Annotated in this window: 94 protein-coding genes and 4 pseudogenes (1 of these 98 running past the window's edge); 63 read left to right on the forward strand and 35 right to left on the reverse strand. The window is 71.4% G+C overall.

The window, feature by feature from the left end; genetic code table 11:
• The coding region (locus tag M8J74_RS03225) for a tetratricopeptide repeat protein (protein WP_249835039.1) at positions 1 to 985 on the reverse strand (985 nt) is incomplete at its 3' end.
• A 150-nt stretch (positions 986 to 1,135) separates the two neighbouring features.
• On the opposite strand from M8J74_RS03225, the gene M8J74_RS03230 reads away from it, so the two are divergent.
• The 3 genes from M8J74_RS03230 to M8J74_RS03240 are packed head-to-tail and all read left to right on the forward strand — an operon-like array spanning position 1,136 to position 3,716.
• Positions 1,136 to 2,572: a S8/S53 family peptidase gene (locus M8J74_RS03230; protein WP_249834951.1), complete on the forward strand. Its 1,437-nt coding sequence runs from the start codon at positions 1,136 to 1,138 to the stop codon at positions 2,570 to 2,572.
• A gap of 59 nt (positions 2,573 to 2,631) precedes the next feature.
• Positions 2,632 to 3,207, forward strand: a complete 576-nt coding sequence (locus tag M8J74_RS03235) for an RNA polymerase sigma factor (protein ID WP_058921705.1) — start codon at positions 2,632 to 2,634, stop codon at positions 3,205 to 3,207.
• Between the two features lie 5 nt (positions 3,208 to 3,212).
• A complete protein-coding gene (locus tag M8J74_RS03240) occupies positions 3,213 to 3,716 on the forward strand; it encodes a hypothetical protein (protein WP_249834952.1) in 504 nt (167 codons plus the stop codon).
• 57 nt (positions 3,717 to 3,773) lie between these two features.
• Here M8J74_RS03240 and M8J74_RS03245 read toward each other — a convergent pair whose 3' ends face one another.
• The 3 genes from M8J74_RS03245 to M8J74_RS03255 all read right to left on the reverse strand — a co-directional run bounded on the left by M8J74_RS03245 (position 3,774) and on the right by M8J74_RS03255 (position 7,454).
• Entirely contained in the window at positions 3,774 to 4,571 is a 798-nt protein-coding gene (locus M8J74_RS03245) for an N-formylglutamate amidohydrolase (RefSeq protein WP_249834953.1), read from the reverse strand.
• Complete coding sequence (locus M8J74_RS03250; protein ID WP_249834954.1) at positions 4,568 to 5,116, reverse strand: YciI family protein; 549 nt, start codon at positions 5,114 to 5,116, stop codon at positions 4,568 to 4,570. The genes M8J74_RS03245 and M8J74_RS03250 overlap by 4 nt, the downstream gene beginning before the upstream one ends.
• A 118-nt stretch (positions 5,117 to 5,234) precedes the next feature.
• Entirely contained in the window at positions 5,235 to 7,454 is a 2,220-nt protein-coding gene (locus M8J74_RS03255) for an NADP-dependent isocitrate dehydrogenase (protein ID WP_249834955.1), read from the reverse strand.
• 238 nt (positions 7,455 to 7,692) lie between these two features.
• On the opposite strand from M8J74_RS03255, the gene M8J74_RS03260 reads away from it, so the two are divergent.
• Positions 7,693 to 9,216 (forward strand): M1 family metallopeptidase, encoded by a 1,524-nt coding sequence (locus tag M8J74_RS03260; protein WP_372500101.1) that lies wholly within the window; start codon positions 7,693 to 7,695, stop codon positions 9,214 to 9,216.
• A gap of 4 nt (positions 9,217 to 9,220) precedes the next feature.
• Here the strand turns inward: M8J74_RS03260 and M8J74_RS03265 are convergent, their stop codons facing one another.
• Both M8J74_RS03265 and M8J74_RS03270 read right to left on the reverse strand, forming a co-directional pair.
• Positions 9,221 to 10,315, reverse strand: a complete 1,095-nt coding sequence (locus M8J74_RS03265; protein ID WP_249834957.1) for a mechanosensitive ion channel family protein — start codon at positions 10,313 to 10,315, stop codon at positions 9,221 to 9,223.
• 109 nt (positions 10,316 to 10,424) lie between these two features.
• Positions 10,425 to 11,189, reverse strand: a complete 765-nt coding sequence (locus M8J74_RS03270) for a crotonase/enoyl-CoA hydratase family protein (protein ID WP_249834958.1) — start codon at positions 11,187 to 11,189, stop codon at positions 10,425 to 10,427.
• Between the two features lie 56 nt (positions 11,190 to 11,245).
• Here M8J74_RS03270 and M8J74_RS03275 point away from each other — a divergent pair, with 56 nt between their 5' ends.
• Positions 11,246 to 11,959, forward strand: coding sequence for an SDR family NAD(P)-dependent oxidoreductase (locus M8J74_RS03275; protein ID WP_249834959.1), 714 nt, complete (start codon positions 11,246 to 11,248; stop codon positions 11,957 to 11,959).
• Positions 11,960 to 11,998: 39 nt separating this feature from the next.
• Here M8J74_RS03275 and M8J74_RS03280 read toward each other — a convergent pair whose 3' ends face one another.
• Positions 11,999 to 12,979, reverse strand: coding sequence for a lysylphosphatidylglycerol synthase transmembrane domain-containing protein (locus M8J74_RS03280; RefSeq protein ID WP_249834960.1), 981 nt, complete (start codon positions 12,977 to 12,979; stop codon positions 11,999 to 12,001).
• A gap of 174 nt (positions 12,980 to 13,153) precedes the next feature.
• Between M8J74_RS03280 and M8J74_RS03285 the strand changes: the two genes are divergently transcribed.
• Positions 13,154 to 15,046, forward strand: a complete 1,893-nt coding sequence (locus M8J74_RS03285) for an ABC transporter ATP-binding protein (RefSeq protein WP_249835040.1) — start codon at positions 13,154 to 13,156, stop codon at positions 15,044 to 15,046.
• A gap of 65 nt (positions 15,047 to 15,111) precedes the next feature.
• On the opposite strand, the gene M8J74_RS03290 is transcribed toward M8J74_RS03285, so the two are convergent.
• The gene (locus M8J74_RS03290; RefSeq protein ID WP_249834961.1) at positions 15,112 to 16,533 is read right to left on the reverse strand and encodes an amino acid permease; all 1,422 of its coding nucleotides are present in this window, start codon (positions 16,531 to 16,533) and stop codon (positions 15,112 to 15,114) included.
• A gap of 201 nt (positions 16,534 to 16,734) precedes the next feature.
• Here M8J74_RS03290 and M8J74_RS03295 point away from each other — a divergent pair, with 201 nt between their 5' ends.
• The 12 genes and pseudogenes from M8J74_RS03295 (at position 16,735) to M8J74_RS03350 (ending at position 31,174) form a co-directional block, all read left to right on the forward strand.
• Entirely contained in the window at positions 16,735 to 17,433 is a 699-nt protein-coding gene (locus tag M8J74_RS03295; protein ID WP_249834962.1) for a FadR/GntR family transcriptional regulator, read from the forward strand.
• A 54-nt stretch (positions 17,434 to 17,487) separates the two neighbouring features.
• Complete coding sequence (locus M8J74_RS03300) at positions 17,488 to 18,930, forward strand: APC family permease (protein ID WP_249834963.1); 1,443 nt, start codon at positions 17,488 to 17,490, stop codon at positions 18,928 to 18,930.
• A gap of 278 nt (positions 18,931 to 19,208) precedes the next feature.
• Entirely contained in the window at positions 19,209 to 19,790 is a 582-nt protein-coding gene (locus M8J74_RS03305) for a hypothetical protein (RefSeq protein WP_249834964.1), read from the forward strand.
• A gap of 403 nt (positions 19,791 to 20,193) precedes the next feature.
• Positions 20,194 to 21,099, forward strand: a pseudogene (locus M8J74_RS03310) (non-reducing end alpha-L-arabinofuranosidase family hydrolase); the annotation flags it as partial.
• A 209-nt stretch (positions 21,100 to 21,308) separates the two neighbouring features.
• Positions 21,309 to 22,658 (forward strand): DEAD/DEAH box helicase, encoded by a 1,350-nt coding sequence (locus M8J74_RS03315; protein ID WP_249834966.1) that lies wholly within the window; start codon positions 21,309 to 21,311, stop codon positions 22,656 to 22,658.
• A 141-nt stretch (positions 22,659 to 22,799) separates the two neighbouring features.
• The gene (locus tag M8J74_RS03320) at positions 22,800 to 23,042 is read left to right on the forward strand and encodes a DUF5302 domain-containing protein (protein ID WP_249834967.1); all 243 of its coding nucleotides are present in this window, start codon (positions 22,800 to 22,802) and stop codon (positions 23,040 to 23,042) included.
• Between the two features lie 453 nt (positions 23,043 to 23,495).
• Entirely contained in the window at positions 23,496 to 25,088 is a 1,593-nt protein-coding gene (locus tag M8J74_RS03325) for a DUF1254 domain-containing protein (protein ID WP_249834968.1), read from the forward strand.
• A gap of 49 nt (positions 25,089 to 25,137) precedes the next feature.
• The gene (locus M8J74_RS03330; protein WP_249834969.1) at positions 25,138 to 26,043 is read left to right on the forward strand and encodes an HAD family hydrolase; all 906 of its coding nucleotides are present in this window, start codon (positions 25,138 to 25,140) and stop codon (positions 26,041 to 26,043) included.
• Positions 26,044 to 26,053: 10 nt separating this feature from the next.
• Positions 26,054 to 27,487, forward strand: a complete 1,434-nt coding sequence (locus tag M8J74_RS03335) for a DUF1254 domain-containing protein (protein WP_249834970.1) — start codon at positions 26,054 to 26,056, stop codon at positions 27,485 to 27,487.
• 11 nt (positions 27,488 to 27,498) lie between these two features.
• Positions 27,499 to 28,176 carry a GAP family protein gene (locus M8J74_RS03340; protein ID WP_249834971.1) on the forward strand — a complete coding sequence of 226 codons (678 nt, stop codon included), beginning with the start codon at positions 27,499 to 27,501 and terminating at the stop codon, positions 28,174 to 28,176.
• Between the two features lie 8 nt (positions 28,177 to 28,184).
• Positions 28,185 to 29,867 (forward strand): SulP family inorganic anion transporter, encoded by a 1,683-nt coding sequence (locus M8J74_RS03345; RefSeq protein WP_249834972.1) that lies wholly within the window; start codon positions 28,185 to 28,187, stop codon positions 29,865 to 29,867.
• 209 nt (positions 29,868 to 30,076) lie between these two features.
• Positions 30,077 to 31,174, forward strand: a complete 1,098-nt coding sequence (locus M8J74_RS03350) for a DUF2397 domain-containing protein (RefSeq protein WP_249834973.1) — start codon at positions 30,077 to 30,079, stop codon at positions 31,172 to 31,174.
• On the opposite strand, the gene M8J74_RS03355 is transcribed toward M8J74_RS03350, so the two are convergent.
• From M8J74_RS03355 to M8J74_RS03365, 3 genes are all read right to left on the reverse strand, one after another.
• A complete protein-coding gene (locus M8J74_RS03355; protein WP_249834974.1) occupies positions 31,144 to 32,373 on the reverse strand; it encodes an IS701 family transposase in 1,230 nt (409 codons plus the stop codon). The genes M8J74_RS03350 and M8J74_RS03355 overlap by 31 nt on opposite strands.
• Positions 32,374 to 32,421: 48 nt before the next feature.
• Positions 32,422 to 33,858 (reverse strand): cytochrome P450, encoded by a 1,437-nt coding sequence (locus M8J74_RS03360; protein ID WP_249834975.1) that lies wholly within the window; start codon positions 33,856 to 33,858, stop codon positions 32,422 to 32,424.
• Positions 33,859 to 34,048: 190 nt separating this feature from the next.
• On the reverse strand, positions 34,049 to 34,600 hold the full coding sequence (locus M8J74_RS03365) for a TetR/AcrR family transcriptional regulator (RefSeq protein WP_249834976.1): 552 nt from the start codon (positions 34,598 to 34,600) through the stop codon (positions 34,049 to 34,051).
• A 182-nt stretch (positions 34,601 to 34,782) separates the two neighbouring features.
• On the opposite strand from M8J74_RS03365, the pseudogene M8J74_RS03370 reads away from it, so the two are divergent.
• Positions 34,783 to 35,097 (forward strand): annotated as a pseudogene (locus M8J74_RS03370) (helix-turn-helix domain-containing protein); the annotation flags it as partial.
• A gap of 46 nt (positions 35,098 to 35,143) precedes the next feature.
• On the opposite strand, the pseudogene M8J74_RS44955 reads toward M8J74_RS03370, so the two are convergent.
• The 3 genes and pseudogenes from M8J74_RS44955 to M8J74_RS03380 form a co-directional block, all read right to left on the reverse strand.
• Positions 35,144 to 35,533, reverse strand: a pseudogene (locus tag M8J74_RS44955) (helix-turn-helix domain-containing protein); the annotation flags it as partial.
• A gap of 401 nt (positions 35,534 to 35,934) precedes the next feature.
• The gene (locus tag M8J74_RS03375) at positions 35,935 to 36,603 is read right to left on the reverse strand and encodes a response regulator (protein ID WP_058921682.1); all 669 of its coding nucleotides are present in this window, start codon (positions 36,601 to 36,603) and stop codon (positions 35,935 to 35,937) included.
• On the reverse strand, positions 36,600 to 37,883 hold the full coding sequence (locus M8J74_RS03380; protein WP_249834977.1) for a sensor histidine kinase: 1,284 nt from the start codon (positions 37,881 to 37,883) through the stop codon (positions 36,600 to 36,602). The genes M8J74_RS03375 and M8J74_RS03380 overlap by 4 nt, the downstream gene beginning before the upstream one ends.
• 155 nt (positions 37,884 to 38,038) lie before the next feature.
• Between M8J74_RS03380 and M8J74_RS03385 the strand changes: the two genes are divergently transcribed.
• From M8J74_RS03385 to M8J74_RS03410, 6 genes and pseudogenes are all read left to right on the forward strand, one after another.
• Complete coding sequence (locus M8J74_RS03385; RefSeq protein ID WP_249834978.1) at positions 38,039 to 38,659, forward strand: VanZ family protein; 621 nt, start codon at positions 38,039 to 38,041, stop codon at positions 38,657 to 38,659.
• A gap of 266 nt (positions 38,660 to 38,925) precedes the next feature.
• Positions 38,926 to 39,495 (forward strand): annotated as a pseudogene (locus M8J74_RS03390) (zinc-binding dehydrogenase); the annotation flags it as partial.
• 52 nt (positions 39,496 to 39,547) lie between these two features.
• The gene (locus M8J74_RS03395; protein WP_249834980.1) at positions 39,548 to 40,165 is read left to right on the forward strand and encodes an SDR family NAD(P)-dependent oxidoreductase; all 618 of its coding nucleotides are present in this window, start codon (positions 39,548 to 39,550) and stop codon (positions 40,163 to 40,165) included.
• A 20-nt stretch (positions 40,166 to 40,185) separates the two neighbouring features.
• A complete protein-coding gene (locus tag M8J74_RS03400; protein ID WP_249834981.1) occupies positions 40,186 to 40,968 on the forward strand; it encodes an SDR family NAD(P)-dependent oxidoreductase in 783 nt (260 codons plus the stop codon).
• 1,504 nt (positions 40,969 to 42,472) lie between these two features.
• Positions 42,473 to 42,892: an aspartate 1-decarboxylase gene (gene panD / locus M8J74_RS03405; protein ID WP_058921678.1), complete on the forward strand. Its 420-nt coding sequence runs from the start codon at positions 42,473 to 42,475 to the stop codon at positions 42,890 to 42,892.
• 36 nt (positions 42,893 to 42,928) lie between these two features.
• Positions 42,929 to 43,282, forward strand: coding sequence for a GNAT family N-acetyltransferase (locus M8J74_RS03410; RefSeq protein ID WP_249834982.1), 354 nt, complete (start codon positions 42,929 to 42,931; stop codon positions 43,280 to 43,282).
• 586 nt (positions 43,283 to 43,868) lie between these two features.
• Here the strand turns inward: M8J74_RS03410 and gnd are convergent.
• Positions 43,869 to 45,308: an NADP-dependent phosphogluconate dehydrogenase gene (gnd, locus tag M8J74_RS03415; RefSeq protein ID WP_249834983.1), complete on the reverse strand. Its 1,440-nt coding sequence runs from the start codon at positions 45,306 to 45,308 to the stop codon at positions 43,869 to 43,871.
• Positions 45,309 to 45,586: 278 nt separating this feature from the next.
• On the opposite strand from gnd, the gene M8J74_RS03420 reads away from it, so the two are divergent.
• On the forward strand, positions 45,587 to 46,762 hold the full coding sequence (locus M8J74_RS03420) for a transglycosylase family protein (RefSeq protein ID WP_249834984.1): 1,176 nt from the start codon (positions 45,587 to 45,589) through the stop codon (positions 46,760 to 46,762).
• Here M8J74_RS03420 and M8J74_RS03425 read toward each other — a convergent pair.
• On the reverse strand, positions 46,752 to 47,843 hold the full coding sequence (locus M8J74_RS03425) for a DMT family transporter (protein WP_249834985.1): 1,092 nt from the start codon (positions 47,841 to 47,843) through the stop codon (positions 46,752 to 46,754). The genes M8J74_RS03420 and M8J74_RS03425 overlap by 11 nt on opposite strands.
• Positions 47,844 to 48,054: 211 nt before the next feature.
• On the opposite strand from M8J74_RS03425, the gene M8J74_RS03430 reads away from it, so the two are divergent.
• The 8 genes from M8J74_RS03430 (at position 48,055) to M8J74_RS03465 (ending at position 59,781) form a co-directional block, all read left to right on the forward strand.
• Entirely contained in the window at positions 48,055 to 48,774 is a 720-nt protein-coding gene (locus M8J74_RS03430) for an IucA/IucC family C-terminal-domain containing protein (RefSeq protein ID WP_249834986.1), read from the forward strand.
• 37 nt (positions 48,775 to 48,811) lie between these two features.
• Complete coding sequence (glgA, locus tag M8J74_RS03435; protein WP_249834987.1) at positions 48,812 to 49,963, forward strand: glycogen synthase; 1,152 nt, start codon at positions 48,812 to 48,814, stop codon at positions 49,961 to 49,963.
• 81 nt (positions 49,964 to 50,044) lie between these two features.
• Entirely contained in the window at positions 50,045 to 51,265 is a 1,221-nt protein-coding gene (gene glgC, locus M8J74_RS03440) for a glucose-1-phosphate adenylyltransferase (protein WP_249834988.1), read from the forward strand.
• Between the two features lie 130 nt (positions 51,266 to 51,395).
• Entirely contained in the window at positions 51,396 to 54,005 is a 2,610-nt protein-coding gene (locus M8J74_RS03445) for a PA14 domain-containing protein (RefSeq protein ID WP_249834989.1), read from the forward strand.
• 57 nt (positions 54,006 to 54,062) lie between these two features.
• Positions 54,063 to 56,381: a GH92 family glycosyl hydrolase gene (locus M8J74_RS03450; protein ID WP_249834990.1), complete on the forward strand. Its 2,319-nt coding sequence runs from the start codon at positions 54,063 to 54,065 to the stop codon at positions 56,379 to 56,381.
• A 156-nt stretch (positions 56,382 to 56,537) separates the two neighbouring features.
• The gene (locus M8J74_RS03455; RefSeq protein WP_249834991.1) at positions 56,538 to 57,875 is read left to right on the forward strand and encodes a wax ester/triacylglycerol synthase family O-acyltransferase; all 1,338 of its coding nucleotides are present in this window, start codon (positions 56,538 to 56,540) and stop codon (positions 57,873 to 57,875) included.
• 104 nt (positions 57,876 to 57,979) lie between these two features.
• The gene (locus M8J74_RS03460) at positions 57,980 to 59,473 is read left to right on the forward strand and encodes an SDR family NAD(P)-dependent oxidoreductase (RefSeq protein ID WP_249834992.1); all 1,494 of its coding nucleotides are present in this window, start codon (positions 57,980 to 57,982) and stop codon (positions 59,471 to 59,473) included.
• Between the two features lie 74 nt (positions 59,474 to 59,547).
• Complete coding sequence (locus M8J74_RS03465; RefSeq protein ID WP_249834993.1) at positions 59,548 to 59,781, forward strand: hypothetical protein; 234 nt, start codon at positions 59,548 to 59,550, stop codon at positions 59,779 to 59,781.
• Positions 59,782 to 59,798: 17 nt separating this feature from the next.
• Here M8J74_RS03465 and M8J74_RS03470 read toward each other — a convergent pair whose 3' ends face one another.
• From M8J74_RS03470 to M8J74_RS03485, 4 genes are all read right to left on the reverse strand, one after another.
• Positions 59,799 to 60,614, reverse strand: a complete 816-nt coding sequence (locus tag M8J74_RS03470) for an SDR family oxidoreductase (protein ID WP_249834994.1) — start codon at positions 60,612 to 60,614, stop codon at positions 59,799 to 59,801.
• Positions 60,615 to 60,639: 25 nt separating this feature from the next.
• The gene (locus tag M8J74_RS03475) at positions 60,640 to 61,032 is read right to left on the reverse strand and encodes an inositol oxygenase (RefSeq protein ID WP_249834995.1); all 393 of its coding nucleotides are present in this window, start codon (positions 61,030 to 61,032) and stop codon (positions 60,640 to 60,642) included.
• A 95-nt stretch (positions 61,033 to 61,127) separates the two neighbouring features.
• Positions 61,128 to 62,315: a permease gene (locus M8J74_RS03480; RefSeq protein ID WP_249834996.1), complete on the reverse strand. Its 1,188-nt coding sequence runs from the start codon at positions 62,313 to 62,315 to the stop codon at positions 61,128 to 61,130.
• Positions 62,316 to 62,372: 57 nt separating this feature from the next.
• Positions 62,373 to 63,479 carry an ABC transporter ATP-binding protein gene (locus M8J74_RS03485; protein WP_249834997.1) on the reverse strand — a complete coding sequence of 369 codons (1,107 nt, stop codon included), beginning with the start codon at positions 63,477 to 63,479 and terminating at the stop codon, positions 62,373 to 62,375.
• A 375-nt stretch (positions 63,480 to 63,854) separates the two neighbouring features.
• Between M8J74_RS03485 and M8J74_RS03490 the strand changes: the two genes are divergently transcribed.
• Positions 63,855 to 64,028, forward strand: a complete 174-nt coding sequence (locus tag M8J74_RS03490; RefSeq protein ID WP_249834998.1) for a hypothetical protein — start codon at positions 63,855 to 63,857, stop codon at positions 64,026 to 64,028.
• A 159-nt stretch (positions 64,029 to 64,187) separates the two neighbouring features.
• Here the strand turns inward: M8J74_RS03490 and M8J74_RS03495 are convergent, their stop codons facing one another.
• From M8J74_RS03495 to M8J74_RS03515, 5 genes are all read right to left on the reverse strand, one after another.
• Positions 64,188 to 64,826 (reverse strand): LysE family translocator, encoded by a 639-nt coding sequence (locus tag M8J74_RS03495; protein ID WP_249835041.1) that lies wholly within the window; start codon positions 64,824 to 64,826, stop codon positions 64,188 to 64,190.
• 56 nt (positions 64,827 to 64,882) lie between these two features.
• Positions 64,883 to 66,232, reverse strand: a complete 1,350-nt coding sequence (locus M8J74_RS03500) for an amidase (protein WP_249834999.1) — start codon at positions 66,230 to 66,232, stop codon at positions 64,883 to 64,885.
• Positions 66,233 to 66,547: 315 nt separating this feature from the next.
• Complete coding sequence (locus tag M8J74_RS03505; protein WP_249835000.1) at positions 66,548 to 67,156, reverse strand: DedA family protein; 609 nt, start codon at positions 67,154 to 67,156, stop codon at positions 66,548 to 66,550.
• 67 nt (positions 67,157 to 67,223) lie between these two features.
• Entirely contained in the window at positions 67,224 to 67,739 is a 516-nt protein-coding gene (locus M8J74_RS03510) for a MaoC family dehydratase (RefSeq protein ID WP_249835001.1), read from the reverse strand.
• 98 nt (positions 67,740 to 67,837) lie between these two features.
• Positions 67,838 to 68,848 carry a LacI family DNA-binding transcriptional regulator gene (locus M8J74_RS03515; protein ID WP_249835042.1) on the reverse strand — a complete coding sequence of 337 codons (1,011 nt, stop codon included), beginning with the start codon at positions 68,846 to 68,848 and terminating at the stop codon, positions 67,838 to 67,840.
• Positions 68,849 to 69,082: 234 nt separating this feature from the next.
• Between M8J74_RS03515 and M8J74_RS03520 the strand changes: the two genes are divergently transcribed.
• The 9 genes from M8J74_RS03520 to M8J74_RS03560 all read left to right on the forward strand — a co-directional run bounded on the left by M8J74_RS03520 (position 69,083) and on the right by M8J74_RS03560 (position 81,507).
• A complete protein-coding gene (locus M8J74_RS03520) occupies positions 69,083 to 70,375 on the forward strand; it encodes an ABC transporter substrate-binding protein (RefSeq protein ID WP_249835002.1) in 1,293 nt (430 codons plus the stop codon).
• 6 nt (positions 70,376 to 70,381) lie between these two features.
• Positions 70,382 to 71,284 (forward strand): carbohydrate ABC transporter permease, encoded by a 903-nt coding sequence (locus M8J74_RS03525; RefSeq protein ID WP_249835003.1) that lies wholly within the window; start codon positions 70,382 to 70,384, stop codon positions 71,282 to 71,284.
• Positions 71,281 to 72,186, forward strand: a complete 906-nt coding sequence (locus M8J74_RS03530) for a carbohydrate ABC transporter permease (RefSeq protein WP_249835004.1) — start codon at positions 71,281 to 71,283, stop codon at positions 72,184 to 72,186. Before M8J74_RS03525 ends, M8J74_RS03530 begins: the two co-directional genes overlap by 4 nt.
• A 34-nt stretch (positions 72,187 to 72,220) precedes the next feature.
• Positions 72,221 to 73,477, forward strand: a complete 1,257-nt coding sequence (locus M8J74_RS03535; protein ID WP_249835005.1) for a glycoside hydrolase 5 family protein — start codon at positions 72,221 to 72,223, stop codon at positions 73,475 to 73,477.
• Positions 73,474 to 75,480, forward strand: coding sequence for an endo-beta-N-acetylglucosaminidase (locus tag M8J74_RS03540; protein WP_249835006.1), 2,007 nt, complete (start codon positions 73,474 to 73,476; stop codon positions 75,478 to 75,480). Before M8J74_RS03535 ends, M8J74_RS03540 begins: the two co-directional genes overlap by 4 nt.
• Before the next feature lie 99 nt (positions 75,481 to 75,579).
• Positions 75,580 to 78,600, forward strand: a complete 3,021-nt coding sequence (locus M8J74_RS03545) for an alpha-mannosidase (protein ID WP_249835007.1) — start codon at positions 75,580 to 75,582, stop codon at positions 78,598 to 78,600.
• Positions 78,601 to 78,864: 264 nt separating this feature from the next.
• On the forward strand, positions 78,865 to 79,287 hold the full coding sequence (locus tag M8J74_RS03550; protein WP_249835008.1) for a YciI family protein: 423 nt from the start codon (positions 78,865 to 78,867) through the stop codon (positions 79,285 to 79,287).
• A complete protein-coding gene (locus M8J74_RS03555; protein WP_249835009.1) occupies positions 79,280 to 80,431 on the forward strand; it encodes an RNA polymerase sigma factor in 1,152 nt (383 codons plus the stop codon). Before M8J74_RS03550 ends, M8J74_RS03555 begins: the two co-directional genes overlap by 8 nt.
• Before the next feature lie 395 nt (positions 80,432 to 80,826).
• Positions 80,827 to 81,507, forward strand: a complete 681-nt coding sequence (locus tag M8J74_RS03560) for an alpha/beta fold hydrolase (RefSeq protein WP_249835010.1) — start codon at positions 80,827 to 80,829, stop codon at positions 81,505 to 81,507.
• A 10-nt stretch (positions 81,508 to 81,517) separates the two neighbouring features.
• On the opposite strand, the gene M8J74_RS03565 is transcribed toward M8J74_RS03560, so the two are convergent.
• Complete coding sequence (locus M8J74_RS03565) at positions 81,518 to 82,219, reverse strand: FadR/GntR family transcriptional regulator (RefSeq protein WP_249835011.1); 702 nt, start codon at positions 82,217 to 82,219, stop codon at positions 81,518 to 81,520.
• Positions 82,220 to 82,382: 163 nt separating this feature from the next.
• Between M8J74_RS03565 and M8J74_RS03570 the strand changes: the two genes are divergently transcribed.
• The 9 genes from M8J74_RS03570 (at position 82,383) to M8J74_RS03610 (ending at position 91,669) form a co-directional block, all read left to right on the forward strand.
• On the forward strand, positions 82,383 to 83,453 hold the full coding sequence (locus M8J74_RS03570) for a sugar ABC transporter substrate-binding protein (RefSeq protein WP_249835012.1): 1,071 nt from the start codon (positions 82,383 to 82,385) through the stop codon (positions 83,451 to 83,453).
• Positions 83,450 to 84,952: a sugar ABC transporter ATP-binding protein gene (locus tag M8J74_RS03575; RefSeq protein ID WP_249835013.1), complete on the forward strand. Its 1,503-nt coding sequence runs from the start codon at positions 83,450 to 83,452 to the stop codon at positions 84,950 to 84,952. The genes M8J74_RS03570 and M8J74_RS03575 overlap by 4 nt, the downstream gene beginning before the upstream one ends.
• Positions 84,945 to 85,970, forward strand: a complete 1,026-nt coding sequence (locus M8J74_RS03580; protein ID WP_249835014.1) for an ABC transporter permease — start codon at positions 84,945 to 84,947, stop codon at positions 85,968 to 85,970. Before M8J74_RS03575 ends, M8J74_RS03580 begins: the two co-directional genes overlap by 8 nt.
• Positions 85,971 to 86,002: 32 nt before the next feature.
• Positions 86,003 to 87,343 (forward strand): L-fuconate dehydratase, encoded by a 1,341-nt coding sequence (locus M8J74_RS03585; protein WP_249835015.1) that lies wholly within the window; start codon positions 86,003 to 86,005, stop codon positions 87,341 to 87,343.
• Positions 87,340 to 88,095 (forward strand): SDR family NAD(P)-dependent oxidoreductase, encoded by a 756-nt coding sequence (locus M8J74_RS03590; RefSeq protein WP_249835016.1) that lies wholly within the window; start codon positions 87,340 to 87,342, stop codon positions 88,093 to 88,095. The genes M8J74_RS03585 and M8J74_RS03590 overlap by 4 nt, the downstream gene beginning before the upstream one ends.
• On the forward strand, positions 88,092 to 89,078 hold the full coding sequence (locus M8J74_RS03595) for an aldo/keto reductase (RefSeq protein ID WP_249835017.1): 987 nt from the start codon (positions 88,092 to 88,094) through the stop codon (positions 89,076 to 89,078). Before M8J74_RS03590 ends, M8J74_RS03595 begins: the two co-directional genes overlap by 4 nt.
• Positions 89,075 to 89,389, forward strand: a complete 315-nt coding sequence (locus M8J74_RS03600) for an L-rhamnose mutarotase (protein WP_249835018.1) — start codon at positions 89,075 to 89,077, stop codon at positions 89,387 to 89,389. Before M8J74_RS03595 ends, M8J74_RS03600 begins: the two co-directional genes overlap by 4 nt.
• Positions 89,386 to 90,219 (forward strand): amidohydrolase family protein, encoded by an 834-nt coding sequence (locus tag M8J74_RS03605; protein ID WP_249835019.1) that lies wholly within the window; start codon positions 89,386 to 89,388, stop codon positions 90,217 to 90,219. Before M8J74_RS03600 ends, M8J74_RS03605 begins: the two co-directional genes overlap by 4 nt.
• A 199-nt stretch (positions 90,220 to 90,418) precedes the next feature.
• Positions 90,419 to 91,669: an alpha/beta hydrolase family protein gene (locus M8J74_RS03610; protein WP_249835020.1), complete on the forward strand. Its 1,251-nt coding sequence runs from the start codon at positions 90,419 to 90,421 to the stop codon at positions 91,667 to 91,669.
• 10 nt (positions 91,670 to 91,679) lie between these two features.
• On the opposite strand, the gene M8J74_RS03615 is transcribed toward M8J74_RS03610, so the two are convergent.
• Positions 91,680 to 93,104 (reverse strand): lipase maturation factor family protein, encoded by a 1,425-nt coding sequence (locus M8J74_RS03615; RefSeq protein WP_249835021.1) that lies wholly within the window; start codon positions 93,102 to 93,104, stop codon positions 91,680 to 91,682.
• 174 nt (positions 93,105 to 93,278) lie between these two features.
• On the opposite strand from M8J74_RS03615, the gene M8J74_RS03620 reads away from it, so the two are divergent.
• From M8J74_RS03620 to M8J74_RS03640, 5 genes are all read left to right on the forward strand, one after another.
• A complete protein-coding gene (locus M8J74_RS03620) occupies positions 93,279 to 95,345 on the forward strand; it encodes a SpoIIE family protein phosphatase (protein WP_249835022.1) in 2,067 nt (688 codons plus the stop codon).
• 49 nt (positions 95,346 to 95,394) lie between these two features.
• Positions 95,395 to 96,258 (forward strand): Fpg/Nei family DNA glycosylase, encoded by an 864-nt coding sequence (locus M8J74_RS03625; protein WP_249835023.1) that lies wholly within the window; start codon positions 95,395 to 95,397, stop codon positions 96,256 to 96,258.
• 215 nt (positions 96,259 to 96,473) lie between these two features.
• Positions 96,474 to 97,565, forward strand: coding sequence for a ComEC/Rec2 family competence protein (locus tag M8J74_RS03630; RefSeq protein ID WP_249835024.1), 1,092 nt, complete (start codon positions 96,474 to 96,476; stop codon positions 97,563 to 97,565).
• Between the two features lie 554 nt (positions 97,566 to 98,119).
• Entirely contained in the window at positions 98,120 to 101,164 is a 3,045-nt protein-coding gene (locus M8J74_RS03635) for a CHAT domain-containing protein (RefSeq protein WP_249835025.1), read from the forward strand.
• A 16-nt stretch (positions 101,165 to 101,180) separates the two neighbouring features.
• The gene (locus tag M8J74_RS03640; RefSeq protein WP_249835026.1) at positions 101,181 to 102,272 is read left to right on the forward strand and encodes a T6SS phospholipase effector Tle1-like catalytic domain-containing protein; all 1,092 of its coding nucleotides are present in this window, start codon (positions 101,181 to 101,183) and stop codon (positions 102,270 to 102,272) included.
• Between the two features lie 367 nt (positions 102,273 to 102,639).
• On the opposite strand, the gene M8J74_RS03645 is transcribed toward M8J74_RS03640, so the two are convergent.
• The 3 genes from M8J74_RS03645 to M8J74_RS03655 all read right to left on the reverse strand — a co-directional run bounded on the left by M8J74_RS03645 (position 102,640) and on the right by M8J74_RS03655 (position 104,675).
• Positions 102,640 to 103,293 (reverse strand): zf-HC2 domain-containing protein, encoded by a 654-nt coding sequence (locus tag M8J74_RS03645; protein ID WP_249835027.1) that lies wholly within the window; start codon positions 103,291 to 103,293, stop codon positions 102,640 to 102,642.
• A 150-nt stretch (positions 103,294 to 103,443) separates the two neighbouring features.
• Complete coding sequence (locus M8J74_RS03650; RefSeq protein WP_249835028.1) at positions 103,444 to 103,956, reverse strand: hypothetical protein; 513 nt, start codon at positions 103,954 to 103,956, stop codon at positions 103,444 to 103,446.
• A 173-nt stretch (positions 103,957 to 104,129) separates the two neighbouring features.
• Complete coding sequence (locus M8J74_RS03655; RefSeq protein ID WP_058921633.1) at positions 104,130 to 104,675, reverse strand: sigma-70 family RNA polymerase sigma factor; 546 nt, start codon at positions 104,673 to 104,675, stop codon at positions 104,130 to 104,132.
• Between the two features lie 232 nt (positions 104,676 to 104,907).
• On the opposite strand from M8J74_RS03655, the gene M8J74_RS03660 reads away from it, so the two are divergent.
• Positions 104,908 to 106,059 carry a CapA family protein gene (locus M8J74_RS03660; RefSeq protein ID WP_249835029.1) on the forward strand — a complete coding sequence of 384 codons (1,152 nt, stop codon included), beginning with the start codon at positions 104,908 to 104,910 and terminating at the stop codon, positions 106,057 to 106,059.
• 9 nt (positions 106,060 to 106,068) lie between these two features.
• Here the strand turns inward: M8J74_RS03660 and M8J74_RS03665 are convergent, their stop codons facing one another.
• Positions 106,069 to 106,548, reverse strand: a complete 480-nt coding sequence (locus M8J74_RS03665) for a MarR family winged helix-turn-helix transcriptional regulator (RefSeq protein WP_249835030.1) — start codon at positions 106,546 to 106,548, stop codon at positions 106,069 to 106,071.
• A gap of 72 nt (positions 106,549 to 106,620) precedes the next feature.
• Here M8J74_RS03665 and M8J74_RS03670 point away from each other — a divergent pair, with 72 nt between their 5' ends.
• Positions 106,621 to 107,439 (forward strand): alpha/beta fold hydrolase, encoded by an 819-nt coding sequence (locus tag M8J74_RS03670; RefSeq protein WP_249835031.1) that lies wholly within the window; start codon positions 106,621 to 106,623, stop codon positions 107,437 to 107,439.
• A 13-nt stretch (positions 107,440 to 107,452) separates the two neighbouring features.
• Here the strand turns inward: M8J74_RS03670 and M8J74_RS03675 are convergent, their stop codons facing one another.
• Entirely contained in the window at positions 107,453 to 107,914 is a 462-nt protein-coding gene (locus M8J74_RS03675) for a universal stress protein (RefSeq protein WP_249835032.1), read from the reverse strand.
• Between the two features lie 88 nt (positions 107,915 to 108,002).
• On the opposite strand from M8J74_RS03675, the gene lysX reads away from it, so the two are divergent.
• Positions 108,003 to 111,284 carry a bifunctional lysylphosphatidylglycerol synthetase/lysine--tRNA ligase LysX gene (gene lysX, locus M8J74_RS03680; RefSeq protein WP_249835033.1) on the forward strand — a complete coding sequence of 1,094 codons (3,282 nt, stop codon included), beginning with the start codon at positions 108,003 to 108,005 and terminating at the stop codon, positions 111,282 to 111,284.
• Between the two features lie 95 nt (positions 111,285 to 111,379).
• Positions 111,380 to 112,219: a polysaccharide deacetylase family protein gene (locus tag M8J74_RS03685; RefSeq protein ID WP_249835034.1), complete on the forward strand. Its 840-nt coding sequence runs from the start codon at positions 111,380 to 111,382 to the stop codon at positions 112,217 to 112,219.
• Positions 112,220 to 112,249: 30 nt separating this feature from the next.
• On the opposite strand, the gene M8J74_RS03690 is transcribed toward M8J74_RS03685, so the two are convergent.
• Positions 112,250 to 112,906 carry a class F sortase gene (locus tag M8J74_RS03690; protein ID WP_249835035.1) on the reverse strand — a complete coding sequence of 219 codons (657 nt, stop codon included), beginning with the start codon at positions 112,904 to 112,906 and terminating at the stop codon, positions 112,250 to 112,252.
• Positions 112,907 to 113,239: 333 nt separating this feature from the next.
• Between M8J74_RS03690 and M8J74_RS03695 the strand changes: the two genes are divergently transcribed.
• Positions 113,240 to 113,734 (forward strand): hypothetical protein, encoded by a 495-nt coding sequence (locus tag M8J74_RS03695; protein ID WP_249835036.1) that lies wholly within the window; start codon positions 113,240 to 113,242, stop codon positions 113,732 to 113,734.
• A gap of 115 nt (positions 113,735 to 113,849) precedes the next feature.
• Here the strand turns inward: M8J74_RS03695 and M8J74_RS03700 are convergent, their stop codons facing one another.
• Both M8J74_RS03700 and M8J74_RS03705 read right to left on the reverse strand, forming a co-directional pair.
• Positions 113,850 to 114,392 (reverse strand): hypothetical protein, encoded by a 543-nt coding sequence (locus M8J74_RS03700; RefSeq protein WP_249835037.1) that lies wholly within the window; start codon positions 114,390 to 114,392, stop codon positions 113,850 to 113,852.
• Between the two features lie 200 nt (positions 114,393 to 114,592).
• Positions 114,593 to 115,343, reverse strand: the 3' portion of a protein-coding gene (locus M8J74_RS03705) for a bestrophin-like domain (RefSeq protein ID WP_249835038.1). It continues 14 nt past the right edge of the window; only the last 751 of its 765 coding nucleotides appear in the window; the start codon falls outside the window, past its right edge; it ends in the stop codon at positions 114,593 to 114,595.

The raw sequence follows: 115,343 nt of genomic DNA on the forward strand, positions 1-115,343 counted from the left end.
CCGCGGCCGCGTCCGCGACCAGCCGCCCCGAACCCCGCCCGGCCGCCAGTCGCGCCTCGATCAGCACCAGCTTGGCGTGCGCCTCCCACCAGGCGCGCCGCTGCCCGGCGAACAGCCGCACCGCCAGCGCGGCACGGGCGACCGCGGTGTGCGCGTCCCCCGCCAGCCTCGCCGCCCGCGCCGCGACCAGCAGCAGCTCCGCCTTGCGCGTCGACTGCCCGCCGATCCGGTCCAGCGTCCCGATCGCCGCGTCCGCCTCGGCCAGCGCCTCCGGCACCAGACCCGCGGCCATCAGCACCTCGCAGCGCCGGATGTAGAGCATGAACGACGGCGTGCCGAGCTTGAGGTAGCGCTCCTCGGCCTCGTCCAGCAGCCGCAGCGCGGCCGGCACGTCCCCCTGCCGGAACGCGGCCAGCCCCCGGCTCTCGACGACGTCCGCCTTGTCGTGGTCCTGCCCGGTGGTGTCCCACAGCGCCTCCGCCGACGCGAAGTCGGCGTCCGCCCGCTCCACCGCGCCCAGCGCCAGATGCACGGTCGCCCGCAGGGTCAGCGCCCGCGCCGTCCAGATGACGTCGTCGGCCTGCCGCAACACGGGAATCGCCCGCCGTACGTCCTCCAGGGCCTCGCGGTGCCGGCCCAGCACCCAGGAGGCGTACGCCCGCCGGAACAGCACGCGCGCGCGGGTGTGCCCGCTGCTGACGGCGACACCCCGCTCCAGCGCCTCCAGGCCCTGCCGGGTGCGCCCCGCGTGGATCAGGGCCACGCCCAGCGCGGCCAGCACGTCCGCCTCACGCTCGGGGTCCTGGGCGCGCGCGGCCAGGTCACGGGCGCGGCGCAGGTGGCGCAGCGCGATCCTGAGGTCGCCCCAGTCCCGCTGCCAGATGCCGATCGCCTGGTGCGCCACGGAGGCGCGCCACGGTGACGGGTCGGACTCCAGCACGTCCTGAGCCCGCGCCAGAGCCTCGTTCGGGGCGGCGAACACCATCGGCAGCAGTTCGAGCACCGAGTCGCTTCCCGCTGTCACTCTGAGGATGGTAACGGCCCTGGTGGCGCCCCACACCCGTTTGGCGCTGTATCAGGCGACGCCTCTGTGACTCTGAACTGACGACAGCTGCCTCGAGGGGGAGGACACGCCATGGCACCACAGCGATTCCACGAGCAGTTCGACCAGATCCAGCGCTCCATGCCCGATGTACCGCTGGCCCTGGGACCCGACGACTCCGCGGAGTTCGTCTACGAGAAAGGCGTGGTCCTCGCCCGTGACGGCGAAGAGGCCCGGCTCGTCGAGGACACCGTCCGCACCCACTTCACCGAGGCGACCGGCCTGAGCGGCGACCAGGTGCGCCGGGGCAGCCCGGAGACCAACCGCTCGGGCATCACCCGCATCCGGGTCGGCGACCCCGGGCACGGCGACCGGCGCGGCGACCGGGCCGTCGCCCACGCCCTGCGCGCCCTGCGCGGGCACGAGGCCCGCGCCGGCCGCCGCCTGGTCAGCCGCAACCACGTGGTGTCGCTCGCCGTGAACTCCTGTCCCGGTGACGAGCCCGTGCCCGCCCCGCTCACCCAGGGCACCAACCCCGCTCCCGCCGAGGCCGGCCACGACTCCGACACGGCGGTCGACGTCCTCGTCGTCGACAACGGCCTCACCCACGACTACTCCCTGGTGCCGCTGCTCGCCCGTGTCCAGGGCGACCTGCACGGCACCGAGACCGACGCCCAGGGGAACCTGTTGCAGTACGTCGGGCACGGCACGTTCATCGCCGGGCTCGTCGCCGCCGTCGCCCCGCGGACGAACATCACCGTCCGCAACACCCTCAACGACGCCGGCGCCGTCCTGGAGGACGAGTTCGGCCAGCGCCTGTTCGACGCGGTCGACCGCGACGGCTGGCCGGCGATCCTCAGCCTGTCCGCGGGCACCGCCAACGGCCGTGACGACGGCCTGCTCGGCGTCGCCGCCTTCATGGAGGAACTGCGCGAGCAGGACACGCTGCTGGTCGCGGCGGCCGGCAACAACTCCAGCGCCAGTCCCTTCTGGCCCGCCGCCTACGCCGGCCTGCCCGAGTACGCGCACGCGGTGCTGTCGGTCGGCGCGCTGCGCACCGACGGCGAGTTCGGCGCCTGCTTCTCCAACTACGGCTCCTGGGTGAAGGTCTACGCCCCCGGGGAGCGGCTCACCAGCACGCTGACCGGCTTCGACGCGCCGGTGCCGTACGTCTACCAGCACTCCACCTACGACGCGTGCCGGTACCACTTCACCTACGCGTGCACCTGCCAGTCCCCGCGCCACACCGGGGTGCTGAGCGAGGCCGGTACGCCGACCTCGGGCAAGGCCGACCAGGTGATGTTCGAGGGCTACGCGCACTGGAGCGGCACCTCCTTCGCCACGCCCGTCGCGGCCGCGATGATCGCGGCGTTCATGACGGCCGGCAAGGAGTCCGACGCACGCGCCGCCCGAAAGCAGCTGCTCTCCGGGGACACGGCGTACGCGGAGGTGCGCGGGGCGCACGTGCCGGCGCTGCTCCCGGCCGGCTGGCGTCCGTCGCCGGTCACGCAGCTGGCGCCTCCGGCATGAGGTGCGGAACGGTCCCCTCCACGGCGTACGATGACAGGCCGTACACGAGGAGTGGGACCGTGGACCGAGCACATGTCGGCGCGCTGGTCCAGACCGCCGTCGACGGCGACGCGGCGGCCTGGAAGGCGCTCGTGGAGGGGCTGAGCCCACTGGTGTGGTCGGTGGTGCGCGCGCACCGGCTCTCCGACGCCGACGCGCACGAGGTCTACCAGACGGTGTGGTTCCGCTTCGCCCAGCACCTGGGGCGCATCCGCGAACCCGACAAGGCCGGCTCATGGCTGGCGAGCACCGCGCGGCACGAGTGCCTGAAGGTGCTCAAGAGCCTGCGGCGGCTGACGCCGACGGACGATCCGCAGGTGCTGGACCGGATCAGCGAGGACCGTACGCCGGAGCAGTCCTTCCTCGACCTGGAGGAGGCCGCCGCGGAGTCGGAGCGGATCAGGCGCCTGTGGCAGGAGTTCGAGGAACTCGGCGAGCGGTGCAGGCAGTTGCTGCGCGTCCTGATGGCCACGCCGCCGCCCAGCTACCAGGAGGTGTCCGTGGCCCTCGGGATCGCCGTGGGCAGCATCGGACCGCTGCGCCAGCGCTGTCTTCGGCGCCTGCGGGCGCGGCTCGAGGCACGGGGAGCGGTGTGAGCGGCATGGACGACGACGTGAACGGCACGCACGGCATGGACGACATGGACGGCGAGGCGCCCCTCGACGGCGAGGACCTCGACCTCGACCTGCTGGAGGAGGAGCTCCGCCGGGCCGCGGCCGTCCTCGACCCCGTCCCGGCCGAGCTGCGGCGGATGGCCGTGGAGGCGTTCGCCCTGCACGACCTCGAGGCCCGGCTCGCCGAGCTGACCTTCGACTCGGTGGTCGACGCCATCCCGGTCCGGGGGGCGGTCGACGCGCCGCGGATGCTGACGTTCCACGCGGGCGGCGTGACCGTCGACGTGGAGCTGACCGCGCACGGGCTGATGGGACAGGTGCTGCCGCCCCAGCAGGCCCGGATCGAGGTGCTCACCGGCCCGCACCCGGGCGAGCCCCTGGCCACCGACGACATGGGACGCTTTACCCACGACCGGCCCCCCGCCGGCCCGTTCGCCCTGCGGCTGCGGACCGGCGAGGGAGTGCTCGTCACGGACTGGCTGACGGTCTGACCAGACGTCACCAGGGCCTTCGCCGGCCGGCCCGAGGTCAGCCGGCGGGGCCCGAGGTCAGCCGGCGGGGCCGGTGACGGCGTCGACGAGAGTCGCCAGCGCCGCCGCCAGCCGGCCGAGCCCCGGTCCGGCCGGCCCGCCCGGCTCGGTCATGTAGGTGTCCCGCCGGATCTCCACCATCAGCGCGCCGACCCGCGCGTCCGCGCCGTGGAAGCGGAGCGGCACGTACGTCCCGGCGAACGGACTGTCCAGCCCGGTCTCCCCGCAGGACGCGAACGCCTCCCGTGCCGCCCGCAGCAGCGCGGGCGGCGTGTGGAAGGAGTCGGTGCCCAGGCAGACCGGCGGACGGGGGCCCTCGCCGTGCAGCTCGTACGGCAGGGCCGCGGTCGGGTAGGAGTGCACGTCGACGATCACGGCGCGGCCCGTCGCGGCGAGCCGGTCGGCCACCGCGTCCGTCATGGCGCGCGCATACGGGTGGAAGTACCGGTCGATCAGCGGGCGCGGGTCGGTGTCCGCGGGCCGCAGCGCCTCGCGGTGCGTCGTGCGCGTGTACACCGCGCCCATCCCGACGGCGAGCATCTCCTCCCGCTCGTCGGGGAACCGCTCGGGGTCGACGACCAGCCGCGACAGCCGGTTGACGAACCGCCACGGGGTGACGCCCGCCGATCGCGCCGCCGCCTCGGCGAGCTCGGCCGTGTGCGCGTCGGTGATGTGGTCCAGCTCCCGCTCCAGCTCCGCGTCGTCCAGCACGATGCCCGCGCGCGCCTCGGCGGGGATCGTGCGCGCCGAGTGCGGCACATGGAGGATCACCGGGGAGCCGGGCGCGCCGGGCAGGAGCTCGAAGGACGGAGTCATCGGCGCCCGCCGAACTCCCATTCGTGCACCTCGACGGCCGCGTACCCGTCCACGCTGAGGACGGCCCGGGCGGCCTGCGGGTCCGGCGCCCGCAGCAGGGCCGCCGTCCCGAGCCAGGTCTCGCCGTCGTCGGACAGCAGCGGCCCGTACGCCACCAACTCGTCCCTGTCGGACGGCGGTTCGAGGTCGACGCCCTCTCCCGCTCCGAAGCCGAGCACCAGGTACCGGTTGCCGCCGCTGGAGCCGCCGGGGAACTGCCACATGGTGCGTCCCAGCAGATTCCGCCACCGGCGCAGGAGCACGTCCCGGTAGACGCCCGCCTGGTGGTTGGGCTCGTCGAAGGCGAACGCGCGGGCCGCGGCCGCGTCCGGCAGCTCCACGATGTGCACGCTGCCGGTGGGCGTGTCGCCGCCGGCCGCGAAGGTCGGCCCCCGGGCGATCAGCTCGGCCGCGTAGCGGTCCATGTAGGACCAGTGCGCCTCCAGCAGCTCCTCGCGCAGGGCAGCGGAGCCGGGCCGGTCACGGTGGTAGCAGAAGAACTCCATGTCCGCAGAGTCTGCCCAGGTCCGCGGGCCGCCGCCATTCGATATCGAGGCCGCGAACGCCGGCGTCCCGGCAGGCGGGGTGCCTGCCGGGACGCCGGCTCGAAAAGACCTCGGAGCGTCAGCTCAGGGAAGCCAGCGCCTCGTTCCAGGTGGCCGACGGGCGCATGACCGCCGCCGCCTTGGCCGGGTCGGGCTGGTAGTAGCCGCCGATGTCGGCCGGCTTGCCCTGGACGGCGTTCAGCTCCTCGACGATCTTCTGCTCGTTCGCGGCGAGCGTCTCGGCGAGCGGGGCGAAGGCCTTGGCCAGGTCCGCGTCCTCGGTCTGCCGGGCCAGCTCCTGCGCCCAGTACAGGGACAGGTAGAAGTGGCTGCCGCGGTTGTCGATGCCGCCGACGCGACGGGTCGGGGACTTGTCCTCGTTGAGGAAGGTCGCCGTGGCGCGGTCGAGGGCGTCGGCGAGGACCTTGGCCTTCGGGTTGTCCGCGGCGGTCGCGTACTGCTCCAGCGACGGCACCAGCGCGAAGAACTCGCCCAGGGAGTCCCAGCGCAGGTAGTTCTCCTTGACCAGCTGCTGGACGTGCTTCGGCGCGGAGCCGCCGGCGCCCGTCTCGAACAGGCCGCCGCCCGCCATCAGCGGGACGACCGACAGCATCTTGGCGCTGGTGCCCAGCTCCAGGATCGGGAACAGGTCGGTCAGGTAGTCGCGCAGCACGTTGCCGGTGACGGAGATGGTGTCCTCGCCGCGGCGGATGCGCTCCACCGAGAACTTCGTCGCCTCCACCGGGTTCAGGACACGGATGTCCAGACCCTCGGTGTCGTGCTCCGCCAGGTAGGTGTTGACCTTGGCGATCAGGTTGGCGTCGTGCGCGCGGGTCTCGTCGAGCCAGAACACCGCCGGGTTGCCGGTGGCGCGGGCGCGGGTGACGGCCAGCTTCACCCAGTCCTTGATGGGGGCGTCCTTGGTCTGGCAGGCGCGGAAGATGTCGCCGGCGGATACCGTCTGCTCGATGACCACGTTGCCGGCCTGGTCGACGAGGCGGACCGTGCCGGTGACGGGGATCTCGAAGGTCTTGTCGTGGGAGCCGTACTCCTCGGCCTTCTGCGCCATCAGGCCGACGTTCGGGACCGAGCCCATGGTGGAGGGGTCGTAGGCGCCGTTGGCCCGGCAGTCCTCGATCACGGCCTGGTAGACGCCCGCGTAGGAGGAGTCCGGCAGGACGGCGAGGGTGTCGGCCTCCTGGCCGTCCGGGCCCCACATGTGGCCGGAGGTGCGGATCATGGCCGGCATCGAGGCGTCGACGATGACGTCGGACGGCACGTGCAGGTTGGTGATGCCCTTGTCGGAGTCGACCATCGCCAGCGCCGGGCCCTCGGCGAGCTCGGCGTCGAAGGAGGCCTTGATCTCGGCGCCCTCGGGCAGACCCTCCAGGCCCTTGTAGATGCCGCCCAGACCGTCGTTCGGGGTCAGGCCGGCCGCGGCGAGCGTCTCGCCGTACTTCGCGAACGTCTTCGGGAAGAACGCGCGCACCACGTGACCGAAGATGATCGGGTCGGAGACCTTCATCATCGTGGCCTTCAGGTGCACGGAGAACAGCACGCCCTGCGCCTTGGCCTCGGCGACCTGAGCGGTCAGGAACTCGCGCAGCGCGGCGACGCGCATGACGGAGGCGTCGACGACCTCGTCCTTGAGGACCGGGACGGACTCGCGCAGCACGGTCGTGGAGCCGTCGTCGCCGACCAGCTCGATGCGCAGCGCGCCGGCCTCGGAGATGACGGCGGACTTCTCGGTGGAGCGGAAGTCGTTCTCGCCCATGGTCGCGACGTTCGTCTTGGACTCGGCGGTCCAGGCGCCCATGCGGTGCGGGTGGGTCTTGGCGTAGTTCTTGACCGAGGCGGGGGCGCGGCGGTCGGAGTTGCCCTCACGCAGGACCGGGTTCACGGCGGAGCCCTTGACCTTGTCGTAGCGGGCCTGGATCTCCCGCTCCTCGTCGGTCTTGGGGTCGTCCGGGTAGTTCGGCAGCGCGTAGCCCTGCGCCTGCAGCTCGGCGACGGCGGCCTTGAGCTGCGGGATCGACGCCGAGATGTTCGGCAGCTTGATGATGTTGGCCGCGGGCGTCTTGGCCAGCTCGCCCAGCTCGTGCAGGGCGTCCGGGATGCGCTGGTCCTCGGTGAGGTACTCCGGGAACACCGCGATGATGCGGCCCGCCAGTGAGATGTCCCGCGTCTCCACGGAGACACCCGCCTGCGAGGCGTACGCCTGGACCACCGGCAGGAAGGAATACGTCGCCAGGGCCGGGGCCTCGTCAGTGTGCGTATAGATGATGGTCGAGTCAGTCACCGGGTGCTCCGCTCCACGTCTGCAACATTGCTCGACATCAAGATATCTCGGACTCGGGGGCGGGCTCGACAGGGGTCCGTTCCGCGGACGTTTCGACGGAGCTCGAAACGCCGTACGGGGATGCAACCAAACAGCCGATCGCATGGTCATGGATGTAGATCGTCCAACTGATCGTCGACGGCCGGAACTGACCACCCGGCCGCCCGAGCGAAAGCTGACCATGAGATATCGCACCAGAGTGACGGCCCCCGCGGCCGCCCTGATCGGTACGGCCGCGGCACTGACCGTGGGGGGAACGGCCCGGGCGACGCCGAAGGGCGGGGGCACACCGGGCGCCGAGACCCTCGGCGACACCGTCTTCCCGGCCCTCGGCAACGACGGCTACCGCGTCTCCGACTACCACCTCGACCTCGCCTACGACGCCACGACCAAGCTCGTCGAGGCCACCGCCACCCTGAGGATCCGCGCCACCCAGCCGCTGAGCCGGTTCTCCCTGGACTGTCTCGGCCTGGACGTGCACGCCGTCCGCGTCGGCGGCCGCACCGCCTCCTTCGAGCAGGCCGACGAGAAGCTGCGGATCACGCCCGCCCGGCCGCTGCCCGACAAGGCCCGCGTGACGGTCTGCGTGGAGTACACGGCCGATCCGGCCCGCGCCCTGCCGCACACCGCCTGGGTCGTCACCCCGGACGGCTTCGCGATCTGCCCGCAGCCGAACTCCGCGCACACCGTCTTCCCCTGCAACGACCACCCCGCGGACAAGGCGGACTTCACCTTCCGCGTCACCGTCCCCGACGGACTGCGGGGCGTCGCCAACGGTCTCCTGTGCGGTACCGAGAGCCTCGACGGGGGCCGTACGGCGTACACGTACGCGTCCCGTGAGCCGATGGCCACGGAGCTGGTGCAGATCACGGTCGGCGACTACGTCGTCAAGGAGCGGCCGGGCCCCAACGGCCTGCCGCTGCGGGACGTCGTGCCGACGGCCCGCGCCGCCGCACTGGAGCCCGCGCTCGCGCTCACGCCCGGCCTGGTGGAGTGGATCGAGCAGCGCCTCGGGGCGTTCCCCTTCGAGACGTACGGTCTGCTGCCCTGCAACTCCGACAGCCCGACCGCCTTCGACTTCACGGGGCTGGAGACCCAGACGCTCACCCTGTACAAGCCGAACTTCCTGCTCCAGGAGGAGAAGAAGATCGGCTCGCACATGATGCACGAGCTGGTCCACTCCTGGTTCGGCAACCTGGTCAGCCCCGCGAACTGGGCCGACCTGTGGCTCAACGAGGGCCACGCCGACTACTACGGACTGCTGTACCGCTACGAGCGCGGCTGGACCGACTCCCTCGGCTACAGCACGTTCGAGGACCGCATGAAGTGGACCTACGGCGTCGGCGACCAGTGGCGGCACGACTCCGGCCCGGTCGCCGCGCCGAACGAGGTCAACCTCTTCGACAACCAGCGCTACACGGGCGGCGTCCTCGTCCTGTACGCGCTGCGCCAGGTCGTCGGCGAGGACGTCTTCCACGCGATCGAGCGCGCGTTCCTGGACCGGTACCGGAACTCCTCGGCGACGACGGACGACTACATCGCCGTCGCCTCGGAGGTCTCCGGCCAGGACCTGACCGGCTTCCTGCGGGACTGGCTCTACGGCACCAGGACCCCGCGGATGCCCGGCCACCCGGACTGGACGGTCACGCCGGTCAGTTCCTCGCTCGCCACCCCGCACAGCCGCCGGGGCGGGCACTGGCACGAGAACTCGGCGACTCTCTGAGCCGTCAGTCGAGGTGGGCGACGTGCGCGTCGCCCACCTGCTCGGCGGTGCGCTGCTGCGGGATGCTCACCGAGCCCTGCTGCAGCGCCACCGTCCGCGCGGGCGCCGGGATGCGGATGCCCTCCTGGCCGTAGCGCCGGTGCAGTCGCTTGATGAACTCGTGCTTGATCCGGAACTGGTCGCTGAACTCGCCGACCCCGAGGATGACGGTGAAGCCGATCCGTGAGTCGCCGAAGGTGTGGAAGCGCACCAGCGGCTCGTGGTCGGGGACGGCGCCGTCGATCTCCCTCATCACCTCGGCGACGACCTCGCAGGTGACGCGCTCGACGTGCTCCAGGTCGCTGTCGTAGGCGACGCCGACCTGGACGGTGATCGTCAGCTTCTGCTCGGGGCGCATGAAGTTGGTCATGTTGGCCTTCGCGAGCTCCCCGTTGGGGATGACGACCAGGTTGTTCGAGAGCGCCCGCACGGTCGTCTGACGCCAGTTGATGTCCTCGACGTACCCCTCCTCGCCGCTGCTCAGCTGGATGTAGTCGCCGGGCTGCACCGTCTTGGAGGCGAGGATGTGGATGCCCGCGAACAGGTTGGCGAGGGTGTCCTGGAGGGCGAGGGCGACCGCCAGACCGCCGACGCCCAGGGCGGTGAGCATCGGCGCGATCGAGATGCCCAGCGTCTGCAGCACCACCAGGAAGCCGATCGCCAGGACCAGGACCCGGGTGATGTTCACGAAGATCGTGGCCGACCGGGCGACCCCGGAGCGGGACTGGGTGACCGCGCCCACCAGACCGGCGATCACCCGCGCCGCCGTCAGCGTCACGACGAAGATGAACACGACGGTGAGCGACTGGTTCACATGCTTCTGGACGGTTCTCGTCAGCGGCAGTATCCCGCCCGCGGACGCGGCCCCGCCCAGGAACGCGGCCCACGGCACCACCGTGCGCAGCGCGTCCACGATGACGTCGTCACCGCTCCAGCGGGTGCGGTCGGCGTGCTTGCCCAGCCACCGCATCAGCACGCGCAGCAGGAACGCGGCCAACAGGCCCGCACCCAGCGCGATTCCGGCGAGGACCAGGTCGTCCACGGTGAGCGCTCGGTTCACCGGTTACCTCCAATTTCGGGATGTGCAACCGCTCATCCTGCCGCATCCGCACAGGGGTTCGTGCCCGCGGCCGGTGCGGCCTGGCGCATTCCGTTCGCCACACGTCTCGTCATACGTCCGTGAAGGACCCGTGCCGCCCCGCCCCGGAGGCGAACCGCGCCGCCCCCTCCAGCCCCTGCGCCAACACGCCCATTCCGTGGCGGAGTTCGCCGCGCATCGCCTCCTCCTCCGTGAGGCCCTCCTGCTCCAGCGCCGACGCCCGGTCGCCGCGCAGGCACGTCTGCGGGAAACGGGCGATCTCCGCGGCCAGTTCCTCGGCCGCGGCGCGGGCCGTGCCGGTGGGGACGAGGCGGTTGGCCAGCCCCATGGCGTACGCCTCCGCCGCCGGCACCGGACGCCCCGTCAGGATCAGGTCCAGCGCCCGGCTCTGCCCGATCAGCCGGGGCAGCCGCACCGTGCCCCCGTCGATCAGCGGCACGCCCCAGCGGCGGCAGAACACGCCGAAGACCGCGTCCTCCTCGGCGACCCGCAGATCGCACCACAGGGCCAGTTCCAGGCCGCCCGCCACCGCGTGCCCGGCGACCGCCGCGATCACCGGCTTGGACAGCCGCAGCCGCGTCGGGCCCATCGGCCCGTCGCCGTCCTCCGCCACCCGGTTGCCCCGCTCCGTACCGACGGCCTTGAGGTCGGCGCCCGCGCAGAACGTGCCGCCCTCACCCCACAGCACCGCCACCCGCGCCTCCTCGTCCGCCTCGAACTCCCCGAACGCGGCGGCCAGTTCGGCGGCCGTGGGACCGTCGACGGCGTTGCGGGCCTCGGGACGGGAGAGGACGACCGTGGTGACGTGTCCCTGGCGCTCGGTCCGGACCGGCATGCCGGGCCCCCTTTTCCTGTGCGAGCCTGATGGTGCGTACAAAGGGAGTGTTCCTGATGGCAGGCGAAGGAGCCGACCTTCCGGTGGCCGTGGTGACCGGGGCCAACCGCGGGATCGGACACGAGGTCGTACGACAACTGGCCGACCGGCGGTACCGCGTGCTCCTCGGTGCGCGCGACCTCGGCAAGGGGCGCGCCGCCGCGGCCCGCCTCGACCCGGGCGGCGAGCGGGTGACCGCCGTCCGCCTCGACGTCGCCGACGCGGCGAGCGTGGCCGCGACGGCCGAACGGGTGGCCCGCGAGCAGGGCCGCGTGGACGTGGTCGTCAACAACGCGGCGATCCTCTACGACACCTGGGCGCAGGCCCGCTCCGCGGATCTGGCCGAGGTCCGGCAGGCCCTGGACACCAACCTGTTCGGTGCCTGGCGGGTCACCCAGGCGCTGCTTCCGCTGCTGCGGCGCAGCCCGCACCCCCGGGTCGTCATGGTGAGCAGCGAGGGCGGCTCCCTGCACGCGATGAGCGGCGGCACCCCGGCCTACAGCGTCTCCAAGGCCGCCCTCAACGCCCTCACCCGTCTCCTGGCCGGTGAACTGCGCCCGGACGGTGTGCTGGTCAACGCGGTCTGCCCGGGCTGGGTCGCCACCGACATGGGCGGCCGGGGCGGCCGGTCCGTGGCCGAGGGCGCGGCGGGCGTCGTCTGGGCGGCCACCCTGCCCGACGGAGGGCCGACCGGCGGCTTCTTCCGGGACGGCGAGCCGCTCGCCTGGTAGGGCGTCTGTCCCGACGGGACGTCCGCCTTCAGTGTGGCGTCAGATCACCTTCAGCCGTACCAGCGCCCCCAGGGTCAGCGCCCCCGGCACCAGCGGCAGCCACACCGTGATGATCCGGTAGGCGAGCACCACCGCCGTCGCCACGGCCGCCGGGCCACCCGCCGCCACCAGCGCCACGACCAGCGCCGCCTCCACGGAGCCGAGGCCGCCGGGCGTCGGCACCAGCGCGACCGCGACCGTCGCGGCCAGGTACGCCACCGCCATGTGCACCGGAGGCACCGGCAGCCCGAGTGACATGCCGACCAGGACGAGCCCCGCCGCCTGCAGCGCGGGGAAGGCGAGCGAGCCGCCCCACAGGGCGAGGGCACGGGACGGGCGCGTGTGCACCGAGCGCAGTTCGCCCAGCGCCGTGCGCAGGAAGGACAGCGCGGTCGTCCGCAGCCGCCGTACCAGGACCAGGACCGTGGCGGCCACGACCGCGACCGCCGCGACCGTGAGCAGCAGCGGGGCCGTCGCTCCCGGCGGCACCAGGCTGCCGAAGCGCAGCGCGCCGGGGAAGGCGAGGAGCAGTGCGACCAGCAGGGCCACCCGGGTGACCGACTCCGCCAGCAGGTACAGGGCCAGGGCGGCCGAGGAGCGGGCCAGCGGAATGCCGCACACGGTCATGAACCGCAGGTTGACCGCCCCCGCGCCCAGGCCGGTGGGCAGCAGATGGTTGGCGGAGCCGGCCGCGAACTGGGTGGCCAGCAGCCGCCGTCTCGGCAGCCGGTCGACGACCGCGCCCTGCCGGGTGAAGGCGGCCGCCACCCAGGTCAGACAGGTGGCGGCGACCGCCGCCAGCAGCCACGGCCAGTCGGCCGAGCGCAGGTGGCCGAAGCCCTCGGCCAGCACGTCACGGTGCCGCACGGCGACGACGGCGACCAGCAGGAGCGGAAGCAGGCACAGGACCTGGCGGACCGGGACGCGACGGGGGAACCGTCCCGGCGGGAGGGAGCCGTGGGGAATTTCGACCGCAGTCACACCGGGAGAGGGTTTCCGCACCGCGCCAACGGCGGGTTGCGGCATCGCGGACAGCGGCTTACGGACGGGAAGCGGGTGGGGAGGCAGGGCCATGAGGTCCTTCGGGGCAGGGGACGAAGCGGCGGGAGTGTTGACCTCAACGACGCTCGAGGTTCTACGTTCTCTCCCATGAGCATGGAAACCACAGCGTGGACACAGCTGCACAGTGTCATGACGGCCCAGCAGGAGCGCCGACCCGTGGCGCGCGCCACGCTGCGCCGTATCGGCGCGTTCGCCCGTCCGCACCGCGCCCGCATCGCACAGTTCGTGCTCCTCGGGGTGGTGACCGCGCTGCTCGCCGTCGCGACCCCCGTGCTCGCCGGACATGTCGTGAACGCGATCGTGTCGCACGGCGACCAGGGCACCGTCGTACGCCTCGCCCTGCTCATCGCGCTCATCGCGGTCGCGGAGGCGGCGCTCGGGATCCTCGGCCGGAGGCTCTCGGCGTCGCTCGGCGAGGGGCTCATCCTCGATCTGCGGACGGCTGTGTTCGATCATGTGCAGCGGATGCCGGTCGCGTTCTTCACACGGACACGTACGGGAGCGCTGGTCTCCCGACTCAACAACGACGTCATCGGCGCCCAGCGCGCCTTCAGCAACACCCTGTCCGGAGTGGTCAGCAACCTGGTCACCCTCGTCCTCACGCTCGCCGTCATGCTCACCCTGTCCTGGCAGATCACGCTGCTCGCGCTGCTGCTCCTGCCCGCGTTCGTGATCCCGGCCCGGCGCATGGGCAGCCGCATGGCCCTGATGCAGCGCGAGGCGGCCACCCTGAACGCCGCCATGGGCACCCGGATGACCGAGCGCTTCTCCGCTCCCGGCGCCACCCTGGTCAAGCTGTTCGGGCGCCCGGAGCAGGAGTCGGAGGAGTTCGCGGCGCGCGCCCGCCGGGTCGCCGAGATCGGCGTGCGCACCGCCACCGCCCAGTCGGTGTTCATCACCGCGCTCACTCTGGTGTCCTCCCTGGCGCTGGCCCTCGTCTACGGCCTGGGCGGCTGGTTCGCCCTGCGCGGCAGCCTGGAGCCGGGCGCTGTCGTCTCCCTCGCCCTGCTGCTGACCCGCATGTACGCGCCGCTCACCGCGCTCGCCGGGGCCCGGGTCGAGGTGATGAGCGCCCTGGTCAGCTTCGAGCGCGTCTTCGAGGTGCTCGACCTGGAGCCGCTCATCGAGGAGAAGCCGGACGCGCGGGCCGTCCCCGAGGGCCCGGTCTCCGTCGAGTTCGACGCCGTCCGCTTCGCCTACCCGTCCGCCGACAAGGTCTCCCTGGCCTCGCTGGAGGAGGTCGCGTCGCTGGACACCAGGGGCGGCGCCGAGGTCCTGCACGGCGTCTCCTTCCGCGCCGAGCCCGGCCAGACCGTGGCGCTCGTCGGCTCCTCCGGCGCCGGCAAGTCGACCATCGCGCAGCTGCTGCCGCGCCTGTACGACGTGGACGAGGGCGCCGTGCGCATCGGCGGCGTGGACGTCCGCGACCTGAGCGCCGGCTCGCTGCGCGCCACCCTCGGCATGGTCACCCAGGACGGCCACCTCTTCCACGACACCGTCCGCGCCAACCTGCTGCTGGCCCGCCCCGGGGCGGACGAGGCCGAGCTGTGGGACGCCCTGCGCCGCTCCCGCCTCGACGACCTGGTCCGTTCGCTGCCCGACGGCCTGGACACGGTCGTCGGCGAGCGCGGCTACCGCCTGTCCGGCGGCGAGCGCCAGCGCATGACCATCGCCCGTCTGCTGCTGGCCCGCCAGCGCGTCGTCATCCTCGACGAGGCCACCGCCCACCTCGACAACACCTCCGAGGCCGCCGTCCAGGAGGCGCTGACCGAGGCGCTGGCGGGCAGGACCGCGGTGGTGATCGCACACCGGCTGTCCACCGTGCGGGCCGCGGACATGATCCTGGTGATCGAGGACGGGCGGGTCCTGGAGCGCGGCACCCACGAGGAACTGCTGCTGGCCGGCGGCCGGTACGCCGAGCTGTACCGCACGCAGTTCGAGGAGCGCGGCGAGGACGGCGCGCCGGAGGTCGAGGTGGTGGCCTAGCGACGGCGACGGCGTCGGCCCCGGAGACGGCAGTGCCGCCCCCGGGGCCGTACGGCGGGAAGTCGCTACGACTGCAGCGCCGGCTCGTCCCGCTTGCCGCGCACCCGCTGGCGGACCAGGGCGAAGACCACCACGCCCAGCGCCACCAGCGTGGACAGGACCACCTGGTCGCGTCCGCCGCCCTCGGCGGTGTCGGTGAGCATGTAGATCAGCACGAAGGCGATCAGGGCGATGGTGGCCCAGGTCAGGTAGGGGTAGAGCCACATCCGCACGACGAGCTTCTCCGGCGACTCCCGCTGGATGATCTTCCGCATCCGCAGCTGGGAGAAGCAGATCACCAGCCAGACGAAGAGCGCGATCGCGCCGGAGGAGTTGAGCAGGAACTGGAAGACGGTGTCCGGCCACAGGTAGTTGAAGGCGACCGCGACGAAGCCGAAGACCACCGAGGCGAGGATCGCCGTGCGCGGCACACCGCGCTGCGTGGTGCGGGCGAAGGAGGCCGGGGCGTCGTTGCGCCCGCCGAGCGAGAAGGCCATGCGGGAGGCCGTGTACAGGCCGGAGTTGAGGCAGGACAGCACCGAGGTCAGCACGATCGCGTTCATGATCTGCGCGGCGTGCGGGATGCCGATGGAGCTGAGCGCGGCGACGTAGGAGCCCTCCTTGAGGATCGCCGGGTCGTCCCAGCGCAGCAGCGACACGACGATCAGGATCGAGCCCAGGTAGAACACCGCGATCCGCCAGATCACGCTGTTGGTGGCCTTGGTGACCGCGCCCCGCGGGTCCTGGGACTCACCGGCCGCGAGGGTGACGATCTCGCTGCCCATGAAGGAGAAGACCACCATCAGCACGCCGGTGAGGATCGCGCCCGGCCCGTGCGGCAGGAACCCGCCGTGCGCGGTGAGGTAGGAGAAGCCGGACGCCGGGTGGTCGGAGCCGGGCAGCAGACCGAAGATCGCGAGGCCGCCGAGCACGATGAACGCGGCGATGGCGACGACCTTGATGCCCGCGAACCAGAACTCGAACTCGCCGTAGGAGCTGACCGAGGCGAGGTTGGAGGCGGTCAGCACCAGCATGACGATCAGGGCCCAGCCCCACTGCGGGACCGCGGGCACCCAGCCGGCCAGGATCTTGGCCCCGGCGGTCGCCTCGACGGCGAGCACCACGACCCAGAAGAACCAGTACAGCCAGCCGATGGTGAAGCCCGCCCAGCGGCCCAGCGCCCGGTCGGCGTAGGCCGAGAAGGAGCCGGACGTCGGGTTGGCGGCGGCCATCTCGCCCAGCATGCGCATCACGAGGACGACGAGGACGCCGACCAGCGCGTACGAGACGAGGATGCCGGGGCCGGCGGCGGCGATGCCGGAGCCGGACCCGACGAACAGGCCGGCGCCGATGACACCGCCGATGGCGATCATCGACAGGTGGCGGTTCTTGAGCCCCGGCTTCAGGCCGGGCTCGGAGGGCGGACTCTGGGTGAGCGTTGAGGTCATCGCGACATCCATGAGAGGAGTGAGGACGGAGGGGACGGTGACCCGGAAATTAGTTCAGTACGATCCAAAAGAACAAGACTTGTTTAACTGTTCATCGTGCTCTATTTTGCGTGCAACGCGGAGCCGCTACGTCCGTAGGAGCCCCCCATGCACATCTCACGCGGGCCGTGACCCCGCTCAGCAGGCGGTTAAGGTGACGTCGTGGTCAAGGCAGCGGGCAAGTTCGTCTCCGGGGTGCTCGACGTCCGCGTCCTGCCCGGCAGGGGACAGACAGGGTCGGAACTCGTCCGCTCACGCATCGCCCTGCGGGTGCGTCTGAGGTCCGAGGCGCCGGGGGAGAGGCTTCCCGACGTCGGCGTCCTCGCCGAGGAGCTCGGCATCGGCGAGATCACCGTGCGCCGGGCCCTGGAGGGCATGTGCCAGGACGGTCTCCTCGACCGCCGGCGCGGCAGGGCCGGCGGAACCTTCGTCGCCCAGGACTGGGACACCGTCGTGGCCGTGATGCACGACCCCGACGAGGCCGCCTCGCTCGACGCCGTCCACGCGCTCCTGGAGTGCGGGCTCGTCTCCCACGCGGTGGGTGAGGTGCCGCGGGACCGGCTCGACGGACTGCGGGCCCTGGTCGACGAACTGGACCGGGCCGACCTGCCCGACCGGCTGCTCGAACTGGAGACCCGCTTCCACCTCGACCTCGCCGAGGCCCTCGGGGGCGCCGGCATCCGCGAGTTCGCCGCCGACCTGCTCGGCCGCCAGTGCCTGCTGCTGCCCGCACCGACCCCCGAGGTCGTCCGGGCGCGCAACCGCCACCACGCCGACCTGCTGGACGAACTCGCCCGCGGCGCCATGGCCCCGGCGGTGGCCGCGGTCAAGGCCCACCGCGGCGACACCGGAACGGCCTGAGACCCGCGCACGACTCACCTCCCCGCACCGAACCCCGCACAAGGAGCCGCCGTCATGCCCGACCGGAGAACCGCCGGCCCGCCCCAGCGGCTGCGCGGCGGCGTCCTCGGCATGGCGGACATCGCCGCCGCCACCATGGCCAACGTCGGCCCGGCCATGAGCTTCTTCTTCGGCTTCGCCTTCCTCGCCACCACCGCGGGCGTCGCCTCCCCGCTGACCATCCTCGCCGCGGGCGTGGCGGTCGCGCTGCTCGGCAACACCCTCGCCCAGTTCTCCCGGGCGCACCCGTCGGCGGGCAGCTTCATCACCTTCGTCGGCAAGACCTTCGGGCCGGTCAGCGCCGTGACCACCGCCCTGCTGGCGGGCCTCGGCTACATCATCGCCATGGCCTCCGTCATCGCCATCTCGGGCGGCTTCGTCCAGATCACCCTGCACCACTACACCGGCCTCGACGTCCCCTGGATCCTGTGGACCCTGCTGCTGACCGGCGCGTCGGTGGTGCTGATGCTGCGCGGCATCGTCGTCTCCACCAAGTGGGCCGGCTACTTCTTCGCCGTCGAGATGCTGGTCCTCGTCGTGGTCTCCGTCGCCGCGCTCGTCGAGCACCGCGGCAACCTCTCCGCCGCGCCGTTCCTGCCCGACCACATCCACGACGGTCTCAAGGGCCTGGCCGCGGGCTTCCCGCTCGCCGTCTACCTCTTCGTCGGCTGGGAGAACTCCGCCGCCCTCGCCGAGGAGACGGAGAACCCGCGGCGCAACGTCGGCCGCGCCGTGTTCTCCTCGGTGGGCATCATGACGGCGAGCTACATCCTCTTCTCCTACGCCACCGTCACCGGCTTCGGCTACGACGTCCAGCGCCTCGGCGACTCCGCCATCCCCTTCATCGACGTCGCCCACGACACCCTCGGCGCGCTGGCCTTCCTCGCCTACGTCGGCGGTCTGACCTCCACCCTGGGCGTGCTCATCGCGGGCATCAACTCCCAGGCGCGGCTGGTGTTCAACGCCGGACGCGAGGGACTGCTGCCGTCCTTCTTCGGCTACGTCCACCCCGTGCGCCGTACGCCGAACAACGCGATCGTCACCTTCGCCGTCACCGCCCTGCTGATCATCGGCGGCTGGGGCCTCGGCCACCTGATCGGCGCCGACGGCGGCCCGATGGACCCCGTGGTCTTCTTCACCGAGTCCTCGACCCTGGGCACCATCCTGATCCTGGTGGTCTACCTGGCCTCCAACATCGCCCTGCCCTTCTACTACCGGCGCTACCGGCCGCAGGAGTTCCGCACGGTCCGCCACCTGGTGCTGCCCGCGCTCGGCGCCCTGGCGATCCTGGTGCCGCTGTACTACCTGGCCAAGCCCGGCCAGCCCGCGCCGTACAACTGGTTCCCGGTCGCCGCGCTCGCGGCCCTGCTCCTCGCCGTCGGCTACGCGGCCCTCCTCGTCCGCCGGGACCCGGGGCTGGCCGAACGGGTCGGCTCCGTCGTCGCCGACGTGGAGTGAACCCGCGTCGCCGCGTCGTCGCCGACGAGGAGTGAACCCGGCGCCGGGACCGGCCGGGCGCCGAGGGCCGACTTGCCGAGCGGCCGCCCGCCCGTACCCTGACGGCGGAGCGCGGGGGGCGGCGCACACACAGCGCGCTTGGCCGAAAAGACGCAGGTGAGGGCCGTGCGCACGGGAGCGGGAGCGGCGGGCCCGGTGTCCGACCGGTTGCGTGGCACGGCGGGGCTTTTCACGGTGGCCATGACAGCTGCATCCAGCAGCTTCTGAAAGGAACGTGCATGTCCCCCCTCGTTTCCCGCGGACTGCTCCTGCCGTCCGTCGTCTGCGCGGCCCTGGTCCTCGGCCCCGCAGGCACCGCCGCCGCCACGACCGGCCCCCGAACCACAGCCACCGAAACCGCCGTCGCGCAGCCGTCCGTCCCCGACGCGCCGACCACCGAGGGGGCGGACGTCGGCCGGTGGCTCGACGGGGCGAAGCGGCTCCCCGGCACCGAAGCGCTCCACCCCCTGCTCGGTGTCCTGACCGCCCTCGACGCCCGACGCGGTGACCGGCTCGGCGCGCAGGAGGCGACCGATTACCGGAAGGCGATCGAAACCTCGTCCGCCGCCCTGGTACGCCAGTTGCGGGAACACGCCGCACCCACCGCCGACGGCACGACCCGGGCGGGAGTACGCGCCGGCGACCCGATCTCGGACGTCGTGGAACAGATCCAGGCGGCGATCTCGGATCTGCTCAAGGGCCTCGGCTCGCTCGACCTCGGCTCGGCGCTCACCTCCGTGACGGGCGCCCTGTCGCCCATCCTCTCCCTGGTCACGGGGCTTCTGGGCGGCGGAACGCCCTCCCTGCCGACGGCCGGGTAGCCGCATCCCGGACCCGGTGAGAAGACGCGGGGCGGACCGTGCGCGGCGCGGTCCGCCCCGCCTGTGCGCCGGTTTTCGGACCGAAACATTTCGAAGTGAACGACGAATATTGCGAGGGCCATTGACGCCTCGGATCGGCTCCCTATCATCCAGATTGTTCGAGAGCTTGACCTTTGTTCGGTATGGCGAACGCTTCCCGGTCGAGAATGTCATGCGCACGGCAAACAGCAAGGAACCAGTACCCGCACGAATCGAACCCGTACTAGAGAATCAAGAGGTCCTCATGCGCAGAGCAAGTTTCAGCCGCAAACGTCTGTCCGTGGCGCTCGCGGCCTCGGCCGCCGCCCTGGCCTCGCTGGCGGCGGCACTCGTCGCGCAACCGGCTCAGGCGGCCCCCAGCGCGTGTGCTCTTCCGTCGACGTACCGGTGGTCGTCGACGGGTGCGTTGGCCCAGCCGGCGAACGGCTGGGCCTCGCTGAAGGACTTCACCAACGTCGTCTACAACGGCAAGCACCTGGTCTACGCGTCGAACGTGTCGGGGTCGTCGTACGGCTCGATGGCGTTCAGTCCGTTCACGAACTGGTCCGACATGGGGTCGGCCCGTCAGACCGGCATGAGCCAGTCCGCGGTGGCGCCGACGCTGTTCTACTTCGCGCCCAAGAACATCTGGGTGCTGGCGTACCAGTGGGGCGCGTGGCCGTTCATCTACCGGACCTCCAGCGACCCCACCAACCCCAACGGCTGGTCCGCGCCGCAGCCGCTGTTCACCGGGAGCATCTCCGGCTCCGGCACCGGCCCCATCGACCAGACGCTGATCGCCGACGGCCAGAACATGTACCTGTTCTTCGCCGGTGACAACGGCAAGATCTACCGGGCGAGCATGCCGATCGGGAACTTCCCCGGCAACTTCGGCTCCTCGTACACGACCGTGATGAGCGACTCGACGAAGAACCTGTTCGAGGCGCCCCAGGTCTACAAGGTCCAGGGCCAGAACCAGTACCTCATGATCGTCGAGGCGCGGGGGGCGAACGAGCAGCGCTACTTCCGCTCCTTCACGGCCTCCAGCCTGAACGGTTCGTGGACCCCGCAGGCCGCCACCGAGAGCAACCCCTTCGCGGGCAAGGCCAACAGCGGTGCCGGCTGGACCAACGACATCAGCCACGGCGACCTGGTCCGCAACAACCCCGACCAGACCATGACCGTCGACCCCTGCAACCTGCAGCTCCTCTACCAGGGCAAGTCCCCCTCGGCGAGCGGCCCCTACGACCAGCTGCCCTGGCGGCCGGGCCTGCTCACCCTCCAGCGCTGACCGGGAGCCACCCCCCAACGGAACCCCCGACCGAGCACCGGCCGGGGGTTCCCCTCCTGGGCGAAGTCGGCCCGACGACATGCCTCGTGCTACCGTCGGGCGTTTGCGCGGTCCTCGCGCCCGGGGTTCCGCGTCCGGTTCCGCCGGTGCGTGGGCTCTTCGATCCTGCCGGGCCTTCCTCGGTACGTTTCCTCTGCGGAAGGCTCTTCATGACCCGTCCCGATGACTCCTTCGCCGGTTTCGAACTCCCGGCGGCGCTGCTGCGCACGCTCACCGAACTCGGACTGCGCGAGCCCTTTCCCATCCAGGCCGCCACCCTGCCCGACGCCCTGAAGGGGCGCGACGTCCTGGGACGCGGGCGCACCGGATCGGGCAAGACGCTCGCCTTCGGCCTGCCGCTGCTGGCCCGTACGGCCGGGCGGCGCGCCGAACCGAAGGAGCCCCTCGCCCTGGTCCTCGTGCCGACCCGGGAGCTGGCCGAACAGGTCACCCAGGCGCTGACCCCGTACGCGCAGGCGCTGCGGCTGCGTATGGCCACGGTCGTCGGCGGCCTGTCGATCGGCCGGCAGGCCGCCGCGCTGCGCGAGGGAGCGGAGGTGGTCGTCGCCACCCCCGGACGCCTGCACGACCTGATCCAGCGCAGGGCCTGCCGCCTGGGACGCGTACGGATCACCGTGCTGGACGAGGCCGACCAGATGTGCGACCTCGGCTTCCTGCCGCAGGTCTCCGACGCGCTGGACCAGGTGCGCCCCGGCGGTCAGAGGATGCTGTTCTCGGCCACCTTGGACGGCGACGTCGATCAGCTGGTCCGCCGCCACCTGCACGACCCCGTCGTCCACTCGGTCGACCCGTCCGCGAGCACGGTCACGGCGATGGAGCACCACGTTCTGGTCGTCCACGGCCCCGACCGGTACGCCGTCACCACGGAGATCGCCGCCCGCGACGGCCGTGTCCTGCTCTTCCTCGACACCAAGCACGGCGTCGACCAGCTCACCCGGCACCTGCGGGCCAACGGGGTGCACGCCGGGGCCCTGCACAGCGGCAAGTCCCAGCCGCAGCGCACCCGGACGCTGGCGCAGTTCAAGAACGGTCACATCGGCGTTCTGGTCGCGACCGACGTCGCCGCCCGCGGCCTGCACGTCGACGACCTCGACCTCGTGGTCAACGTCGACCCGCCGACCGACCCCAAGGACTATGTGCACCGGGCCGGCCGCACCGCCCGGGCCGGCGAGTCCGGCAGCGTGGTCACGCTCGTGCTGTCGGCCCAGCGCCGCGAGACGAGCCGCATGCTGGCCGAGGCCGGCGTCGAGGCGACCGTCACCAAGGTGCGCTCGGGCGAGGCGGAGCTGAGCCGGATTACCGGCGCCAAGGCCCCTTCCGGGGTCCCGCTCGACGGCGAGCCCGCCGTCTCCCGGCCCAAGAACACCAACGCCCCCTTCCGCGGTCTCGGCACCAGCAAGAACGCCTCCCGTGGCGCCGGCGGCACGTCCCGCAAGGCCGCCGAGGCCCGCAAACTGGCCGAGGCCCGCAAGGCCGCGCACGTGCGCCGCAACGGCTGACAGGCGTCTTCGCAACGATTGACAGGCGTCTTCGCGGAGGCGAACGCCCGTCCGCCGCGGCGGACCACCCCCTGCGCGGTCCGCCGGGTGCGCGCGCCGTGACAAGCTGTGGTCGCACATCCCCGAACCCAGGAGGTCAGCATGACCGCAGAGCCCGTGCCCACGGAAGGTTCGGAGCCGGCCGCCGCCGAGCCGTCCCCTCTGACGCCGGACGGCGACGGCAACTACGACCTCAAGCGCAAGTTCCGCGAAGCCCTCGCCCGTAAGCGCGGCGCCCTGGCGGACGCGGCCGACGCCGCCGCCAACCCCGACGCGTCGAAGGTGCGCGCGGCGCACGGCCCCGCCGCGAGCCAGCGGTCGTTCCGGCGCAAGAGCGGCGGCTGACCCGACCCGGGCCCCACGGCCCGAGCCCTTCACCGGCACCGGGCACGCCACGTGCCGGTGGCCCGCGACGCGCACACCGCGGCGCGTCCCGGGCGGGGCATGGCCGGCGATCCTCCCGCACCGGATCCCGCTGAGTCCCCGTGCGCCGTTGCCGGTGTCAGTCCTCGAACACCCGGCGACCGCTGACCTCCCATGCGGGACGTCGCAGCCTCCCGACGGCCTTTGACCTGCACGAGCAGGCAGAGAGCACACACGCCGGGAGCACTTTCATGTTCCGCTCCGTGTCCGGACCCGAGGTCTGACGCTCGGACATTGACTCGGGCCGAAGGCGTGAGGCCGAACCACGCCCCCCTCCCCTCGAAGACCCTCCGATGGCCCACGTCCGGTGGTGGTCCGCGGCAGGGGAGGCACATGGTCGACAGGGCGGCCTCTTCCCGAGAACGGAGCGATCCCTTGCAGCGCACCGAACAGATCTCAGCCCGGGTCATGGAGTCGATCTCCACCCCCGAGCGGGTCGAGACCCACCTGGGCACTCTGGAATTCCCGCTGGGAATGCCCACCGAGGAGACGGCGAGACGGGTCTACGACCATGTGCACCACGTGCGCGCGGTGAGCGCCTTCCTCGACGCGTATTCCGGCGTCAGCCTGTGGGCGGCCCGCCGGGGGTTCCTGGAGGCCGGAATCCAGGACCACGACATCCTGCTGTTCTCCGAGTTCATGGATCCCAGGACGCTCGTGCTCACCGGGAACGCGGACACCGTCTACTTCCTGACCTTCCTCGATCTGACCGAGGGTCCGCTGGTGGTGGAGGTGCCGCCGCTGGCCCTCTGTTTCCTCGACGACATGTGGTTCCGCTGGGTCGCGGACCCCGGCATGGCCGGTCCGGATCGCGGAGCGGGCGGCAAGTACCTCTTCGTGCCCCCCGGTCACGAGGGCCCTGTTCCCGAGGGCGGGTTCTTCACGTTCCGGACCCGCACCACCCGGCTCATCCTGGGCGGACGGGCCTTCCTGGAGGGCGACGACCCCGAGCCGGCGGTCGAGCGGGTCAAGGACGGACTGCGTATCTACCGCTACGTCCCCGGGTTCTACGGCACCAGCATCGGGGAGATCGTCACCGGCGGCACGGCCCCGCCGCTGCCGTGGACCGCCCAGACCTGGACCGCCGCCCTGCGCAGGCCCGACCCGCCGCGCTTCGTCGAGGGCTCCGGGCTTGCCGTGAACACGGTTCCGCCCGCGGACGCGACGTACTTCGACTTCGCGAGCGAGCTCGTGCACGACCAGCCGGCCGAGGCGCTCGACCCCGAGATCGCCGGTGCCCTGGCCGCGGTCGGCATCGTCAAGGGCAGGCCCTTCGAGCCGGACGCGCGGATGCGGGAGATCCTCGCCGAGGCGGCCGCCGTAGGCAACGCCACGGCCCGCACCCTCGCCTGCCGTCCGCGCCCGGCCGAGGGGGCGCACTACTACGGCGCCGCCTCTCACTGGCTCAACGGCCTGCTCGCGTCCGGCCACGAGTTTCTGGCCCCGCCCGCGGACATCACCGACAGGGGCGTCGAGCTCCGCCCGAACGACGGCGCCCGGAAACTCGACCTGCGGTCCTGGTGGTGGTACCTGGGCGTGGGCATCAGCCCGGCGTTCACGGCGCCGCTGCCCGGCGTCGGCTCGCAGTACGTGTTCTCCCTGGCGGATCAGGAGGGCCGGCCCCTCGACGGCGGCAGGTACTACCGGCTGGTGCTTCCGCCGGACATCCCCGCCGCGAAGTTCTGGTCGGTCACCGTGTACGACAACCAGACGCGGTCGATGCTCGACACCCCCCAACGCTTCCCACGAGCCGGCAGCCAGGCGTATCCCACCCCGGCAGCGGTCCCCGAGGCGGACGGCACGACCACGGTGCACTTCGGTCCCGAGCGGCCCGACGGCGTCCCGGAGGGCAACTGGATCCAGACCACGCCCGGCCGGGGATGGTTCGTGGTCCTGCGGCTCTACAGCCCGCTGCGGCCGTTCTTCGACAAGACCTGGCGCCCGGGCGAGATCGAGGCGGTGGACTGACCTCGCCCGGCAGCGCTTCGCAGGTACGACCGTACGGACGGTGAGGTGCATGGGCACGACCCCGCTGGGGAGTTGGCACGACGGCGCCGCGAAACGGGCGATCGTCGACTTCGTGACCGCTGCGGCGGACGAGGGCTCGCCGGGCTTCGTCCCACCGATGGACCGGGTCGCCGTGTTCGACAACGACGGAACCCTGTGGGTCGAGAAGCCCGCGCCGGTGCAGATGGCGTTCGTCCTAGGGAAACTGGCCGCGCGGCTGAAGGCGGACCCGTCGCTGGCCCGTGAGCGGCCCTACCGGGCGATCGCCGACCGGGACGAGTCGTACTTCCGCGCGCTGAACGAACAGGACCCCGACGCGGTGGCGTCGATGGTGCAGGCCATCGGATCGGCCTGGGAAGGCACCACGCTCGCCCAGTTCGAGGCCGAGGCCGCCCGGTACCTGGACTCGTGGCGCCACGAGCGCTTCGGCGTGCCGTACTCCGGTCTCGTCTACCGGCCGATGCTGGAGCTGTTCGACCACCTCAGGGCGCACGGCTGGCGATTGTTCGTCTGCTCGGGCGGCGGGCGCGACTTCATGCGGGTGATCTGCGAGGACACCTGGGGCCTGCCCAGGGAGAACGTCATCGGCTCCGCCCCGGAGTTCGCCTACCGGGACGGCACGCTGGTCCGCCGGGCCACCCCGCACGGCCCGGTCGCGCTCGGGCCCGGCAAGCCGGAGGACGTCCTCGCCCGCACCGGCCGGCTGCCGGCCTTCGCGGCCGGCAACGACGACGTGGACGTCGAACTGCTCAGCTCCGCGCGGTTCGCCCTGCTCGTCGTCCACGACGACGACGTCCGCGAGTACGCCTACAGCGACTGCGCGGAGCGGGCCCGCGCGATGGCCGAGAGGTCCGGCTGGACGACGGTCAGCGTGAAGAACGACTGGAACACCGTTCTGACGGAACGGCCCGACTAGGAGGAATGCGATGACCCATGTGAGCGACGGCGCCAGCCCCGGCACGCCGCCCGAGATCCTTGCCTCGATCAGCGTCCCGGACCGGGTGGAGACGGTTTTCGGCGCGTTCGACTTCTTCGACGGCATGCCCCTGCCCGACGCGGTCACCCGCAGCTACGACGCCCTGGACCTGCTGCGCGGGATCGAGGTGTTCCTCAACTGCGTGCCCGGCGCCTCGATGGTGGCCATGCGGCGCGGGCTCGCCAGCCTCGGCATCGACTCCCACACCATCGGTTTCACGGTCCCGCGCTGCAGTTCGGCACCACTGGTGCTCACCGCGAACACGGAGACGACATACGGGATGGCCTTCCTGGCGCTCGACCAGGACGGCCCCACCGTGATCGAGTCGCCGCCGAACTCGCTGTGCTTCGTCAACGACCTGTGGCAGCGCCACGTCACCGACATGGGCATCGCCGGACGCGACAAGGGAGAGGGAGGCAAGTACCTCTTCCTGCCTCCCGGTTACGAAGGCGACATCCCGGACGGATACCTCGTCACGCGGCCGGCGACCTTCGCCTCCTGGGTGCTGATGCGTGCGCTGGGGGGTGAGGAGAGCCTGCTCCGGACGCGGATCTACCCGCTCTCCGCCGCGGCGGACCCGCCCGAGCAGCGCTTCGTCAACTTCGCGCAGTCGGACTTCAACACCGTCCACGCCAACGACTTCTCGTTCTTCGAGGAGATCGACACCCTCGTTCAGGGGGAGCCGCCCGAGGCGCTCGATCCCGAGCGGGCAGGACAGCTCGCCGCGATCGGCATCGTGCACGGCAGGCCGTTTCAGCCGGACGACCGGATGCGCTCGATCCTCGACACCGCCGCGCGGATCGCGTCGGGCATCGTACGGACGCTGGCCTTCAAGCCGCGTGACCCGATCTTCTACTACTATCCCGGCAGCTCGTGGAAGAACCCGTGGCCTTCGCGCAGCTACGAGTTCCTGTCGGCGGAGGGCGCCCGGTTGCTGGACGCCCGGGCGGTGTTCCACTACGTCGGGGCAGGCACCTCGCCGGCGATGGCGGCGGCCGCAGTCGGGGCCGGATCGCAGTACGCCTACACGGCGGAGGACTCCACCGGCGCCTGGCTCGACGGCGGACGCGCCTACACGCTCAGGCTGCCGAGCGGCATTCCGGCGAAGAACTTCTGGGCCGTCAACGTCTACGACCCGCAGACCCGTTCCCTGCTGCGCACCGACACGCCGTACCCGAGCGTGAACAGCCTCTCGGATGCCGTCCGGCCCGAGGACAACGGCGACACGATCATCCACTTCGGCCCGACGGCACCGCAGGGCAAAGAGGGCAACTGGGTTCAGACCGTCCCCGGCAAGGGATGGTTCACGCTCCTGCGGCTCTACGGCCCGCTCGAAAGCTGGTTCGACAAGAGCTGGCGGCCGGGCGAGATCGAGCCGGCGTGAGGTAGGCGGCCGTGGGTGAGGCGATCGGTCAGATTCTGTCCTACGGCGTCGCCGTGGCGCTGAGCGCGTTCCCGATCATCGGGGTGGTGCTGATGCTCGCCACCCCCAGGGCGCGCTCCAACGGGCCGGCGCTCCTCCTGGGCTGGGTGCTGGGCCTGGCCCTGGTCGGCACGATCGTGCTGCTGGTCTCCGGCGGCGCCGGCCCGAGCGACCAGGGGCAGCCGGCCGGCTGGGTCAGCGCGCTCGACCTGGTGCTCGGCGTGCTGCTGCTGTGGGTGGCGGTGAAGGAGTGGCGCGGCCGGCCGCGCGGCGACGAGGAGGTGCCGTTGCCGAAGTGGATGAAGACGGTCGACTCCTTCACTCCCGCCAAGGCGCTTGCACTGGGGATGGCCCTGTCCGCCCTCAACCCGAAGAACCTGCTGCTCTCGATCGCCGCGGCGTCCGCGATCGCGCGCACGGACACCTCCGCCGGAGCACAGGCCGTGGCCCTGGCGGTCTACGTGCTGCTGGGGGCGCTCGGGCCCGGAACGCCGGTCGTGCTCTACTTCGCCCTCAAGGAGCGCTCGCAGCACATCCTCGACGGCCTCAAGCTCTGGATGGAGCGGAACAACACCGCGATCATGGCCGTGATCTGCCTGCTCTTCGCCGCGAAGCTGGTGGGCAACGCCATCAGTGACCTCTCCTCGTGAGGGCGGACATGCACGCGCTGTTCCCCTCGATGCGGGGATACCGGCGGCAGTGGCTGGGGCGGGACGCGCTGGCCGGGATGACCGTGTGGGCGGTTCTCGTGCCGGAGGCGCTCGCCTACGCGACGATCGCCGGCGTCTCGCCGGTCGTCGGCCTCTACGCCGCGCCGGCGGCCCTGCTCCTCTACGCCGCCTTCGGCAGCTCCAGACACCTGGTCGTCGGGCCCATGGCGGCGACGGCGGCCCTCTCGGCGGCGATCGTCGGCGACGCCGCGGGCGGTTCCGGCGCGCACTTCGCCGCGCTGACGGCGGCGCTGGCCGTCACGGTGGGCATCGCGGCGCTCCTCGCCGGACTGCTGCGCCTCGGCTTCCTCGCGAGTTTCATCTCCGAGCCGGTGCTGAAGGGCTTCATCGTGGGCCTGGCACTGACGATCATCGCGGGCCAGCTGCCGAAGCTCTTCGGCGTCGAGGGCGGGCCTGGGAACTTCTTCGAGAAGATCTGGGCCCTGATCGAGGACCTCGGCGGCACCAGCGGCTTCACCGCCCTGGTCGGCGTCGGCAGCCTCGCCCTGATCCTCGTTCTCAAGCGGGTCGCCCCGCGGGTGCCCGGCTCGCTGATCGCGGTGGTGCTGGGGATCGCCGCGTCCGCGGCCTTCGATCTGCAGGACCACGGTGTCGACGTCGTCGGCGGCATCGAGACCGGTCTGCCCTCGTTCGGCTTCCCCGATGTCTCGGTCGACGACCTCGGCGGCCTCGCCGCCGGAAGCGTCGGCGTGACGCTCGTCGCCTTCGCCGAGGGACTCGGCGCGGCGAAGAACTACGCCGCCCGCGACCACTACGAGGTCGACGCCAACCGCGAGCTGATCGGGCTCGGCGCCGCCGGCCTGGGCGCCGGCCTGTCCAGCGGCATGGTCGTCAACGGCAGCCTGTCGAAGACCGCCGTCAACGGGGCGGCGGGCGCACGCACCCAGCTCTCCGGCATCCTCGTGGCCGCCCTGACCGTGATCACGCTCCTCTTCCTCACCGGCCTCTTCGAACAGCTCCCCGAGGCCGTGCTCGCCGGGGTGGTGATCGCGGCCGTGGTGGAGCTGGTCGACCTCCACGCCCTGGTCTCCCTGTACCGCGTCTTCACGCACCGGCTCGGACAGGACTACGGCGTCGCCGCGCGACCGGACTTCACGGCCGCGGTCGCGGCGATGCTCGGGGTGATGGTCTTCGACACCCTGCCCGGCCTCTTCATCGGCATCGGCGTCTCCCTGCTGCTGCTCCTGTACCGCTCCTCGCGCCCGGTCATCAGCGAGATGGGGCAGCTGCCCGGGAACGGGCCCTTCGCGGCACTCGACCGGCACAGCGAGAGCCGCAGGATCCCCGGAGTGGTCGTGCTGCGCGTCGAGGCGGGCATCTACTTCGCCAACGCCGAGCGGATCCGGTCCGAGGCCCGGGGGGCCGCCGCCCGGGAAGGGGTGACGGCGGTCGTGATCGACGCCGAGACGGTCCCCTTCGTCGACGTCAGCGCGGTACGCATGCTCGACAGCCTGGCCGAGGAACTCGGGGACCTCGGAGTCCGGCTCCTGCTCGCCCGCGACGTGGGCCAGGTGAGGGACGTGCTGCGCACGGCCGAGGCCAGGACGGAACTCAGGCGTGTGTATCCCACGGTGCGGGCAGCGGTCGAAGCGGCCAGAACCGGCACCTGACTCGGCCTTTTGATACGGCACTTGTCGAGCCCCCAGGTCGTGAGCGCCGCTTGAGGGTCAGCATCAGTGCTTGTTCAGTCTGAACGCCGGTAGCCATCAGCCTTGGTGGGGCCTGCTCCTCATCCGGTGCCGGCGGTCGATCCTCATGAGCGGCTGGTTTTCCCCAACTCCTCTCCGGAGTGTCAGTGACGGTCCGTACGCTCGACGTCATGGAGGGGAACCAGGGGGAAACCTCACACGAGGAGGAAGCCGGCGCCGAGGCCTGGCAGCGACTGAGCGCGTACGCCTACCTCAGCGCGCCCGAGCGCCTGGACTACGTCGCCGTGATGCGGGTGTTCTGCGGCACGCTGCTCGCCGACCTGTCGGTACCCGACCTTCTCGCCAAGCTGGCCGGGACGGACGGCCCGGGGGTGGCGCTGGACGCGGAAACGCTCACCCGCAGGCTCGAAGAACTCGTGCGCTGGGGCAATCTGCTGCGCAGCACGCACACCGTCAGAGCGACCAGCATCGCCGAATACCAGCGCTCGCGGTCCCGCTACCAGCTGTCGAAGCTGGGGGAGCGCGTGCAGCGGGACGCGGACGAGGTACTCGCCGGGGCGGACGCGGCACGCGAGGTCAGCAGCGAGCTGCTGGCCCTGGTCGACCGCGGTCTGCGGGAGATCGCCGCGATGGCCGCGGCCCCGGGCGGCGCCGATCCGCAGCAGGCGCTGGAGCGGATCAGCACGCTCTTCGTGCAGTTCGCCGAATTCGCCGAGTCCGTGAGGGACTTCTACGCCTACCTGGGCCAAGTGCTGGCGCGCTACGACCTCGACTCGGCCGAGTACCAGGGGTTCAAGGAACTGCTGCTCGACTACGTGGAGGCCATCACCGAGGACGTCTCCTTCCGGGCCCCGCGCATCGCGGCCCACCTGGACTCGGTCTGGCCGCACCTGCCCGCGCTGCTCGCCCGGATCGACGCGCACGCGGCGGGTATCGGCGCGCTCGCCGACGGGCTGCCGGAGACGCGCGTGCAGCGCAGCCGCGGACGCGACCGCGCGGACTGGGAGGGGCTGCGCGAGTGGTTCACCGTCACCGGAGGGCACTCCAGCCAAGTGGATCAGCTGCGGGACGCCACCCTGCGCGCCCTGCAGCCCCGCGACGCCGGGATGATCCAAACGACAGGGCCTGGTAGTGCTTCGTTAGGTTCTGGTTCTGGTGAGGGGGCGGCCGCAGGTGGTGCAGGTGCCGTCCCAGCAGCGCAGGAGGTCCTGCAACGCGTCGAGGACTTGGTAGAGGCTCAGGCTGTCGTGAGGGCTTTTGGGTCGTAGCGCCGCAGGGTGAGGAAGGCCTGTGCGGCGGTGACGAGGGTGACGTGGTGGTGCCAGCCGCGCCAGGTGCGCCCCTCGAAATGGTCCAGGCCCAGGCCGTGTTTGAGTTCGCGGTAGTCGTGCTCGATGCGCCAGCGCATCTTCGCCCAGCGCACCAGGTCGGCGATGGGGGTGGTGGCGGGCAGGCTGGACATCCAGTAGCCAGTGGGTGCGTCGGCTTCTTCGGGCTGTTCCACCAGCAGGGTCCGCAGCGGCAGCACCCCGTCCCACCGGCTTCGTCCGCCGGCCTGTTCCTGGGCTGCATGGGTGGCTTCCTTGCCCGACGGCCGCACCTGGAGCACCGCAAAGCGTGAGGTCATTGCCCCTTTGCTGCCCTGGCGCCAGGTGACGGTCTCGAAGCAGGCGTCCGCGTCGACCAGCTGGTGCAGGGGGCGGGCCGGTTCGCGGTAGCGGGGCAGTGTGGGCGGGCCCAGGCCCTGGTAGGGCGGCAGATACGGGATGGCATTGGCCGGGCGGGCGATCTCCTTCGGTTCGACGGCCATCACGTAGGACCAGCCGCGTTCCTCCAGGGCCAGGCGGAAGGAGACACTGCGGCCGTAGCCGGCATCGGCCACGATCACCGGCACCGACCCCAGCCAGCCCGCCAGCCTCTCCAAAAGCCCCAGGGCCAGGCGGGGCTTGGTCACATGCCCGATCTCGTCGGGCACGCCCGCAGCCGTGCGCCGCGGGAGGTCGTGGGCCCATTCCTCAGGCAAGAACAGCTCCCATTCCAGCGGGCAGGAAGCAAGATCGGTGGCCGCGTGCACGCTGACCGCGACCTGGCAGTTGGCCCGCTTGCCCAGCGCCCCGCAATACTGCCGGGCCACCCCGACCGAGGCCCGCCCGCGCTTGGGAAACGACACATCGTCGATGACCCACACCTCGGGCCTGACCACCTCGACCAGCCGCTCGGCGATCCGCCGCCGCACCGGCTCCCACAGCCACGGCGACTGGTTGACGAACTGCTGCAGGGCCTGCATGTTCCCGTCCGGCAGCCGCTCGGCCATCGGCTGGATCGACTTACGCCGGCCGTCCAGCATCAGTCCCCGCAGACAACACTCGCCCCACCGCCACTGATCCCGCCCCGGCACCGAGGCGAACACATCGGCAACGAACTCCGCTAACTCACCCCGGAGCCGTTCCACCTCCCCCAACCTCATACCAGGAAACCCACCACCAGCCGAGATCACCCAACGTAACGAGCACTACTAGGCGTCGGCACTGGATTTCCGGTGGCCCATGCGGAGGCGATCCGTCGGGTGCATCCGGACGCCCAGGTTCGTTGGCATCATCGCGAAGGTCACGCGTTCGCCGACCGGGCCCGCTGTTGTGTCGGCCTCCAACTCGAAGTGGTGGCACACCATTGCGACGACCATGGTCATCTCGATGAGGGCGAGGTTGCGTCCGGGGCAGAACCGAGGCCCGCCTCCGAAGGGCAGGAACGGTGATACGCCGGTCGTCCGCGGGGCGGAGGAGGACAGCCAGCGCTCGGGCTCGAATGCGCCGGGGTCCGGGTACCTGCTGTCGTCGGCATCCGAAGCGTGTGTCAGTAGCGGCATGACAAGGGTTCCGGCCTTCAGATGCAAGGCGTCCGCTCCGTCCGCAACGGTGATGTCACGGGCGGTCTGCATGATCAAGAAAGGGCTCGTCGGGCGCAGGCGGATCGATTCGTTAACCACCGCCTCGGCATAGCGCAACCGGGACAGGGCGGCCGGGTCGGCTCGGAGTCCCGTGTCCCCCAGCACCCCCTCCGCCTCTTCCCGTACCTTCCGCTGCACCTCGGGATGGGCGGCCAGGTAGTACAGCGCCCATGCGGCAGCGGCGGCAGTGTTGTCCTCCCCCGCTACGATCATGTTGACCACGGCGCTGACGACGTCCTTCTCCGCCAGTTGTTCGCCGCCGTTCGCGCCTGCCTCGGCGAGCGCCTCGAGGTAAGTAACCGGCTCCCGCCCTTCTGCCACGCTACGCCTGGCCTGGACGTACTGTTTCTCCACCAAGCCACGGAGCTCCGCAATGGTGGCGTCCAGCCTGCGGTCAGCGGGCAGGCGGACCCACCGCCAGTACGGGATCGGGCTGGAGATCCGGCGCCCGAGTTTCTCGAAAGCCAGTGGCAGGCGCCCGGCCAGGCCATCGCTTTGCTGTGGTCCCACGGCGTCCAGATCGTGGCCTGAGAACAAGGCCGTCGACACTTCGACCGTGTAGCGCATCAGGTCGTCGAGGACGTCCACCCGCGCACCCCCCGTAGCGGCCCAGAGCATCTGGAGCCGCTCGACAGACCGGATGATCACGGAGAAGGAGTCACGCAATGCCTCGGCACGTAAGCCCCGCATTGCGATCTGGCGCATACGGTGCCAGTCCTCGCCTTCTGCATCGAACAGACCTGGAGCGCCTATCTCGTGGATGAGTTGCGCCAGCAGCGGAGCCCGCCGGAATGCTCCCGGTCGCTCGCGCAGAACTGTCTGAACGATGTTCGGCGACGAGGTGACGACCAGGGGAGTACGGCCGAACCGGATCCGGTAGATCGGGCCGTACGTGTCCCGCCAGTCATGGAGCACGCGGTGCATGGCCGGACCGCGCGCCAGGGCCGGGAGGTGACCCAGCAGGGGAAACGCCGACGGCTCCGGGAGGTCGTTGACAGTGAGCATGCTCTCGGTCCTTTCCATGGCAGATCAGGCCTGGGCACACAGGTTGACACCTGTTAACCGCGACTGAAGTTAACAGGTGTCAACCTGTCATGTCGAGTGTCGTCGGCCTCGGATGACCGGAGAGGGAAGGGGTGACCGCTGACACGCCAAAAGGCGAAGAGGGAGAAGAGGGGCGGCCTGGTGACGGCGTTCAGGCAGTGAAGCCCCACAGGATGAAGAGCCGGTCGACGTGTGTCTCCACGTCCGGCCACGCCAGGTGTGGCTTGTGGATGCGCAGGGAGACCACTCCGTGCATGCCGACCCAGAGATCCTCAGCAGTGACGCGCTCGTCTGCGCCCGCCCCTCTGGCCAGTTGGCCGATGCCTCCCAGGACAACGTCCGCCGCCCCGCTCTGTACGTAGTCGTCGCCCAGTTGGCCGGCACTCTCAAAACGCAGCTGGTACAGCCCTGGGTTGGCGACGCCCCAGGCCAAGTAGGCAGCGGCGATGCGGCGGAGGCGGTCGAGAGGAGGCAGCTTCGGATCGTCGGCCTCGGTCAGCGCAGCGACGAAGATGGCATCGATGCGCAGGAGAATGGCTCGGTTGAGCTCACTCTGCGAGGCGAAGTAGCGGTACACCGCAGTGGCGGACACCCCGCAGGCCCGGGCCGCCGACCGCAAGGACGGCACGGCGAGAACCAGGCCGGGAGAGGCCAGTTCAAGGGCTGCGTCCAGCAGCCGGTCACGCAATGCTTCGCCAGGCACCCGCCACATCCCTCATTCGGTCGAGTTCGTTCGTAAGAACTTAACGCGGCGCCCCGGAGAGACCCATCGAGTCGTTTCCAACCTGGCGGGAGGTTGGACGGGCGGCCCTGGCCGCGGACATGAAGATAGCTCCTGGTAGACGGGTTCACGACCAAGATCACCAGTCCGCCAGAAGCTTTCCTATGCTTGTCTACCCGTCCGCCATTGATCTGTCCAGCCGCACCTTGCGCCACCTCTCCGGTCTTCTCGCAGGTCACCGCCGCCGCATCGGCTCCCGGTGGCGTCGCCTGACCTGCGGCCGGCAGGCCCTGCTCGTCGTGGCCCACCTGCGCTGCGGCGACACCTACGCCCGCCTCGCGGCAGCTTTCCGCATCGGGATCGCCACGGCCTACCGCTACATACGCGAGGCCGTCGACCTCCTGGCCGACCTCGCGCCCACGCTGGAACAGGCCATGGAGACCGTGCGGAAGAAGGCGTACGTGATCCTCGACGGCACCGTGCAACGACGGCGGCCTCAAAGTGGGCGGTCCGTCCGGAGGAGCGGAAGATCGATCCGGGTGTGCCGACGAACAGGCGCCAGGCCACGTTCCGTTCACGTCCTGGGCCGGGCTCCGGCCCGCAGCCCATCACGGAACTCCAGCTGCTGTTCCATGCGATCACCGTCCGGGCCGCATCGCAGACACACACAGGAACGTCGGTCAGCCGGTCGAGCAGGCGCAGGGCGCCACCACCGATGTGTTGTGGTACGTAGCCGTCTCCAGCCAGGGAGTAGCCGGCGAGCACGCAGAAATACTCGTAGTCGTCGCGGCCCAGCCGCAGAGCCCGCACAAGTGCTTCCAGGACCTCCCGGGAGGGATGGCCCTGCCCCTGCTCCAGGCGCTTGATGTAGTCGGCTGAAACCCCTGCCAGTCGGCCCAGCTCCTCGCGCCGCAGGCCAGGAACTCAGCGGCGGCCGATGCTTTGAACGCCCGCCTGCTCAGGCGACGTTCGATCGCGCCACTGCCGCAGCATCGCTCCGAAGTTGTTGCTTTCCAACATGTTCCGACTCTGGTTACCCAGCGCCTGGTCAGCCTGGCCCAAACACTCCCAGGCAACCGCGTCCAGGACTCCAGCATGGTTTCGCTGTCGCTGGGTGGCGGGGGGTGCAGCGGGACTTCGATCGTGCGGGGGCGGTCTCACGGAGACCGCCCGTGTGGCCGTCCTGACGGTGGACACCGACGGCGAGGTTGTGCAGGCCGGCCCTGATGCGCGGGTGGGGGCAGTTCGAGTGGGTACCGGTGGTGGTCATGAGCCTGGGGCCGCGGTGCCCGGCACGATCGGGGCAGGTCGAAACTTCAGCGGTCGACGATGCCCGACCGCCAGGCCCATGCGGCGATCTCGACGCGGTTTCGGGCGGGGAGTTTGGTCTGCACGTTGCCCAGATGGGTTTTCACCGTGCCCACGGAGATCGACAGTTCTGCGGCGATCTCCGCGTTGGTGAGGCCGTTGGCCACGAGCCGTACCACGTCCGTCTCGCGGGCCGACAGGCCAGAGGACCGCGGTTCCCGGGCGCCGTGCGCGGCCGGGGTCGGCAGGCCCCTGAACAGTCGAAGCGTGATCGACGGGCTGACCAGGGCTTCCCCGGACGCCGCGGCGCGGATCGCCTCGACCAGCAGCGCGGGGCCGGAGTCCTTGAGCAGGAAGCCGCAGGCCCCGTCGCGCAGGGCGCGGTGGACGTACTCGTCGTCGTCGAACGTCGTGGCCACGACGACCTTCGGGGGGTCGACCAGGCCGGGACGGGTCAGCCGGCGCAGCGCCTCCAGGCCGTCCAGCCGGGGCATGCGGATGTCCATCAGGACGACGTCGGGGCGGTGTCGCTCGGCGAGTTCCACCGCCTCCAGGCCGTCCGCGGCTTGTCCGACGACCTCGATGTCGTCCTCGGCTGCCAGAATCATCTCGAAGCCGGTCCGGACCATGGCCTGGTCGTCGGCCAGCAGCACACGGATCTTCTCCCGGCCCGTCATGCCGCGCTTCCCACGGACGCGTCCAGGCGTGCGCCTACCGGCAGCGTCGCCTCGACGCGCCAGCCTCCGGCCGCCGCGGGGCCCGACTGGACCCGGCCACCGATCATGCCCACCCGCTCCGCCAGCCCCTTCAGTCCGAAACCACCGCCGAGCGCCTGGAGGGCCTGGTGGCCGGCGCGGGTCCGTCCGTCGTCGCTCACGGTCACGGTGACCCGGGGCCCGGAGCGGACCAGGCGCACCTGAACCTCGGTGAAGTCGCGAGCGTGCTTGCGTATGTTGGTCAGCGCCTCCATGACCACCCGGTGCAGGGTGGTGACCACCTCCACGGGCAGGTCCTCAAAGTCGCCCTCCGTCCGCAGGCTCGCCCGGCCGCCGCCGACCGGGGCGAACTCCTCGACGAGGGAACGCACTTCCGCCATGCCGACGAGCGGGGCGGTGACCGTTTCCCGTGTCTCGCCCGCGTCCGCCGGGGCGGTGTCGCGCAACATCCCGACCATCGCACGCATCGACTTCAGCGCCTCCGCCCCCGCGTGCTCGATCCGTTCCAGCGCCGGGGGCACCAGGTCCGGGCGGCGGGCGGCGATCGAGCGCGCCCCCTGTGCCTGGATGACGATGCCCGTGACATGGTGGGCGACGAAGTCGTGCAGGTCCCGGGCGAACTCGGCGCGTTGCTCGAGCCGTACGGCGGTCTCCCTGCGCTGCCGGTCGGTGACGACCAGACGTATGGTCAGGCCGATGGCCAGTGCGGCTATGGCCGCCAGGGTGAAGAAGAACGCCAGGACCATGCTGCTCAGATCGATCTCGACGGCCAACGGGCGCAGGACGATCGCCGCGATGCAGGCCGCCGAGGCCACAGCCGCCCTCCTCGGTGTGCCGCGCCATGCGGTCAGCGTCAACAACCCCAGCAGCGCCGCCGGTTCGGTGAATCCGACCGGTGGCTCCACGGGCGTGTACCCGTTCTCGTTCCGGACGGACAACACCCAGATGACGTGGACGGAGGCCGTCGTACCGAGCGACAGCGCCGCCACGGCACCGGTCACGAGCGGCAGGCCCTGGGCGCCCAGCCGGGGCCAGAGCAGGAGAGCGGCGGCCGACAGCATCGCCGAGCACAGCATCAGCGGACCGGCCGTGTGTGCGTCGATGCTGGTGAACGCCTGGCCCAGCAGACTGAACGCGCCGATCAGGTAGTCGAACCAACCGAGACAGAGCAGCAGCACGCCCACGACGGGCCACATCGCCGTGCGCACCCACGACCATCGCCAAGATCGCCAGGACGTCATGTCGGGAGCCTAGCCGGAAGGTCGGCCGAAAGTCGTAGTGCTCTCTGAAAGATCTGACTTTCGCAAGATCCGCCGCCCGGGTGCGGCGGACGAGAGTTGACTTCGCCGCCGGACGCCACCGGCAGTCAACCCGGCAAAGCAAGGAGCAACTCCCCATGGCCGACGTCAACTTCGAGATCGGTGCCCCCACCGTGCTGGGGCCGCTGCTGGCCTCGTTCGGCGTGCTGGTGGCCGTCCGGGTACGCCAGGGCAGACCCGGCTGGACGGGAGGGCACGCCGTGACCCGCCTGCTGGCGGCCGGATACGCAGCCGGCGTCCTCGCCCTCACGCTCTTCCCGATCGTGGTGACCTACGGCAAGTACGCCAACCAGATGCCCTGGACCAACCAGATCAACTGGATCCCGGTGCCCAGCCCCGACCCGAGCATCGTCGCCAACGTGATCCTGACGGTCCCGCTCGGCATGCTGCTCCCGCTGATGTCGGCCCGGGCCGGGTCGAAGGGGCGGGTCACGGCCCTCACAGCGGTAGTGAGTCTGTCGATCGAGCTGACCCAGCTCCTCATGTACATCGTGTGCAACAACGCCCGTCTGACCGATGTCACCGACCTCGTGGTCAACACGCTCGGCGGGCTCATCGGGTACGTCGTCCTCCACCGCGCGGCCCGCGTCCCGGCCCTGGCCCGCCTGCTGCACACCCTCGCCCTGCCTGGCTCCGCGTTCGCCACGCGGGGGCCAGTGGCGCCCCGCCCGGCCGATGCCACCGCCGCCAACTCCTGACCGTGGCCCGACGGGCCGCCACCGAAGGCCACCACGCGGGCACGACTATGCACCGTCGTTGCCGTCGCGCTCGCGCAGGGAACGGATCCGGCGATCGGCGCCTTCCTCACCGCCCGCGCCACCCCGGCCGGTCCCGGACTGCGGGCGATCGCTGTCGACGGGGGCAGGGCCCTGCGCGGCTCGCGGACCCACCTCACCGGGCGCGTCACCCTGCTCGCCGCGATGGACCACACCGGCCACGTTCTGGCCGGCGCCAGGTCAACGACGCCGGCGGCCTGCCGGTGGCCCTGGAGACAGCCACACGCGGCCTCGACCAGCTCGCGGTCACCCACGGTATGACCCTGTTCGTCAACGGGGCCTCCGGCGGCATCGGCAGCGCCGCGACCCAGCTCGCCCGCGCCCGCGTCATCGGCTCCGCCGGCGCCGCCAACCAGAGCTACTTGGCGACGATCGGCGCCGAACCCGTCATCTACGGCGACGGCATAAGCGAGCGCGTGCGCGCCCTGGCCCCCGACGGTGTCGACGTCGCCTTGGACGTCGCCGGCAACGGTGTCCTGCCCGAACTCATCGCCCTGGCAGGCGGCGCCCCGCAACGCGTCGTCACTCTCGCCGACTTCCAGGGAGCCGAGGACCACGGCGTGCACTTCAGCAACGGGTTCAAGGACGGCAACGCTTTCCACGCCTTGCACAGCATCGGTGAACTGATCGCAAGCGGCCGCTTCTGGCTCCCCGTGGAGAAGACCTACCCGCTCGCCGACATCCGCGAGGCCCACCACGCCGGCGAACACGGCCGCATCCGCGGCCGCCTGGTCCTCGTCGTGGGCGGCGCCCTGTGACCCGCCCGCGCCTCTGCACCACGTCGGCGAACTCGCAGGAGACGAGAGAGTCATGAGCACCCTCACCCCCCAGCGTGTCGCCCTCGTAGGCGGCGGTTCCGGCGGCATCGGCCAAGCCGTCGTACTAAGGCTGGCCGCTGACGGCTACGCCGTGGCCGTCCACTACGCAGGCAGCCAGTCCACTGCCGACGGCCTGGTCGCGGCCGTCCTCGCCAAGGGCGGCCACGCGATCGCGGTGGGCGGCGACATCGCGGACGAGACAGCCATGGAAGCTGCCTTCGATGCGGTCGAGGAAGCCTTCGGCGGCATCGATGCCGTGGTGAACACCGCCGACATCATGGCCCTTGGCCCGATCGCGGACTACGACCTCGAGGCCTTCGACCGGATCATCCGCACCAACGTGCGCGGCACCTTCGTCATCTCGCAGCAGGCAGCCCGCCGGGTCCGCCCGGGCGGCGCCGTCATCAACTTCTCCACCTCGGTCACCCGCACCCAGTTCCCCGGCTACGGCCCCTACACACACGCGCCGAGTTCTACCGGCGCACCGGCCTCGCAGAACTGCTCACCGACCAGGCCAGTCTGTAACCCGAACACCCCTCGGCCACCACGCCGATCAACGGGCTCGGACCCGCCCGCAGCCCGCAACGACTGTGCCCGCGACACCCTTTGACCACCTGAGAGGACTCAGCGATGAGCATTCATACAGACGCTTCAGGCACTTCCCCCTCGGACACGCCGTGGGCACTGGTGACCGGTTCGACCAGCGGGATCGGCCGGGCGACGGCACTGGGCCTGGCCGCCGACGGATACGCGCTCATCATCACCGGCCGCGACAAGGACCGGGCCGCCGAGAGCCGCCGAATCATCGAGTCCGCGGGCGGCCGTGCGATCGACCTGGTCGCCGACCTGGCCGACCCCGCAGCGGTACGCACCCTCATCGGCCAGGTACGTGAGGCCATCGACGGCCCGCTCGAAGTCCTGGTCCACAACGCCGGCGGCGGCAGCTTCGCACCGACCGAAGCCACGCCGGAGACCATGTTCGACACCGCGTTCAACGTCCATGCCAAAGCACCGTTCCTCCTGACCGGCGCGTTCGCCCCCGCCATGGCCGAACGCGGACACGGGGTCATCATCAACGTCGGCAGCCTGAGCACCTCGATGGCCGCATCCGGCACCTGCGCCTTCCAGGCATCAAAAGCGGCTCTGTCCATGATGACCAAGTCATGGACCGCCGAGTACGGCCCCCGAGGCGTCAGGGTCAACTCCGTCGACCCCGGCTACATCCTCACCCGCGTCAACCAGGAAATCCGCTCCATGTTCACCACCTACCTCGCCTCGCTGCCCGCCGGCCGCGGCGGAGACCCCAACGAGGTCGCGAACGCCATCCGCTTCCTCGTCTCCCCCCAGGCGTCCTACATCAACGGAGCAACACTCGCCGTGGACGGCGGGAAGAACGCCGTCGTCGTCATGTAGAAAACCCATCCAGATGCGCGGACTCCAGTCAGCGCCCGGGCGCCCATGCCCGTCGGCCCGTCTGGACCGTATCCAGCGGCGGGGGGGCCTGTTGAGTCGGCACGGAGCGCGGTGCCGGTGTTGCCACCGGTCCGTTTCTCCGTGCCGCTCGCCGAAGCCGGCGTACCCGTCTCCGAGTACCGGGCTCTCCACGGACTCTGCCGTTCAGGCGTGGTCGGGGCGGGTCCAGGTGTTGGGGATCGTGTTGCCTCTGTAGCGGTAGCGGGTGACCGTCACCGCCTGGAGGTCAAACAGTTCGACCCCATCTGCCGAGAGCTTTTGCCATCGTCCGTTGCGGTCGGTGACCGGTCCGCCCACGGTGGGCCCAGCCTGTGACCGCGCTGGAGGCGTTGCCGCAGGTCAGGGCCGGAACCGTTCCCGTGTTCACATGTTGTTCGATCGACGGATTAGGAGCCCGGCTATACCCCCGCGGCATCGCCACGACTACCCCGCAGCACTTCGCCGTGGCCTCCCCGGCCGACACATAGCAACCGACCGGGAAGTTCCCAGCCCCCATAGCAAGGCAGGGACGCACCGCAACCAGCCCAGATCCGCCAGGTTCGAACTGGTGACGAGTAAGGAGGCCTCAACGCCGGTTCCTCGCGTACTCCTTTCCGTCTCGCTTGCCGGACCCGCACCATCTGGCAGTGCTGATACGTCCCGGCTTTGTCAGGGCCACTTGCCGCCCTCCCCGGCACCTCCCGGGTCGGGCTGTGCTCAGCTTCAGCCGCCCTGCTGCGACAGGACGGCGGTGGCGTCCTTTCACCGCCACTCGAACAACTCGCGCTTCACGGCGCACCTATGTCCTTCGTCAAGCTATCCCGGCCGGGGTGAGGCCGTGCCCGTGATGGGCGCTCTTGCCGATGTCCAGGCCGAGGAAGACGCCCACGTCGTCGCATCGTCCAATCCATCCCCGAGCGGGGTTCGTGCGGTGCTGGCCAGGGCGTTGGCGTCGTATGCGCGCATCCACGTTATGCATACCTGCCGCCCGCAAGCGGCCGGGCATTGCGCCAGGCCAGGCGGTAGTCGGACCTCTCATCAGCGTCTCCAACGGAGCCTTCCAGGCCCGGTGACACCACCCCCCCAGGTCATCCGTTGCGCGTCTGCGTCTTGGTTCGGCAGGCCGTCCGGGCTGCGCTCTGATCTTGTGCCTATGGACGGCTGCCCCGCCGAGCCCGGCCTGTCATCCGACCTGCCTGACAAACGAAACGACATCAAGGAGCTCAATTCCAGTAATCGGCGATCAGTCGTTGACCTCCGCACTGTGGGTTTGGAGGCTGGCCTGCCCGTCGGGGGGGGGCGTTTTGCAGGCACCGTTGCCCACGCTGATCCACCGTCCGCGCGGGGCAGCCGTCCTCAAACACCCGGCGGCAGCTGACCACACATGCGAGACGTTGTAGCCTCCGAAACATCGCCCTTGACCTGCAGAAGCAGGCAGGGAGCAGGAAGAATCGGGAGTTTCCTCATGTTTCGTACAATGTTCAAGTCCAAGATCCACCGAGCCACCGTCACCCAGGCCGACCTGCACTACGTGGGATCGGTGACCATCGACGCCGATCTGCTCGACGCCGCCGATCTGCTGCCCGGCGAGCTCGTGCACATCGTGGACATCACCAACGGGTCGCGTCTGGAGACCTACGTCATCGAGGGCGAACGCGGCTCGGGTGTGATCGGCATCAACGGTGCCGCCGCCCACCTCGTCCGGCCCGGCGATCTGGTGATCATCATCAGTTACGCTCAGGTGACCGACGCCGAGGCCCGGGCGCTGCGGCCCCGGGTCGTGCACGTGGACCGCGACAACCGCATCGTGGCCCTGGGCGCCGACCCCTCCGAGCCGGTACCGGGTTCGGACCAGCAGCGCAGCCCGCAGGCCGTGACGGCCTGACTCCGGACTGCCGTCCTTCGACCAGGAGCGTGCCCCATGAGTGACATCGAGATCCGCGACGACCGCGCGGCGGGCCGGCTGGAGGCCCTCGGTGACGGCGCGGACGGCGAAGTCGTCGGCCACATCGAGTACTTCGTCCTCGAAGCGCCCCGGCGCGCCTTGGTCCCGGTCCACACGATCGTGGAGCCGGCGCACGAGGGGAAGGGCATCGCGGGGTCCCTGGCACGGGAGTTGTACGCCATCGCCGAGCGCGAGGGCGTCGTCGTCGCCCCGCTGTGCCCGTACGTCGTGAAGTGGGCCGAGCGCCACCCGGACGTGGCCGGGACGGCCGATCCCGAGCTGCTGCGCGCGGCGAAGCAGTGGCTGGCGGCGCACCCCGGACGGTTCTGAGCCGACGTCACACGGCGCCGCCCCGGCCGCCCATGCCGTGAACGACGGCGGGCCGGGGCGGCGCCGTGCTATCCCGCACCCGATGTCGTCCGGCACGGCGCGCGCCGGGCGGGGCCGACCGGACCCAGGTCGTCCTTCGGGCGGGTGAGTGGGGAAACGGCGCCCGGGTACGCGGGGGAGTAGTCCAGAGCCGACGTCGACCGACTGGCGGGAGGACCTGATGACCGACCCGTACCCCGACCCCGTACCGCCGGGACCCGACCCGGGCCCGGACCCCGTACCGCCCGCGCCCGAGCCCGGCCCGGGCCCCCAGCCGCCGGACCCGTACCCGTCTCCGGTCCCGAACCCCCAGCCGCCCCCCGGGCCGGAGCCCATCCCGCCGCCGCAGCCCCCGTCGCCGCCGGCGCCGATCCCGCCCCCGGACCCGTCCCCGATCCCACCGGGACCGGAACCGGTGCCGAACCCGGAGCCGGGCCCGCCGCTCAGCTGACGCGCCCGGCGCGCTGGACGCGACGCGCACGAAAGAGGCGACGGACGGCCGCTCGGCCGTCCGTCGCCCCGTTCAGCCCGTCGGGGGGCGGGTCGCCTACGCGGTCACCTCCGACCGGTCGCCGCCCCACAGGGTGTGGAACGAGCCGTCCCGGTCGGTGCGCCGGTAGGTGTGGGCGCCGAAGAAGTCCCGCTGCCCCTGCGTCAGCGCCGCCGGCAGCCGCTCCGCGCGCAGGGCGTCGTAGTAGGCGAGGGCCGCGGCGAAGCCGGGGGTCGGCACGCCCTGGCGGGTCGCGGCGACCAGGACCTCGCGCCAGTCGTCCTGGGCGGCCGCGATCTCCTGGGCGAAGGTCTCGTCCGACAGCAGGCTCGGCAGGTCGGGGCGGGCGTCGTACGCGGCGCGGATGCGGTCCAGGAACGCCGCGCGGATGATGCAGCCGCCCCGCCAGATCGCCGAGACCGCGCCGAGGTCGATGTCCCAGTCGTACTCCTCGCGGGCCGCCGCGATCTCGTGGAAGCCCTGCGTGTAGGAGACGATCTTGGACGCGTACAGGGCCTGCTCCACCCGGTCCGCGAAGGCCGCCGCCTCGGACTCCGACAGCGGGGTCGCCTTCGGGCCCGCCAGGCCGCGGGACGCCTCGCGCAGCGCCGCGTGGCCCGACAGGGACCGGGCGAAGACCGCCTCCGCGATGCCCGAGACCGGCACCCCGAGGTCCAGGGCGATCTGGACCGTCCAGCGGCCCGTGCCCTTCTGCTCGGCCTGGTCCACCACCACGTCCACGAACGGCTCGCCCGTCGCCGCGTCCACGTGGGAGAGCACCTCGGCGGTGATCTCGATCAGGTAGGAGTCCAGCCGGCCCGTGTTCCAGGTGCGGAAGATCTCGGCGATCTGTGCGGGGGAGTAGCCGGCGACGTCCCGCAGCAGCTGGTAGGCCTCGCCGATCAGCTGCATGTCGGCGTACTCGATGCCGTTGTGGACCATCTTCACGAAGTGGCCGGCGCCGTCGGGGCCGACGTGCGTCACGCAGGGCGCGCCGTCCTTCGCCTTCGCCGAGATCTTCTCCAGCATCGGACCGAGCGAGTCGTACGACTCCTTCGGGCCGCCCGGCATGATGCTCGGCCCGTTCAGCGCGCCCTCCTCGCCGCCGGAGACGCCCATGCCGACGAAGTGGATGCCCTGCTCGCGCAGCGCGGCCTCGCGGCGGCGGGTGTCCGCGAAGTGCGCGTTGCCCCCGTCGATGATCATGTCGCCGGGCTCCAGGAGCGGCGCGAACTCGTCGATCACCGCGTCCGTCGGGCCGCCCGCCTTGACCATGATGACCAGCCGCCGCGGCCGCTCCAGCGCCGCCACGAACTCCTTGGCGGTCTCCGTCGCGATGAAGTCGCCCTCGTCCCCGAACTCCTCCACGAGCGCGTTCGTACGCGCCGACGTGCGGTTGTGCAGGGCGACCGTGTAGCCGTTGCGCGCGAAGTTCCGGGCGAGATTGCGGCCCATGACCGCGAGTCCGGTGACGCCGATCTGGGCTGTCTTGCTCATTCGGTTGGCTCCTTGAGGATCCGGTGTCGGTGGTGCCGCTCGTGCCCGCCAGTATCGCCCCACCGACCATCCTGACGTGCCGGTACGCCCGGCGCATGTCCGGGTTGTCCGGCGTGGCGTACGCAAGTACGGACCACGGGGTCCATCTGCCTCAGCCGATCCGCAACTCCGGCGTATTCCTGTTCCCTTGAGATACAGGGCGGCCGATTGCCGTCTTGTCATGGCCTGTTCGCGGCGCTTACTTTTGGCCCTCCTGACGCATGTCGAGGGGGATCTTCATGGCCGTACGCGGCCGGCACCGCCGGTATCAGCCGAACAGGATCAACCGCGCCTCACTCACCGTCACCGCGGGCAGCGCGGGAATGGCGATCCCGCTGATCGGAGCCGGCACCGCGCACGCGGCCGACGTGTCGACCTGGAACAAGGTCGCCGCGTGCGAGTCCAGTGGCAACTGGAGCGTCAACACCGGCAACGGTTTCTACGGCGGACTGCAGTTCACCCAGTCCACCTGGGAGGCCTACGGCGGCCGGGCGTACGCCCGACGGGCCGATCTGGCCACCAAGGACCAGCAGATAGCCGTCGCCGAGAAGGTCCTCGACGGACAGGGGCCGCGCGCCTGGCCGGTGTGCTCGGTGCAGGCCGGGCTGTCCCGCGGCGGCGGCACCCCGGACGTCCACACCGAGAGCGCCGGCACGAAAAGCGCCAAGAACGCGAAGAAGACGTCGGTGAAGGACGTCCAGGCACACACCACGCCCCAGTCGCGGGCGGGCACGGCCGAGATGTACACCGTGGTGCGCGGCGACAGCCTCTCCGAGATCGCCGAGACCGAGCACGTCACGGGCGGCTGGCGGCGGCTGTACGACACCAACCGCACGACCATCGGGGCGGATCCGGACCTGATCCTGCCCGGCCAGCGGCTGAACCTGCGGGGCGCGGCCCCCGCGCCGGCCCACCCGGGCCACAAGTCCTCGCCGTCGAAGGCCCCTTCGACCACCGAGAAGACCCACAAGACCGAGAAGACCCACACGACCGAGCAGGCGCCCACCCACCACGCCCTGGTCGCCCCGGTCAACGGACCGATCGGCACCGGCTACCACGTGCCCGGCTCCTCCTGGTCGAAGGGCTACCACACCGGCGTCGACTTCCCCGTCCCCACCGGCACCTCCGTGAAGGCGGTCGCCGCGGGACACGTGGTGAGCGCCGGCTGGGGCGGGTCCTACGGCTACCAGGTGGTGATCCGGCACTCCGACGGCCGCTACACGCAGTACGGCCACCTGTCGGCGATCTCCGTGCGGGCCGGGCAGAGCGTGAGCCCCGGCCAGCGCATCGGCCGCTCGGGGGCCACGGGCAACGCGACGGGCCCGCATCTGCACTTCGAGGTGCGGACGGGGCCCGGCTTCGGTTCCGACATCGACCCTCTCGCCTATCTCAGGGCCGGAGGCGTCAGGATTTGACACGCACCCGGTGCCGGTCGACGGCCGGCGCCGGGATGTAGGAGCCCCCGTAGAACGGGCCGTAGAAGCGGTAGCGGGCCGGGTCGAGCGAGAGCTCGTCCGTCTCGTCGTAGGCGACCTCCAGCACCGCGGGGCCCACCTGCGCCGGGACGAGCTGTTCCGCGGCGAGCAGGTCCTCGGCGGGTGCGACGGGCGCGGGCTCCGGCTCGGCGGCCGGCGCGGTCCCGACGGCCGGCTCGGTCCGCGCGGCGGTGTGGGCGAGGCGCTCCGTCGTCAGCAGGATCAGGCCGCCGGCCGCCACCACGCCGCAGCTCAGGGCGAGGGCGGTGCCCGTGGTGCCGTAGCGGAAGGTCTCGCCGAACATCGTGATGCCGACCGCGGCCGCCACCACCGGGTTGACGACCGTCAGGGTGGCCAGCGGGGCCGCGAGGCCGGCGCCGCGGTAGGAGGCCTGGGACAGCAGCATGCCGGCCGTGGCGAACACGCCGATCACGGCCAGGGACGGCACGTCGGACGCGCTCACGCCGTCGCTCCAGTCGACCGCGACGGTCTTGGTGAACACCGAGGACATGCCGAACGCTATGCCGGACCCGGTCGCCAGCAGCATGCTGCGCACCGCCGGGTGCCGGTGGGCTGCCCGGCCCGCGATCATCAGGGTCACGACCACACCGCCGGTGACCACGGCCACCGCCACCCGCTGGGCGGTGTCCAGCGACTGCCCGTCGGACGTGCCGACCAGGGCCAGCAGGCCGGCGAGGCCCACGGTCGCCATGATCGCGCCCCGCCAGGCGGTCGCACCGGCCCTGCGGCCCACGAACAGCGCCGCCATCGGCAGCGCGAACACGATGGTCAGGGCGCCCAGGGGCTGCACCAGGCTGAGCGGGCCGTAGGCCAGCGCCACCACGTGCAGCAGCCCGCCGAGGCCGTTGAGCGCCACCGCCGCCCACCAGGACGGCCGGCGCAGCGGCGCGTACTGCTCGCCCGGCGAGGACACCGCCACGCGCTCCTGCACGATCGCCCCGCCGGCGTAGGCGACGGCGGAGACGAGGGAGAGGAGCACGGACAACGCGAGGGCACTCATCGGTTGCTCCTCTGCGTATGGCGCGGGCGGTGGTCCCGGCGCGGCGAACGGTCGGCCTTCATGGCACAACACGATGCCCTGTCGATCTGTTCCCGTCGTCGTCCCTGAGCACGCAATGGGTCCTACTGCCGATGGAGTACGAATCGGGCACCGTCATCCCCAGGGTGGGCGACTCCGGGTGGACACCCCTGGAAGCCGCCCCCTAGGGGGCTTGGTACTACTGCTCCTCGTGGACCTCGACCCCGAACTCGCCGCTCTGAGACCGCTCGGCGGCTTCTTCGTACTGAACACGGGCGGAGCGCTGCCTTCCGCTCTGCCCACACTAGCTCGGACGTACGAGAACCGACCGACGGAGACCTACGGCGATCCACTCACCTTCCGGGTCGAGAAGGTCGCGTCCGTGCTGCGGACCCCGGAGCCGAGGGTGGCGGCCTCCGTGTTCCAGCTGGGGCTCGCGGCCCGGCTGTGGTCGGTGACGCTCGGCTGCGCCCTCGCCTACGGCGCCGTCCCCGACCTCGACCCCGCGCTGCTGCACTGGGACCCCGGCGCGAGCGCCCCCGACGACCTGTGGCTGTCCGAGGCCCGCCCGCTGCCCGCCGACCCGGAGACCGTCGCCGGCGTCGTCCTGCACACCCACCTCGAACCCCTGGCCGAGGCGCTGCGCGCCCGCTACCGCGTCGCCCCCGGCCTGCTGTGGGGCAACGCCGCCTCCGCCCTCGCCGGCACCGCCCGGCAGCTGGGCCCCGCGGCGCGCCCCCTCGCCGCCGCGCTCCTCGCCCACCCCCTCCTGGCGGGCACCGGCACCCTGACCGGCGGCGCCTTCCGCCGCCGCAGCTGCTGCCTGTACTACCGGGTGCCCGGCGGGGGCGTGTGCGGTGACTGTTGCTTCACACGACCGCCGCGCCCTTCCCCGCGCGGCGCATCTGGGTGACCATGAAGGAACTGGTCGCCGAGGCAAGGGGTATCGGGTGCGTGTGGGACTGCTGACCCGGGAGTTCCCCCCGGACGTGTACGGCGGCGCGGGCGTCCATGTGGAGTTCCTCGCCCGGGAGCTGACCCCCCTGGTCGACCTGGAGGTGCACTCCTGGGGCGAGGGCCGCGGAGCGGGCGTCGTACGCCACCGTCCCTGGGCCGCCCTGGACACCGCCAACGACGCGCTGCGCACCTTTTCCGTGGACCTCGCGATGGCCGCCGGCCTGGAGGGCCGCGAGCTGGTGCACTCCCACACCTGGTACGCCAATCTCGGCGGCCACCTCGCCAAGATGCTGTACGGCGTGCCGCACGTCATGACCGCGCACTCGCTGGAGCCGCTGCGCCCCTGGAAGGCCGAGCAGCTCGGCGGCGGGTACGCCCTGTCCGGCTGGGCCGAGCGCACCGCGATCGAGTCCGCCGACGCCGTGATCGCCGTCTCCGGCGCCATGCGCGAGGACATCCTCGGCTGCTATCCGGCACTGGATCCGGCCAAGGTCCACATCGTGCACAACGGCATCGACACCACCCTGTACCGCCCCGACCACGGCACCGACGTGCTCAGCCGCGTCGGCCTGGACACCGGGCGCCCGTACCTCCTCTTCGTCGGCCGCATCACCCGGCAGAAGGGCGTGCCGCACCTGCTGCGGGCCGTCCGGGACATCGACCCGGGCGTGCAGGTCGTGCTGTGCGCGGGGGCACCGGACACCCCGGAGATCGACCGCGAGTTCCGCGAGCTGTACGAGGAGCTGAGCCGGGTCCGCGACCATGTGCACTGGATCCCGCAGATGCTGCCGCGCCCCGACGTGATCCAGCTGCTCACCCACGCGGCCGCCTTCGTGTGCCCCTCGGTGTACGAGCCGCTCGGCATCGTGAACCTGGAGGCGATGGCCTGCGGCACCCCTGTCGTGGCCTCCCGGGTCGGTGGTATCCCCGAAGTCGTGGACGACGGCCGGACGGGGGTACTCGTCACCGTGGACGACGATTTCGAGGCCTCTCTCGCGCGGGCCCTGGATTCGGTGGTCGGCGACCCGGAGGCGGCACGGCGGATGGGCGAGGCGGGGCGCGAGCGCGCGGTGACGGAGTTCGGCTGGGACGCCGTCGCCCGCCGTACGGTCCGCCTCTACGAGGAGATCCTGAAACAGGAGTAGAACGAACGGGATCTCCTCGAACAGGCTTACTCCGCCCTGGGCAGGGGCAGGGATGGATCAACCACGGTGAGGGGAGCGACCATGCGTCGTGGCGGACCTTCGGTGCTCGGGATCGTGCTGGCGGGCGGAGAAGGCAAGCGCCTTATGCCCCTGACGGCGGATCGCGCGAAGCCAGCGGTCACCTTCGGCGGTACGTACCGCCTTGTCGACTTCGTGCTGTCCAATCTCGTCAACGGCGACATCCTGCGCGTCTGCGTGCTGACGCAGTACAAGTCGCACTCGCTGGACCGGCACATCACCACCACATGGCGGATGTCGAGCCTGCTCGGCAACTACGTCACGCCGGTCCCGGCCCAGCAGCGGCTGGGCCCGCGCTGGTACCTGGGCAGCGCGGACGCCATCCTGCAGTCGCTGAACCTGGTGCACGACGAGGGTCCCGAGTACGTGGTGGTCTTCGGCGCCGACCACGTGTACCGCATGGACCCGCGCCAGATGCTCACCCAGCACATCGAGTCCGGGGCGGGCGTGACGGTGGCCGGTATCCGGGTGCCGCGCTCGGAGTCCTCGCAGTTCGGCGTGATCACGCCGGGCTCGGACGGGCTGACGGTGGAGCGCTTCCTGGAGAAGCCCGCCGACCCGCCCGGTCTCGCCGACGACCCGGAGTGCGTCTTCGCCTCCATGGGCAACTACATCTTCACCACCAAGGCCCTGATCGAGGCCCTGCAGCGGGACGCCGAGGACGAGAACTCGGTGCACGACATGGGCGGCTCGATCCTGCCCCAGCTCACCGAGCGCGGCGAGGCGCAGCTGTACGACTTCAGCGCCAACCACGTCCCCGGGGAGACCACCCGCGACCGCGGCTACTGGCGCGACGTCGGCACCCTCGACGCGTACTACGACGCCCACATGGACCTCATCGCCGAGCGGCCCGCCTTCAACCTCTACAACCGGCAGTGGCCCATCTACACCCACTCCTACCAGCTCTCCCCGGCCCGCTTCAACGCGGGCGGCATGGCCAGTGAGTCGATCATCAGCGCCGGCTGCCTGATCCGCGGCCAGGTGACCCGCTCGGTGCTGTCGCCGGGCGTCCTGGTCGACCCGGGCGCGGTGGTCCAGGGCTCGATCCTGCACGACAACGTCCAGATCGGCCGCGGCGCGGTGGTGCGCGGGGCGGTGCTGGACAAGAACGTCGTGGTGCCTCCGGGCGCGACCATCGGAGTCAACCCCGAGCGGGACGCGGAGCTGTACACGGTCTCCAAGGGCGGCGTGATCGCGCTCGGCAAGGGACAGGTCGTGTCGTAGCCGCGCACGTGCGCGAGGACAGCCCCGGCGGACTGATCGCCGGGGCTGTTGTCATGTCCCTGGACGCACAGCGGAATCCGTGTTGTCATGCCAACTGCTGTCCATGACAACGTTGTTATGGGAGGGTTCCGTGCACGCCAGACGCCTCAGAGACAGGCTCGCGTTACTGCTCGCCGCGGTGCTCGGCGCGGTCGGCCTCGTCGCCGCCCCCACCGCCACCGCCGCCGAGGACCCGGTCGAGGTCCACGGTCTGAAGGGCGAGTACTACACCCAGTCCGCCCCCGGCGCCTTCGACTTCCATGAGCTCAAGGCCACCGGCTTCGATCCGAACCTCGACTTCGACAACCTCGAACCACGCCTCGCCTTCACCACCGGCCGGTCCGACGACGTCAGCGTCCGCTGGACCGGGAAGATCGTCCCGGAGAAGACCGGCCCCCACACCTTCTCGATCACCGGCGACAACGGCTTCCGCCTCTGGATCGGCGGCGCTCTCGTCATCGACCACTGGGTCGACGACTGGGACCGCGAACAGACCTCGCAGCCCGTCGAGTTGACCGCCGGCCGGGCCTATGACATCAAGGTCGAGTACTTCGAGCACTACGGCGGCTCCAACCTCCATGTGCGCTGGACCGAGCCCGGCGGCACGAAGGAGGCCGTCCCGCAGTCCGCGTTCCGGCTGCCCGACGGCTGGGACTACGACGGCGCCGTCGCGGCCACCGTCACCGCCACCGGCCGCACCCTGCGGCTGGACTTCGCCCAGCGCCTCGCCGCACCCCCGGCCGGCTTCACCGACCACCTGACCGCCGTGATCGGCGGCGCCAAGTGGCCTCTGTCGAGCGCCCACTTGGACCCGGCCGACCCCCGCTCCCTGCTGGTCACGCTGGAGCAGCCCGTCGTCGGCAACAAGACCGGCACCGCCCGCGGCACGGCGGACGTCCGCTACGACGGCGACGGCGGCCTCGCGGGCGCCGACGGCAACGTTGTCAACGCGTTCTGGAGCAGCGGCCCCAACCACTCCACGTACGAGCTGCGCACGAAGTGGGCCGACCAGGTCGGGCCGCGCAACGCCCACCCCGAGTACCCGCGTCCGCAGCTGACCCGCACCGACTGGCGCAACCTGAACGGCCGTTGGCAGTTCGCCGCCGCCAAGGAGGGCGAGCGCCCGCCCGTCGGCAGGAACCTCGCCGAACACATCCTGGTGCCGTATCCCGTGGAGTCCCAGCTCTCCGGACTGGAGCGGCACGAGGACCGCATGTGGTACCGGCGCACCTTCACCGTCCCGGCCGGCTGGAGGATCGGCTCGGGCAAGCGGCTGATGCTCAACTTCGGGGCCGTCGACTGGCGCGCCGAGGTGTACGTCAACGGCGTCAAGGTGACCGAACACCAGGGCGGCTACGACAAGTTCTCCGCCGACGTCACCGACGCGCTCAGGCCCGGCCGTACCCAGGAGCTCATCGTCGGCGTCTACGACCCGACCGACGCGGCCTCCGGCGAGAACCCGCCGCTCGGCAAGCAGCGCCTCGACCCGAGCGGCATCTGGTACACGCCGACCTCGGGCATCTGGCAGACGGTGTGGATGGAGCCCGTCGTCCGCGACCACGTCGACGCGCTCATGCTCACCCCCGACGTGGCCAAGGGGCAACTCACCGTCGAACCCGAGGGAGTCCGCGACGGCGTCCCCGTCACCGCGACCGCGTACGCCGGGCACCGCAAGGTCGCCACGGTCCGTGGCCGCACCGGAAGCCCGCTCACCCTGACCCTGCACGACCCGCGTCTGTGGTCCCCCGACGACCCCTTCCTGTACGACCTGAAGGTCACCGTCGGCACGGACCGCGTCGGCAGCTACTTCGGGATGCGCTCGATCTCCGTCGAGAAGGTGGACGGCGTTCCGCGCACCCTCCTCAACGGCAAGCCCGTCTTCATGATGGCCACCCTCGACCAGGGTTTCTGGCCCGACGGCCTCTACACCGCCCCGACCGACGAGGCGCTCGCCTACGACCTGAAGGTGCACAAGCGGCTCGGCTTCAACGCCGTGCGCAAGCACATCAAGGTCGAGCCCGACCGCTGGTTCTACTGGGCCGACCGGCTCGGCCTGCTGGTGTGGCAGGACATGCCCGCGATGACCGCCGGCGTCGATCCGAGCCCGGCCGCCCGCGCCGAGTTCGAACGCGAGATGAAACAGGTGATCGACGAACACATCAGCAGCCCGTCCGTCGTCATGTGGGTCACCTTCAACGAGGGCTGGGGCCAGTACGACATGGCCCGCATCGCCGACCAGGCGAAGGCCTGGGACCCCACCCGCCTGGTCAACTCCATGTCCGGGCTGAACCTCGGGGCCGACGGCGGCACCGGCGACATCATGGACGAGCACGGCTATCCGAGCCCCGCCCTGCCACCCCACCCCGACGGCCGGCGCGCCCTGGTCAGCGGCGAGTACGGCGGCCTCGGCCTCGCGGTGCCCGGACACGCCTGGTCGGTCCAGCAGTCGTACGTCGACGTCGACCCGGCGGCCTACACCGACGACTACCTGACGAAGCTCGCCGAGGTGCACGCCCTCGCCTGCCGGGGGAGCAACGGGGCCGTCTACACCCAGATCTCCGACGTCGAGGGCGAACTGAACGGTCTGCTGACCTACGACCGCCGGGTGCTCAAGCCGGACGTCCAGCGGGTGCGGGCCGCCCAGCAGGCGCTGATCCGCGACGCGTCACAGCCGAACCCCGCGGGATGCGCGGCTGACTGACCCGCGAACCCGATCATGCAGACAACGCTGTCTCACGCCCGACGGAGGCTCTACGACATGAGATGGACCCGGCGCCTGCGCCTGTGCACGGCCGGGGTGGTGGCAGCGTCCGCGCTGCTCGCCGCCCCGGCCGCCCGGGCCGCCGAGCCGAGGGACGGCAGGCTCACCGATCTGGTGAACCCGTTCATCGGCACCGAGAACGAGGGCAACACCTTTCCCGGCGCCGCCGTGCCCTTCGGCATGGTGCAACTCTCGCCGGACACCGGGCACAACACCGGCTACGACTACTCCTGGGCCCACATCCGGGGCTTCTCCCTGGTCCACCTGTCCGGCGTCGGCTGCGGCATCGGCGGCGACCTGCCCGTCCTGCCGACCACGGGTGACGTCACGCAGACGGACTACGCCAAGTACGCGGCCGGCTTCAGCCACGACCACGAGGCGGCGAGCCCCGGCTACTACCGGGTCGGCCTGGACACCGGCATCGAGGCGGAACTGACCGCCACCGAGCGCACCGGAGTGCAGCGCTACACCTTCCCCGCCACGGACAAGGCCAACGTCCTGCTCAACGCGGGCCAGTCGCTGCACAGGAAGGGCGCGAGCCGGGTCGAGATCCTCGACGACCGCACGGTGCGCACCGCCATCACCGGCAGCGGCTTCTGCCAGGGCACCCGGCCCTACACCGTCTACACCATCACCCGTTTCGACCGCCCCTTCACCGCCTACGGCACCTGGGACGGCTCCGCGGTCACGGCCGGTTCGACCACCGGGGCGGACGGCGCCTACGTCCGCTTCGACACCACGAAGGACCGCACCGTCGAGGCCACCACGGCCCTGTCGTACGTCGACGCGGCCGGCGCGGCGGTCAACCTCCGTGCGGAGGGGGGTCGTTCCTTCGACGCCGTGCGCGACGCGGCCGGCCGGTCGTGGGAGAACCGGCTGGAGAAGGTGCGGGTGCAGGGCGGCGACCAGACGCTGCGCCGCACCTTCTACTCCTCGCTGTACCGGTCCTTCCTGGCGCCCAACGTCGGCAGCGACGCCGACCGCCGCTACCGCGGCTGGGACCAGAAGATCCACCGCGCGAACGGGTTCACGTACTACCAGAACTGGTCGCTGTGGGACACCTACCGCACCCAGTCCCAGCTGCTGTCCCTGCTCGCGCCGCGCGAGGCCCGGGACATGGCCATCTCGGTCGTCAAGGTCTCCGAGGACGGCGGCTGGCTGCCCAAGTGGGGCTACGGCACGGTCGAGACGAATATCATGACCGGCGACCCGGTCACCCCGTTCCTGACCAACGCCTACCAGCAGGGGCTGCTCCACGGCTACGAGGAACGCGCCTACCGGGCGCTGAAGAAGAACGCCGACGGGGTGCCGCCCGCGGACTCGCCGTCCCTGGGCAGGGAGGCCAACCGGGAGTACATCGCGAACGGCTTCGCCCCGTACGTCAAGGACCGCCCGAAGGCCAAGCCCGGCGACTCGGACTACCACCAGGGCGCCTCGGCCACCCTGGAGTACGCCCTCGCGGACGCGGTCCTCGCCGAGATGGCGCGCGACCTCGGCCACGACGCCGACGCGGCGCGCTACGCGGCCCGCGCCCAGAACTACCGCACCGTCTTCGACCCCTCGACCGGCTTCTTCCGCGCCCGGGACGCCTCCGGCGCCTTCACCGGCCCCGCCGACCCGGCGCAGAGCGTGGGCTTCCACGAGGGCACGGCCTGGCAGTACCAGTGGCTGGTGCCGCAGGACCTGCCCGGCATGGTGGACCTGATCGGCGGTGCCCGGGCGGCCGACACCCGGCTCGACTCCTTCTTCGCCTACGACCAGCTGCTGAAGGACCCGGCGAAGACGGCGCGCGAGGTGTGGGTCAACGGCCCGTACGACTACTACAACGCCGACAAGTACAACCCGCAGAACGAGCCCGACCTCATCGCCCCCTACACCTATCTGTCCATCGGCCGGCCCTGGAAGACCACCGACGTCGTGCACGCGGCGCTGACCCTCTTCACGGACGGCCCGACCGGCATGACCGGAAACGACGACCTCGGCACCATGTCCGCCTGGATGGTGCTGTCGTCGATCGGGATCTTCCCGGTCCAGCCCGGTTACGACACCTGGGGCCTGTCCACGCCGGTCTTCGACCGCGTCGACCTGACCCTGGACCGCCGCTACTACCCGCGCGGCGGACTGAGCATCACCGCCCCCGGCACCTCCGCCACCGACCGTTATGTCCAGTCGGTGCGCACGAACGGCACACCGCGCGACAGCGCGTACCTGACCACCGGCGATCTGCGCTCGATGCGCACGCTCTCCTTCACGGTCGGCCCGCACCCGTCCGAGTGGGCTACGTCACCCCAGGCGGCGCCGCCCGCCCTGAAGTGACCCCAGGTACCACACCAGTCCCGCCCCCCTCACGGGGGCGGGACCCGTGGCGGGACTTAATCTGCTGTTAACTGTGTGTAGCTTGATCGTACTTGACCGTAATCGCCTGGGGGCGGTTGACTGCTTGCTCACCCGTCGTCGACGCGAGGCAAGCCATTGACTTCTGACCTGCTCGCTCCTCTCGACCTGGCGTTCTGGAACATCGAGTCCGCCGAGCACCCCATGCACCTAGGCGCCCTCGGTGTGTTCTCGGCCCACTCGCCCACCGCCGGCGCCCACGCGGCCGACCTGCTCGCCGCCCGCGCCGCCGCGGTGCCCGGGCTGCGCATGCGGATCCGCGACGTCTGGCAGCCGCTCTCCTTCCGGCCCCTGGCCTTCGGCGGCGCCACCCGCGAGCCGGACCCCGGCTTCGACCCGCTCCACCACGTCCGGCTGCACGCCCCCACCGCCGACTTCCACGCGGACGCCGGCCGGCTCATGGAGCGCCCGCTGGAGCGCGGCCGGCCGCCGTGGGAGGCGCACGTGCTGCCCGGCGAGGACGGCGTGTCCTTCGCCGTGCTGTTCAAGTTCCACCACGCGCTGGCCGACGGGCTGCGCGCGCTGGCCCTCGCCGCCGCCGTCCTGGACCCCATGGACCTGCCCGAGCGCCGGCCCCGGGCCGAGGCGCCGAGCGGCGGCGGTCTGCTGCCCGACGTGCGCCGGCTCCCGGACCTGGTCAGGGGCGCCGTGTCCGACGTGGGCCGGGCCCTGGACATCGGCGCCTCCGTCGCCCTGTCCAGCCTCGCCGCGCGCTCGTCGTCCGCGTTCACCTCCGAGGCCACCGGCACCCGCCGCACCGCCGGCGTCGTCATCGACCTCGACGACGTGCACCGCATCCGCAAGTCGGAGGGCGGCACCGTCAACGACGTCCTCATCGCCGTCGTCGCCGGTGCCCTGCGCCGCTGGCTCGACGAGCGCGGCGACGGCAGCGAGGGCGTGGCGCCGCGCGCCCTGATCCCGGTCTCCAAGCGCCGCCCGCGCACCGCCACCCCACAGGGCAACCGCCTCTCCGGCTACCTGATACGGCTCCCGGTCGACGACCCCGACCCGCTCGGCCGCCTCGGCACGGTCCGTACCGCGATGGACCGCAACAAGAACGCCGGCCCCAACCGGGGCGCGGGCGCCGTCGCCCTGCTCGCCGACCACGTGCCCCCGCTCGCCCACCGGCTCGGCGGCCCGCTGGTCAGCCAGGCGGCCCGGCTCTGGTTCGACATCCTGGTCACCAGCGTGCCCCTGCCCAGCCTCGGCCTGAAGCTCGGCGGCAACCCGGTCACCGAGGTCTACCCGCTGGCCCCGCTGGCCCGCGGCCAGGCCCTCGCTGTCGCCGTCTCCACCTACCGCGGCCAGGTCCACTACGGCCTCGTCGCCGACGCGGAGGCCGTACCGGACCTGGACCGTCTGGCCGCGGCCCTGACCGCGGAGGTGGAGACACTCATCACTGCCTGCGGCTCCTGAGCACCTCACGTTTGGAGGACCGGCCCGGCGCTCCGTAAAATCCATCCCTCGACAGGCGGGTGCGATCGGAGCGCCGCTCGGGTGATCAGGGAAACGGCAGCGCGATGACGGTGACAGAGGAAGGTCCGGCGACCACGGACGAGGTCGTGTACGGACCCGGCATCGACCCGGAACGGCTCGCCGTCTGCCTCGGCGTGCTGGAGGAGCTCGACCGGCTGGACGTCGACCACCCGGACGCGATCGCCGTGCGCCGCGCCACCGCCGGGATCTACCGGACGGTCAAGCAGCGCCGCCGGCAGGAGCGCCGGGCCGCGAAGACCGCCCACGACAAGGCGGTCACGGAGGCCACGGCGACCGGCTCCGCCCAGCGCATCGACGACGAGACCGAGGGCCTGCTGCCGTCCTCGCGGACCGAGGAGGGCCGGGTCGCGGGGATACTCCAGCGCCCGCGCTCCTGCTACACCTGCAAGACCCGGTACGTGGAAGTCGACTACTTCTACCACCAGCTCTGTCCCGAGTGCGCCCGTCTGAACCGCGACAAGCGCGACGCCCGCGCCGACCTCACCGGCAAGCGCGCCCTGCTCACCGGCGGCCGCGCCAAGATCGGCATGTACATCGCGCTCAGGCTGCTGCGCGACGGCGCCCACACCACGATCACCACGCGCTTCCCCAAGGACGCCATCCGCCGCTTCAAGGCGATGGACGACTCCGGCGACTGGATGCACCGCCTGGAGGTCGTCGGCATCGACCTGCGCGACCCGGCGCAGGCCGTCGCGCTCGCCGAGCAGGTCGCCGAGGCCGGCCCGCTGGACATCCTCGTCAACAACGCCACGCAGACCGTGCGCCGCCTGCCCTCCGCCTACGCCGCCCTCGTCGACGGCGAGAGCGCCCCGCTGCCCGCCGGCGAGCTGCCCGCCCACCACGTCATCGGCGCCTTCAACTCCGGAGCGGTCGACGGCCTGGCCGCCCTGCCGCTGGGCACCAGCGGCCTCGACGCCCAGCAGGTCGCCGACCTGGCCCTGGTCGCGGGCAACGCCAGCGTCGCCCGGCACCTCGACGGCACCGCCATCGACGCCGGCGGCCTGGTCCCCGACGTCGTCGACAGCAACACCTGGGTGCAGACCATCGAGCAGATCTCGCCGGTGGAGCTGCTGGAGACCCAGCTGTGCAACTACACCGCGCCGTTCATCCTGATCAGCAGGCTGCGGCCGGCGATGGCCGAGGCCGCGCGCAGGGCGCCCGGCAAGCGGGCCTACGTCGTGAACGTCTCGGCGATGGAGGGTGTCTTCGGCCGCGGCTACAAGGGAGCGGGCCACCCGAACACCAACGCCGCCAAGGCCGCGATGAACATGGTCACGCGGACCAGCGCCCAGGAGATGTTCCAGACCGACGGCATCCTCATGACCTCGGTCGACACCGGCTGGATCACCGACGAGCGTCCCCACTTCGACAAGCTGCGCCTGGCCGAGGAGGGCTTCCACGCCCCGCTCGACCTGGTGGACGGGGCCGCGCGGGTCTACGATCCGATTGTGCGCGGCGAGCAGGGCGAGGACCTGTACGGCGTCTTCCTGAAGGACTACGCGCCCGGGAAGTGGTGATCCGCGGATCGAGCGTGCCGTCCGGCGCCCCACGGGAACCCGGACCCTGGTGAACACCGCGCCAGGGAGTGACCATGAGCAGTCCACACGGTATCGATCCGCGAGCGCGGAACGACCCACGCAACCGCTACCCCACCGACGAGCAGTTCTACGCCAGCGACCGCCCCGAGCACGCGCAGCTGCCGGAGGACCGGCCGCGCGGCGGCGGTGAGACGAGTCCGCTCAAGCACCGCGGCACGTGGGCCACGGTCGCGCTGGTCGCGGGCATCATCCTGCTGATCCTCGTCGGCATCGCACTGTTCCCGTGAGGGAGCCTCCGCCACCGTCATGAGCGAGGTGGTGCGTATGAGCGAAGCATGTCGTGGACGGCGTACTCCCGTGCGGAGTGCGCCGTCCTCACGCGTGTGCCGCCGTCCACCAGCAGATCCGCGCCCGTGATCCACTCGGCCGCGTCGGAGGCCAGCCACACCACGGCCCGCGCGATGTCGTCGGGCTCGCCGATCCGCCCGAGCGGCAGACCGGCGGCCACCCGCGCCTCCTCGGGCTCCCACACGAACCGGGCCATCTCGGTGCGCACCAGCCCGGGGGAGACCGAGTTGACCCGCACCCTCGGCGCGAGCTCGCCCGCGAGCTGCCGGGTCAGGTGCAGCAGGGCGGCCTTGCTGGTGCCGTAGGCGCCGACGTTCGGACCGGCGTGCCCGGCGCCCTCGGTGCAGATGTTGACGACCGAGCCGCCGTGCTCGCGCATCCACGCCCGCCACGCGCCCTGCACCAGCCGCAGCGGCGCCTCGACGTTCACGGCGAACGCGGCCCGCCACGCCTCGGGGTCGGCGTCCATGAGCGGGCCGTAGGGCTGGTTGGTGGCCGCGTTGTTGACCACGACGTCGATCCGCCCGAACGCCCGCAGCACGGAGTCGACGACCTCCCGCAGATGGTCCGGGTCGCCGACGTCGCCGCTGACACCGATCCCGTCCAGCTCGCCCGCCGTGCGCCGCACCTCCCGCGCGTCCCGGGCGGTCACGCACACCTGCGCGCCCGCCGCGGCCAGCCGCCCGGCGACCGCGCGCCCGATGCCCCGGGTCCCGCCGGTCACCACGGCGGCCCGGCCCTTCAGCCCGTCCTGCGGATACGACGACGTCACCGCCGTACCGTCTCATGACGGACCGTCAGTCAACAGCCCCCAGACGGGAGTTGCGGGCTGCGACTAGTTCCAGGACGGTGCGCCAGTCCTCCAGGACGCCGGCGTCGAACCCGGCGGTCCGGCTCTCCTCCTGCGCCAGGACGAGGCGCGTCAGGTCGTCGCCGGCGCTGCCGTCACGGCGGACGAGACGGTGGACGCGCTCGCCGAGCAGGGAACGCACCGCCGCGGCGGCGTGCTCGGACCGGCGGGTCTCGTCGCCGGGGCACAGCAGCCGGCCGATGTCGTGCACCAGCCCCGCCACCTGGAGCTCCTTGTCGGCGGGGCGGCTGCGGCGCAGCAGCGCGGCGGTGCGCAGCGCGTGCTGACTGCGGCAGGCGTACAGCAGATCCATCAGCTCCTCGACACTGCGCAGCTCCATGCGTCGGTCCTCCCGCCGGACAGGCCGTTGCCGTCCGTCAGCAGATCATGGCCGTGTTTCGATTCGGCCAACGGGACTTGAACTGCGTCGCCCCTTCAGTGCTGTGCGTGCGGGTCGTGGTGGGCGTGCCCGGCGTGCTCCTGGCCCTCCTCGGACGGTGCCCCGCCCATCATGCGCAGCATCGCCGGGCCGCCCGTGCGCCAGAACCGCCACACCAGCACCGCGGCGAGCAGCAGGAAGGCGATGTTGAGCCAGGTGGTGTAGTTCCACGAGACGCCCTCGTCGGGGATCGTGGCCGCGCTCTGGTCGGGGATGAGCCCGAGGCCGCCGAAGACCAGCTCCACCGCGTATCCCGCGAGGACCATCGCGCCGTAGAAGGTGGCCAGCAGGAAGCCGGTCATCCGCGGGCCGTAGTACTTCCGGTAGATGTTCAGGATCGGCAGGATCAGCAGGTCCGCGAAGATGAACGCGATCACGCCGCCGAAGCTGATGCCGCCCTTCCACAGCACCACCGCCAGCGGCACGTTCCCGATGGAGCAGACGAACGAGGCGATCGCCACCAGGGGGCCGATCAGCGGGCCGACCAGCTTCGCGGCCAGCGGATGGCCCTCCAGGAAGAGGGACTGCCAGAAGGAGTCGGGCACCCAGGCGGCGATCGCGCCCGCGATCAGCAGCCCGACCACCAGGTCGCGCAGGATCGCCGCCCACTCCATGACGAACACGTGGGAGACGGAGGTGAAGCCGTCGCGGGACAGGAGCCGCCGGGCGAACGATCCCTCGCCGCCGACCGACATGTCCATCGCGGCATGGCCCTCCATGGAACCGGCGAGCCCCCGCCCGGCCTGTTCGCGGGCCTCGCGCAGCAGACGCTCGCGCAGGAAGATCCGGAACATCACCGCGAGCACCACGATCATGATCGGGCCGCCGGTGAACTCCGCGAGCGTGAACTGCCAGCCCATCAACAGGGCGAGGATCACGCCCAGTTCGACGACCAGGTTGGTGGAGGCGATCTCGAAGGCCATGGCGGCCGTGAAGTTCGCGCCCTTGCGGAACAGCGAGCGGGCCAGCGCCACGGCCGCGTAGGAGCAGGACGAGGAGGCGGCGCCGAGGCCGGCCGCGAGGGTGAGGGTGCGGGGCCGGTCGTCGCCGAGCAGGCGTACGACGGTGGACCTGCGGACCACCGCCTGCACGACGGCGGACAGTGCGAAGCCCAGCACCAGGGCCCAGGTGATCTCCCAGGTCATCGATCCGGTGATGGAGAGCGCGTGGAGGATCGCGTCCATGGGGGTGGGGTCCTTCCGGTCCGTCCGGTGTGACACGTCTCCGCCGCACTGTACCCCCTAGGGGTATACGTACCGTGTGCCGGTCACCGCCGAGAAGCAGTGCACGGCATCGGTGCGGAGCGCCACGCGCACGGGTTCCCCCCTGGAGTGCGTGGCACGCCCGGGAAGCCGGACGACGAGGTCGCCGAGCCGGGGGGCCCAGGGCGCGGACGTGTGGAGGTGGACGACGGCGCCGGTGTCCTCGACCGCGTCCACCACCAGGTCCAGCCCTGGCGTCGTCCGGTCCTGCGGGGCGAGGACGTCGAACCCCTCGGGCCGGACGCCGAGCACGACCTCGTCGGCGCCCTCGGCCGCGGCGGCCCGCAGGACGGAGCGGGGCAGTGGCACGTCCAGGCCGCCGAGCGACACGCCGTCCGGGGACGGTCGCAGGCGGAACAGGTTCATCGCAGGCGAGCCGACGAACCCGGCCACGAACGTGTTGGCCGGCCGCGCGAACACCTCGCGCGGCCGCCCCACTTGCTGCAGCACCCCGTCCCTGAGCACGGCGAGGCGGTCGCCCATGGCCATCGCCTCGGTCTGATCGTGCGTGACATACACCGTGGTGATGCCCAAATGGTGCTGCGTCCGGACGATCCGCCCCCGGGTCTCCACCCGCAGCCGGGCGTCGAGGTTCGACAGAGGCTCGTCCATCAGGCAGACCCGCGGATCCCGCACCAGCGTCCGCCCGGTCGCCACCCGCTGCCGTTCGCCGCCCGACAGCGTGCGCGGCCCGCGCCGCAGGTACCGCTCGACGTCCAGCAGGGACGCGGCGAAGCGCACCCGGCCGCGGGCGTGCTGCCGGGGCATGCCGGCGATCCGCAGCGGGAAGCCCATGTTGTCGGCAGCCGACAAATGCGGGTACAGCGAGTAGTTCTGGAACACCATCGCGACGTCCCGCTCACGGGGCGGAAGATGGGTGACGTCACGGACGCCGATGTGGATCGATCCCGCGTCGACGTCCTCCAGGCCGGCGAGCAGCCGCAGACAGGTGGACTTTCCGCACCCGGAAGGTCCGAGCAGCACCATGAACTCACCGTCCTCGATCTCGAGGTCGAGCGAGTCGACGGCCGGCCGGCCGCCCGACGCGAAGCGCCGGGTGACCTTGTCGAAGGTGACGGACGCCATGACATCCCCCTGACGGACAGGTCCTCGAACCCAGAGTGGAACGGGTGTTGCCCGTTCGGCACGCCTATGGTCCGAAAGAGTGACGCATGAGGGGAATGAAACAGGATGAATTACAACAGTAACCCCAAGTTTTCAGCCCCATAGAGCAGGGTGCCGCTCATTTGGTTAATCTGGTCCGGACGGACAGCACCACAGGGTCCCACCCACACCCACGTCCGTCCCGGGGCAAGCCGTTCACCACGGCCTGCTCGTACGCGAGTTACCGGCGCCACCGCGTCCGAACTGCTTTCGACTCACACCCGAGCGGGCGTCAGGTGCCGGACCACACAGTGGCCGGTATGCCCCGAGGGTGACCCGACACATAAGGAGTGCGCGGTGACACCGGAGAAGACGAATCGCGATCAACGCCCCAAGGAACGCTCCGAGCGCGCCGGCCGCAGGCCCGGCGAGCTCGGCAGCCTGGACGTGTGGGCCCGGTCCGCCCCGATCCGCCTGGCGGGTTACGAGGACGACCTCGCCGAACCCCACATCCTGCCCAGCGTCGACTGAACCCTCGGCAGGATCTTCGCGATCGCCGACCGCGGGGGCGTACGCCACGCTCACGCCCCCACGGAACACAGCAGCCGCGGCCCACACCGGCCGCGGCTCTGTCTGTCGCGGCCACGAGTCTGCCGCGGCTCTGTCTGTCGCGGTCACGCACCGGCCGCGCTAGTCCTTGCGGCCGGTGACGGCCACCGTCACGCCCAGGGCGATCATGGTGAGGCCGCCGGTCCCGCCCACCATCGACAGCCTGCGCGGGGAGTGGGCGAACCAGGCGCGGGCGGTGGAGGCGGCCAGGCCCCACACGCTGTCGGAGGCCAGCGCGATGGCGTTGAAGACCAGGCCCAGCAGCAGCATCTGCAGCGTGACGTGCCCCCGGTCGCGGTCGACGAACTGGGGGAGGACGGCCGCGAAGAACACGATCGTCTTGGGGTTGGTCACGCCGACGGCGAAGCCCTCCCAGAACGTGCGCAGCCCGCTGTGCACCTCCCCGCCGCCCGCGAACGCCGCCCGCAGCGAACCGCGGGTGCGCCACGCCCGGACGCCGAGGTACACCAGGTAGGCGGCGCCGGCCAGCTTGAGCGCGGTGAAGACCAGGACGGAGCGTTCCACCACGGAACCGATGCCGACCGCCACGGCCACCACGAGCAGATAGGCGCCGAGCGTGTTGCCCACCACGGTGGTCAGCGCGGCCCGGCGCCCCTGGGCGAGCGCCCGTCCGACGACGAACAGGACGCTGGGGCCCGGGATCACGATCAGCAGCAGGGACAGCGCCGCGAAGGCGAGCAGTCGGTCGGTGGACATCATGCTCTTCATGCAAGCACGGCGAGGTGCCCGTCCTCAGCCCTATTTTCCGCGGGCCCTCAGTCCAGCGGCGCCGTGCGCTGCCACGGATGCAGCTCCTCCAGCTGCCGCGCCACCTCCAGCAGCACCGCCTCCGAGCCCGGGCGGCCCACCAGCTGGACGGCCGTGGGCGCGCCGGAGGGCAGGGTGCCGAAGGGGACGGACATCGCCGGCCAGCCGGTCAGGTTCCAGGGCGGGGTGAGGGGCGAGTAGTTGGTGTTGGCGAGGACGTTGGCGAGCCAGCCCCGCTCGTGCCAGGCCACCGACTTCGGGGAGCGGCGGGCCAGCGCGGGGGTGAGCAGCACGTCGTACTCGGCGAAGAACGGCTCCATCCGGCGGCGCAGCCGCTCCCGGCTCTCGCCGGCGCGGACGCGGCCGACGAAGCGGCGGCCGACCGCGGCGTGCATCCGCGTGCGCCGGGTCAGCAGGCGCCGGTCGAGGTCCTGGGCGTCCACCGCCGTGCCCGCCGTCCAGTGGGTGAGGGAGGTCGTGCTCAGCGAGAGCGGGTAGGGCGGGTCGGCGCGGCGGACCTGGTGGCCCGCCTTGATCAGGACGCCGGCGGCGTCGCGGGCCGCGGTCGTCCAGGGCCGGGTGACGGTGACACCGGCCAGGGGGCTGCGCAGGGAGACGGCGATCCTGCGCATGGCCGGCTCGGACGGGCGTACCGCCTCGGGGTCCGTGTCCGCGAGCACCGCCAGCATCAGGCGGGTGTCCTCGACCGTCGTGGCGAGCGGCCCGTTCTCCGACATGCCGAACCAGTCGCCATCGCTGATGCCCGCCGGGACGACCCCGTGGCCCGGCTTGATGGTGATGAGACCGCAGTTGGCGGCCGGGATGCGCAGGGAGCCCATCCCGTCGTTGCCGAGTGCGAGCGGCGCGAACCCGGCGGCCACCGCGGCACCGCTGCCCCCCGAGGAGCCGCCCGCCGTCCGGGTGAGGTCCCACGGGTTGCGGGCGGTGCCGTGCACACCCTCGGTGGTGCCGAAGACACACAGCTCGGGCACGTTTGTCAGGCCCACGACCACCGCGCCGGCCGCGCGCAGCCGGGCCACGGTGACATGGTCCTCGGCGGCGGGCTCCTCCGGCGTCGCGGCCGAGCCGACGCGGTTGGACTCGCCCCGCACGGCGAGGTTGTCCTTGACCGCGACCGGCACGCCGGCCAGCGGCAGCTCGGCCAGGTCGGGACGCGAGGCCACCTCGTCGGCCTCGGCCAGGGCCGCCTCGGCCCGGACGACCCGGAACGCTCCGACGCGGCCGTCCAGCCGCTCGATCCGGGCGAGGTGCTCGGCCACCACGTCCCGCGGTGTGGCGCGCTTCTCGCGTACGGCGGCGGCGATCTCGGCGGCGGTCCGGCCGACCCAGCTGGTCACGTGCGCTCCTCGGGGTGCGGTACACAGGGCTCGTACTCGTCCGTACTCGTCAGTACGGAGAGCACTCTGCCCCGGAGCCCGGCCTCCCGTCGAGAGCACCGGCTCTTGGACATCGGGTGACCGGCGCCACATCCCGCCCGACGAGTGCGATGTGTCCGTCCGGGACGGCTGGTTCTACCACCCGGAGCAAGTCCCCACGTGGGCGGAGGAGTTGACCGGCGCCTCACGACGCCCTGCCGGGCTGCTCGAGGCGCCGGTGCGGGCCCGCCGCCGGCGGCTGCGGGGTCGTTCGTGGGTCTGACGGTGGGCGCGCCGTCAGGCGTGGGTCCGGCGGTGCTTGCGTACCCGCCAGACGATGAGGGCGGCGAGCGCCAGCACGGCCGTCACCAGCGCGACGGATCGCCCGACCAGGGTCTCCGCGCGCTGGTAGGCGGCCCCGGCGGCGTAGCCCAGTACGGCGTTGCCGACAGCCCAGATCACCCCGCCGAGCGCGTTGTAGAGCAGGAAGCGGCGGTACGGCATGGCCGAGGCGCCCGCCATGGCCGGGACGAAGGAGCGGAACAGGGCGATGAAGCGGCCGATGAACACCGCCGCGGGTCCGTGCCGGCGCAGCAGTTCGCGGGACTTCTCCACCCGCTCCGCCTTCCGGCGCAGCGCACGGCTGCCCAGCAGCCGCGGTCCCGCACGGCGCCCGATCTCGTAGCCGACGCCGTCACCGACGATCGCGGCGACGCTGACGACGACCGACAGCCACACCAGGTCGACGACGCCCTGCCGGGCCAGCACGCCGCCGACGATCACCGCCGTCTCGCCGGGCAGCACGAACCCGAAGAACAGCGCGTCCTCGGCGAAGACCATGGCCGAGACCACCGCGTACACCACGGGCGCGGACAGATCGTCGAGCCAGTGGAGGAGCGTGCCCATCCGCCGACTCCCTTCCCGGCCGCCGCCCGGTGACGTTCACCGGTGGCGCACCGACGAGTACCCCGCGCTAGCGCCGGGCGGCGTCCACGGCCGGCCGGCACCGCAGGATGTTGATCGCGGTCATGGTCAGAACGGTGTCGCCGCGCTGGTCGAAGACCTCGATCGCGGTGCGTACGATCCCGCGGTCCGGCTTCGAGCGCGACGGACGTGCCTCCTTCACCGTGGTCCGCAAGGACAGCGTGTCACCGGGGCGGACCGGCCGCACCCAGCGCAGCTCGTCGATGCCGGGGGAGGCCAGACTCGCCACGGCGCTCACGTAGTGGTCGGCGTACAGCCGCATCATGATCCCGCAGGTGTGCCAGCCGCTGGCCATCAGCCCGCCGAAGGGGCCCTCGGCGGCGGCCCGCGGGTCGGTGTGGATGCTCTGCGGGTCGAACTCGCCGGCGAAGCGGAGGATCTCCTCCTCGGTGACGGTGATGCTGCCGTACGCGTAGACCTCGCCCGGGACGTAGTCCTCGAACCAGCGGTCCTCGACCGGGGTGGCGAAGTCGGCGTCGCCGAGCGCGGTGGTGGCGGCTTCCATGAACGTCACGATAGTGGCCCGCCCGCGAAACCGACCGCGACGTCCGGCCGTTGGCGCGGGCGGCAGGGGCCGCGTACGGCATACCCCGCGCGGTCGCGTCAGGCGTCCCGCGCCGCGCCCGTGCTGTCGCGCACGATCACCCGCGGTACCGGTACCCGCACGGTCCGGGCCGGGCCCCCGTCCACCAGCGCGGTCAGCTCCCGGGCCGCGGTGCGCCCGAACTCCACGCTGTCCCGGGACAGGGCCGACAGCCACGGCTTGACCATGCGGCACAGCGCCGAGTCCTCCCAGGCGACCACCGAGACGTCGGCCGGGACGGAGAAGCCCAGTTCGGCGGCGGTGGCGACACCGGCCACGGCCATCACGTCGTTGTCGTAGATCAGGGCCGTCGGGGGAGCGGGGCGCTCCAGGACCCGGCGGGTGACGGCCGCGCCCTCCGCGTCCGAGTAGTCCGTGGTCACCGACTCCACCTCGGTCAGGCCCCGCCGTCCGGCCTCCGCGCGCAGGGTGCGCACCCGGCGCTCGGTGTGGGCCAGGCCCGGCAGACCGGCGATGTGCACGATCCGGCGGTGGCCGAGCGCGTACAGCTCGTCCACGACCGAGGCCATCGCGCCCGCGTCGTCCGCCCACACGGTCGAGATGCCGGGATGGCGTTCGTCCGGCGCGCCGCCGATCACCACGGCGGGCAGGCCGAGTTCGTCGAGGAGGCCGGGGCGCGGGTCGTCGGTGCGCGGGTCGACGACGAGGACGCCGTCGACCCGGTGCTCGGCCCACCAGCGCCGGTACACCGCGCACTCGTCGGTCACGTCCTCCACCACCTGGAAGAGCAGGCCGAGATGGCGTTCGGCCAGCACCTCCTGGATGCCCGAGACCAGCTGGAGGAAGAACGAGTCCACGCCGAGCGTGTCCGCGGGCCGGGCGAGCACGAAGCCGACCGTCGCCGCGCCCTCCCCGGACAGCTGGCGCGCCGCCGTGCTCGGCCGCCAGCCCAGCTGCTCGGCGACCCGGCGCACGCGCTCGCGGGTCCCCTCGGACACCCCCGGCCGGCCGTTGAGCGCGAAGGACACCGCGCTCTGGGAGACCCCGGCGTGCCGTGCGATGTCCTTCATCGTGGGCCGGGGCGCGGGTGACCGCTTGCCTGACACGGTGATTCCCCATTCGTCCGACGGATTCCGGGAGACTATGCACTAATGCGCTTCAGCTGCAAGAACCTAATGCGCTTTAGCGACTAAAGAGATTAGCTCCGCCGATGCCATTGACGGGCCGGTGCGACGGCGTGCAGGGTCTCGGTCGTTGGCCAACCCCACTGCACCAGATCCGCTGCACAAGGAGGCCGTTCAGCCGTGCCCATCTCCCGCAGAACCCTCGCCGCCGCCGCTGCCCTCTGTCTCGCCCTGCCGCTGAGCGCGTGCGGCTCCGGCGGCGACGGCGGCGGCTCCACCGACGCCTCCGGCAAGGTCGAGGGCGACATCACCTTCCAGACCTGGAACCTGCGCGCCAATTTCAAGGACTACTTCGAGGGCGTCATCGCCGACTTCGAGAAGAAGTACCCGGACACCCACGTGAAGTGGGTCGATCAGCCCGCCGAGGGCTACGCCGACAAGATCAGCGCGGACGCGGCGGGCGGCACCCTGCCCGACGTCGTCAACGTCTCGCCCGACCTCGTCGCGCCGCTCGCCAAGGCCGGTCTCGCCCTCGACCTCGACAAGGCGGCGGCGAAGTACAAGAAGGAGTACCTCGCGGGCGCCTGGGCCAGCCATCGGATACCGGGCATGACGGGCACGTACGCCTTCCCCTGGTACCTCAACACCGGCCCGCTGTTCTACAACAAGTCCCTCTTCAAGAAGGCCGGACTCGACCCCGAGACCCCGCCGAAGACGTACGACGACCTCTTCGCCGACGCCCTCGAACTCGCCGAGAAGAGCGACGGCAAGGTGGCGACCCTCGCCAACGTCCCGACGATCGAGGACTTCGGCCGCTACGGCGTCGAGCTCATGAACAAGCAGGGCACCGCCTTCACCTTCAACGACGCCAAGGGCGTCCAGATGCTCGCGAAGTACAAGGAGCTGTACGACGCGAAGGCCCTGGACCCGCAGGCGCTGACCGCCACCCCGGAGTCCTCCGGACGCAAGTTCCTCACCGAGGCCGTCGCCATGAACCCCGGCAGCGCCCTCGACCTCGGCAACTTCAAGAAGCAGGCGCCGAACCTGTACAAGAACATCGGCATCACCGACCAGATCACCAGCACCGGCCACGTCAACATGTACGTCATGGGCGTGATGGTCAACTCCAAGACCAGGCACACCCCGGCCGCCGTCGCCTTCGCGCACTTCGTCACCGACGCCGAGCACCAGATGTCCTTCGCGAAGAAGGTCGCCATCTTCCCGAGCACCGCCGGCTCGCTCGACGACCCGTACTTCACCAAGGAGGACGGCACCGACGAGACGCGCGTGCGCATCGCCGCCGCCAAGTCCCTGAAGAACGCGGTCAACTACACCCCGGTGCTGTTCAGCGAGCAGATGAAGACCGCGCTGCGCAACGAGGTGGCCAAGGCACTGCAGGGCAAGGAGAGCCCCAAGGCGGCTCTCGACAACGCTGTCAAGCAGTGCAACACGCTTCTCCAGCAGCAGGGATAGCGTCCGATGGCCCTGTCCACCGCCCCCCGGGCGCAGCGCGTACGGCGTCAACTACCGTTCAGCCCGTGGCTGTTCGCAGCGCCCGGGCTGCTGGTCACCGGCGTGTTCATCCTGTACCCGTTCGTCTCCACGCTGGTCAACTCGCTCACCGACCGCCGCACCCTGATCCCGGGGAAGTTCGTCGGGCTCGCCAACTTCCGCGAGCTGCTGCACGACGACATGTTCTGGATCGGCCTGCGCAACAGCACGCTCTATGTGCTGGGGGTCGTCCCCGCGCTCGTCGTCCTGCCGCTGCTGCTCGCGCTGCTGGTCCAGAAGAACATCCCCGGCATCACCTTCTTCCGGTCCGCCTTCTACACCCCGGTCGTCGCCTCGATCGTCGTCGTCGGACTGATCTGGGTGTGGCTGCTGGACGAACGCGGCCTGATCAACTCGCTGCTGGAGAGCGTCGGGGTCGGCCGGGTCGGCTTCCTCAGCGACCAGTGGCTGCTCCTGCTGAGCGCCATGGCCGTCACGGTCTGGAAGGGCCTCGGCTACTACATGATCATCTATCTGGCGGCGCTGGCGAACGTCCCGCGCGAACTCCACGAGGCCGCCGCCGTCGACGGCGCGGGCGCGGTGCGCCGCTTCCTCACCGTCACCGTGCCCGCCGTCCGCTCCACCATGGTCCTGGTCGGCGCGCTGTCCTCGGTCGCCGCCTTCAAGGTCTTCTCCGAGGTGTACCTGATGGCGGGACCCAGCGGCGGACCGGCCGGCGAGGACACCACCCTCGTCATGCTGGTCCAGCGCACCGGCACCGGCCTGACCGGGCGCGTCGGCTACGCCTCGGCCATCTCCGTGGTCGTCTTCGTCGTCACCGTCGCCCTGATGCTGCTCGTGCTGCGCGCCGACCGGAGGGACGAGACATGAGCGTCCTGGAGAAGGCACGTCCGCGCACCGAGCAGCCGGCGGCGCGCGAACCCCGCGTCACCGACGAGCACGGACGCCGCGTGCGGGTGTGGGAACTGGTCCTGCGCTACACGCTGTTGCTCGCCGTCCTGGCCCTGACCGTCGGCCCGTTCCTGTGGCAGCTGTCGACCTCCCTGAAGGGGCCGACGGAGGACATCTTCAGCTCCCCGCCCAAGTTCCTGCCGGGCCACCCGACCCTGCACAACTACGCACGCGTCGCCGACACCATCCCGGTCTGGGACTACGCCCTGAACTCGCTGAAGGTCGCCGCCGCCAACGTCGTGACGAACTGCGTCGGTTCGGCCCTCGCCGGCTACGCGCTCGCCCGGCTGCGCTACCGGGGGCGCCGCGTCGCCACGCTCGTCTTCATCCTCGCGATGCTCGTGCCCGTCGAGGGCATCATCATCGCCCAGTTCACCACCATGCGGGAGCTGGGCCTGAACAACACCCTCGTCGGGGTCGTCCTGCCGGGCTGCATCGGCGCCATGAACGTGCTGCTGATGCGCAACGCCTTCCTCAACCTGCCCTACGAGATCGAGGAGGCCGCCTACGTCGACGGCGCCAACGTCTGGCAGCGGTTCCTGCGCATCGCGCTGCCGTCGGTCCGGGGAACCGTCGCGGTCGTCGCCATCTTCGCCTTCATGGGCGCCTGGGACGACTTCCTGTGGCCGCTGATCGTGCTGAGCGACCCCTCCAGGTTCACCCTGACCATCGGCCTCAACTATCTGCACGGCACCTTCGCCAACGACGAACGGCTCGTCGCCGCCGGCACGGTCATCGCCGTGGCACCGCTGATCGCCCTGTTCGCCTGTCTGCAGCGGTACTTCTTCCGCGGGGTGGGCGAGGGCGCCGTGAAGGGCTGAAACACCCCCCGACCCGCCCCCGCAAGGACACCGCATGCCTCCTGCCGTGCGCTTCGGCGTCAACTACACCCCCAGCGAAGGGTGGTTCCACCACTGGCTCGACTTCGACCCCGACTCCGTACGCGCCGACCTCGACTCGATCGCCGCACTGGGCCTGGACCACATCCGCGTCTTCCCGCTGTGGCCGTACTTCCAGCCCAACCGGACGCTGATCCGCGGACGGGCCGTCGAGCAGCTCGTGCAGCTCGTGGACGCGGCCGCCGAGCGCGGACTGGACGTCAACGTGGACGGACTGCAAGGGCACTTGAGCAGCTTCGACTACCTGCCCGCGTGGACGCGCACCTGGCACCGGCGCAACCTCTTCACCGACCCGGACGTCCTCGACGGCCAGGCCGAGTACCTGCGCACCCTCGCCGCCGCGCTCGCCGACCGGCCGGGCTTCCTCGGCATGACCCTCGGCAACGAGGTCAACCAGTTCTCCGCCGGCCCGCACCCCGACCCCGACCGGGCGACCGAGGCCGAGATCGACGCCTGGCTGGAGCGCATGCTGGCCGCCTGCGAGAAGGGCGCCCCCGGCAGGCTCCACCTGCACGCCGAGTACGACGCCACCTGGTACCAGGACGACATGCCGTTCACCCCGGCCCAGGCCGCCCGGCACGGGGCGCTGACGGCCGTGCACTCCTGGGTCTTCAACGGCACCGCCCAGCGCCACGGCCGGTCCGCCGTCCCCACCGAGCACCACGCCGCCTACCTCGTCGAACTCTCCAAGGCCTGGGCCGGCGACCCGCACCGCCCGGTCTGGCTGCAGGAGGTCGGCGCACCGGCCCCGCTGATCCCGCCCGTGCACGCCGCCGCCTTCACCGAGGCGACCGTCGCGAACGCCCTGGACTGCCCCGACCTGTGGGGCATCACCTGGTGGTGCTCCCACGACGTGTCCCGGCAGCTCGCCGACTTCCCCGAACTCGAATACGGGCTCGGCCTGCTGACCAACGACCGGCGCCCGAAGGACACGGCGCGGGTGCTGGCCGCGGCGGCCTCCCGCGAGCACCCGGCGCCCGCGCCCCGGACCACCGCGCTCGTGGTCCCCGCCGAGCCCGCCTCGCGCTCCCGCTGTGCCCCCGGCGGCCCGGTCTTCGACGCCTTCTTCCGGCTCACCGCCGACGGCGCCCGGCCCACGACCGTCCTCGACACCCGCGCGGACGACGGCGAGCACCTCGCCGCGCGCGGCATCACCGAAGTCGTCACTCCCGAACAGGTACTCCCCACCCCACAAGGAGGCACCAGCTCGTGAACCCCACCAGACGCACCGTCCTGCTCGCCGGCGCCGGCGCCGCGGCGGCCCTGCTGCCCCCGCTGCCCGCCGCCGCGGCCCCGAGGACCACCGCCGCGGCGACCCCGCCGTACGCCTCGTACTGGTACCCCGACTCCCTGCCCTCCGGTTCGCCGGGCACCGGCATCACCTGGCGCAGCCTGAAGTCCTGGACGGCCGCCGGCGACCCGGACCTCGCCTTCAACGCCGCCGCCGTCCCGCTCGCACCCCGTTTCACCCCGACCCCGGCGAACACGACCGCCCGCTCGGGCCAGGCCCGCGTCCAGTCGCTGGTGTCCTTCGGGCCGACGTCCGCCAACCCCTCGCAGGGCTCGGCCACCGCCGACACTTACGCCCTCACACACTGGGCCTACCTCGACGAGCTGGTGTTCTGGGGCGGCTCCTCCGGCGAGGGGCTGATCCTCGCCCCGAACGCGCCGATCGTCGACGCCGCCCACCGCCACGGCGTCCCCGTGCTCGGCAACGTCTTCCTGCCGCCCGTCGCCTACGGCGGACAGCTGCAGTGGACCCGGGACCTGGTGCAGAAGGACGCCGCCGGACACTGTCCGCTCGCCGCGCAACTGGTGGCCGTGGCCGCCGCGTACGGCTTCGACGGCTGGTTCGTGAACGCCGAGACGGGCGGCGGCAACACGGCGCTGGGCGCCGACATGCTCGGCTTCGTCAAGGAGCTCAAGGCCCTGGCGAAGGCCCGCGGGCAGCGGGTGACCTGGTACGACGCCATGACCGTGAACGGCGCGGTGAGCTGGCAGGGGGCGCTGAACAGCCAGAACCAGGCGTTCTTCCAGGCCGCCGACGACATGTTCGTCGACTTCCGCTGGAGCGCGGGCAGCCTCGCCTCCTCCGGACAGAAGGCCGAGCAACTGGGCCGCAGCCGCTACGAGTTGTGGGCGGGCGTCGATGTCGAGTCGAACGGGTCGGACACGTCCGTGAACTGGGACGCGATCGTGCCCGGCGGCAAGGCGCACATCACCTCCCTCGGCTTCTACCGGCCCGAGTGGACCCGCAACCACCTGCCGGCCTCGCGCACCCCGGGCGACTTCCACGCCGCCGACGACCGCTTCTGGACCGGGCGTTCACTGGACCCGTCGCGGCCCGACACCGCCGACCCCTGGCGGGCGCCCGCGGTGTCGGTCGCGGACCGGTCGACGGTGAGCGGGATGCCCTTCGCGAGCACCTTCAACACCGGGCACGGGCTGCGCTGGTACGAGGAGGGGGCCGTCACCTCGGACACGCCGTGGAACCACCTCGGCCTCCAGGACCGGCTGCCGTCACGGCGGTGGGTGGTGCGGACGGCCGGGGCCCGGCCGGCGGTGTCGTTCGACTTCGCGGACGCGTGGCGGGGCGGCAGCAGCGTGCTCGTCGACGGCGAACTGGACGCTCCGACGGTGGTCGAGCTGTACGCGACACGGCTGCCGGCCGGTGCCGACACGGTCGTGGAGCTGACGCACCGCACGGACGCCGGGGCTGTGAACGTCGAGCTCGCGGTCGCCCTGGCGGAACCGGACGCACCGGGTGCGACACCGCCGTACACGTATCTGCCCGTGAACTCGGTCGACGGCTGGCAGACGGTGACCGTCCCGCTCACGGGGCTGTCGGGGACGGTCCACTCGATCGCCGTACGGCTCACCGCGACCGCCGGTCCGGTCAGGTGGCGGCTCGGCGGTCTCACGGTCCGCGACGCCGTCGTCACTCCCGCCGCCCCCTCCGGCCTGCGCGTCACGGCGGCCTCCGGCGGCGACCTGCGCCTCGCCTGGACCGCCGCGCCCGGCGACGTACGCCACTACACCCTGCACCGCCTCCTGGCCGACGGCACCCGCCGCTTCCTCGGCGCGACCTGCCAGCGCGCGTACTTCCTCACCGGTCTGCGGCCCGAACAGGGCGAGCAGGCAGCGCGGTTGGAGCTGCGTGCCGTGGGGGAGCTCTACACCTCGTCGGCCCCCGTCACCGTGACCCACACCTGGTGACCACCCTCACCGGGAACCCTCCACACCTGGTTCCACCCGCACCGGGAACCACCCGCACCTTGTGATCACCCGTCACCGGAACACCTACGGAGCACCCGCATGCATGACGACCGCACCCTGGTCGAAGCCCGCCTCAAGCGCGTCCTCGACGAGCGCCTCCGCCCCGCCGTGTACCCCGAGTCCGTGCCGCTGGAGGTCGCGGTGTGGAACGCGCCCGGTGAGCCGGTGCCGGTCGCCGAGGGGCTGGCCGCCGAGCCCGAGCCGATCGCGGTGGGCGCCCGCTGGGGTGCCCCGTGGGGGACCAGCTGGTTCCGGGTCACCGGGACGGTGCCCGAGGCGTGGGCCGGGAAGACCGTCGAGGCGATCCTCGACCTCGGCTTCGACGAGAACATGCCCGGCTTCCAGTGCGAGGGCCTGGTCTACCGGCCCGACGGCACCCCGGTGAAGGGCCTCAACCCGCGCAACCAGTGGGTGCGGATCGGCGCCCCCGTCGAAGGCGGCGAGGAGGTGCGCCTGCACGTCGAGGCCGCCTCCAACCCTGTCATCCTCGACTACCACCCCTTCCTGCCGACCCGGTTGGGCGACAAGGAGACCGCCGGCAGCGCCCCCCAGTACCTCCTCACCCGCATGGACCTCGCCGTCTTCGACGAGACCGTGTGGCAGCTGGTCATCGACCTGGAGGTGCTCGGCGAGCTCATGGCCGAGCTGCCGGTGGAGTCGGCCCGGCGCTGGGACGTCCTGCGGGCGGTGGAGCGCGCGCTGGACGCGATCGACCTGCAGGACGTCAACGCCACCGCGGCGGCGGCCCGTTCGCGGCTGGCCGAGGTGCTGGCGACCCCCGCCGCTCCTTCCGCCCACCGCATCAGCGCGGTCGGCCACGCGCACATCGACTCGGCGTGGCTGTGGCCGCTGCGCGAGACGGTCCGCAAGGTCGCCCGCACCACCTCCAACATGACCGCGCTCCTCGACGACGAGCCCGACTTCGTCTTCGCCATGTCCCAGGCCCAGCAGTGGGCGTGGGTGAAGGAGCACCGGCCCGAGGTGTGGGCGCGGGTGAAGGAGGCCGTGGCCGACGGCCGGTTCGTGCCGGCCGGCGGCATGTGGGTGGAGTCGGACACCAACATGCCGGGCTCGGAGGCGATGGCCCGTCAGTTCGTGCACGGCAAGCGGTTTTTCCTCGACGAGTTCGGCATCGAGAACGAGGAGGCCTGGCTGCCCGACACCTTCGGCTTCGCGGCCGGACTGCCGCAGATCATCAAGGCGGCCGGGTCGAAGTGGCTGCTGACCCAGAAGATCTCCTGGTCGCAGACGAACAAGTTCCCGCACCACACCTTCCGCTGGGAAGGCATCGACGGCACCCGGATCTTCACCCACTTCCCGCCGGTCGACACCTACAACTGCTCCATGAAGGGCTCCGAACTCGCCCACGCCGCCCGTAACTTCAAGGACAAGGGCGTCGCCCGTCACTCGCTCGCCCCGACCGGCTGGGGCGACGGGGGCGGTGGCACCACCCGCGAGATGGTCGCCAAGGCGGCCCGCGTGCGCGACCTGGAGGGCTCGGCGACCGTCGCCTGGGAGACGCCGCGGGACTTCTTCGAGAAGGCCGAGGCCGAGTACCCCGAACCGCCCGTCTGGGTCGGCGAGCTCTACCTGGAGCTCCACCGCGCCACGCTCACCAGCCAGGCGAAGACCAAGCAGGGCAACCGCCGCAGCGAACACCTCCTGCGCGAGGCCGAACTGTGGGCGGCCACGGCCGCCGTCCGCACCGGGTTCCCCTACCCGTACGAGGAGCTGGACCGGATCTGGAAGACGGTGCTGCTGCACCAGTTCCACGACATCCTGCCCGGGTCGTCCATCGCCTGGGTGCACCGGGAGGCGAGGGCGACGTACGAACGCGTCGCCGCCGAACTGAACGCCGTCATCGACGCCGCCCAACGCGCCCTCGCCGGCGAGGGGTCGACGCCGCTCGTCTTCAACGCCGCGCCGCACACCCGCGCCGGCGTCCCCGCGGGCGGCGCGGGCACGGCGCTGCCCCAGGGCGCGACCCGCCTCGCGCCCCGGCCCGGCGGCGGGCACGTCCTCGACAACGGTCTGCTGCGGGTGGAGATCGACGCCCGGGGCCTGGTCGTGTCCGCCCACGACATCGCGGCCGACCGCGAGACGATCGCCCCCGGCCGCCCCGCCAACCTCCTGCAGCTCCACCCCGACTTCCCGAACATGTGGGACGCCTGGGACGTCGACGAGTTCTACCGCAACACGGTCACCGACCTCACCGACGCCGACGAGGTGAGCCCCGGCGCGGACGGTATGTCGGTGCGGGTCGTGCGAACCTTCGGCGCGTCGCGGGTCACGCAGGTGCTGTCGCTGCCGCCCGGCGAGCGGCGGCTGGTGCTGGACACGGAGGTGGACTGGCACGAGACGGAGAAGTTCCTCAAACTCGCCTTCCCGCTCGACGTGCACGCCGAACGGTACGCGTCGGAGACCCAGTTCGGTCACTTCCACCGCCCCACGCACACCAACACCTCCTGGGAGGCGGCCAAGTTCGAGGCCTGCAACCACCGCTTCGTCCATCTGGAGGAGCCCGGCTGGGGTGTCGCCGTCGTCAACGACTCGACCTACGGCCACGACGTGACCCGTACCGTGCGCACGGACGGCGACCGCGGCACGACGACCACGGTCCGCGTGTCCCTGCTGCGGGCTCCGCGCTTCCCCGACCCCGAGACCGACCAGGGGGTGCACCGCTTCCGGCACGCGCTGGTGGTCGGGGCGGGCATCGGGGACGCGGTCCGCGAGGGCTGGCGCATCAACGTCCCGGAGCGGCGGATCGAGGGCGCGTGCGAGGTCGCGCCGCTGGTGACGGTCGATCAGGAGGCGGTGGTGCTCACCGCCGTCAAGCTCGCCGACGACGGCAGCGGGGACGTGGTGGTGCGCTTCCACGAGGCCCACGGCGGACGCGCCCGGGCCGTGCTGACCGCCGGGTTCGAGGTCGCCGACGTCACGGTGACCGACCTCCTGGAACGGCCGTCGGCGGACGGCGCCGCGGTGGAACGCGACGGCGCGCGCGTCGCCGTACGCCTGCGTCCCTTCGAGCTGGTGACGCTGCGGATGCGGAGGGTGTAGGCAGACACCGACCGGACGGACCGTCCTCCTCAGGCGGGTCCTCGGCTCCTGTCGGCCCGTGCGCCGTAGTGGCCCAGGAACATGTCGACCCCGCCCGTGACACCCGGCATCACCTGCGGCTTTCCGCGGGGTACGAGCACCAGCGCGCCGTACATCGCCACGCCGGAAGAAAATTCGCTCGGCGATGTCGAGAACAGCGGCGCTGCTCCGTCCCAGGGGTGAACGCGGCCACAATGGGTCGCACCAGGACCGAGGAGAACCCCGATGGCGAAGTATCTGCTGCTGAAGCACTACCGCGGCGCCCCGGCCGCGGTGAACGACGTCCCCATGGAGCAGTGGACGCCGGAGGAGATCTCGGCGCACATGCAGTACATGCGGGACTTCGCGGACCGGCTGGTGCAGACCGGGGAGTACGTCGACGGGCAGGCGCTCGCCCCCGAGGGGACCTGGGTGCGCTACGACGGTGAGGGGCGCCCGCCCGTCACCGACGGGCCGTTCGCCGAGACCAAGGACCTCATCGCCGGGTGGATGGTCATCGACGTCGACAGCCACGAGCGGGCCGTCGAGCTGGCGGGCGAGCTGTCGGCCGCGCCCGGGGCCGGCGGGAAGCCGATCCACGAGTGGCTGGAGCTGCGCCCGTTCTACGCCGCCTCGCCCACCGACGCGGACTGCCACGCCAGTGGATGAGGCGCTGCTCAGGAGCCTCACGCCGGGTGTCCTCGCCGTCCTCGTCCGCCGCGGAGCCGACTTCGCGGCGGCCGAGGACGCCGTGCAGGACGCGCTGGTGGAGGCCCTTCGCGTCTGGCCCGCCGACCCGCCGCGCGACGCGAAGGGCTGGCTGGTGACCGTGGCCTGGCGCAAGTTCCTCGACCAGACCCGCGCGGACACCGCGCGCCGCCGTCGTGAGGACCGCGTCGAGGAGGAACCGGCTGCCGGCCCGGCGCCCGCCGTGGACGACACGCTCCAGCTCTACTTCCTGTGCGCCCACCCCTCGCTCACCCCGTCCTCCGCCGTGGCCCTCACCCTGCGCGCGGTCGGCGGACTGACCACCCGGCAGATCGCCCGGGCCTACCTGGTGCCCGAGGCGACCATGGCCCAGCGGATCAGCCGCGCCAAGCGGACCGTGTCCGGCGTGCGCTTCGACCAGCCCGGCGACGTCGCCACCGTGCTGCGTGTCCTCTACCTGGTCTTCAACGAGGGCTACTCCGGCGACGTCGACCTCGCCGCCGAGGCCGTCCGGCTCACCCGGCAGCTCGCCGCCGTCGTCGACCACCCCGAGGTGTCCGGGCTGCTGGCCCTGATGCTGCTCCACCATGCCCGGCGCGCCGCCCGGACCGCGCCCGACGGCGGGCTGATCCCGCTCGCCGAGCAGGATCGCGGCCGGTGGGACACGCGCCTGATCGCCGAAGGCGTCGCCATCCTCCAGGCGGCCCTCGCCCGCGACCGGCTGGGCGAGTTCCAGGCGCAGGCCGCCATCGCCGCCCTGCACGCGGATGCGCCCACCGCCGAGGAGACCGACTGGGTGCAGATCGTCGAGTGGTACGACGAGCTCGCCCGGCTGACCGGCAGCCCCGTCGTCCGGCTCAACCGCGCGGTCGCCGTCGGCGAGGCGGACGGACCGCGCGCCGGTCTGGCCGCGCTCGCGGAACTGGACACCGACCTGCCCCGGCACACGGCGGTGGCGGCCTACCTCCACGAACGTGACGGCGACCTCGCCACGGCGGCCCGGCTGTACGCCGAGGCGGCGCACAAGGCCCCGAACCTCGCCGAACGCGACCACCTGACCCGCCAGGCGGCCCGCCTCAACTCCCGAAGCGACCGACGGAACTGACCGGGCGCCGTTGCCGGGGGCCCCGCGCTGGGGCTCCGCCCCCAGGCCCCCGTTCGGCCCGGAACGGGCCTCGTCCTCAACCGCCGGACGGGCTGGGAGACGCTGCGCCGGCGTCGGCCGAGGGTGGCTGCTCGGCACCGGCGCTCCGCCCCCAGGCCGCCTCGTCCTCAAACGCCGGACGGGCTGGGAGACGCTGCGCCGGCGTCGGCCGAGGGTGGCTGCTCGGCACCGGCGCTCCGCCCCCAGGCCGCCTCGTCCTCAAACGCCGGACGGGCTGGGAGGCGTGGCGCCGGCGTCGGTCGCTCTGCTGTCGGCCGATTGTGTCGCGCTCGTGGGGGTGGGGGCGACAGGATCGTCGTATGCGGCCGATCTTCGTTCTCGTGCACAGTCCGTCCGTGGGCCCCTCGACGTGGCGTCCGGTGGCCGAACGGCTCGTGGCGGCGGGGTACCAGGTGCGGGTGCCAACCCTGCTGGGTGTCGGGTCGGGTGCTCCGCCGTTCTGGCCCCGCGTGGTGGACGCGGTCCGCGACGATCTCCGGCGGGTCCCGGCCGGCCGGCCCGTCGTGCTCGTGGCCCACAGCAACGCGGGTCTGTTCGTCCCGGTGACGCGGGCGGCCCTCGACCGTCCCGTGGTGGGCACGGTCTTCGTCGACGCCGCCCTGCCGGCCCGGAGCGGGCCGACTCCGGTCGCCACTCCCGAACTGCTCGACTTCCTGCGTCCGTTGGCCGTCGACGGCCGGCTGCCGCGGTGGACCGACTGGTGGGAGGAAGCGGACGTGGCGCCCATGTTCCCGAACCCGGCGCTGCGGCGGGCCGTCGTGGCGGAGCAGCCGAGCCTCCCGCTGTCCTACTACGAGCAGCGCATCCCGGTCCCCGTCGGCTGGGACGACCACCCCTGCTCGTACCTGCTGTTCGGCCCTCCTTACGACGGCCCGGCCGCCGAGGCGCGCGAACGGGGCTGGCGCGTGACCCACCTGCCCGGCGAGCATCTGCACCAGATCGTCGACCCGGACGGCACCGCCCGCCACCTCGTCGAACTCGCCGCCCCCGAGGGGAACAGAACGGGGAGCGCGTGAACGACCTTTCTCAGACGCCCAGTTGGGCCCGCAGCCACTCCTCGACCTCGCCCACGTGCGCGGCCGCCGCCGCCCGTGCCGCCTCCGGGTCGCGCGACACCAGGGCGCGGTGGATCGCCGCGTGCTCCCGCCGGGTCCGCTCGAAGGCGCCCTCCTCCTGGTAGCCGCGCCACACCCGGGCACGGAAGGTCCGTGACGACAGGCCCTCCAGGATGGCCGCCATGGTGTCGTTGCCGGCCGCCGCCGCGATCTCGCGGTGGAAGGCGAGGTCGTGGGCGAGGATCTCCTCCGGGTCGTCGGTGGCGTTCATCGCCAGCAGGTGCTTCTCCACCTCGGCCAGCTGGTCCGGCGTGATACGGGCCGCCGCCAGCGCGGTCGCCGTCGACTCCAGGATGCGCCGCACCTGAAGCAGCTCCACCAGCGCCGGGCCCCGCGAGAGGTCGGCGACGACGCCGAAGGTCTCCAGCAGGTCACCGGCCTCCAGCTGGGTGACGTAGATGCCGGAGCCGTGCCGCGCCTCCAGCACGCCGAGCACGGTCAGCGCGCGGATCGCCTCCCGCATCGAGCTGCGGGAGATGCCGAGCTGCACGGCCAGGTCGCGCTCGGTGGGCAGGCGCTCGCCCGGCTCCAGCCGGCCCTCCGCGATGAACGCCTTGATCTGCTCGATGGCGCGCTGCGTCACGGTGCCCTTCTGCGGGGCTGTCTCGTCCACGCCATTCCTCCACTCACCGGGTGCGCCGCAGTCTAACCGTCAAGGTGGTCGGACCACTACGGCCGAAATCGCGAAAATCTGCCGCCAGAGGGTGTTGTTTCGCGAGAGTGGTCTGATAAGTATGCGGGCATCTGCTCGAACACGCTCAACGAGGAGCCGCCAGATGCCCGGCAGGACAGTGGGGAAGCGGAACAGAGTTCGGATCGTCGCAGCGGTCGCGGTCACCGCGAGCGCCTCGCTCGCGCTCGCGGCGTGCGGAAGCACCAAGGACACCGCCTCCGGCAGCACGGGAGGCGGCGGCACCGGCAAGGTCGGGGTGATCCTGCCCCTGCTGACCTCGCCGTTCTGGCAGTCGTACAACGACTACGTGCCGAAGATGGCGAAGTCCGAAGGGGTCGACGCGCTCAAGACCGTCAACTCCAACAGTGACCCCTCGCAGCAGATCACCGACATCGACAACCAGCTCAACCAGAGTGTCAAGGGCCTGGTCGTGGCCCCCCTGGACAGCGCCGCCATCGAGGCCGGCCTCAAGCAGGCCGAGCGCAAGGGGGTGCCGGTCGTCGCCGTCGACGTGGCGCCCGACAAGGGCAAGGTCGCCATGGTCGTACGCGCCGACAACGTCGCCTACGGCACCAAGGCCTGCGACTACCTCGGGGCGCACATCACCAGCGGCAAGGTCGTGCAGATCATGGGCGACCTGGCCTCGGTCAACGGCCGCGACCGCTCCGAGGCCTTCCGCTCCTGCGTGAAGAAGAAGTACCCCAAGCTGAAGGTGCTGGAGATCCCCGCCAAGTGGGAGTCCGACACGGCCGCCTCGAAGCTCGACACCCTGCTCAACGCCAACCCCGACATCAAGGGCATCTACCTGCAGGCCGGCGGCGTCTACCTCGCGCCGACCCTGCAGACCCTGAAGTCGAAGCACCTGCTCAAGGCGGCCGGTAGCAAGGGCCACATCGTCATCGTCTCCAACGACGGCATCCCGCAGGAGTTCGAGGCCATCCGCAAGGGCGAGATCGACGCGACCGTCTCCCAGCCCGCCGACGCCTACGCCAAGTACGGCATGTACTACATCAAGGCGGCGATGCAGGGGAAGACCTTCCGGCCCGGCCCCACCGACCACGACTCCACCATCGTCAAGCTGCCCAGCGGCATCCTCGAGGACCAGTTGCCCGCCCCGCTGGTCACCAAGGACAACGTCGACGACCCCAAGCTCTGGGGCAACACGGTCAAATGACGACCCCACTCGTCGAGGCCCGCGACATCGTCAAGCGCTACGGCCCCACCACCGCCCTCGCCGACGGCCGGCTCACCGTGCTGCCCGGCGAGTCCCACGCCCTCGTCGGCCGCAACGGCGCCGGCAAGTCGACCCTGGTCACCATCCTCACCGGACTCCAGGCGCCCGACGAGGGCACCGTCCGTTTCGACGGCGAACCGGCCCCCACGCTCGCCGACCGCGACGCCTGGCGCCGCAAGGTGGCCTGTGTCTACCAACACCCGACCGTCGTGCCCGAGTTGACGGTCGCCGAGAACCTCTTCATCAACCGGCAGCCGCTCAGCCGCGGGCTCATCAGCTGGCGCCGGCTGAAGAGCGAGGCGGCCGCGCTCCTCGACACCTGGGACGTGCACGTCGACCCCGAGGCGCGCACCGCCGACCTCAAGGTCGAGGACCGCCAAATGGTCGAGATCGCCCGGGCGTTGAGCTTCGGCGCCCGGTTCATCGTCCTCGACGAGCCCACCGCGCAGCTCGACAACCGGGAGATCGAGCGGCTCTTCGCCCGCATGCGCGGCCTGCAGGACTCCGGCGTCACCTTCCTGTTCATCTCGCACCACCTGCAGGAGGTCTACGAGGTCTGCCAGACCGTCACCGTGCTGCGCGACGCCCGCTGGATCACCACGGCCCCGGTCGCCGAACTGCCCAGGGCGGCACTGATCGAGGCCATGGCCGGCGAGAGCATCGAGGCGATCGCCGAACAGGCCGTCCAGGAACGGCTCGTGGACGACAACGCGCCCGTCCTGCTCCAGGCACAGGGGCTCACCTCGGAGACGTACGAGAACATCGACCTGACCGTCCGGCGCGGCGAGGTCGTCGGGCTCGCCGGCTCCAGCGCCAGCGGCAAGGTCGAGCTCGCGGAGGCCTTCGCGGGCCTGCGCGCCCCCACCGGCGGAACGGCCCGCCTCGACGGCGCACCGCTGCGGTTCGGCTCCGTGCCGGCCGCGCTCGCGGCCGGTATCGGCTGCGTCCCGCGTGACCGGCACGACCAGGGTCTGGTGCGCTCCATGTCCGTCGGCGACAACGCCACCATGAGTGTCCTCGGCCGGCTCGGCCGCTTCGGCCTCATCGGCACCGACCGCAGGCGAGGCTTCGCCGCCGGGCTGATCGACCGCCTCGACATCCACACCGAGGGCCCCGACCAGCCGGTCTCCGACCTGTCCGGCGGCAACGCGCAGAAGGTCGTCATGGCCCGCGCCCTCGCCTCCGAGCCCCGGCTGCTGGTCCTCATCAACCCCACGGCCGGAGTCGACGTGAAGTCCAAGGAGTCACTGCTGGCCCGCGTGGACAGCGCCCGCGAGGACGGCACCGCCGTCCTGGTCGTCTCCGACGAACTCGACGACCTGAGGCGCTGCGACCGCGTCCTCGTCCTCTTCCACGGCCGTGTCGTCGCCGAGCACCCGGCGGGCTGGCGCGACCACGAGCTGATCGCCTCCATCGAAGGAGTGGACCACCATGGCTGACACCAAGGCTCCGCCGGTGAAGCCGGTCAGTCTGCCCGACGCCCGGTCGGCGCGGGCCGTACTGCTGCGACGGGCACGCGAACTCGCGCTGCTGCCGGCCCTGTTGGCGGTTCTCGTGATCGGAGCGTTCGTCAACGACTCGTTCCTCACGAAGAACAACCTCATCTCCATCGCCGCGTCCTCGGCGTCCCTGGCGATGGTGGTCCTCGCGGAGGCCCTCGTCCTGATCACCGGCAAGTTCGACCTCTCCCTGGAATCGGTGGTCGGCATCGCCCCCGCGGTGGGCGCGCTGCTCGTGCTGCCGGCGGCGAGCGCGGGCTGGGGCGTCGAACTGCCCACCTGGCTGGCCATGTCGGCCATCCTGGTGGTGGGCGGCGCGGTCGGCCTCTTCAACGGCCTGCTCGTGGTGAAGCTGCGGCTCAACGCGTTCATCGTCACGCTCGCGATGCTGATCGTCCTGCGCGGCGTGCTGGTCGGCGCCACGAAGGGCAAGACGCTCTTCGACATGCCGGACGCCTTCTTCGCGATCCACACCACCACGTTCCTGCAGGTGCCGGTCTCGGTGTGGGTGGCCGCCGCGGGCTTCGCCGTCACCGGCGCCGTGCTCCGCTACCACCGGGTCGGCCGCGCCCTGTACGCCATCGGCGGCAACGCCGAGGCGGCCCGGGCGGCCGGCATCCGGGTGGACCGCGTGATGCTCGGCGTGTACGTGAGCGCGGGCGTGCTCGCCGCGGTCGGCGGCATCATGAAGACCGGCTACGTGGGGGCGATCAACGCCAACCAGGGCCAGAACATGATCTTCACGGTGTTCGCCGCGGCGGTGATCGGCGGGATCAGCCTCGACGGCGGCAAGGGCACCATGTTCGGCGCCCTGACCGGCGTCCTGCTGCTGGGCACCGTCGACAACCTGCTGACCCAGGCGCAGGTCCAGCCGTACTGGATCCAGGCCATCTACGGCGGAATCATCCTGATCGCCCTGCTGATCGCCCGTCTCACCACCGGCCGCGCCCAGGACTGACCCCGCCCCAGCCCCCGAACGAAAGGCCCTCCGTGTCCTCGACGCCCGCCCGTATCACCGCGGTCGACACCTACGACATCCGGTTCCCCACCTCGCGCGAGCTCGACGGCTCCGACGCGATGAACCCCGACCCCGACTACTCGGCCGCCTACCTGGTGCTGCGCACCGACGCCGAGGACGGCCCGGAGGGGCACGGGTTCACCTTCACCATCGGGCGGGGCAACGAGGTCCAGGTCGCCGCGATCCACGCGCTGCGCCACCACGTGGTGGGACGGCTCGTGGACGAGGTGTGCGCCGATCCGGGAGTGGTGTACCGGGACCTGACCGGGGACAGCCAGCTGCGCTGGCTCGGGCCCGAGAAGGGCGTGATGCACATGGCGATCGGCGCGGTCGTCAACGCCGTGTGGGACCTGGCCGCCAAGCGGGCCGACAAGCCGCTGTGGCGGCTGCTCGCCGAGTCCGACCCCGAATGGCTGGTCGGCCAGATCGACTTCCGCTACCTGACCGACGCGCTCACCGCCCAGGAGGCACTGGACATCCTGCGCCGGGGCCGCGCGGGAGCGGAGGAGCGCACGGGTCGGCTGCTGGAACACGGCTACCCCGCCTACACGACCTCCGCGGGCTGGCTCGGCTACAGCGACGAGAAGCTCACCCGGCTCGCCGCCCAGGCGGTCGCCGACGGCTTCACGCAGATCAAGCTGAAGGTCGGCGCCGACCTCGACGACGACATCCGCCGCTGCCGGGTAGCCCGCTCGGTCGTCGGCCCGGACGTCCGCATGGCGATCGACGCCAACCAGCGCTGGGACGTCGCCGAGGCCATCCGCTGGACCAAGGCACTCGCCGAGTTCGACCCGTACTGGATCGAGGAGCCCACCAGCCCCGACGACGTCCTCGGGCACGCCGCCGTCCGCGAGGCCGTCGCCCCCGTCAAGGTCGCCACCGGCGAACACGTCCAGAACCGCGTCGTGTTCAAGCAGCTGCTGCAGGCGGGCGCCCTGGACGTCGTGCAGATCGACGCGGCCCGCGTCGGCGGCGTCAACGAGAACCTCGCGATCCTGCTGCTCGCCGCCAAGTTCGGCGTACCGGTCTGCCCGCACGCCGGCGGCGTCGGCCTGTGCGAACTCGTCCAGCACCTGTCGATGTTCGACTACGTCGCGGTCACCGGCACCACCGAGGACCGGGTCATCGAGTACGTCGACCACCTGCACGACCACTTCCTCGATCCGGTGATGATCCGCGAGGGTCACTACACGGCACCCACCGCGCCGGGTTTCTCGGCCGCCATGCGACCGGAGTCCATCGCGCGGTACACCTTCCCCGGCGGCACCTTCTGGGCCGCCGATCTCGACGAGAAGAAGGGACGGGCGGCATGACCGACTTCGCGGGACTGAAGGCCCTGGTGACGGGCGGAGCCTCCGGCATCGGACGGGCCACGGCCGACCTCCTCGCCGCCCGCGGCGCGCAGGTCGCCGTCCTCGACCTCGACCCGTCCCTGGTGGACAAGCCGCTGCTGGGCTTCCGGGCCGACGTCGCCGACGACACGTCCGTACGGGAAGCGGTCGCGGCCGCCGTCGCCGAACTCGGCGGCCTCGACGTGGTGGTCAACAACGCCGGCATCGGCGCGCAGGGCACCGTCGAGGACAACGACGACGCCGAGTGGCACCGGGTCCTCGACGTCAACGTGGTCGGCATGGTGCGCGTCGCCCGCGCCGCCCTGCCGCACCTGCGCGCGTCGCGGCACGCGGCGATCGTCAACACCTGCTCCGTCGCGGCCACGGCCGGCCTCCCGCAGCGCGCCCTGTACAGCGCCGCCAAGGGCGCCGTGTACTCCCTCACCCTCGCCATGGCCGCCGACCACGTCCGCGAGGGCATCCGCGTCAACTGCGTCAACCCCGGTACGGCGGACACCCCGTGGATCGGCCGCCTGCTGGACAGGGCCGACGACCCGGCCGCCGAACGCGCCGCCCTGGAGGCCCGCCAGCCCACGGGCCGGCTCGTCTCGGCGGACGAAGTCGCCGGTGCCATCGCCTACTTGGCGAGCCCGCTGTCCGGGGCCACCACCGGCACCTCGCTCGCCGTCGACGGCGGCATGCAGGGCCTGCGCCTGAGGCCGGTGGGCCGGTGAACCGCCTCGGCAGGAGCGGCGTCCGGGTCAGCGCCCTCGGCTTCGGCGGGGCGGTGATCGGCAACCTCTACACCGAGGTGACCGAGGAGCAGGCGCACGAGGCCGTGTCCGCCGCCTGGGCGGAGGGCATCCGCTACTTCGACACCGCCCCGCACTACGGCCTCGGACTGTCCGAACGCCGCCTCGGCGCCGCGCTGCGCGCCCACCCCCGAGCGGACTACACGATCTCCACCAAGGTCGGCCGCCGCCTGGAGCCGTCGGACGAGGGCGGCGACGACCTGGCGAACGGCTTCGCCGTGCCCGCCACACAGCGCCGCGTGTGGGACTTCAGCGCCGACGGCGTACGACGCACCCTGGAGGCAGCTCTGGAACGCCTCGGCCTCGACCGCGTCGACGCCGTCTACCTGCACGACCCCGACGACCACGCCGAGCAGGCGTTCCGGGAGGGCTACCCGGCGCTGGAGAGACTCCGCTCCGAGGGCATGGTCGGCGCGATCGGCGCCGGCATGAACCAGGCCGAGATGCTCACCCGTTTCGTCCGCGACACCGACGTCGACGTCGTCCTGTGCGCGGGCCGCTACACCCTCCTCGACCAGCGGGCGCTCACCGAGCTGCTGCCGGCGGCCGAGGAACGCGGCACGTCGGTGGTGATCGGCGGCGCCTTCAATTCCGGCCTGCTGGCGGACCCGAAGCCGGACGCCACCTACAACTACGCCAGCGCACCCCGCGAGTTGCTGGACCGCGCCCTGCGCCTGAAGGCGATCGCCGAACGGCACGGCACCACCCTGAGGGCCGCGGCCCTGGCGTTCTGCGCCGCGCATCCGGCGGTCGCGAGCGTACTCGTCGGCGCCCGCTCGGCCGACGAAGTACGCGACAACGCGCGGCAGTTCGCCGCGAAGGTGCCCTCGGACCTGTGGCAGGAACTGCGCGCGGAGCGGCTCCTGCCCGCCGAGGCCCCCGTTCCCGAGGAGGAGCCGTCGTGAGAGTCGCCCTGCACACCAAGGTCCGCGCGGACCGCGTCGCCCAGTACGAGGCCGCCCACCGGGAGGTCCCCGAGGAGCTCACGGACGCCATCCGCGCGGCGGGCGCCGCGTCCTGGACCATCTGGCGCAGCGGCACCGACCTCTTCCACGTCCTGGAGTGCGAGGACTACGCCCGCCTCCTCGCGGAGCTGGAGCGACTGCCGGTCAACGTCGCCTGGCAGGCCCGTATGGCGGAGCTGCTGGAGGTGGTGCACGACTACTCCGGCGAGGGCGCGGACGCGGGCCTGCCCGTGGTCTGGGAGCTGCCATGACGGTCGACGCCCACCACCACGTGTGGGACCTGTCGGTCCGCGACCAGGACTGGATTCCCCAACACAGTCCCATACGGAGGGACTTCACGGTCGCCGACCTCGGACCCGAGGCCCGGGCGGCGGGCGTCGACCGTACCGTCCTGGTCCAGACGGTCACCGTCGCCGAGGAGACCCCCGAACTCCTGGGCCTGGCCGACGCGCACGACCTCGTCGCCGGCGTCGTCGGCTGGACCGACCTCACCCGCCCAGACGTCGCCGACGAACTCGCCCGTCTGCGCGCGCTCCCCGGCGGCGCCCGGCTCAAGGGCATCCGCCACCAGGTCCAGGGCGAGCCGGACCCCGAGTGGCTGCTGCGCCCCGACGTCCTGCGCGGCCTGACCGCGGTGGCCGAGGCCGGCCTGGTCTACGACCTGGTGGTCCTGCCTCACCAGCTCCCGGCCTGCGCGAAGGCGGCGGCGCGCCTTCCCCGACTCATCTTCGTCCTGGACCACTTGGGCAAGCCACCCATCGCCTCCGGCGCCCTGGACCCCTGGGCGGCCGACCTGCGGGCCCTGGCCGGCCTCCCCAACACGGTCGCCAAGCTCTCCGGCCTGGTCACCGAGGCCGATCCCGCCGCCTGGACGCTCGACGACCTCCGCCCGTACGCCGAGACGGCCCTGGAGGCCTTCGGCCCCGGCCGTCTGATGTTCGGCTCCGACTGGCCGGTGTGCACCCTCGCCGCGCCCTACGGCGACGTCGTGGAGGCGACGCGGCAACTGACCGCCGGTCTGGGCGTGTCCGAGCGCACGCAGATCCTGGAGGGCACCGCGACCCGCGTCTACCGGCTATGACCCGACCGGCCGCCGAGGAGCGAGCCGAACGGGGTCATCCCCCTGCCGACGAAGCTGATCGTCGCCGCCACCCGCGGTCCCCGCGTACGGGTTAACCCCCAGGCCCGTCGACCGGCCCACCGGATGGTGGCGGCCGCCGTGATCCACAACCCTGGAGGAGCCGCAGACAGCGGAAACCCCACAGACGAAGAGGCCCGCCATGCTGACCCGCCGCGCCGCCCTGCTCTCGGCCGTCGCCGCCACCCTCCTGCCCGGCATCACCGCGCGCACCGCGTCCGCGGCCCCCCGCACAGCGGGCCTGCTGAAGCCGACCCTGCCGCCGCCGAGCGGCCCGCACCCCGTGGGGACGCTCTCCCTGCGCCTCGTCGACCGCACCCGCAGCGACCCCTGGGTCCCGTCCCGGCCGTACCGGGAGCTGATGGTCAGCGTCCGCTACCCGGCCCGCGCCGTCGACGGACATCCCGCCGCCCCGCAGATGCTTCCGGGCGAGGCCGCCGCGTTCGATGTCCTCAACAGTTTCACCGGCGTGCCCGCCGGCGTCGTCGACTGGTCGGCCACGCGCACGCACGCCCACGAGGGCGCCCCGATCGACCGCTCCGCGTCCCCGCGTCCGGTGATCTGCTACTCGCCCGGCGCGGGGGACCCGCGCTCCCTCGGTACCACGCTCTGCGACGACCTGGCCTCCCGGGGTCATGTCGTGGTGATGCTCGACCACACCTACGACGCCGTGGCCGTCCAGTTCCCCGACGGGCGGGTCGAGAAGACCGTTCTGCCGGCCGAGTACGACAAGGCGTCCCCGGACGAGGGCCGCATCACGGCCCTGCTGCGCAAGACGCTGGCCGTCCGCGTGGCCGACGTCCGCTTCCTCCTCGACGCCCTGCCCGGAGCGCTCCCCGGAGAGCTGAGCGGTGCCCTGGACATGGACCGCGTCGGCATGTTCGGCCAGTCGGCGGGCGGCTTCACCGCCCTGCAGGCCATGCACGACGACCGGCGCATCGCGGCGGCGGCCGATCTCGACGGCGTCCTGGCGTACGTCCAGCAGGACAGCACGCCCGGCAACCTCTCCACCGTCGCCGCCGACGGCCTGGACCGGCCGTTCCTGCTGATGGGCATGGACGGCAACGACCTCGACGGCGTGCCGTCGTGGGACGCGCTGTGGCGGCACAGCCCAGGCTGGCACCGGGGCCTGACCCTGCGGGGCGCGGAACACGCGACGTACACCGACGCGGAGGCGCTGATCCCGCAGCTCGCCCACCGGCTGGGCCTGCCCCGCGAGACGGTCGTGGCGAACATCGGCACCATCCCGCCGAGGCGCGCCATCGCCGCCGAACGGGCCTGCCTCGCCGCCTTCTTCGACCGCTGGCTGCGGGGCCGGGACGACGACGGCCTGCTGGACGGCAGGTCGGGCCGCTACCCCGAGATGCGGATGTTCCCCCAACGGCCGGCGTGACAACCCCCGTTCAGGAGCGCTGCGCCACCCCCGCCAGCCGTGTCGGCGGCAGGTACTCGCGGACATAGGTCCGTTCCCAGCACGCCCCTGTCTCCCGCAGCTCGCGCCAACTCGTGTACCGGTAGCGGAACAGCCGGGCCCGTACGAAGCGCGGCGGCTCGTCCGGCGGGAACGGGGAGCGGCGCAGCAGCCGCAGCGTGTCGCGGTCGTTCTCCAGCAGCCGCTCCACCAGCCCGCCGAACCAGGTGTCGGCATAGGCGGGGGAGAGCGCCGCGAACCACATCAGCCAGTCCAGGCGGAGGTGGTACGGCGCGAACTGGCGCGGCCAGCGCCGGGGATCGCCCGGCTTGCCCCGGAACTCGTACTCCCGCCAGTCGGAGTCCTCGCGGGGCACGTCGTCGGCGGTGCCCTCGATCACCACCTCGTACCTGATCCGGCTGACGCTGCCGAACGCGCCGTAGGTGTTCACCAGATGGAGCGGGTCGAAGGAGCGGTTCATGATCTGGCGGCGGGAGACCATGTTGGCGACGGGACGGTAGCTGAGCGCGACGAGCAGGACGGCGACCGCCGCCACCAGCACCTCGTACCACAGCGGGGTGGCCGGCACGGACGACGGGGCGCCGGAGGGGAGCGCGAGCGCGGACGCCGCCAGCACGATGGTGATCCAGTTCAGCCAGGAGAAGTTGCCCGACAGCACCAGCCAGAGCTGCGTGACGATCATCAGGGACGCGGCCGCCGTGGCGATCGGCTGAGGGGTGAAGAGCAGGACCGGCACGACGAGCTGGGTGACGTGGTTCGCGGCCACCTCGACCCGGTGCGCGGGCGCCGGCAGGTGGTGGAAGAACCAGCTGAGCGGGCCCGGCATCGGCTGCGTCTCGTGGTGGTAGTACAGGCACGTCAGCTTCCGCCAGCACGCGTCCCCGCGCATCTTGATCAGCCCCGCGCCGAACTCGACGCGGAAGAGGATCCAGCGGAGCAGAAAGAGCACGAGGACCGGCGGGGCCACCTCGTCGTTGCCGAGGAAGACGGCGAGGAAGCCGACCTCCAGGAGCAGGGACTCCCAGCCGAACGCGTACCAGGTCTGGCCGACGTTGACGATCGACAGGTACAGCAGCCAGGGCAGCAGCCACAGCAGCATCCCGCCCCACAGGGGCAGCCGGGAGTCCAGGCCGGCGGCCAGCGCCGCGGCGACCGCGCAGCCCGTCCAGGCGCACAGCGCGAAGAAGCGGTCGGAGTAGTGCAGTTGGAACAGGCTGGGGGCGCGCCGGAAGGGCACCCGGGCGGTGAAGCGGGGGACCGGCAGCATGCCCCGCTCCCCGATGAGCGCCCGGAACTGCAGGGCCGCCGAGAGGAACGCCACGAGGTACAGTCCGGCCAGGGCCCGCTGGAAGACCAGCCGGCTCGTCCAGTACGCGGGTGCGGTGAACCAGTCCACGGCCGTGCGCTCCTCACTTCATCGTCACGCCGGAACCCTGCGTCACGCTCCGTGTAACCATCTTCCGCCTGCGTAACCCGTGGGGTCATCGTGGCACGGTCGTGAAGCAAAACAGGACGAATGTGTACTGTCGTCCCGGTCGAAGAATCGGTCAAACCCTGGCAAGGTGGCTCCATGGTTGATCGGGGAGCGAGCGCCCTGTCACTCCCGGACGACTGGCCCGCCCACCCGGATCCGATCCTGGCGCTCAACCGCATGGGCAGTTTCGACTGGGACCTGGACAGCGGCCTGTTCCACATGGACGCCCAGGCCCACGAGGTCTTCGACGTGCGCCCCGACGAATTCGACGGCCACCCCGAGCACCTCTCCGTCCGGGTGCCGCCCGCCGAGGCCTACCGCCTCGACGCCCTGGTCGCCCAGGCCATGAAGGACGGCAGCGAGAACTACGGCGCCTACTTCCGCATCCGCCGCCGCGACGGCAGCCTGCGCTGGACCCACACCCAGGGCCACATCCGGCGCGACGAGACCGGCCGCCCGCGCCGCATCATCGGCATCGTCCGTGACGCGACCCAGGAGCTCGCCGAACTCGCCGCCCACGAGGAGCGGACCGCCCAGGAGGAGGCCCGGCGCGACCAGTCCAGCGTCGTGCAGCTCACCACGGCCGCCCTCGCCCACGCCCGCACCGTGCAGGACGTCATCGACGTCCTCAAGGACACCCAGGGCCTCACCCATCTCGGCGCCACCAGCATGGTCATGGGCCTGGTGGAGGCCGGCCGCATCCGGCTGATCGCCGAGGGCCCCGAGGGCAGCTTCGTGCCCGGCACCCTCGTCACCCGGATCGACGAGCCCTACCCGATGAGCGAGGTCGTACGGACCCTCACACCCCGCTTCATCGAGTCCCCCGAGGAGTTCGCGGAGGGCTATCCCATCCTGTGGCCGCACATCACCGACCTGGAGATCACCGCGGCCGCCTACCTCCCGCTGATCGTGCAGGCCCGCCCGATCGGCGCCATGGGCCTGCTCTACAGCGACCGGCGCGGGTTCTCGCCCGACGAGCGCGACGTCCTGCTCGCCCTGGGCAGCAGCATCGCGCAGAGCCTGCAGCGGGCCACCTTCTACGAACAGGAGAAGGACCTCGCCACCGGCCTCCAGCAGGCCATGCTGCCGCGCACCATCCCCAGCGTCCGCGGCGCCGACGTCGCCGTGCGCTACCGCTCGGCCTCCCTCGGCCGGGACATCGGCGGCGACTGGTACGACCTGATCCCGCTGCCCGGCGGCCGGGTCGGCGCCGTCATCGGCGACGTCCAGGGCCACGACACGCACGCGGCCGCCGTCATGGGCCAGCTGCGGATCGTGCTGCGCGCCTACGCCGCCGAGGGCCACACACCGGCCACCGTCATGGCCCGCGCCTCGGTCTTCCTCCACGAACTCGACACCGACCGCTTCGCGACCTGCCTGTACGCCGAGGCCGACCTCGCCACCGGAGTGGTCCAGGTGGTCCGGGCCGGCCACATCGACCCCCTGATCCGCGACGAGGACGGCGGCTGCCACCGCGTTTCGGTCCCGGGCGGTCTGCCGCTCGGCCTGTCCGCCGAGTTCGGCAGCCTCGAATACCCCGTCGGAACCATCGAGCTCGACCCCGGCCACACGCTCATGCTGTGCACCGACGGCCTGGTCGAACAGCCCGGCGCCGACCTCGACGACGGCATGCGGACCCTGACCGCCCTCATCGCCGCCGGCCCGAACGACGTACGCGACCTCGCGGACTGCCTCATCGACGTCGCCGAGGAACGCGGCGGCGACGACGACGTCGCCCTGCTGCTGATGCGCCGCCGCGGCCTGGACGCCCCCCGCTCCGGCGGCCGGCTCCAGCAGCACGTGGCCCCCGGCGATCCCGAGGCCCTCACCGAGGCCCGCCACATGATCCGGGCCGCGGTCCGCGCCTGGGGGGCCAAGGACCGTGCCGACGAGATCGAGCTGGTCGCCGACGAGCTGATCACCAACGCGCTCATGCACACCGAGGGCTCCGCGATCCTCACCCTGAGGGTGCTCACGAGCAGCGAGCGGAGGCTGCGCGTGGAGGTGGAGGACTCCTCCAGCGCCCTGCCGCGCCGCCGCGAGGCGGGGTATTCGGGCGTCTCGGGCCGGGGCCTGCTCCTGGTCGACCTGCTCACGGACGTGTGGGGGGTGGAGGCGCGCGGCGGCGGCAAGTGCGTGTGGTGCGAGTTCCTGATGCCGTGACCGGGCCGGCCCGCCTGGCGCTGTCGGTGCCGGGTGGCACTCTGGACGTATGCCGGAACTCCCCGAGGTCGAAGCGCTCAAGGACTTCCTGACCGAGCACCTGGTCGGACACGAGATGGTGCGGGTGCTGCCCGTCGCGATCAGCGTCCTGAAGACCTACGACCCCCCGCTCTCCGCCGTCGAGGGCCGTACGGTCACCGCGGTGCGGCGGCACGGCAAGTTCCTCGACCTCGCGACCGACGGCGGCCCGCACTTCGTGACCCATCTGGCCCGCGCCGGCTGGCTGCAGTGGAAGGACCGGCTGCCCGACGGCCCGCCCCGCCCCGGCAAGGGCCCCCTCGCCCTGCGCGTGGCCCTGGAGACCGGCGAGGGCTTCGACCTCACCGAGGCCGGCACCCAGAAGCGCCTCGCGGTGTACGTCGTCCAGGACCCCCACGAGGTCCCGGGCATCGCCCGCCTCGGCCCGGACCCCCTCGCCGACACCTTCGACGAGCGGGCGTTCGCCGCGCTCCTGGAGTCCGAGAGGCGGCAGATCAAGGGCGCCCTGCGCGACCAGGGCCTGATCGCCGGGGTGGGCAACGCCTACAGCGACGAGATCCTGCACGCGGCGAAGATGTCCCCGTTCAAACTGGCCGCGTCCCTCACCCCCGAGGAGACCACCCGCCTCTACGAGGCCCTGCGCACCACCCTCACCGAGGCGGTCGAGCGCTCCCGCGGGCTGGCGGCGGGCCGGCTGAAGGCGGAGAAGAAGAGCGGTCTGCGTGTCCACGGCCGCACCGGCGAGCCCTGCCCGGTCTGCGGGGACACCATCCGCGAGGTCTCCTTCAGCGATTCCTCGCTGCAGTACTGCCCGACGTGCCAGACGGGCGGCAAGCCGCTCGCGGACCGGAGGATGTCGCGGCTGCTGAAGTAGCGGACCAAATACACGCGCCACAGTCGAGGCGAGGAGAACCATCGGCGATCTGGGCCAGAGCGGCCAAGCGTCTTCGGAAACATTGTCAAGGGCATCAAAGACCCCTTAATGAAACATATTGGCCCATGTGTTAAGTCGTGGGCGCCACCAGGGTGGAGATGAGCCCAGCCTCCCCCTTTCTCTCTCGGACTCCGGCACGTCGAGGAGGTCGGATCATGACGAGGGCCATCCGTGTCGAAGTGTTGCCCGCCAGACTCGGCGACTGCCTGCTCGTGGAGTGTGCCCGGCCTGGCAGGGCGCCGTGGCGCATGCTTGTAGACGGGGGTCCCCCGGACACGTGGCCGACCCTGGAAGGGAGGCTGAAACGGCTGGACCCGACCAGGCGCTGCATCGACCTCGCAGTGGTGACACATGTGGACGGCGATCACAGCGGCGGCATGATCCCGTTCCTCGGCAGCTCATATGCCGATGACCTCGGCGACTGCTGGTTCAACGGCCGTTCGCATCTGCCTGGTCCTCTGCCGCTGCCTGGCCTTGTGCGGAGCGTGAGTCAGGGCGATAGCATCACCACGGAACTCGAAGGCCAGGGAACCGGCCGTGTGCTGCCCTGGAACATGGCATTCGGCGGGGGCCCGATCGACACCGGGAGCGCCGCGGGATTCATTGAGGTGGCGATTCCGGGCGGCCCGTGCCTTACCGTGCTCTCGCCGACCACGAAGCGACTGGCCGTTCTCGGTACAGTCTGGTCGCGTTCCCTAGCCGATGCCCGGCGCGGGCGATCCAGCGCGATCATGCCCGATGTGCCGGAACCTCTGGAGGATCTGGCGACCCTCGCAGCCGAATGCACGCCCAAGGACTCCTCGCCCACCAACGGCAGCAGCGTCGCGCTGCTGGTCGAGCATCGCGGAGCCAGCGTCGTCCTCGCAGCGGATGCCTTCGACACCGTTCTCGGGGCCGGACTGACGGGCGTGGCGGCGGCTCGTGGGCTCGCCGTTCTCCCGGTGGACGCTTTCAAGTTGCCCCATCACGCCAGCAAGTGCAACGTGTCGGAGGCAATGCTGAAAGTCGCGCCCGCGCGGCACTACCTCGTGTCGACCAACGGCGACACGTTTCACCATCCCGATGACGTAGCCCTGGCCCGCGTCGTGCTGACGGCGCCGACCGGATCGACGCTGTGGTTCAACTATCAGACATCGCGCACCGAGAGGTGGGCCGATCCGACGTTGTGCGCAGGTTATGGCTACACCGCACGCTTCCCGGAAGACCCCAAAGTCGGCACGGTGCTCGAACTCCCGGCGAGGCCATGATGCCCAGCAGCCACCTCCACAGCGTTGTGCTCGACTTGCTGATCCGGGAGGAGCAGCGAGGCGCTCCTGGCCCGCGTCTCGTAGCTGCAGAACGCAGGTCCCGCCGCCGACCTCGCGACGCGCAGGCACAACTCGAGGTGTGCCTTGCCGCGCTGGCCGCAGGGGAACCGAAACGGGTCTTGACACAGCTGGAGCGTTCACGACTGCGACCGCGGGTCACGGCGGCTCTCACCGAGTGGGCCAACCGGCTCGATCGCAACTGGTACCCGGGAGACGTCGGCGCCGAGTTGGCCGGAAGTACCGGGGGAGTGTCCGTTGAGCCACGTCCCGGTGACGCCGACGAGGAACTACTCGAACAAGTGGTCCACAACGGGCCCCCCGGACTTTTCACTCCCCGCGCACTCGTGGAGGGATGCCTGCGCACGGGTGCCGTTGCGACGGCGCAGCAGGCAGCTGGTGCGGCCTGGACTCAGCTGAACACGCTGTGGCAGTACGCCAACCTGCAGGGCTTGTCCTCCCTCGCCGCTTGGGCCACTTTGGCGGGAGCCGACCTGATGAGACGCGACGGGAATCCGCAGGCTGATCAACTGCTGGCGGACGCCCGTCGCCAGATCGCCGTTCTCGGCGACGCGGGGCGCATGGCCCTGACGTATCTCGTAGAGGGAGACTGGTATGCCACCCCAGGCAGTTCTCCCGAGGCACTCGGCTGGGATCTGGCACCTCAACAGGCTCCGAGTCCGCTGCAGCCTGCAGACATGAGTCGGGCATCCGCTCTCTACGACCAGGCTGAATGCCTGCTCGGAGGTACCGACCTGCCGCGACTGCGTGCAGCGCTGTCGTTGCGCAAGTCCCTGCTCGCCCGGTTCGCAGGGGACGCGGAAGCCCGGCACCGCCATCTCGAAGCGGCCGTTGTCGGCTTCGACTCCGCCGGCGACTCGGCGGGTTACCACCTCGCGATGATGCATCGGCTCGTGGCCGACATCGACGACGGCACACTGGGCCGCCATGCACTTGATCTCGGAGGTGGCTGGCACCGCCCCAGGCACGGGCCGGTTGCCGAAACTGTGGCGTGGGCGGAGACTGCGGGCAGCAGCAGCTGGTGCGTCGGCCTTGGCCGACTTCTCGAGAGGTGCGGGGATCACTGGGCCGCGCAGCGCAGCACCCCGCGGTCCCGCGTCGCCTACCTTTCCGCACTGCACCTGATATCGGTGGATCCTGACCTTCCGACGCGGACCCTCATCACAGCGGTGGCCAAGGCCGACAGCGACAGCAATCTCGCCTGCAATGCGCTGCTGCGTCTTGAGCGGGCTTTCGGGCCGTACTTCGAGGAAACCGCTGACCAGCAGGACGAGTTCGGCTTCTCGCAGAAGGTCGAAGCATCCTTCGTTCTGCTTTCGGCGCTGCGAGATGAGTCGCGCGGTCCCGCGGCGCTGTTGGCTGCGGAACGGATGGCGCATGTGGGACGGCAACTGGCCATCGACGCAGATCGGCTCCGTGCGGCTCTGCCACCCTTGGGGCAGCCGGTCTTCACGACGCTGGACGACTTGCGCAGTGGTCTGCGCGAGGAGCAGGACGACGGTTCGTTCGCGGCTCAGGTCGCCCGCGTCCAGGCCGACATGGTCCGCATGCAGCTCTCGCTGCTGGCACAGGCCCAGCGCAGTGTCGACACCGCAAGGGTGCTCGGGCAACTGGCCAGGGCCGAAGCCGCCCAGCGCACCGGCCGCTTGGCCGAGGCGGACCGGTGGTTCGCCCGAGCGATTGAAGCCGCGAGAGGGCCAGGCGTGGACACTTACCTACTGCCCGTGGCATTGATCGCGAACCAGCGCCTCGACGAAGCGAGAACAGCGATGCTCGCCTGCGGACGGCAGATCCCCGATGACCTCCAACTGCCGTTGTGGGTGAGGGTGAAGGATTACGATCAGGCCCTTGCGACACTTGCCCGCAGGGAGGCGGACGGTTTCGTTGCGCAGGACTGGCGGGACTTGCTGTGCCTTGCCGAACTCCACCTGGCGCGTGGCAAACCCACTGAGGCCAGGCAACTGGTCGGCGAAGCCATCGCAGTCTTTGAAGACACCGTGCGGCTGTTGCTCCGGGACCCGGAACGGCTTGAGGCGTGCGATCAGCCCGATGTGGCCGCCCTCTACAGCACTCTCGCGATGACCTATCTCTCCCGCCAGGGCCCGACTGCACCCGCCGAGGCGGAAGCCTCTTTCGAGGCCGCCGAGTTCGCTCGGTCGCTCTCCTCCGACGCCGACCTCGGGAGGGCCGACCAGGCATCCCGTACAGCCTGGCAGCACGCCGCGGCTGAGTACGCGGCCGCCGCTCACCAGCTCCTTGCTGAATGGCCCTCGGCGGTAGAGGAGCAGAAAGACTTCACCGTCCTCGACACGCTGGACGAAGCGCTGGCTCAAGCCGAACACGCCGTTGACGCGCAGGACCGCGGCATCCTCCTCCGTCGCGCCGCTCGCCCACGGCAGCCAACCGCCGCCCAACTGCGACACCGTATGCCCGCGGGAACGCTGCTTCTGGAGTACCTCGCCGTCGGCGACGACCTTCTCGCCTGGGCGATGACCCGTGACATGGTCCGTCCGACGCGTGAATCGGTCCCGCTGCGGCACCTCACCGCGCTGGTTCGCGAATTTCACACTGCCTGCGCGGAGGGATACGCTCCCGCCACGGAACTCACCTCTCTGCTCCTGGAGCCGTTCGAGGATCTGCTGCGCGTCCATCCCCGGCTCGTGGTCGTACCGTTCGGCCCACTGAATCTGGTGCCGTTCCACGCGCTGCCCTGTGGAGGGACACCACTTGCCCTCAGCCACATCGTCTCTTACGCGCAGAGTGCGGTGAGTGTGTGGGAACCCGGCGGCGATTTCGACCAGCCGTTCCTGCCGGCCCGACCGCTGGTCGTGGCCGACCCCGCGTTCGATGACGGCGCCCATCCGGGACTGCCTCGGCTGCCTGGTGCCGGATTGGAGGCCCAAGCGGTCAAGCGGGCACTGCGCGTGCCGGCCGAGCGCGTGCTCGTGGGTACCGACGCGACCGAGGCGGACGTGCTCAGACTGCTGGCGGACTGCGACCTGCTCCACATATCCAGCCACAGTCACCTCGACGAATTGTCACCGTTCGCCTCGTCTCTGGTCCTGGCAGGGGCCGACGACCTCACTGTGGCCGACCTCACTGGTCTGCGGTTCGGCATCCGTCTCGCCGTGTTCACGGGGTGCGACACCGGGCGTGGGCAGGCCACCCTCGGCGGCGACCTGATCGGGCTGACCCGGACACTGCTGCGCGGTGGTGCCCGACGTTGTGTCGTCTCCCTGTGGCCGGTCGATGACTGGGTCGTGCCCGTTCTCATGGCGAACTTCTACGACGGCTTGGCTCGGCAACTGTCACCGGCCGCCGCCTTGGCTCGGGCACAGCGAGCGGTACACGACATGAGCGCCGAACAACTACAAACCGCCTGCACCGCTCTCGGTGGGGATGCGGACACCGACGGCAGCAGGCGTCGCGGCGTTGTCCTGGACCCCGCCCTGCGTGACGACGCAGAGCTTCCGGGCGGCGACGCGGAACGCTACTGGGCTTCATTCATCCTCATGGAATGACGACGGGAGGCCGACCATGGGTGAGATGTCGCAGGACTCCGTGCGCAACCTTGTGCTGTGCCTCGACGGCACCAGAAACGAGCCAGAGACCGGTACCACCAACGTGTCCCGCATCTTCGACGTGGCTGTCAAGAACCACCGTCAACTGGTTTTCTACCACCCGGGTGTCGGCGTCATGGGTGCCCGTGGTGCGGTCACTTCGCTCGGCCAGAAGGCTACGCGTGTCGCAGGCCTCATTGGAGGTTTCGGAGTCAAGGACAACCTAGAAGAAGCGTATAGGTTCCTAGTGCACAACTACCGGTCCGGCGACCGGATCTTCGTCTTCGGGTTCTCCCGTGGTGCCTACACGGCACAGGCGCTGACAGGGATGCTGCGCACGGTAGGACTGCTCCGGTCCGGCGCGGAGAATCTCATCCCCTACGCAGTGAAGCTGTACGCAACCAGCAACACGCGCCGGGCGACGACGGAGCAAACGAACCGCTACTTCCGTCGCCGGGAACGGTTCGCGCGTCAGTTCGGCAATCCTGCCTTCCCGGAAGCATTCGACAGCTCGCGCCACCAGGTGCACTTCCTCGGCGTGTGGGACACGGTGAAATCCGTCGGCTGGCTGAACTGGAAAGCGCAGATCGAACAGGTCCGTTGGCCCTTCACCGCGAAGATCGTCAACGTGGACGCCGCACGGCAGGCCCTGGCGATCGACGAGCGGCGACACGCCTACAAGGAATACCGTTTCGACGGGAAGACTGTGAAGGACTCGGGTGGGCGTTACGAAGAAATGTGGTTCGCTGGCGCCCACAGCGACATCGGCGGCACGTTCGATGATGATCACGACCTGTCGGACATCGCCTTTGCCTGGATGGTGGAGGAGGCTGCGCAAGCGGGCCTGCGGGTCGACCCTCAGAAGTACCGCCGACTGCTCAAGGTCCGTTATGGCGCGAAACTCCCGGTGGACCGGGCTACGGGCAAGATCCACACCAACTCTGCTGGCTGGTGGTTCCTGGGAGGTTGGCACAGGCGTCACGTCCAGCCTGGGGACCAGATACATCCCAGCGTCTTCGACCGCATACACGCCACGGCAGGCACGGCTTGCCCGTATCGGCTGCCGTGATCAGCCCGCCCGTCCGGATACCGGGGTGCCGGCGGAAGGTATGGGGACGTATGACTCGGCGCATGGCGATCATGCCGGGCACGCATCCGGGGTGTGCGGACCGGTTGTGGCAGTTCGGCACTCAAGCGACGAGGGCAGGGCACGCCGCTCCAAGATGTGCTGTCCGAGACGACGACGAGCCATGGACGCCGTCGCGCCCCAACCGCGCGGAGCAGGCGGAGGGTACGGATGTGCCGACCGAGGTCATTGGGCCAGACTCGTGGAGCGCCCTCATCCGCAACCCGAGCGGGCCACCTTCGTCCACCGTACGTCGACCGCTTTTCGACCAGGCTCCGTGATCCGGGACCGGCGTGGAGATGGCTCCTGATCAGCCGCGCGCCTGGACAGTGACCAGGTGCTCGCCCTGCGCCGTGCGCAGTTCGTAGCGGGCGATCTCGGCGGTGTGCATGGCCGTGCTGCCGCTCATCGTGATGGGGCGGGCGTCGTGGTCCGGGACCATCCAGCTGGTCACGATCTGCTCGGAGCCGTCGCGGCCGACGGCCACCAGACGGCAGGCCCGCGGACCGGCGCCGTCCTTGACCTCGAGCTCCACGGCGCTGCCCATGTCCGCGTCCGCCGTGGTCACCTGGGCCCACACGCCGGTCTTCGCGTCGGTCGCCGCCATCCGCACGGAACCGTCGCCGCCACCGGCGAGCATCATGATCCCGGGGGCGGCCGCCGCGATGGCGACCGAGGCGGCCAGGCCGTACAGGAAACGCCGGCGGGTGGCCCGCTGCCGGGTGGCCACCGCGGCCATCAGCCGGTCCAGCAGCTGGGGGCCGGGGCGGGTCATGGGGCTCACGAACCGTGGCGTCGACCGGCGGTACAGCATCATCTGCCGGGTGACGGGCCCGAATTCGGTCACGTGAGCGGCGCAGTGCGCGCACTCCATGAGGTGGTCCTCGAAGCGGAAGGCATCCGCCTCGTCCAGCACGCCGAGCGCGTACGCGGCGACGTCGCGATGCCTCTCCTGGGACCTCATGCCGAAACCTCGTGCCGTTGGGTGCGGGTTGGGTTACTCCTTGCTCCCACCGGTACGGACCAGACCGCCGAATCACTCAAGGCTCACAGGAATCGCAACCAAGAGGTTCGGAGCGGCCCGGCCCCCGGATTGGTCCGGATCGAAAGACGTCTAGAAAAGGTGGATGGCGAGATGGCCGAGGGGCAGTCCGAGCTGCCACGCCTTCGTCCACACCTTGGGGCCTTCGTCCTCCCCGACCCCTACGGCTCCGCCGGGAACGGCGTTCAGATCGGGCGCGAGCAACTCGGTCTCCTCCAGCCAGCGCCAGGCCGCGGCCGCGAGTTCGAGGTCCGGCGCGGGCCCGCCCGCGGCGGCCGCCTCGGCGGCGATGTCGGCCATCCGCTCGCGCACCCAGTCCTGCCACGGCTGGTCGTAGGCCGTCAGGGACAGCCAGGTCTCCAGCTGGGACACCACCCGGATGCCGGAGAGTTCGCCGTCGGTGTCCGACAGGAAGACGGTCAGGGCCAGGGCGTCGCGCCCGGCGCGGAACTCCATGGACGTCGGCGGCATCAGGTCGCCCGTGCGCAGCAGCTCGTCGGCGATGTACTCCGCGTACAACCAGGCCATGGGGACGACCAGTTCCCCGCCGGTGCCGTCCGTGCTCTCGTGACCTCTGTCCAGCATCCCTTCCTGCCTTCCTCCGGTGCGTGCGCGTCTGCCCGAGCACCCGGGCCCTGGGGCCGCGGCGCCGGAAAACCGGTGCCACGGCCCCATCCGGAACACGGATGAGGACAGCCGATTACTCAACCGGGGTCCTCAGCAAGGCGCTTTACGGAGGTTTGACTGATCCGTTGGTTTCACCGCAGGTCGGCCGCATATCCGGGAAGCACCCGGCGCAGGGCGCGCAGCGCGTAGTACGCGCGGGACTTCACGGTACCGGCAGGGATTCCGAGGGCTTCGGCGGCTTCCGCCACACTCGCCCCCTGGAAGTACACGAGCACCAGGACTTCGCGGTGCTCGGGAGTGAGTGTCTTCACAGCCTCGCGTACGTCGAGCGCGGCGGCGGCCCGCTCGGCGTGGTCGGCGATCACCCGTGAGTTCTCCAGGATCGCGTCACCCACCTCGGCCGGCCGCGCCTGCCGGGCCCGCCGTGCGTCGATGGCCAGCCGCCGTCCCACGGTCATCAGCCACGGCCGTACGGACTCGAAGTCGTCTGCGCGCAGCGCCTCGGGATGCTGCCAGGCGCGCACGAGGGTCTCCTGCACCAGGTCCTCGGCGCGCTGGCGGTCGCCGTCACAGAGCCGGAGCAGGAGCGCGAAGAGGGGCCGGCCGTGCTCCCGCTGCAGTGCGGCGAGCTCGTGCTCGGCGGTCGTCCCGTTCGTGAGGGTGGTTCCGGCCGTCATGCGCGTATGGCATCGCAGGGGGCGGATTCGGGACAGGGGCCGCGCCGGGATCTGCGACGGACGGTCGATCGCGTCGACGAACGGTACGACGAACGGTCCGTGACGGTCCGTTCACACCGGGGCGGGGTCCGCTCCCGCGTGCCGGACGGGCTAATCGGCGGGTCGAAGCCGGAGACGGGGCAGACCAGTTCGTACCTTTTGTGAGTAAATATGACTACAGTGGGGTGAGCTGATGATTGCACGCAGACAGCAGGTTGCCCTGGCCCTCACGGCCGTCCTCGCCGGAGGCGCCGCCTGCCAGGCCCAGCACCACGAAGCGGCGCCGCGGTCGGGGCGGCCCGCCCCGGTCCCCGCCCGCGGGTTCACGCTCGTCGCCTCCGGTGACGTGCTGCCGCACACCTCGATCATCGACCGCGCGCGCTTCGACGGCGGCGGCAGCCGCTACGACTTCCGCCCGATGCTCGCGGGGGTCCGGCCCATCGTCTCCCGCGCCGATCTGGCGCTGTGTCACATGGAGACCGTCTACGGGGAGAACGGCGACTACACCGGCTATCCCGTCTTCAAGTCCCCGCCCGAGGTGGCCCAGGGCCTCGCCGCCACCGGCTACGACGGCTGCTCCACCGCCTCCAACCACAGCCTCGACGACGGCGCCGCGGGCATCGCCCGCACCCTCGACGCCCTCGACCGCGCGGGCGTACGGCACGCGGGCTCGGCGCGCACGGAGGCCGAGGCGCACACCGCGACCATCCTCCAGGCGGGGCCGGCGAAGGTCGCCCACCTCGCCTACACCTACGACACCAACGGCATCCCGATGCCGGCGGGCGAGCCGTGGGCCGTCAACCTCATCGACCCGGGTCGGATCGTCGCGGACGCGCGCGCCGCCCGGCAGGCCGGCGCCGACGTGGTGGTCGTCTCCCTGCACTGGGGCACGGAGTGGCAGGACGAACCGGACGCGCAACAGCTCGACCTGGCCCGGACGCTCACCGCCTCCCGCACCGGCGGCCGCCCCGACATCGACCTCATCCTCGGCACCCACGCCCACGTCCCGCAGGCCTACGAGAAGGTCAACGGCACCTGGGTGATCTACGGCATGGGCGACCAGATCGCCGGCGAGATGACCAACCAGCAGGGCGTCCAGGACCCCCGGGGCGACCAGTCCACCCTCGGCCGCTTCACTTTCGCCCCGCCCGCCCGCCCCGGCGGACGCTGGGAGGTGACCAGGGCCGAGTTCATCCCGCAGATGTTCGACGTCGACGCCGGACGGGTGGTCGACCTCAACCGGGCGATCGACCAGGGCGCCGGCCTGCAGGGGGTGCGCGACCGCATCCGGGACGTCGTGCTCAGCCGCGGCGCGGCCAAGGACGGCCTGGTGATGGGGCAGTAGGTCAGTCGGTCAGTCCGGGTCGGGCTCGGCGTGGTCGAAGGTCTTCAGCATCTCCTTCAGCACGCGCGTGCACGCCCTCAGGTCGGCGTCGGTGAGGTCGCCGCCGACCTGCCGGTTCAAAGCGTGTTCGCGGGCCAGGATCGTGTCGATCATCGCCTCGCCCTCCGGGGTGATCCGGATCAGCGAGGACCGCTGGTGGGCCGGGTTGGGTGTGACCTCGGCCCAGCCCTCGGCCACCGCGTCGTTGACCATGCGCTGCACGAACTGACGAGTCAGGGTCATGATCCTGCCCATCTGCGGCACCGTCATCGCCCCGTGCCGGCGCAGCAGGGCGAGCACGGAGCGCACGCCGACGGAGACCCCCTCGACCTGCTGGCCCTGCTCGATCTTGCGCAGGCCGCGCCGGTAGAGCGCGCCGATCAGGTCGAACACCTCGGAGACGCGGTGACCGAGTTCGTCGGGGGGCAGTGGGGCGTCGTCGTCGTTCACCCCGACATCATGCACCGGACCATCATGACAACCAGATTGTCAAACGCTCCAGAAGATGACACCTTGGTTGTCATGACGATCGCTTCCGAACTGAGCTACTACACGTCCACCGACGGCGACCTCGCCTATCTCGACACCGGTGCGGGCGACCTCGTGGTCCTGCTGCACCCCGGCTACGTCGACCACCGGGTCTTCGACGACCAGATCCCCGCCCTCGCGGCCGCCGGCCACCGCGTGATCGCCCCGGACACGCGCGGCCACGGCTCCTCCGCCAACGCCACCGGGCCCTTCCGCTGGGCCGACGACCTCGCCGCACTGCTGCGCCACCTCGACGCGGGTCCCGCCGTCGTCGTCGGCGTCTCGATGGGCGGCGTGATCGCCACCGACACGGTGCTGGAGCACCCCGAACTGGTCCGTGCCGTCGTCACCTGCGGCGCCGCGACCGGCGACTGGCAGTACACGGACGAGTGGACCCGGGGGATCCAGGCCGAGTACGCCCGCACCCTGGGCGCCGGTGATCTGGAGGGGTGGCTGGAGGCGTTCCTGCGGGTCGTGCCCGGACCGCACCGCGACGCCGGCGACGTCGACCCGGACATCGGGCGCCGGCTGCGGGAGATGGCCTTCCGGACGATGTCGAAGCACACGCCCGGTGAGACGGACTGGCTGGTGCGCGTGACCGACTCCTGGTCCCGCCTGCCGAAGATCGACGTCCCCGTCCTCGCCGTCAACGGCACCCTGGAGCCCGTCGAACTCCTCGACGCCGCCCGGCGGCTGGCCGCGACCGTCCCCGACGGGCGCGCCGAGACCATCGAGGGCGTCGCCCACTACCTGAACATGGAGAAGCCGGAGGAATTCAACGCCGTCCTGCTGGACTTCCTGGGCAGCCTGTAGATCCCCTCTCGGACTACGGCACCACTGTCACCGGCCAGCGCCCCGCCTTCACCAGGCGCACCGCCACCGACCCCACGATCCGGTGGCCCGCCTGCTCCGAGGCGCCCACCACCACCGCGTCCGCCTTGAGTTCGTCCGCTGCCTTCACCAGACCGCCGTAAGGGTCGCCGCGGAAGGTGTGGAACTCCCAGCGCACGTCGAATATCCCCTTCGTGCGCTCGGTGGCCTCGCGGATCTGCTTGACCAGGTCCTCGGCGATCTCGTCCGTCGTCTCCGCCACCGGCGCCCCCATCGCCGCGCCCGCCGCCATCACCGGCTGGACGTAGACGACGGCGAGCAGCGCCCGCTGACGCCGGGCCAGACCCCCGGCGTACGCCGCCGCCCGAAGGGAGGAGTCGGAGCCGTCCACGCCGACGACGATGACCTTGGGCCCGTCGGTACCCCGCTCGAACCGGTGCGAGTGCTGTTCCGTCACGGCTGTGAGGCTATCGGAACGCCCAGGTCCGCCCCGTGCGCGGGACCTCGGGGAAGCGTGACGGCCCGTTCCTTCCTACAGTCGGTACATGAGTGCCACGGCGGAGGCCTCCGCGCGCAGGGAAGCGCCGGGCCCGACACCTCAGCCCGGAACCGGCCCGACGAGCAAGGTGCCCGAGGCCTTCGCGGCCTTCTTCGGCGCCCTCGCCGTCCTGTGCGCCCTGCTGGCCGTCATCCCGCCCCTGCGCCTCCTGCTGCGCCCCGTCGTCCGCTTCCTCGACCTGATCACCGTCCCGGTCAGCGCCAACCTCGCCTACGCCGTCTTCCTGCTGCTGCTGGCCGGCGCGACCGCCGCCCGCAAGAAGGTCGCCTGGTGGCTGGTGGTGGTGTACCTGGGGCTGCTGGTCGTCGACGACGCCGTCGACGTGCTGTTCGGCCGCCTGTACGCCGAGGCGCTGCCGTCCCTCGTCGTCTGCGGACTGCTGCTCGTCGTGCTGATCGTCGCCCGCCGGGAGTTCTACGCCGCCTCGCGCCCGGCCGCCGTCCGCCGCGCGGTCGGTGTCCTCGTCGCCGGCCTCGCCCTGGGCATCCTCGCCGGCTGGGGACTGGTCGAGCTGTTCCCCGGCACCCTGCCCTGGGGCCAGCGGCTGCTGTGGGCCGCCAACCGGGTGTGCGGCGGCCTGGTCTCCGCCCGTTCCTTCGACGGCCGCCCGCCCCGCGCCCTGCACTTCCTGCTCGGCCTGTTCGGCGCCCTCGCCCTCCTCAACGCGGCCGCCACCCTGTTCCGCTCCCAGCGCATGCAATCCGCCCTGCACGGCGACGAGGAACCCCGCATCCGCGCCCTGCTCGGCGCCTACGGCGAGAACGACTCCCTCGGCTACTTCGCGACCCGCCGCGACAAGGCCGTCGTCTTCTCGCCCAGCGGCAAGGCCGCCGTCACCTACCGCGTGGAGGCCGGCGTCTGCCTGGCCAGCGGCGACCCCGTCGGCGACCGCGAGGCATGGCCGCACGCCATCGCCGCCTGGCAGGACGTGGCCCGCCGGCACGCCTGGGCGCCGGCGGCGATGGGCGCCTCGGAGGACGGCGCCAAGGCGTACGCCCGCGCCGGCCTCGGCGCGCTCCAGCTCGGCGACGAGGCGATCCTGAACGTCGCCGACTTCGACCTCGACGGCCGCGACATGCGGGTGACCCGGCAGGCCGTCCACCGCGTCCGCCGCACCGGCGCCACCAGCCGCATCCGCCGCCACTCCGCTCTCACCGACGCGGAGATGGAGGAGATCGTCGACAGGGCCGACGCCTGGCGCGACACCGAGACCGAACGCGGCTTCTCCATGGCCCTGGACCGCCTCGGCGACCCGGCCGACGGCGACTGCCTCCTCGTGGAGGCCCTCGGCCCGGACGGCCGGCTGCTCGCCCTGCTCTCCTTCGTCCCCTGGGGCGGCGACGGCGTCTCCCTCGACCTGATGCGCCGTGACCGCACCGCGCCCAACGGCGTCATGGAGTTCATGGTCGCCGAACTGTGCGCCGCGGCCCCCAAGCTGGGCGTACGCCGGATCTCCCTGAACTTCGCCGTCTTCCGCTCGGTCTTCGAGGAGGGCGCCCGCATCGGCGCCGGACCGGTCCTCAGGCTCTGGCGGCGACTGCTGCTGTTCTTCTCCCGCTGGTGGCAGCTGGAGGCCCTGTACCGCTCCAACGCCAAGTACCACCCGCAGTGGTACCCGCGCTTCATCTGCTACGGCGACGCGGGCGCCCTCGCCCGCATCGGCCTGGCCTCCGGAATCGCCGAAGGCTTCGTCTCCGTACCGTCGATGCGCAAACTCTGGGGAAAAGGGCACTCGAAGACAGCGACCAGGCCCGCCACGACGGAGGGCCTGCCGTCGCTGTCGGCGCTCGGCCTCGACGGAGGGGGCGAGGCCGGGCCCGGCGACCCGTCGGCCGGCCTGCCCGAACAAGTCCGCGTCCGGCATCGCACCCTGGACCGCCTGCGCGCCGAGGGCACGGAACCCTACCCGGTGGGCGTCCCCGCCCCCACCCACGCCCTCGCGGACGTCCGCGAGGGCGAGCACGTCACCGTCGCCGGCCGGATCATGCTCGTCCGCGACTTCGGCGGCATCGTCTTCGTCGTCCTGCGCGACTGGTCCGGTGATCGCCAACTCGCGCTCACCCGCGCCGAGTCAGGACCCGCCCTCGACCGGTTCACCGCCGACACCGACATCGGCGACCACATCACCGCCACCGGCGAGGCCGGCGTCAGCGACAAGGGCGAACCCACCGTCTTCGTCACCTCCTGGCAGCTGACCGGCAAGTGCCTGCGCCCCCTGCCCGACAAACGCCGGGGCCTGGCCGACCCCGAGGCCAAGGTCCGCATGCGCTACGTCGACCTGATCTCCGGGCCCGACGCCCGCGAGATCGTCCGCGCCCGCTCCACCGCCGTACAGGCCCTGCGCCAGGGCCTGCTGGAGCGCGGCTACCTGGAGGTCGAGACGCCGATGCTCCAGCAGATCCATGGCGGAGCCAACGCCCGCCCCTTCACCACCCACATCAACGCCTACGACCTCGACCTGTACCTGCGCATCGCCCCCGAGCTCTACCTCAAGCGGCTGTGCGTCGGCGGCCTGGAGAAGGTCTTCGAGATGGGCCGCACCTTCCGCAACGAGGGCGTCTCCTACAAGCACAACCCCGAGTTCACCATGCTGGAGGCCTACCAGGCCTTCGCCGACTACGACGTGATGCTCGACCTCACCCGCGAACTCATCCAGGGCGCCGCCACCGCCGCGTTCGGCACACCCGTCGCCCGCAAGGACGGCAAGGAGTACGACATCTCGGGCAGGTGGCCGGTCAAGACGGTCCACGGCGCGATCTCGGAGGCCCTGGGGGAGGAGATCGACGCGGACACGGGCCTGCCCGCGCTGCGGCGGCTCTGCGACCGGGCGGGCGTGCCGCACACCTCCGACGACGGCCGCGGCGACGTCGTCCTGGAGATGTACGAGCGGCTGGTGGAGGAGAAGACCCGGCTGCCCACCTTCTACAAGGACTTCCCCACCGACGTCTCCCCGCTCACCCGGCAGCACCGCGCCGACCCGCGGCTCGCCGAGCGCTGGGACCTGGTCGCCTTCGGCACCGAACTGGGCACCGCCTACTCGGAGCTGACCGACCCGGTCGAGCAGCGCCGCCGCCTGACCGCCCAGTCCCTGCTCGCCGCCGGGGGAGACCCCGAGGCCATGGAGCTGGACGAGGACTTCCTCGACGCCCTCGAGTACGCGATGCCGCCCACCGGCGGCCTCGGCATCGGCGTGGACCGGCTGGTCATGTTCCTCACCGGCCGCACGATCCGGGAGACGCTGCCCTTCCCGCTGGTGCGCCGCCGCTGACCCGGCCCCCTCCGCTTGGGCCGAGCGGGTGCATTCCCGCCGCCGCCGCGGTGTCGCTGCGGGGCGTCTGCCCCTCGCCGGGCGACTGATGAGTCATGAAGAAGGATCAGTTCCTCACGCGCCGCCGGATGCTGATCGCCGGCGCCGCCGCCCTGGGTGCCGCCGGCACCGCCGGCGCGTTCGCACTGGGCGCGGGCGACGAGCCGGCGCGCCCGGCCGCCTCCGCCGCCGCCGGGCCGCAGGCACGTCCCGTGCTCAAGCCCTCCGCCTACCGTCTCCAGCCCCTGACCGGCTACGGACCGCCGCACCGGACGGCCGCCCGCACCGCCGTCCGCCACGAGCCGTTCCTGCGTATCTCCGGGGCCGGTCGCACCATGGTGCTGACCTTCGACGACGGCCCCGACCCCCGCTACACCCCGCACATCCTGGACACCCTGGCCGAACACGACGTCCGCGCCATGTTCTTCGTGTGCGGGGAGCAGGCCGACTGGAACCGGGACCTGCTGGCCCGGATGGCCGACGAGGGGCACGTCGTCGGCAACCACACCTGGTCCCACCCCCTGCTGACCCGGATGACCCGCCGCCAGATCCGCTCGGAGCTGCAGCGCACCAGCAAGGTCATCGAGGACGCCTACGGAGAGCGTCCGCTGTGGTTCCGCGCGCCGTACGGGGCGTGGAACCGCTCCGTCTTCCAGATCGAGGCCGAACTGGGCATGGAGCCCATGGCCTGGACGATCGACACCGAGGACTGGACCACACCAGGCACCAGCGTGATCGTCGACCACGTCGAGGACGGCGCCGCCCCCGGCGTCGTGGTGCTCTCGCACGACGCCGGGGGCGACCGCTCCCAGAGCGTCCGGGCACTGAAGCGGTATCTGCCGCACCTGCTGGATTCCGGCTACCACCTCACCGTGCCCAGGCGCCGCCCCATTTGACGGAGCCGCGCCCGCCCGGCCGGGGATCGCTCAGCGGACCTCGGCCAGGCGGGCGAAGACGACGACATTGCCGTCGTAACCGTGCTGCTTCGAAAAACCGCCGCCGCAGGTGATGACCCGCAATTCCGGCTCCCCCTTGGAACCGTAGACACGGTCGCCGGGGAAATTGTTCTTCGCGAAGACCTCGATGCCGTAGATCTCGAACACGGCCGTCTTTCCGTCCTTGCGGGCGACCTCGATGCGATTTCCCTTCTTCAGCGCCCCGAGTCCGTAGAAGACGGCGGGGCCCGACTTGTTGTCCACGTGACCGACGACGACCGCTGTCCCCTTCTCCCCGGGCGACACCGCGCCGGTGAACCAGCCCGCCAGATTCGGGTCCTCCGGCGGGGGCGCGCCGACCCAGCCGTCCGAGTCCAGGCCCACCGGCATGACCGGCGCGTCGACCCGGATCGTGGGAATCCTGACCCGGTCGGGCACGGCGTACGGCAACGCCTGGACCTTGGCCGAGGTGCCGGGGACCCGGCTGTCCGCCGCGGCCGCCGAGGCGGGCTGCGGCGGACCGACGTCGAATTCTCCCGACCCGTTCCGAATGAGCGCGAGGCCGGTCAGCAGAACAAGCGCTATCACGCCCCAAGGAGCGCGCTTCTTGGGCTGCTCCTCTTCTTCGGCCAGCTCGAACGCAGACATTCGACTTCCCCTCTCGACGCGGCCGTCGCCACGTCATTCGCGCATACGAGAACGCTAAGTCCCGCGCACGCGACCGGCGACGGGGCACAAGCCGAACGGGTGGCCCCGCATGTTGCCGGTGCGCCATCCGAGTTGCCGCTCCCAGGAATTTTCTGACGGTCCGTGACCTGCGGAGATATCCGATTGTGCGGTTGTCGTCCGGCGTGTCCTCTCACCAGGACGGACCAGCGCCGAAATGCGGGCCGCCGCACGGCAACTGAGGGTCGTAGCGGGAGGCGCTTTCTCGCCGATCGACCGGGGACGGGACCCGGGGCGTCTTCCGCGGAGGATCACATGCGTACCACTCGTGCCCTGGCGGCCTCGGCCGCCGTGGTCGCCACCCTCGGGCTCGCCGCCCCGACGGCCGTCGCACGCGACGGCATGCCCATCACCCTGAGCAACCTCGTCGCCCTGCCCAGCGTCATCGCCCGCGGCGGGCAGCTGACCATCACCGTCGACGGCTGCCCGGGGCTGGCCGTGGCGACCTCCGACGCGTTCTCGTCCACGACGCTGAACCGGGTCGCGAACAGCAACACGTCGAGGGGCACCGCGACGGTCAACACCAACGCCCGCACCGGTTCGCACAGCATCACGGTGACCTGCGGCAGCCAGACCCTGACCAATCCCACCGCCTACACCGTGATCGGCGGTGTCCGCGGCGGCCTCGGCGGCAGCTCCTCCACCGGGGCCACCCCGACCGACATGGCCATCGGCGGCGGACTGGTCGCGGCGGCCGTCATCGGCGGCGGCTTGTTCCTGATGCGCCGCCGGTCGGAGAGGCGGATCTGAGCTCCTCCCCCTTCGGAGCGCGGATCGCACGGACCGCACACCTCGCACGTCGAACGGCCCCCGCCCCGGATCCTCGGCCAGGATCCGGGGCGGGGGCATGCGCGCGAGGTCCCGGTCAGGCGCCGTCCTCGCCGCCGCGGCGCCGGGAGAAGTGGTAGGCCGCCCCGACCGATCCGGCGATCAGCGCCGCGCCGAGACCGATCTCCCGGAGGTCGAACCCGGCGATGCTGCCGCCCTCGCCCGCCCGCACACCCCGGTCGGGGTTGGCCGGCGTGACCGGCAGTGGCGTGGGGCCCGCCGGCCGGCCGCCCGCGATGGTCAGATCCGTCGACCCGCTCATCCCGTCGCAGGCGAACGTCACCTGATACACCGCCATGGCCTTGGCGGTCACATCCACCGTCGCCGTCCCGGACGAGCGTCCGCGCGGGATCGTGACGGTGTCGAAGACGGCCGAGGAGACGGTCACCGACCCCTTGCAGCCGCCGTTGTCCCGGTCGAGCCGGAAGGTGATCCGGCCGCCCGCCGCGATGGTCGTGGGCAGGACGCTGAAGCCGAACGGCGTGACGTTGCCGCCGTCGCTCGCGACGGCGGGCGGTGCGGAGAAGGTGAGGGCGCCGAGGCCCAGCAGTGCGGCCGAAGCGACGCGTATCGCGCGCATGGTGAATCCTCCGGGTCCCCGAGGAGCAGCTGCGGACCTTTTCCGCTTGCGCCATAAATGCACCTCGATGACCGAAACGCTAGGAACATGTGTGCGCTTGCGCGATCTCAGTCGCGCGAATGGGGCACAACGCTGGGCCACCCAGGGGACACGCACGGCGTGGTGCCCTGTTTCCGGATGGCCCGTCGGGTGAGCGGCTGTCAGGCGTTCAGGTGCGGGAAGAGATGGAGGAAGGGGGCCGCGGACGCCGTGATGCCCCGGCTGTAGGGCGCGTCGAAGTCCCAGATGAGGAAGAGCAGAAAGGCGATCAGGGCGGAGAACAGCCCGGCGAGGACCAGCTCGCGCGCGGTGCGCCGGATCTGGAGTGCGAAGACCATGCCGATGGTGATCACGGCCCCGCTCAGCAGCCCGAACCACACCACGCCCGGCATGATCGCCCCGAGCGAGTCCGCGCGGGCGCTGCGGGCCTGCGCGGCCGTGGTCACCTGGTCGAGCAGCGGCTGGTAGGCCTGGGCCTCGAAGTCGTTCGCCGGCTGGTAGTCGGTGACGTCGTGGCGGACGCGGTCGAAGAGCTCGTCGCCGCGCGCGGTCGTCCTCGCGTGGTCGGCCATCGTCTTCCACTCGGTGGTGACGACCTGTCCGACATAGGCGTTGACATCCTCCCGGATGCGGTCGCGCACGTCGGGCGGATAGACCCGCACCCGCTCCGAGATCTCGTGCAGCGCGACCGCCTCCGTCTGCACGTGGTCCTGGGCGGCGCTGCGGCCCTCCCACACCCCGGCGATGGCGAGGCCCAGGACGATGGCGTACACCACGCCGATCCACATGGTCATGTACTCGATGACGTCCGGGGTCTCGCTGGGGTCCTCGTCCTCGGGCGCGGCCTTGTGGCGTACGACCGTGATGAGGACCACCACGACGCACGCGGCCAGCATCGCGAGGGTGAGAACA

The organism is Streptomyces panaciradicis (assembly GCF_023516615.1).
In the GTDB taxonomy this organism is placed as follows: domain Bacteria; phylum Actinomycetota; class Actinomycetes; order Streptomycetales; family Streptomycetaceae; genus Streptomyces; species Streptomyces panaciradicis.

Bases quoted from the DNA above. Each gene is read 5' to 3' on its own strand.
- M8J74_RS03525 (WP_249835003.1), top strand. From the start codon at position 70,382: ATGGCCCTGTCCACCGCCCCCCGGGCGCAGCGCGTACGGCGTCAACTA.
- M8J74_RS03275 (WP_249834959.1), top strand. From the start codon at position 11,246: ATGGCAGGCGAAGGAGCCGACCTTCCGGTGGCCGTGGTGACCGGGGCC.
- M8J74_RS03395 (WP_249834980.1), top strand. From the start codon at position 39,548: ATGAGCACCCTCACCCCCCAGCGTGTCGCCCTCGTAGGCGGCGGTTCC.
- M8J74_RS03575 (WP_249835013.1), top strand. From the start codon at position 83,450: ATGACGACCCCACTCGTCGAGGCCCGCGACATCGTCAAGCGCTACGGC.
- M8J74_RS03385 (WP_249834978.1), top strand. From the start codon at position 38,039: ATGGCCGACGTCAACTTCGAGATCGGTGCCCCCACCGTGCTGGGGCCG.
- M8J74_RS03695 (WP_249835036.1), top strand. From the start codon at position 113,240: ATGCGTACCACTCGTGCCCTGGCGGCCTCGGCCGCCGTGGTCGCCACC.
- M8J74_RS03460 (WP_249834992.1), top strand. From the start codon at position 57,980: ATGACGGTGACAGAGGAAGGTCCGGCGACCACGGACGAGGTCGTGTAC.
- M8J74_RS03305 (WP_249834964.1), top strand. From the start codon at position 19,209: ATGTCCCCCCTCGTTTCCCGCGGACTGCTCCTGCCGTCCGTCGTCTGC.
- M8J74_RS03510 (WP_249835001.1), bottom strand. From the start codon at position 67,739: ATGGAAGCCGCCACCACCGCGCTCGGCGACGCCGACTTCGCCACCCCG.
- M8J74_RS03700 (WP_249835037.1), bottom strand. From the start codon at position 114,392: ATGCGCGCGATACGCGTCGCTTCGGCCGCACTGCTGGGCCTCGGCGCC.
- M8J74_RS03345 (WP_249834972.1), top strand. From the start codon at position 28,185: ATGCACGCGCTGTTCCCCTCGATGCGGGGATACCGGCGGCAGTGGCTG.
- M8J74_RS03590 (WP_249835016.1), top strand. From the start codon at position 87,340: ATGACCGACTTCGCGGGACTGAAGGCCCTGGTGACGGGCGGAGCCTCC.
- M8J74_RS03630 (WP_249835024.1), top strand. From the start codon at position 96,474: ATGACGAGGGCCATCCGTGTCGAAGTGTTGCCCGCCAGACTCGGCGAC.
- M8J74_RS03250 (WP_249834954.1), bottom strand. From the start codon at position 5,116: ATGGAGTTCTTCTGCTACCACCGTGACCGGCCCGGCTCCGCTGCCCTG.
- M8J74_RS03690 (WP_249835035.1), bottom strand. From the start codon at position 112,906: ATGTCTGCGTTCGAGCTGGCCGAAGAAGAGGAGCAGCCCAAGAAGCGC.
- M8J74_RS03290 (WP_249834961.1), bottom strand. From the start codon at position 16,533: ATGACCTCAACGCTCACCCAGAGTCCGCCCTCCGAGCCCGGCCTGAAG.
- lysX (WP_249835033.1), top strand. From the start codon at position 108,003: ATGAGTGCCACGGCGGAGGCCTCCGCGCGCAGGGAAGCGCCGGGCCCG.
- M8J74_RS03670 (WP_249835031.1), top strand. From the start codon at position 106,621: ATGACGATCGCTTCCGAACTGAGCTACTACACGTCCACCGACGGCGAC.
- M8J74_RS03465 (WP_249834993.1), top strand. From the start codon at position 59,548: ATGAGCAGTCCACACGGTATCGATCCGCGAGCGCGGAACGACCCACGC.
- M8J74_RS03380 (WP_249834977.1), bottom strand. From the start codon at position 37,883: ATGACGTCCTGGCGATCTTGGCGATGGTCGTGGGTGCGCACGGCGATG.
- M8J74_RS03530 (WP_249835004.1), top strand. From the start codon at position 71,281: ATGAGCGTCCTGGAGAAGGCACGTCCGCGCACCGAGCAGCCGGCGGCG.
- M8J74_RS03620 (WP_249835022.1), top strand. From the start codon at position 93,279: ATGGTTGATCGGGGAGCGAGCGCCCTGTCACTCCCGGACGACTGGCCC.
- M8J74_RS03550 (WP_249835008.1), top strand. From the start codon at position 78,865: ATGGCGAAGTATCTGCTGCTGAAGCACTACCGCGGCGCCCCGGCCGCG.
- M8J74_RS03475 (WP_249834995.1), bottom strand. From the start codon at position 61,032: ATGGAGCTGCGCAGTGTCGAGGAGCTGATGGATCTGCTGTACGCCTGC.
- M8J74_RS03685 (WP_249835034.1), top strand. From the start codon at position 111,380: ATGAAGAAGGATCAGTTCCTCACGCGCCGCCGGATGCTGATCGCCGGC.
- M8J74_RS03285 (WP_249835040.1), top strand. From the start codon at position 13,154: ATGGAAACCACAGCGTGGACACAGCTGCACAGTGTCATGACGGCCCAG.
- M8J74_RS03420 (WP_249834984.1), top strand. From the start codon at position 45,587: ATGGCCGTACGCGGCCGGCACCGCCGGTATCAGCCGAACAGGATCAAC.
- M8J74_RS03545 (WP_249835007.1), top strand. From the start codon at position 75,580: ATGCATGACGACCGCACCCTGGTCGAAGCCCGCCTCAAGCGCGTCCTC.
- M8J74_RS03580 (WP_249835014.1), top strand. From the start codon at position 84,945: ATGGCTGACACCAAGGCTCCGCCGGTGAAGCCGGTCAGTCTGCCCGAC.
- M8J74_RS03570 (WP_249835012.1), top strand. From the start codon at position 82,383: ATGCCCGGCAGGACAGTGGGGAAGCGGAACAGAGTTCGGATCGTCGCA.
- M8J74_RS03360 (WP_249834975.1), bottom strand. From the start codon at position 33,858: ATGCTCACTGTCAACGACCTCCCGGAGCCGTCGGCGTTTCCCCTGCTG.
- M8J74_RS03535 (WP_249835005.1), top strand. From the start codon at position 72,221: ATGCCTCCTGCCGTGCGCTTCGGCGTCAACTACACCCCCAGCGAAGGG.
- M8J74_RS03485 (WP_249834997.1), bottom strand. From the start codon at position 63,479: ATGGCGTCCGTCACCTTCGACAAGGTCACCCGGCGCTTCGCGTCGGGC.
- gnd (WP_249834983.1), bottom strand. From the start codon at position 45,308: ATGAGCAAGACAGCCCAGATCGGCGTCACCGGACTCGCGGTCATGGGC.
- M8J74_RS03650 (WP_249835028.1), bottom strand. From the start codon at position 103,956: ATGCTGGACAGAGGTCACGAGAGCACGGACGGCACCGGCGGGGAACTG.
- M8J74_RS03315 (WP_249834966.1), top strand. From the start codon at position 21,309: ATGACCCGTCCCGATGACTCCTTCGCCGGTTTCGAACTCCCGGCGGCG.
- glgC (WP_249834988.1), top strand. From the start codon at position 50,045: ATGCGTCGTGGCGGACCTTCGGTGCTCGGGATCGTGCTGGCGGGCGGA.
- M8J74_RS03635 (WP_249835025.1), top strand. From the start codon at position 98,120: ATGAGACGCGACGGGAATCCGCAGGCTGATCAACTGCTGGCGGACGCC.
- M8J74_RS03625 (WP_249835023.1), top strand. From the start codon at position 95,395: ATGCCGGAACTCCCCGAGGTCGAAGCGCTCAAGGACTTCCTGACCGAG.
- panD (WP_058921678.1), top strand. From the start codon at position 42,473: ATGTTTCGTACAATGTTCAAGTCCAAGATCCACCGAGCCACCGTCACC.
- M8J74_RS03655 (WP_058921633.1), bottom strand. From the start codon at position 104,675: ATGACGGCCGGAACCACCCTCACGAACGGGACGACCGCCGAGCACGAG.
- M8J74_RS03330 (WP_249834969.1), top strand. From the start codon at position 25,138: ATGGGCACGACCCCGCTGGGGAGTTGGCACGACGGCGCCGCGAAACGG.
- M8J74_RS03355 (WP_249834974.1), bottom strand. From the start codon at position 32,373: ATGAGGTTGGGGGAGGTGGAACGGCTCCGGGGTGAGTTAGCGGAGTTC.
- M8J74_RS03660 (WP_249835029.1), top strand. From the start codon at position 104,908: ATGATTGCACGCAGACAGCAGGTTGCCCTGGCCCTCACGGCCGTCCTC.
- M8J74_RS03375 (WP_058921682.1), bottom strand. From the start codon at position 36,603: ATGACGGGCCGGGAGAAGATCCGTGTGCTGCTGGCCGACGACCAGGCC.
- M8J74_RS03245 (WP_249834953.1), bottom strand. From the start codon at position 4,571: ATGACTCCGTCCTTCGAGCTCCTGCCCGGCGCGCCCGGCTCCCCGGTG.
- M8J74_RS03610 (WP_249835020.1), top strand. From the start codon at position 90,419: ATGCTGACCCGCCGCGCCGCCCTGCTCTCGGCCGTCGCCGCCACCCTC.
- M8J74_RS03240 (WP_249834952.1), top strand. From the start codon at position 3,213: ATGGACGACGACGTGAACGGCACGCACGGCATGGACGACATGGACGGC.
- M8J74_RS03645 (WP_249835027.1), bottom strand. From the start codon at position 103,293: ATGAGGTCCCAGGAGAGGCATCGCGACGTCGCCGCGTACGCGCTCGGC.
- M8J74_RS03495 (WP_249835041.1), bottom strand. From the start codon at position 64,826: ATGATGTCCACCGACCGACTGCTCGCCTTCGCGGCGCTGTCCCTGCTG.
- M8J74_RS03515 (WP_249835042.1), bottom strand. From the start codon at position 68,848: ATGAAGGACATCGCACGGCACGCCGGGGTCTCCCAGAGCGCGGTGTCC.
- M8J74_RS03320 (WP_249834967.1), top strand. From the start codon at position 22,800: ATGACCGCAGAGCCCGTGCCCACGGAAGGTTCGGAGCCGGCCGCCGCC.
- M8J74_RS03505 (WP_249835000.1), bottom strand. From the start codon at position 67,156: ATGGGCACGCTCCTCCACTGGCTCGACGATCTGTCCGCGCCCGTGGTG.
- M8J74_RS03450 (WP_249834990.1), top strand. From the start codon at position 54,063: ATGAGATGGACCCGGCGCCTGCGCCTGTGCACGGCCGGGGTGGTGGCA.
- M8J74_RS03270 (WP_249834958.1), bottom strand. From the start codon at position 11,189: ATGCCGGTCCGGACCGAGCGCCAGGGACACGTCACCACGGTCGTCCTC.
- M8J74_RS03640 (WP_249835026.1), top strand. From the start codon at position 101,181: ATGGGTGAGATGTCGCAGGACTCCGTGCGCAACCTTGTGCTGTGCCTC.
- M8J74_RS03335 (WP_249834970.1), top strand. From the start codon at position 26,054: ATGACCCATGTGAGCGACGGCGCCAGCCCCGGCACGCCGCCCGAGATC.
- M8J74_RS03425 (WP_249834985.1), bottom strand. From the start codon at position 47,843: ATGAGTGCCCTCGCGTTGTCCGTGCTCCTCTCCCTCGTCTCCGCCGTC.
- M8J74_RS03230 (WP_249834951.1), top strand. From the start codon at position 1,136: ATGGCACCACAGCGATTCCACGAGCAGTTCGACCAGATCCAGCGCTCC.
- M8J74_RS03480 (WP_249834996.1), bottom strand. From the start codon at position 62,315: ATGGACGCGATCCTCCACGCGCTCTCCATCACCGGATCGATGACCTGG.
- M8J74_RS03400 (WP_249834981.1), top strand. From the start codon at position 40,186: ATGAGCATTCATACAGACGCTTCAGGCACTTCCCCCTCGGACACGCCG.
- M8J74_RS03350 (WP_249834973.1), top strand. From the start codon at position 30,077: ATGGAGGGGAACCAGGGGGAAACCTCACACGAGGAGGAAGCCGGCGCC.
- M8J74_RS03410 (WP_249834982.1), top strand. From the start codon at position 42,929: ATGAGTGACATCGAGATCCGCGACGACCGCGCGGCGGGCCGGCTGGAG.
- M8J74_RS03605 (WP_249835019.1), top strand. From the start codon at position 89,386: ATGACGGTCGACGCCCACCACCACGTGTGGGACCTGTCGGTCCGCGAC.
- M8J74_RS03300 (WP_249834963.1), top strand. From the start codon at position 17,488: ATGCCCGACCGGAGAACCGCCGGCCCGCCCCAGCGGCTGCGCGGCGGC.